At 66.5% G+C, this 113,682-nt stretch carries 99 protein-coding genes, 1 tRNA gene and 2 pseudogenes (1 of these 102 only partly in view); 58 read left to right on the top strand and 44 right to left on the bottom strand.

All coding sequences use genetic code 11. From position 1 onward, the window contains the following. Positions 1–718, bottom strand: partial view of a tRNA glutamyl-Q(34) synthetase GluQRS gene (gene gluQRS / locus ACTOWJ_RS00510; RefSeq protein WP_441332629.1) — the 5' portion only. Its footprint begins 239 nt before the window's first position; only the first 718 of its 957 coding nucleotides appear in the window; it begins with the start codon at positions 716–718; the stop codon falls past the left edge of the window. 166 nt (positions 719–884) lie between these two features. Here gluQRS and htpX point away from each other — a divergent pair, with 166 nt between their 5' ends. Next, positions 885–1,796 carry a protease HtpX gene (gene htpX / locus ACTOWJ_RS00505; RefSeq protein ID WP_441332628.1) on the top strand — a complete coding sequence of 304 codons (912 nt, stop codon included), beginning with the start codon at positions 885–887 and terminating at the stop codon, positions 1,794–1,796. A gap of 190 nt (positions 1,797–1,986) precedes the next feature. On the opposite strand, the gene ACTOWJ_RS00500 is transcribed toward htpX, so the two are convergent. Both ACTOWJ_RS00500 and epmB read right to left on the bottom strand, forming a co-directional pair. Continuing rightward, on the bottom strand, positions 1,987–4,086 hold the full coding sequence (locus tag ACTOWJ_RS00500; RefSeq protein WP_441332627.1) for an EAL domain-containing response regulator: 2,100 nt from the start codon (positions 4,084–4,086) through the stop codon (positions 1,987–1,989). A 179-nt stretch (positions 4,087–4,265) separates the two neighbouring features. Further along, the gene (gene epmB, locus ACTOWJ_RS00495; protein ID WP_441332626.1) at positions 4,266–5,297 is read right to left on the bottom strand and encodes an EF-P beta-lysylation protein EpmB; all 1,032 of its coding nucleotides are present in this window, start codon (positions 5,295–5,297) and stop codon (positions 4,266–4,268) included. A gap of 265 nt (positions 5,298–5,562) precedes the next feature. Between epmB and efp the strand changes: the two genes are divergently transcribed. From efp to ACTOWJ_RS00455, 8 genes are all read left to right on the top strand, one after another. Continuing rightward, complete coding sequence (gene efp, locus ACTOWJ_RS00490; protein WP_441332625.1) at positions 5,563–6,129, top strand: elongation factor P; 567 nt, start codon at positions 5,563–5,565, stop codon at positions 6,127–6,129. 334 nt (positions 6,130–6,463) lie between these two features. Then, positions 6,464–7,801: a TRZ/ATZ family hydrolase gene (locus tag ACTOWJ_RS00485; RefSeq protein WP_441332624.1), complete on the top strand. Its 1,338-nt coding sequence runs from the start codon at positions 6,464–6,466 to the stop codon at positions 7,799–7,801. A 142-nt stretch (positions 7,802–7,943) separates the two neighbouring features. Further along, positions 7,944–8,738: a bifunctional 2-polyprenyl-6-hydroxyphenol methylase/3-demethylubiquinol 3-O-methyltransferase UbiG gene (ubiG, locus tag ACTOWJ_RS00480; RefSeq protein ID WP_441332623.1), complete on the top strand. Its 795-nt coding sequence runs from the start codon at positions 7,944–7,946 to the stop codon at positions 8,736–8,738. Further along, the gene (locus tag ACTOWJ_RS00475; protein WP_441332622.1) at positions 8,735–9,463 is read left to right on the top strand and encodes a phosphoglycolate phosphatase; all 729 of its coding nucleotides are present in this window, start codon (positions 8,735–8,737) and stop codon (positions 9,461–9,463) included. Before ubiG ends, ACTOWJ_RS00475 begins: the two co-directional genes overlap by 4 nt. Continuing rightward, positions 9,445–10,230 carry a phytoene/squalene synthase family protein gene (locus ACTOWJ_RS00470; RefSeq protein ID WP_441332621.1) on the top strand — a complete coding sequence of 262 codons (786 nt, stop codon included), beginning with the start codon at positions 9,445–9,447 and terminating at the stop codon, positions 10,228–10,230. Before ACTOWJ_RS00475 ends, ACTOWJ_RS00470 begins: the two co-directional genes overlap by 19 nt. 121 nt (positions 10,231–10,351) lie before the next feature. Next, the gene (folE2, locus tag ACTOWJ_RS00465; RefSeq protein WP_441332620.1) at positions 10,352–11,254 is read left to right on the top strand and encodes a GTP cyclohydrolase FolE2; all 903 of its coding nucleotides are present in this window, start codon (positions 10,352–10,354) and stop codon (positions 11,252–11,254) included. Positions 11,255–11,815: 561 nt separating this feature from the next. After that, complete coding sequence (locus tag ACTOWJ_RS00460; RefSeq protein ID WP_441332619.1) at positions 11,816–13,483, top strand: sensor domain-containing diguanylate cyclase; 1,668 nt, start codon at positions 11,816–11,818, stop codon at positions 13,481–13,483. Continuing rightward, positions 13,480–14,355, top strand: a complete 876-nt coding sequence (locus ACTOWJ_RS00455) for a hypothetical protein (protein ID WP_441332618.1) — start codon at positions 13,480–13,482, stop codon at positions 14,353–14,355. The genes ACTOWJ_RS00460 and ACTOWJ_RS00455 overlap by 4 nt, the downstream gene beginning before the upstream one ends. Positions 14,356–14,379: 24 nt before the next feature. Here ACTOWJ_RS00455 and ACTOWJ_RS00450 read toward each other — a convergent pair whose 3' ends face one another. The 3 genes from ACTOWJ_RS00450 to yidD are packed head-to-tail and all read right to left on the bottom strand — an operon-like array spanning position 14,380 to position 16,846. Continuing rightward, positions 14,380–15,246, bottom strand: coding sequence for a M23 family metallopeptidase (locus ACTOWJ_RS00450; protein WP_441332617.1), 867 nt, complete (start codon positions 15,244–15,246; stop codon positions 14,380–14,382). After that, complete coding sequence (locus ACTOWJ_RS00445; RefSeq protein ID WP_441332616.1) at positions 15,243–16,574, bottom strand: dihydroorotase; 1,332 nt, start codon at positions 16,572–16,574, stop codon at positions 15,243–15,245. Before ACTOWJ_RS00445 ends, ACTOWJ_RS00450 begins: the two co-directional genes overlap by 4 nt. Then, positions 16,559–16,846: a membrane protein insertion efficiency factor YidD gene (yidD, locus tag ACTOWJ_RS00440; protein ID WP_441332615.1), complete on the bottom strand. Its 288-nt coding sequence runs from the start codon at positions 16,844–16,846 to the stop codon at positions 16,559–16,561. The genes ACTOWJ_RS00445 and yidD overlap by 16 nt, the downstream gene beginning before the upstream one ends. 358 nt (positions 16,847–17,204) lie before the next feature. On the opposite strand from yidD, the gene dksA reads away from it, so the two are divergent. Together dksA and ACTOWJ_RS00430 are read left to right on the top strand one after the other, a co-directional pair. Next, the gene (dksA, locus tag ACTOWJ_RS00435; protein WP_441332614.1) at positions 17,205–18,317 is read left to right on the top strand and encodes an RNA polymerase-binding protein DksA; all 1,113 of its coding nucleotides are present in this window, start codon (positions 17,205–17,207) and stop codon (positions 18,315–18,317) included. A gap of 288 nt (positions 18,318–18,605) precedes the next feature. Next, a complete protein-coding gene (locus ACTOWJ_RS00430) occupies positions 18,606–18,953 on the top strand; it encodes a hypothetical protein (RefSeq protein ID WP_441332613.1) in 348 nt (115 codons plus the stop codon). A 139-nt stretch (positions 18,954–19,092) separates the two neighbouring features. Here ACTOWJ_RS00430 and ACTOWJ_RS00425 read toward each other — a convergent pair whose 3' ends face one another. Genes ACTOWJ_RS00425 through cysS form a run of 3 tightly spaced genes read right to left on the bottom strand, consistent with a single transcriptional unit; the run spans position 19,093 to position 22,198 of the window. Further along, positions 19,093–20,382: an MFS transporter gene (locus tag ACTOWJ_RS00425; RefSeq protein ID WP_441332612.1), complete on the bottom strand. Its 1,290-nt coding sequence runs from the start codon at positions 20,380–20,382 to the stop codon at positions 19,093–19,095. Beyond that, positions 20,379–20,828: a SufE family protein gene (locus tag ACTOWJ_RS00420; RefSeq protein ID WP_441332611.1), complete on the bottom strand. Its 450-nt coding sequence runs from the start codon at positions 20,826–20,828 to the stop codon at positions 20,379–20,381. The genes ACTOWJ_RS00425 and ACTOWJ_RS00420 overlap by 4 nt, the downstream gene beginning before the upstream one ends. After that, complete coding sequence (cysS, locus tag ACTOWJ_RS00415) at positions 20,825–22,198, bottom strand: cysteine--tRNA ligase (RefSeq protein ID WP_441332610.1); 1,374 nt, start codon at positions 22,196–22,198, stop codon at positions 20,825–20,827. Before cysS ends, ACTOWJ_RS00420 begins: the two co-directional genes overlap by 4 nt. 301 nt (positions 22,199–22,499) lie before the next feature. On the opposite strand from cysS, the gene ACTOWJ_RS00410 reads away from it, so the two are divergent. The 11 genes from ACTOWJ_RS00410 to ACTOWJ_RS00360 all read left to right on the top strand — a co-directional run bounded on the left by ACTOWJ_RS00410 (position 22,500) and on the right by ACTOWJ_RS00360 (position 35,314). Next, on the top strand, positions 22,500–22,970 hold the full coding sequence (locus tag ACTOWJ_RS00410) for a hypothetical protein (protein WP_441332609.1): 471 nt from the start codon (positions 22,500–22,502) through the stop codon (positions 22,968–22,970). Between the two features lie 417 nt (positions 22,971–23,387). Beyond that, complete coding sequence (locus tag ACTOWJ_RS00405) at positions 23,388–24,410, top strand: N-acetylornithine carbamoyltransferase (RefSeq protein WP_441332608.1); 1,023 nt, start codon at positions 23,388–23,390, stop codon at positions 24,408–24,410. A gap of 149 nt (positions 24,411–24,559) precedes the next feature. Further along, positions 24,560–25,756 carry an argininosuccinate synthase gene (locus tag ACTOWJ_RS00400; protein WP_441332607.1) on the top strand — a complete coding sequence of 399 codons (1,197 nt, stop codon included), beginning with the start codon at positions 24,560–24,562 and terminating at the stop codon, positions 25,754–25,756. Positions 25,757–25,988: 232 nt separating this feature from the next. Further along, positions 25,989–27,080 carry an acetylornithine deacetylase gene (locus ACTOWJ_RS00395; protein WP_441332606.1) on the top strand — a complete coding sequence of 364 codons (1,092 nt, stop codon included), beginning with the start codon at positions 25,989–25,991 and terminating at the stop codon, positions 27,078–27,080. Further along, complete coding sequence (locus ACTOWJ_RS00390; protein WP_441332605.1) at positions 27,080–28,408, top strand: acetylglutamate kinase; 1,329 nt, start codon at positions 27,080–27,082, stop codon at positions 28,406–28,408. The genes ACTOWJ_RS00395 and ACTOWJ_RS00390 overlap by 1 nt, the downstream gene beginning before the upstream one ends. A 3-nt stretch (positions 28,409–28,411) precedes the next feature. Further along, complete coding sequence (locus ACTOWJ_RS00385; protein WP_441332604.1) at positions 28,412–29,038, top strand: GNAT family N-acetyltransferase; 627 nt, start codon at positions 28,412–28,414, stop codon at positions 29,036–29,038. After that, positions 29,031–29,993 (top strand): N-acetyl-gamma-glutamyl-phosphate reductase, encoded by a 963-nt coding sequence (gene argC / locus ACTOWJ_RS00380; RefSeq protein ID WP_441332603.1) that lies wholly within the window; start codon positions 29,031–29,033, stop codon positions 29,991–29,993. Before ACTOWJ_RS00385 ends, argC begins: the two co-directional genes overlap by 8 nt. Before the next feature lie 189 nt (positions 29,994–30,182). Next, entirely contained in the window at positions 30,183–31,520 is a 1,338-nt protein-coding gene (gene proS / locus ACTOWJ_RS00375; protein WP_441332602.1) for a proline--tRNA ligase, read from the top strand. 16 nt (positions 31,521–31,536) lie between these two features. Next, complete coding sequence (gene argH, locus ACTOWJ_RS00370) at positions 31,537–32,826, top strand: argininosuccinate lyase (RefSeq protein ID WP_441332601.1); 1,290 nt, start codon at positions 31,537–31,539, stop codon at positions 32,824–32,826. Further along, positions 32,823–34,037 (top strand): glutamate 5-kinase, encoded by a 1,215-nt coding sequence (proB, locus tag ACTOWJ_RS00365; RefSeq protein ID WP_441332600.1) that lies wholly within the window; start codon positions 32,823–32,825, stop codon positions 34,035–34,037. Before argH ends, proB begins: the two co-directional genes overlap by 4 nt. Further along, a complete protein-coding gene (locus ACTOWJ_RS00360) occupies positions 34,034–35,314 on the top strand; it encodes a glutamate-5-semialdehyde dehydrogenase (protein WP_441332599.1) in 1,281 nt (426 codons plus the stop codon). The genes proB and ACTOWJ_RS00360 overlap by 4 nt, the downstream gene beginning before the upstream one ends. Before the next feature lie 162 nt (positions 35,315–35,476). Here the strand turns inward: ACTOWJ_RS00360 and ACTOWJ_RS00355 are convergent, their stop codons facing one another. The 4 genes from ACTOWJ_RS00355 to ACTOWJ_RS00340 form a co-directional block, all read right to left on the bottom strand. Then, the gene (locus ACTOWJ_RS00355; protein ID WP_441332598.1) at positions 35,477–36,022 is read right to left on the bottom strand and encodes a hypothetical protein; all 546 of its coding nucleotides are present in this window, start codon (positions 36,020–36,022) and stop codon (positions 35,477–35,479) included. Continuing rightward, the gene (locus tag ACTOWJ_RS00350; RefSeq protein ID WP_441332597.1) at positions 35,988–37,511 is read right to left on the bottom strand and encodes a serine hydrolase domain-containing protein; all 1,524 of its coding nucleotides are present in this window, start codon (positions 37,509–37,511) and stop codon (positions 35,988–35,990) included. Before ACTOWJ_RS00350 ends, ACTOWJ_RS00355 begins: the two co-directional genes overlap by 35 nt. Positions 37,512–37,637: 126 nt before the next feature. Further along, on the bottom strand, positions 37,638–38,366 hold the full coding sequence (locus ACTOWJ_RS00345) for a LytR/AlgR family response regulator transcription factor (protein ID WP_441332596.1): 729 nt from the start codon (positions 38,364–38,366) through the stop codon (positions 37,638–37,640). 11 nt (positions 38,367–38,377) lie between these two features. Further along, positions 38,378–39,604 carry a sensor histidine kinase gene (locus tag ACTOWJ_RS00340; protein WP_441332595.1) on the bottom strand — a complete coding sequence of 409 codons (1,227 nt, stop codon included), beginning with the start codon at positions 39,602–39,604 and terminating at the stop codon, positions 38,378–38,380. A gap of 599 nt (positions 39,605–40,203) precedes the next feature. On the opposite strand from ACTOWJ_RS00340, the gene ACTOWJ_RS00335 reads away from it, so the two are divergent. Further along, on the top strand, positions 40,204–40,875 hold the full coding sequence (locus tag ACTOWJ_RS00335) for a glutathione S-transferase family protein (RefSeq protein ID WP_441332594.1): 672 nt from the start codon (positions 40,204–40,206) through the stop codon (positions 40,873–40,875). Between the two features lie 198 nt (positions 40,876–41,073). Here ACTOWJ_RS00335 and ACTOWJ_RS00330 read toward each other — a convergent pair whose 3' ends face one another. Further along, positions 41,074–41,679, bottom strand: a complete 606-nt coding sequence (locus ACTOWJ_RS00330; protein WP_441332593.1) for a TetR/AcrR family transcriptional regulator — start codon at positions 41,677–41,679, stop codon at positions 41,074–41,076. Continuing rightward, positions 41,679–42,173: a hypothetical protein gene (locus ACTOWJ_RS00325; RefSeq protein WP_441332592.1), complete on the bottom strand. Its 495-nt coding sequence runs from the start codon at positions 42,171–42,173 to the stop codon at positions 41,679–41,681. The genes ACTOWJ_RS00330 and ACTOWJ_RS00325 overlap by 1 nt, the downstream gene beginning before the upstream one ends. Before the next feature lie 414 nt (positions 42,174–42,587). On the opposite strand from ACTOWJ_RS00325, the gene ACTOWJ_RS00320 reads away from it, so the two are divergent. Further along, positions 42,588–43,007, top strand: a complete 420-nt coding sequence (locus ACTOWJ_RS00320; protein WP_441332591.1) for an H-NS histone family protein — start codon at positions 42,588–42,590, stop codon at positions 43,005–43,007. A gap of 240 nt (positions 43,008–43,247) precedes the next feature. Here ACTOWJ_RS00320 and ACTOWJ_RS00315 read toward each other — a convergent pair whose 3' ends face one another. The 3 genes from ACTOWJ_RS00315 to ACTOWJ_RS00305 all read right to left on the bottom strand — a co-directional run bounded on the left by ACTOWJ_RS00315 (position 43,248) and on the right by ACTOWJ_RS00305 (position 46,416). Beyond that, a complete protein-coding gene (locus ACTOWJ_RS00315) occupies positions 43,248–44,801 on the bottom strand; it encodes an amidase (protein ID WP_441332590.1) in 1,554 nt (517 codons plus the stop codon). A gap of 270 nt (positions 44,802–45,071) precedes the next feature. After that, entirely contained in the window at positions 45,072–45,713 is a 642-nt protein-coding gene (locus tag ACTOWJ_RS00310) for a hypothetical protein (protein WP_441332589.1), read from the bottom strand. A 211-nt stretch (positions 45,714–45,924) separates the two neighbouring features. Then, a complete protein-coding gene (locus ACTOWJ_RS00305) occupies positions 45,925–46,416 on the bottom strand; it encodes a hypothetical protein (protein WP_441332588.1) in 492 nt (163 codons plus the stop codon). A gap of 160 nt (positions 46,417–46,576) precedes the next feature. Between ACTOWJ_RS00305 and ACTOWJ_RS00300 the strand changes: the two genes are divergently transcribed. Beyond that, positions 46,577–48,856, top strand: coding sequence for a CocE/NonD family hydrolase (locus ACTOWJ_RS00300; RefSeq protein WP_441332587.1), 2,280 nt, complete (start codon positions 46,577–46,579; stop codon positions 48,854–48,856). Between the two features lie 78 nt (positions 48,857–48,934). Here ACTOWJ_RS00300 and pgaD read toward each other — a convergent pair whose 3' ends face one another. The 4 genes from pgaD to pgaA form a co-directional block, all read right to left on the bottom strand. Continuing rightward, positions 48,935–50,194 (bottom strand): poly-beta-1,6-N-acetyl-D-glucosamine biosynthesis protein PgaD, encoded by a 1,260-nt coding sequence (gene pgaD, locus ACTOWJ_RS00295; protein ID WP_441332586.1) that lies wholly within the window; start codon positions 50,192–50,194, stop codon positions 48,935–48,937. After that, positions 50,191–51,450, bottom strand: coding sequence for a poly-beta-1,6-N-acetyl-D-glucosamine synthase (pgaC, locus tag ACTOWJ_RS00290; protein ID WP_441332585.1), 1,260 nt, complete (start codon positions 51,448–51,450; stop codon positions 50,191–50,193). The genes pgaD and pgaC overlap by 4 nt, the downstream gene beginning before the upstream one ends. Before the next feature lie 151 nt (positions 51,451–51,601). After that, positions 51,602–53,587: a poly-beta-1,6-N-acetyl-D-glucosamine N-deacetylase PgaB gene (gene pgaB, locus ACTOWJ_RS00285; RefSeq protein WP_441332584.1), complete on the bottom strand. Its 1,986-nt coding sequence runs from the start codon at positions 53,585–53,587 to the stop codon at positions 51,602–51,604. 2 nt (positions 53,588–53,589) lie between these two features. Continuing rightward, positions 53,590–55,680 carry a poly-beta-1,6 N-acetyl-D-glucosamine export porin PgaA gene (gene pgaA / locus ACTOWJ_RS00280; RefSeq protein WP_441332583.1) on the bottom strand — a complete coding sequence of 697 codons (2,091 nt, stop codon included), beginning with the start codon at positions 55,678–55,680 and terminating at the stop codon, positions 53,590–53,592. 317 nt (positions 55,681–55,997) lie between these two features. Between pgaA and ACTOWJ_RS00275 the strand changes: the two genes are divergently transcribed. Both ACTOWJ_RS00275 and ACTOWJ_RS00270 read left to right on the top strand, forming a co-directional pair. Continuing rightward, positions 55,998–59,438, top strand: a complete 3,441-nt coding sequence (locus ACTOWJ_RS00275; RefSeq protein ID WP_441332582.1) for a GH92 family glycosyl hydrolase — start codon at positions 55,998–56,000, stop codon at positions 59,436–59,438. 451 nt (positions 59,439–59,889) lie between these two features. After that, positions 59,890–62,196 (top strand): hypothetical protein, encoded by a 2,307-nt coding sequence (locus ACTOWJ_RS00270; protein ID WP_441332581.1) that lies wholly within the window; start codon positions 59,890–59,892, stop codon positions 62,194–62,196. Between the two features lie 18 nt (positions 62,197–62,214). Here the strand turns inward: ACTOWJ_RS00270 and ACTOWJ_RS00265 are convergent, their stop codons facing one another. Both ACTOWJ_RS00265 and ACTOWJ_RS00260 read right to left on the bottom strand, forming a co-directional pair. Next, the gene (locus ACTOWJ_RS00265) at positions 62,215–63,567 is read right to left on the bottom strand and encodes an MFS transporter (RefSeq protein WP_441332580.1); all 1,353 of its coding nucleotides are present in this window, start codon (positions 63,565–63,567) and stop codon (positions 62,215–62,217) included. Positions 63,568–63,613: 46 nt separating this feature from the next. Beyond that, a complete protein-coding gene (locus ACTOWJ_RS00260; protein ID WP_441332579.1) occupies positions 63,614–64,312 on the bottom strand; it encodes a hypothetical protein in 699 nt (232 codons plus the stop codon). 365 nt (positions 64,313–64,677) lie between these two features. On the opposite strand from ACTOWJ_RS00260, the gene ACTOWJ_RS00255 reads away from it, so the two are divergent. Both ACTOWJ_RS00255 and ACTOWJ_RS00250 read left to right on the top strand, forming a co-directional pair. Further along, positions 64,678–65,868 (top strand): glycosyltransferase family 2 protein, encoded by a 1,191-nt coding sequence (locus ACTOWJ_RS00255; protein WP_441332578.1) that lies wholly within the window; start codon positions 64,678–64,680, stop codon positions 65,866–65,868. 9 nt (positions 65,869–65,877) lie between these two features. Further along, positions 65,878–66,543: a polysaccharide deacetylase family protein gene (locus ACTOWJ_RS00250; protein WP_441332577.1), complete on the top strand. Its 666-nt coding sequence runs from the start codon at positions 65,878–65,880 to the stop codon at positions 66,541–66,543. A gap of 33 nt (positions 66,544–66,576) precedes the next feature. Here the strand turns inward: ACTOWJ_RS00250 and ACTOWJ_RS00245 are convergent, their stop codons facing one another. From ACTOWJ_RS00245 to ACTOWJ_RS00220, 6 genes are all read right to left on the bottom strand, one after another. Further along, positions 66,577–66,891, bottom strand: coding sequence for a hypothetical protein (locus tag ACTOWJ_RS00245; protein WP_441332576.1), 315 nt, complete (start codon positions 66,889–66,891; stop codon positions 66,577–66,579). A 50-nt stretch (positions 66,892–66,941) separates the two neighbouring features. Continuing rightward, entirely contained in the window at positions 66,942–67,151 is a 210-nt protein-coding gene (locus ACTOWJ_RS00240; protein ID WP_441332575.1) for a hypothetical protein, read from the bottom strand. Between the two features lie 440 nt (positions 67,152–67,591). After that, positions 67,592–68,029 (bottom strand): hypothetical protein, encoded by a 438-nt coding sequence (locus ACTOWJ_RS00235; protein WP_441332574.1) that lies wholly within the window; start codon positions 68,027–68,029, stop codon positions 67,592–67,594. Positions 68,030–68,076: 47 nt separating this feature from the next. Beyond that, positions 68,077–69,342: an OmpA family protein gene (locus tag ACTOWJ_RS00230; protein WP_441332573.1), complete on the bottom strand. Its 1,266-nt coding sequence runs from the start codon at positions 69,340–69,342 to the stop codon at positions 68,077–68,079. A gap of 35 nt (positions 69,343–69,377) precedes the next feature. After that, the gene (locus ACTOWJ_RS00225) at positions 69,378–71,309 is read right to left on the bottom strand and encodes a hypothetical protein (protein ID WP_441332572.1); all 1,932 of its coding nucleotides are present in this window, start codon (positions 71,307–71,309) and stop codon (positions 69,378–69,380) included. Between the two features lie 3 nt (positions 71,310–71,312). Further along, on the bottom strand, positions 71,313–71,930 hold the full coding sequence (locus ACTOWJ_RS00220) for a DUF3617 domain-containing protein (RefSeq protein ID WP_441332571.1): 618 nt from the start codon (positions 71,928–71,930) through the stop codon (positions 71,313–71,315). 255 nt (positions 71,931–72,185) lie between these two features. Here ACTOWJ_RS00220 and ACTOWJ_RS00215 point away from each other — a divergent pair, with 255 nt between their 5' ends. Continuing rightward, positions 72,186–72,878, top strand: a complete 693-nt coding sequence (locus ACTOWJ_RS00215) for a hypothetical protein (RefSeq protein ID WP_441332570.1) — start codon at positions 72,186–72,188, stop codon at positions 72,876–72,878. A gap of 207 nt (positions 72,879–73,085) precedes the next feature. Here ACTOWJ_RS00215 and ACTOWJ_RS00210 read toward each other — a convergent pair. Beyond that, positions 73,086–73,162: transfer RNA gene (locus ACTOWJ_RS00210), tRNA-Pro, on the bottom strand. A gap of 254 nt (positions 73,163–73,416) precedes the next feature. On the opposite strand from ACTOWJ_RS00210, the gene hisS reads away from it, so the two are divergent. The 3 genes from hisS (at position 73,417) to ACTOWJ_RS00195 (ending at position 77,288) form a co-directional block, all read left to right on the top strand. Further along, on the top strand, positions 73,417–74,802 hold the full coding sequence (gene hisS / locus ACTOWJ_RS00205; RefSeq protein ID WP_441332569.1) for a histidine--tRNA ligase: 1,386 nt from the start codon (positions 73,417–73,419) through the stop codon (positions 74,800–74,802). Between the two features lie 318 nt (positions 74,803–75,120). After that, a complete protein-coding gene (locus ACTOWJ_RS00200) occupies positions 75,121–77,019 on the top strand; it encodes an HAL/PAL/TAL family ammonia-lyase (protein WP_441332568.1) in 1,899 nt (632 codons plus the stop codon). A 146-nt stretch (positions 77,020–77,165) separates the two neighbouring features. After that, on the top strand, positions 77,166–77,288 hold the full coding sequence (locus ACTOWJ_RS00195; RefSeq protein WP_441332567.1) for a hypothetical protein: 123 nt from the start codon (positions 77,166–77,168) through the stop codon (positions 77,286–77,288). A gap of 286 nt (positions 77,289–77,574) precedes the next feature. Here ACTOWJ_RS00195 and ACTOWJ_RS00190 read toward each other — a convergent pair whose 3' ends face one another. Next, on the bottom strand, positions 77,575–79,434 hold the full coding sequence (locus ACTOWJ_RS00190; RefSeq protein WP_441332566.1) for a sensor domain-containing diguanylate cyclase: 1,860 nt from the start codon (positions 79,432–79,434) through the stop codon (positions 77,575–77,577). A 349-nt stretch (positions 79,435–79,783) separates the two neighbouring features. On the opposite strand from ACTOWJ_RS00190, the gene ACTOWJ_RS00185 reads away from it, so the two are divergent. The 13 genes from ACTOWJ_RS00185 to ACTOWJ_RS00125 all read left to right on the top strand — a co-directional run bounded on the left by ACTOWJ_RS00185 (position 79,784) and on the right by ACTOWJ_RS00125 (position 91,090). Further along, positions 79,784–80,095: a YerC/YecD family TrpR-related protein gene (locus tag ACTOWJ_RS00185; protein WP_441332565.1), complete on the top strand. Its 312-nt coding sequence runs from the start codon at positions 79,784–79,786 to the stop codon at positions 80,093–80,095. A gap of 75 nt (positions 80,096–80,170) precedes the next feature. Then, complete coding sequence (gene hisG, locus ACTOWJ_RS00180; protein ID WP_441332564.1) at positions 80,171–81,085, top strand: ATP phosphoribosyltransferase; 915 nt, start codon at positions 80,171–80,173, stop codon at positions 81,083–81,085. Between the two features lie 8 nt (positions 81,086–81,093). Beyond that, positions 81,094–82,434, top strand: coding sequence for a histidinol dehydrogenase (gene hisD, locus ACTOWJ_RS00175; protein WP_441333061.1), 1,341 nt, complete (start codon positions 81,094–81,096; stop codon positions 82,432–82,434). A 56-nt stretch (positions 82,435–82,490) separates the two neighbouring features. After that, positions 82,491–83,591, top strand: coding sequence for a histidinol-phosphate transaminase (gene hisC / locus ACTOWJ_RS00170; protein WP_441332563.1), 1,101 nt, complete (start codon positions 82,491–82,493; stop codon positions 83,589–83,591). A 5-nt stretch (positions 83,592–83,596) separates the two neighbouring features. Further along, positions 83,597–84,838, top strand: coding sequence for a histidinol-phosphatase (hisB, locus tag ACTOWJ_RS00165; RefSeq protein ID WP_441333060.1), 1,242 nt, complete (start codon positions 83,597–83,599; stop codon positions 84,836–84,838). Beyond that, positions 84,838–85,446 carry an imidazole glycerol phosphate synthase subunit HisH gene (gene hisH, locus ACTOWJ_RS00160; RefSeq protein ID WP_441332562.1) on the top strand — a complete coding sequence of 203 codons (609 nt, stop codon included), beginning with the start codon at positions 84,838–84,840 and terminating at the stop codon, positions 85,444–85,446. Before hisB ends, hisH begins: the two co-directional genes overlap by 1 nt. 2 nt (positions 85,447–85,448) lie before the next feature. Further along, a complete protein-coding gene (gene hisA, locus ACTOWJ_RS00155; RefSeq protein ID WP_441332561.1) occupies positions 85,449–86,198 on the top strand; it encodes a 1-(5-phosphoribosyl)-5-[(5-phosphoribosylamino)methylideneamino]imidazole-4-carboxamide isomerase in 750 nt (249 codons plus the stop codon). Further along, on the top strand, positions 86,192–86,983 hold the full coding sequence (gene hisF / locus ACTOWJ_RS00150; RefSeq protein ID WP_441332560.1) for an imidazole glycerol phosphate synthase subunit HisF: 792 nt from the start codon (positions 86,192–86,194) through the stop codon (positions 86,981–86,983). Before hisA ends, hisF begins: the two co-directional genes overlap by 7 nt. 11 nt (positions 86,984–86,994) lie before the next feature. Continuing rightward, on the top strand, positions 86,995–87,651 hold the full coding sequence (gene hisIE / locus ACTOWJ_RS00145; protein ID WP_441332559.1) for a bifunctional phosphoribosyl-AMP cyclohydrolase/phosphoribosyl-ATP diphosphatase HisIE: 657 nt from the start codon (positions 86,995–86,997) through the stop codon (positions 87,649–87,651). Between the two features lie 174 nt (positions 87,652–87,825). Beyond that, a complete protein-coding gene (locus ACTOWJ_RS00140) occupies positions 87,826–89,535 on the top strand; it encodes a calcineurin-like phosphoesterase C-terminal domain-containing protein (RefSeq protein ID WP_441332558.1) in 1,710 nt (569 codons plus the stop codon). Next, on the top strand, positions 89,532–90,125 hold the full coding sequence (locus ACTOWJ_RS00135) for a YdeI/OmpD-associated family protein (RefSeq protein ID WP_441332557.1): 594 nt from the start codon (positions 89,532–89,534) through the stop codon (positions 90,123–90,125). The genes ACTOWJ_RS00140 and ACTOWJ_RS00135 overlap by 4 nt, the downstream gene beginning before the upstream one ends. A 289-nt stretch (positions 90,126–90,414) precedes the next feature. After that, positions 90,415–90,867, top strand: a complete 453-nt coding sequence (locus tag ACTOWJ_RS00130; RefSeq protein ID WP_441332556.1) for a type II 3-dehydroquinate dehydratase — start codon at positions 90,415–90,417, stop codon at positions 90,865–90,867. Positions 90,868–90,880: 13 nt separating this feature from the next. Then, complete coding sequence (locus ACTOWJ_RS00125) at positions 90,881–91,090, top strand: hypothetical protein (protein ID WP_441332555.1); 210 nt, start codon at positions 90,881–90,883, stop codon at positions 91,088–91,090. 143 nt (positions 91,091–91,233) lie between these two features. On the opposite strand, the gene mtnC is transcribed toward ACTOWJ_RS00125, so the two are convergent. From mtnC to ACTOWJ_RS00110, 3 genes are all read right to left on the bottom strand, one after another. Continuing rightward, positions 91,234–91,929, bottom strand: coding sequence for an acireductone synthase (gene mtnC / locus ACTOWJ_RS00120; protein ID WP_441332554.1), 696 nt, complete (start codon positions 91,927–91,929; stop codon positions 91,234–91,236). Positions 91,930–92,165: 236 nt separating this feature from the next. Next, positions 92,166–92,723, bottom strand: a complete 558-nt coding sequence (locus tag ACTOWJ_RS00115) for a 1,2-dihydroxy-3-keto-5-methylthiopentene dioxygenase (RefSeq protein ID WP_441332553.1) — start codon at positions 92,721–92,723, stop codon at positions 92,166–92,168. Further along, positions 92,720–93,358, bottom strand: coding sequence for a methylthioribulose 1-phosphate dehydratase (locus tag ACTOWJ_RS00110; protein ID WP_441332552.1), 639 nt, complete (start codon positions 93,356–93,358; stop codon positions 92,720–92,722). The genes ACTOWJ_RS00115 and ACTOWJ_RS00110 overlap by 4 nt, the downstream gene beginning before the upstream one ends. A gap of 59 nt (positions 93,359–93,417) precedes the next feature. On the opposite strand from ACTOWJ_RS00110, the gene ACTOWJ_RS00105 reads away from it, so the two are divergent. Further along, complete coding sequence (locus tag ACTOWJ_RS00105) at positions 93,418–93,576, top strand: DUF6053 domain-containing protein (RefSeq protein ID WP_441332551.1); 159 nt, start codon at positions 93,418–93,420, stop codon at positions 93,574–93,576. 51 nt (positions 93,577–93,627) lie between these two features. On the opposite strand, the gene ACTOWJ_RS00100 is transcribed toward ACTOWJ_RS00105, so the two are convergent. Both ACTOWJ_RS00100 and ACTOWJ_RS00095 read right to left on the bottom strand, forming a co-directional pair. Next, positions 93,628–95,061, bottom strand: coding sequence for an amino acid permease (locus ACTOWJ_RS00100; RefSeq protein ID WP_441332550.1), 1,434 nt, complete (start codon positions 95,059–95,061; stop codon positions 93,628–93,630). 243 nt (positions 95,062–95,304) lie between these two features. After that, the gene (locus ACTOWJ_RS00095) at positions 95,305–96,786 is read right to left on the bottom strand and encodes an amino acid permease (protein ID WP_441332549.1); all 1,482 of its coding nucleotides are present in this window, start codon (positions 96,784–96,786) and stop codon (positions 95,305–95,307) included. Positions 96,787–96,972: 186 nt separating this feature from the next. Between ACTOWJ_RS00095 and ACTOWJ_RS00090 the strand changes: the two genes are divergently transcribed. From ACTOWJ_RS00090 to ACTOWJ_RS00070, 5 genes are all read left to right on the top strand, one after another. Next, on the top strand, positions 96,973–97,641 hold the full coding sequence (locus ACTOWJ_RS00090; RefSeq protein ID WP_441332548.1) for an NUDIX hydrolase: 669 nt from the start codon (positions 96,973–96,975) through the stop codon (positions 97,639–97,641). Next, positions 97,638–98,225 carry a demethoxyubiquinone hydroxylase family protein gene (locus ACTOWJ_RS00085; protein WP_441332547.1) on the top strand — a complete coding sequence of 196 codons (588 nt, stop codon included), beginning with the start codon at positions 97,638–97,640 and terminating at the stop codon, positions 98,223–98,225. The genes ACTOWJ_RS00090 and ACTOWJ_RS00085 overlap by 4 nt, the downstream gene beginning before the upstream one ends. A 188-nt stretch (positions 98,226–98,413) precedes the next feature. After that, positions 98,414–98,665 carry a hypothetical protein gene (locus tag ACTOWJ_RS00080; RefSeq protein ID WP_441332546.1) on the top strand — a complete coding sequence of 84 codons (252 nt, stop codon included), beginning with the start codon at positions 98,414–98,416 and terminating at the stop codon, positions 98,663–98,665. Positions 98,666–99,183: 518 nt separating this feature from the next. Beyond that, on the top strand, positions 99,184–100,431 hold the full coding sequence (locus ACTOWJ_RS00075) for an MFS transporter (protein ID WP_441332545.1): 1,248 nt from the start codon (positions 99,184–99,186) through the stop codon (positions 100,429–100,431). 261 nt (positions 100,432–100,692) lie between these two features. Next, complete coding sequence (locus ACTOWJ_RS00070; protein WP_441332544.1) at positions 100,693–101,979, top strand: esterase/lipase family protein; 1,287 nt, start codon at positions 100,693–100,695, stop codon at positions 101,977–101,979. 24 nt (positions 101,980–102,003) lie between these two features. On the opposite strand, the gene ACTOWJ_RS00065 is transcribed toward ACTOWJ_RS00070, so the two are convergent. Next, a complete protein-coding gene (locus tag ACTOWJ_RS00065; protein ID WP_441332543.1) occupies positions 102,004–102,615 on the bottom strand; it encodes a class I SAM-dependent methyltransferase in 612 nt (203 codons plus the stop codon). Positions 102,616–102,935: 320 nt separating this feature from the next. Here ACTOWJ_RS00065 and ACTOWJ_RS00060 point away from each other — a divergent pair, with 320 nt between their 5' ends. Next, positions 102,936–103,397, top strand: a complete 462-nt coding sequence (locus tag ACTOWJ_RS00060; protein ID WP_441332542.1) for a hypothetical protein — start codon at positions 102,936–102,938, stop codon at positions 103,395–103,397. A 73-nt stretch (positions 103,398–103,470) separates the two neighbouring features. Here the strand turns inward: ACTOWJ_RS00060 and ACTOWJ_RS00055 are convergent, their stop codons facing one another. The 5 genes and pseudogenes from ACTOWJ_RS00055 to ACTOWJ_RS00035 all read right to left on the bottom strand — a co-directional run bounded on the left by ACTOWJ_RS00055 (position 103,471) and on the right by ACTOWJ_RS00035 (position 108,850). Then, positions 103,471–105,591: a phosphocholine-specific phospholipase C gene (locus ACTOWJ_RS00055; RefSeq protein ID WP_441333059.1), complete on the bottom strand. Its 2,121-nt coding sequence runs from the start codon at positions 105,589–105,591 to the stop codon at positions 103,471–103,473. A gap of 351 nt (positions 105,592–105,942) precedes the next feature. Beyond that, positions 105,943–106,404: a GNAT family N-acetyltransferase gene (locus tag ACTOWJ_RS00050; protein WP_441332541.1), complete on the bottom strand. Its 462-nt coding sequence runs from the start codon at positions 106,402–106,404 to the stop codon at positions 105,943–105,945. Positions 106,405–106,687: 283 nt separating this feature from the next. Further along, positions 106,688–107,253, bottom strand: a pseudogene (gene efpL, locus ACTOWJ_RS00045) (elongation factor P-like protein EfpL). 111 nt (positions 107,254–107,364) lie between these two features. Next, positions 107,365–108,135, bottom strand: a complete 771-nt coding sequence (locus ACTOWJ_RS00040) for an SDR family NAD(P)-dependent oxidoreductase (RefSeq protein ID WP_441332540.1) — start codon at positions 108,133–108,135, stop codon at positions 107,365–107,367. Between the two features lie 232 nt (positions 108,136–108,367). Continuing rightward, positions 108,368–108,850, bottom strand: coding sequence for a GNAT family N-acetyltransferase (locus ACTOWJ_RS00035; protein WP_441332539.1), 483 nt, complete (start codon positions 108,848–108,850; stop codon positions 108,368–108,370). Between the two features lie 461 nt (positions 108,851–109,311). Between ACTOWJ_RS00035 and ACTOWJ_RS00030 the strand changes: the two genes are divergently transcribed. Further along, positions 109,312–109,530, top strand: a complete 219-nt coding sequence (locus tag ACTOWJ_RS00030) for a DUF4287 domain-containing protein (protein WP_441332538.1) — start codon at positions 109,312–109,314, stop codon at positions 109,528–109,530. Between the two features lie 84 nt (positions 109,531–109,614). Here the strand turns inward: ACTOWJ_RS00030 and ACTOWJ_RS00025 are convergent, their stop codons facing one another. Continuing rightward, entirely contained in the window at positions 109,615–110,019 is a 405-nt protein-coding gene (locus ACTOWJ_RS00025; protein WP_441332537.1) for a hypothetical protein, read from the bottom strand. A 191-nt stretch (positions 110,020–110,210) separates the two neighbouring features. Between ACTOWJ_RS00025 and ACTOWJ_RS00020 the strand changes: the two genes are divergently transcribed. The 4 genes and pseudogenes from ACTOWJ_RS00020 to ACTOWJ_RS00005 form a co-directional block, all read left to right on the top strand. Beyond that, positions 110,211–110,732 (top strand): hypothetical protein, encoded by a 522-nt coding sequence (locus tag ACTOWJ_RS00020; RefSeq protein ID WP_441332536.1) that lies wholly within the window; start codon positions 110,211–110,213, stop codon positions 110,730–110,732. A gap of 48 nt (positions 110,733–110,780) precedes the next feature. Next, on the top strand, positions 110,781–112,175 hold the full coding sequence (locus tag ACTOWJ_RS00015) for a hypothetical protein (protein WP_441332535.1): 1,395 nt from the start codon (positions 110,781–110,783) through the stop codon (positions 112,173–112,175). Positions 112,176–112,332: 157 nt separating this feature from the next. After that, positions 112,333–112,830: a hypothetical protein gene (locus ACTOWJ_RS00010; RefSeq protein ID WP_441332534.1), complete on the top strand. Its 498-nt coding sequence runs from the start codon at positions 112,333–112,335 to the stop codon at positions 112,828–112,830. 12 nt (positions 112,831–112,842) lie between these two features. Beyond that, positions 112,843–113,100 (top strand): annotated as a pseudogene (locus ACTOWJ_RS00005) (AAA family ATPase); the annotation flags it as partial. Positions 113,101–113,682 lie beyond the last annotated feature (582 nt).

Below are 113,682 nucleotides of genomic sequence, written 5' to 3'. Positions count from 1 at the left end.
CGTCGACCAGCAGCGGCAAGTGCGCGTAACGCGGGGTGGGCAGACCGAGCGCGCGCTGCAGCGCAATCTGGCGAGCGGTGGAATCGAGCAGATCGGCGCCGCGGACCACGTCGGTGATGCCCTGGTCGGCATCGTCGACCACGACCGCCAATTGGTAGGCCCAATAGCCGTCGGCGCGGCGCAGGACGAAATCGCCGACCGCGCGCGCCACGTCCTGGGACTGCGCGCCGACGATGGCGTCGTCGAAGCCGATCGCGGTGTCGTCGTGCACGCGCAGACGGATCGCCGGTTGCGGCGCGCGTCCTTCGCGCTGCGCGGTCCGCGGCACGCAGAAGCGATGGATGCCGCCGCTGGCGGCGAGATCGCTGCGGCTGCAGTGGCAGGCGAAGGCCAGGTCGCGATCGAGCAGGTCTTGCAGCGCCGCCTGATACAGCGCGTGGCGCCGGCTCTGCCGCACCACCGTTTCGTCGCCGACCAGGCCGAAGCCGGCCAGTGCGCGCAGCTGCCGATCGGCGGCGCCGGGAACTTCGCGCGGCGGGTCCAGGTCTTCTATGCGTACCAGCCAGGCGCCGCCGGCCTGTCGCGCGAGCAGCCAACTGGCGAACGCGGCCAGCAAGGAGCCTGCGTGCAGCTCGCCGGTGGGCGAGGGCGCGAAGCGGCCTCGGTAGCCTGGGTTCGCGGCGGCGGAAGCATGTCCGGACAATGAACGGGAACTCATGCGGCGGCGGGATCGTGGTGGATTCTCGTTGAATTAACGGCGACTTCGCCACATTTCAGTGCAGACGGCGGCGTTCCAGAACGAACCCGCCGGGCCCGACAGGGATCGTCGAAGCAAGGCCGCGCAGGGCGCGCGGCCCAACGACCAAGACGATTCGACTACGACCATGTTCAAACGCATAGCGCTTTTCCTCGCCACCAACCTGGCCGTCCTGGCCCTGCTCAGCATCGTCATGGCGGTGTTGCAAGGCGTGTTCGGAATCCGTCTGAACAACACCGGCGGTTTGCTGGTGATGGCCACGGTATTCGGCTTTGGCGGCTCCTTCATCTCCCTGGCCATGTCCAAGTGGCTGGCCAAGCGCAGCACCGGCGCTTACGTGATCGAACAGCCGCGCAACGAAACCGAGCGCTGGTTGGTCGACACCGTGCGCCGTCAGGCGCAGGCGGCCGGTATCGGCATGCCCGAGGTCGCGATCTACGACGCGCCGGAAATCAACGCATTCGCCACCGGCGCCAGCCGCAACAACGCGCTGGTCGCGGTCTCGACCGGGCTGATGCGGTCGATGGACCGGGACGAAGCCGAAGCGGTGCTGGCGCACGAGGTCAGCCACGTCGCCAACGGCGACATGGTGACCATGGCGCTGGTGCAGGGCGTGCTCAATACCTTCGTGATCGTGCTGGCGCGTCTGGTCGGCCGGGTCATCGACGGTTACCTCGGCGGCAGCCGCGACGGCGCGCCGGGATTGGGCTATTACGTAATCGTGTTCGCGCTCGACATGGTGTTCGGCTTGTTCGCGAGCATGATCGCGATGTCGTTCTCGCGTTACCGCGAGTTCCACGCCGACGCCGGTGGCGCGCGTCTGGCCGGCCGGCAGAAGATGATCGCCGCGTTGCAGCGCCTGTCGCAGACCTACGGCGAAAGCACGCTGCCCAAGCAGGTGCAGGCCTTCGGCATCAGCGGCGCGGTCGGCCACGGTCTGTCCAAGCTGATGCGCAGCCATCCGCCGCTGGAGGAGCGCATCGCCGCGCTGAAGAACGCCCCGCAGGAGTATTCCGGCGGACGAGTGGTGACGCGCTGAGCTGGGCGCGTAACTGCGATTCGCAATGTAGGAGCGGCGCGAGCCGCGACCGCGAATCCGCAGTTGCATCGTAAGCGTCGATTCGCGGTCGCGGCTTACGCCGCCCCTACAAAAAGCCCGCCGATCGGCGGGCTTTTTGTTTACGGGGACTTCAGCGGATCTTTCCATTTCCCATTCCCAACTCCCCGCTTTATTGGAAGTCGTAATCCATCTCCGACCCCGCCGCGGCCAGGAAGTGGCCCTGGGCGTAGTCGATGCCGGCGGCGAACAGCAAGCTCATGCTGGCCGCGTCCTGGACGAATTCGGCGATGGTCTGCCGGCCCAGTTCACGCGCCTTCTCGGCGATTGCGCGTACGCGCTGCTGGTGGTCGGGGTTGGAGGTCAAGTCTTCCATGTAGCTGCGATCGATCTTGAGGAAGGCCGCATCGAAGTGGTTGAGCAACTGGAACGAGTTCAGGCCGGCGCCGAACTGCTCCAGGCCCACCCGCACGCCGTAGTGGTAGATGCGCGACTGGAATTCCTGCGCCGCGCGCAGATTGGTGAACACCTTCGATTCGGGCAGTTGCAGCACCAGCAGCTTGCCGTCGGCGCCGTGCTTGGCCAGTTGTTCGACGATGTGCTGCTGCAGGCTTTCGTCCTGCAGCGAGGCCTGGGTGATCTTGACCAGCAAGGTGGTGTGGCGGCCTTGGCGCATGCGTTCGCCGATCACCTGGATCGCGCGGCCGACCACCCAGCGGTCGATTTCCCACAGCAGGCCGTGTTCTTCGGCGACCTGCAGGAACGACAGCGGCTGTATCAGTTCGCCGCCGCTTTCGTCGGCGCCCAGGCCCAGGTTCTGCATGCGCAGGTAGGCCTCGTACATCTCGATCGGCTCGCCGTGCAGATTGATCAGCGGCTGGTAGTTCATGACGAAGCGGTCGGCGTCGAGCGCATCGCGGATGCGCGCGACCCACGCCGCGACCCGCTCTTCTTCGGCGCGGTCGGCCGCACCCGGGTCGAACAGCTCGATCCGGTTGCCGCCGATGTCGCCGGCCGATTGCAGGCATTGCGCGGCCTTGCCCAGCACCGCGGTGACGCTGGCGATCTTCTCGCCGATCTGCACGCCGCCGACGCTGGCGGTGGCGCTGAGCGAGAGGTGGTCGGTTTCCAGCACGCGCGCCGAGAAGGCCGTGCGCAGTTTTTCGGCCAGGCCGGAAGTGTGCGAGTGGTCGCTGTGCAGGGTCAGCACCGCGAACTGGTGCTCGCCGAAACGCGCGGCCACGTCGTCCGGGCCGATCGCTTCGCGCAGGCGTTCGCCGCAGGACTTGATCAGTTGGTCAGCCTGGTCCAGGCCGATTTCCTGCAGCAGTTGGTTGTAGTGATCCGGCTCGATCAGCAGCAGGCCGTGATGGGCGGAGTTCTGCGCCGCGTCGGCCACCGCGTCCTCGAGCGAGCGCAGGAAGGTGGCGCGGTTGAGCAGGCCGGTGACCTGATCGCGCTGGCGCAGCGCTTCGACCTCGCGCGCCAGTTCCGGATCGATCTCCTGCCGGCGCAGCACCACCTGCAGGCATTGCTCGCCTTCGTAGGTGGCCGCGGTGAACTCCATGACCGCCGGGAAGGCGTTGCCGTCGAGCGCGCGGGCCTGGGTCTCGTAGTTCGGGGGCGGCGTATCGCCCTTGCTGAGTTGCTTGAGCAACTGCTTGAAGCCGTCGACCTGGCTGGGCGCGACCAGATCCAGCAGGGACATGCCTTCGATGTCCTCGAACGACTCGAAGCCGAAGATTTCCAGGTACGCGGCATTGGCACGGATGTGCATGCCTTCGTGGATGTAGGCGATGGGTTCGCGCGAGGAATCGATCAGCGCGTCGCAGCGGCGCTCGGTCTCGCGCACCTGGGCTTCCAGGCGGCGCAGCGAGCGGCGCGCTTCCAGGTCGGCCCATTCGGCGCGGACCGAATTCTGCAGGTGGGTGATGTTGGAGCGCAGGACCACGCCGCGCGCGCCGATTTCCATCACCCCGAGCAGGGCGGCTTCGTCGACGGCTTCCATCAGCACCAGCACCGGCAGGTCCTTGCCGCTGGCGTCCACGCTCTGCATCAGCTTGAGCAGGGAGACGTTGCGCGAGTTGCGCGCGGCCAGCACCAGATCCGGCGGGTGTTGCAGGATCAGCGCGGCCAGTTCCTGCTCGTTCTCCGGGCGGGTGGGCCGCACCGCGATGCCGCTGTTGCGCAGTGCGCTGACGATGGCTTCGGCCGCCTCGACGCTGTCGTCGACGATCAGCAAGCGCAACACCATGTCTTTGCCGAATTGCATTGACCACCTCCGTGGGCCGGTTTTATGACACGAAGCGCCGGCCTCGTCCACGCAAGGACGAGAATCTGTGACCCTGTGTTGGGTTCGATGACACAGCAGATGCGTAGTCGACGCGCTTGTGCTTACGCCGACATGCTCCCGCCGCGATCCCCGATCAAACCCGAGTCAGATTACAACACTTACAACGGACGCTTGCCCGAGTCGCCTGTCACTTCTCGCACCAGCTTGGGCACCAGGTAGCCGGAAATGCGCGCGGCCAGGGCGCGGTGCAGGGCGCGCGCGGCCTCGTCCGCGATCTCGAAGTGGGCCGAACCCTGGACCCGGTCGAGCTGGTGCAGGTAGTAGGGCAACACGCCGGCGGCGTAGCTGCGCTCGCTCAGGGCGGCCAAGGCCTCAACGCTGTCGTTGACTCCACGCAACAGCACCGCCTGATTGAGCAAAGTGGCACCGGTGGCGCGCAGGCGTTGCATCGCCGCGTCGACGTCGGCGTCGAATTCGTTGGCGTGATTGGCATGCAGCACGATCGCGACCGGCCAGGGCAGGTTCTGCAACCAGTGGCTCAGTGCGGCGTCGACGCGCTCGGGCAGCACGACCGGCAGGCGGGTGTGGATGCGCAGCCGCTTGAGGTGGGCGATCGGTGCCAGCGCATCGGTGAGCTCGGCCAGTTTGGGCGTGGCCAGCGACCACGGGTCGCCGCCGGACAGGATGACCTCGTCGACGTCGGGATCGGCGGCGATCGCCGCGACCGCCTCGCGCCAGCCGGCCGCGGCGGCGGTTTCCTCGGCGTAGGGGAAATGCCGACGGAAGCAGTAACGGCAATGGACGGCGCAGCTGCCGGTGGCGATCAGCAGGGCCCGGCCGCGGTACTTGCGGATCACCCCGTGGCCGGCCTTGGCCGCGCCGTCGCCGACCGCGTCCAGGCTGAAACCGGGCATCGGCCGCATTTCCTCGTCCAGCGGCAGCACCTGGCGCAGCAATGGGTCGGTAGGATCGCCGTGGCGCATGCGCGCCACGAAGCCGCGCGGCACCCGCAGCGGGAACTGCTCGGCGGCCCGGTCCGGCACGTCCAGCCCCGCCCGGGACAGGCCGAGCAGGGCCAGCAGCTCGCGCGGGTCGCGCACCGCGTCGCGCCACAGGGCTTGCCAGCGCGGCGGCGCTGCGGTGCCCTGGGGAGAGGCCGGATGCGGGACGGGTTGCGCAGCAGGTATCATGTGAGGCTAGCCTTCAGGGTTCCGATTACGGCGCCCGGGCTCCGACCACGCGGAAAACCGCTGCGGAAGGGGCCGGCGCAGCCCGACATTCTAGCCTTGCCTCGCCGCCATGGCGGTCCGTACGCGCTTTGCGCGCCGCGCGGACCCGGCCGCGACCGGGCCGGCCCGGTCGGCGCCGCAGCGACGGCAGCGGACGGCCCCGGCCAGCGGCGGGGGCGGCCGGACCCCAATCACCGCCACATTATTTATTTGCAGGAGTTTCAGCATGGCCACCCTAGGCATGAACGACGTCAAGACCGGACAGAAGATCCTGGTCAATAACGACCCGTGCATCATCACCGAGACTGAGTACGTCAAGCCGGGCAAGGGCCAGGCCTTCACCCGCATCAAGTACCGCAGCATCAAGTCCGGCCGCGTGGTCGAAATGACCATGAAGGCCACCGACAACGTCGAGCAGGCCGACGTGGTCGACACCGACATGCAGTATCTGTACTCCGACGGCGAGTACTGGCATTTCATGAACCAGGAATCGTTCGAGCAGGTCCAGTCCGACAAGGCCGGCATGGGCGGCGCGGAGAAGTGGCTCAAGGGCGAGGAAGAGTGCGTGGTGACGCTGTGGAACGGCGTGCCGATCGCGGTCCAGCCGCCGAACTTCGTCGAGCTCAAGATCACCGAGACCGATCCGGGCGTGCGCGGCGATACCTCCGGCGGCGGCGGCAAGCCGGCGACCCTGGAAACCGGCGCGGTGGTCCGCGTGCCGCTGTTCGTCGGCCAAGAAGAAATCGTCAAGGTCGACACCCGCTCGGGCGAGTACGTCAGCCGAGTGAAGTGACCCGCTGTTGACGGCGTTTCGGCCTGTGGCCGCTTTGCGGCCACGGTTTTGCCGATGCGTCATTCCCGCGAAAGCGGGGGTGAGTGAAAGCGCTTGCGAGCCACCGGCTCGCGCTTTCACGAACGCCCGGTCGACCAGCCCGGGCCGGGCGAGCGAAGAGTCTCAGCCCCGTCGCAAATATCGATCGCTTCAAAAAAAACCGCTTCACCACCAGCCGCCGCCGCGAACCTTTCCACTCCCGGCGTCGCTTCGCAGTAACCGGCGCATGCCAGCTTGATGCCGGTTCGCCCGCGCCACGCGCCGGGCTTCTTTCCCCCGCATCGAGACGCGCAAGATGACCCAGACCGCACCGACCCCCTGCGACCTGTTGATCGAAGCAGCCTGGGTAGTCCCGGTCGAACCCCACGCCGTCGTCCTCGAAGACCACGCCGTCGCGGTCAAAGCCGGCGTCATCATCGACATCCTGCCGATCCACGAGGCGCGCGCGCGCTACGCCGCGGCCGAAACCGTCAGCCGCCCCGAATCGGCGCTGATCCCGGGCCTGGTCAACGCCCACACCCACAATCCGATGACCCTGCTGCGCGGTATCGCCGACGACCTGCCGCTGATGGAGTGGCTGCAGGGCCACGTCTGGCCGGTCGAAAACGCGGTGATCGGCCCGCAGTTCGTCGAAGACGGCACCACCCTGGCGATCGCCGAGATGCTGCGCGGCGGCACCACCTGCGCCAACGAGAACTATTTCTTCCCCGACGTGCAGGCCGCGGTCTACAAGCGCCACGGCTTCCGCGCCCGGGTCGGCCTGCCGGTGATCGATTTTCCGACCGCCTGGGCCAAGACCTCCGACGAATACTTCGACCGCGCCGGCGAAGTCCACGACCTGTGGCGCGACGACGCGCTGGTCGCGACCGCATTCGCGCCGCATGCGCCGTACACGGTCAGCGACGCCAACTTCGAGCGCGTGCGCATGCTGGCCGACCAGCTCGACCTGCCGATCCATCTGCATACCCACGAAACCGCGCAGGAAGTCGCCGATTCGATCAAGCAGTACGGCCAGCGCCCGTTGGCGCGGCTGGATCGCCTGGGATTGGTCACCGACCGCCTGATCGCGGTGCACATGACCCAGCTCACCGACGCCGAGATCGCCCTGTGCGCCGAGCGCGGCGTGAGCGTGGTGCATTGCGCCGAATCCAACCTCAAGCTGGCCTCGGGCTTCTGCCCGGTGTGCAAATTGCAGCACGCCGGGGTCAATCTGGCGATCGGCACCGACGGCTGCGCCAGCAACAACGACCTGGACATGTTCGGCGAAACCCGCACCGCGGCGCTGCTGGCCAAGGCCGTGGCCTCCGATGCCAAGGCGCTCGATGCGTTCAGCGCGCTGCGCGCGGCCACGCTGGGCGGCGCCAAGGCGATGGGATTCGAGGACAAGATCGGCTCGATCCAGATCGGCAAGCAGGCCGATCTGGTCTGCGTGGATCTGGGTCAGTTGGAAACCCAGCCGGTGCATCACTTGGTTTCGCAACTGATCTACGCCACCGGCCGCCACCAGGTCGGCGATGTGTGGATCGCCGGCCGCGCCAAGCTGCGCGAACGTGTACTGGTCGACATGGACACTGCGGCGCTGGTCGCGAATGCGCGGCAGTGGCGTCAGCGCATCGCGGCGATCCAACGTTGATGCGGCGGCCCGTAGGGCGGACTTGGGCGCGTCGTCGCGGCGCGTTCACACCCGCCGCCTCGGGCTTGATTCAAACTAGGTCCGCGCGCATCGCTGGCGATCGCGCGCGGTATCGATCGACGGCAGTAACGGGCAGGCAGGTATGAGCGCAGCAAGCAACGCATCGGATTCTCACGATCACGGTTCCGACAGCGGCGCTCCGCGCGGCGCCGGCGAGCACGACAACTTCAGCCAGGCCGAGCTCGACAAGTTCGGCGCGCTGGCCAACCGCTGGTGGGATCCGCAGGGGCCGCAGAAGCCGCTGCACGCGCTCAATCCGGTGCGTCTGGACTACGTCGCCCAGCGCGCGCCGTTGCGCGAGGCGCAGGCGCTCGATGTCGGCTGCGGCGGCGGATTGCTCAGCGAGGCCTTGGCCGCGGCGGGCGCGCAGGTCACCGCGATCGATCTGGCGCCGGAACTGATCAAGGTCGCCAAGCTGCATCGTCTGGAAACCGGGGTCGCGGTGGATTACCGCCTGCAACCGGTCGAGGCGCTGGCCGAGGAACGGCCGGGCTCGTTCGATGTGGTCACCTGCATGGAAATGCTCGAACACGTGCCCGACCCGGGCGCGATCGTGCGCGCCTGCGCCCGTCTGCTCAAGCCGGGCGGGCGCTTGTTCCTGTCCACGCTCAACCGCACGCCGGCCGCGTTCGCGCTGGCCATCCTTGGCGCCGAGTATCTGGCGCGGCTGCTGCCCAAGGGCACGCACCAGTACCGCGATTTCATCAAGCCCTCCGAACTGGCGCGCTGGCTGCGCGAAGCCGGCCTGGAACTGGAGGACGTCAGCGGCCTGATGTACGAGCCCTGGCGCAACGGCGCGCGCATCACCTCGCGCACCGACATCAACTACCTGGCCTGCGCTTACAAGCCCGGCGCCGCGCAGGCTTCGGCCACATGAGCGCTCCGGCGGCGGCACCGAGCGGCGCGGCAGCTCTCGAGACGGCGTTTTCCAAGGCGGCGTTTCCCAAGGCGGTGCTGTTCGATCTGGACGGCACCTTGCTCGACAGCGCGCCGGACATGCTGGCGGTGGCCAATGCCATGCGCGCCGATCGCGGCTTGCCGCCGATGCGGATGGAGCCGTTGCGAGCGCACGTGTCCAAGGGCTCGCGCGCCATGCTCGGCGCGGCGTTCCCGGATCTGGATGCGGCCCAGCGCGACGCTTGGGTGCCCGAATTCCTGGATCGTTATGAGCGCGAGCTCGGCCTGCACGGCGCGCCGTTCGAGGGCGTGGAAGCGATGCTCGCCGCGCTGGAAGGCGCCGGTACGCTGTGGGGCATCGTCACCAACAAACCCGAATACCTCGCGCGCAAGCTGATGCCGCTGCTCGGCTGGCAGACGCGTTGCGCGGTGCTGATCGGCGGCGACACGCTGAGCGCGCGCAAACCCGATCCCTTGCCGCTGACCGTCGCCGCGGAGCGGATCGGTATCGTGCCTTCGCAGTGCATCTACGTCGGCGACGACGAGCGCGACATCATCGCCGCCCGCGCCGCCGGCATGCCCTCGGTAGTGGCGCTGTGGGGTTACCGCCTGGATCACGACGATCCGCTCGCCTGGCAGGGCGATGCGATGATCGAATCGCCCGCGCAGCTGATCGGGGCGGGCGCATGGCCGGCGACGCGATGAAGCCGCAGGTCGCCGCCGAAGTCGACGCCGCCTCGCAGGAGCACTCCTCCCAGGAGCAGGCGCTGCAGGATTTCTCCGGCAAATGGCGCGCGCGCTGGCCGGAGTGGTCGGTGGCCGAAGTATTCGTGCCGCGCACCCAGCGCGGCGTGGCGGTGGCCTGGGCGGCGCTGCAGCAGGAACTCACCGATGCGGCCTGGGGCGGCACCGATGCCTTGCCCGGCGAAGCCAAGCTCGGCTGGTGGATGGAAGAACTGCAGGGCTGGCGCATGAACCGCCGGCGCCATCCCCTGGGCCTGGCGTTGCAGCGGCTCAATGCGCCCTGGGGCGATCTGGCCCTGGCCCTGCCGTCCTTGCGCGACAGCCGCGAACGCCCGGGCGACCGCGGCGAAGCCTTCGACAGCCTGTGGCCGCTGGCGACCGCGATCGGCGCGATCGACGTGGCCTTGTTTGAACCGGTCCCCGGCCAACTGCCCGAGGCGGCGGTGCCGGCGATCCAGTCCAGCCTGCTGGAATCGCGGCTGGTGCTGCAGGGCGACGCGGCGGTGCCGCTGAGCGTGGTGGCGCGGGCGATGGCCCGTCCGGGCGAGGGCGCGACGGTGGAGTGGAGCCGCGAACTGTTGGCGCAATGGCCGGCACGCTTCGGTGCGACCGTGCCGCGGCGGCTGTGGACGGCCCTGGCCCAGACCCGGCTGCTGCGCGGCGATGCGGCCCGGCCGCTGTCGCCCTGGACCGCCCTGCTGGCGGCCTGGCGCGGCGCCCGCAACTGAGCGTTGCAGGGCCGGGCGGGGGCGATCCGGCCGGTCCCGGTAGAATAGCGGCGTTGCGTTCCCCCCACGCGTCCCCATTAGTTGCGTTGTGAATACTCCCCCAAACCCCTCGCGTTCCGCCTTGCCCGATGTCGCTTTCGACGCCGCCGCCGCGGCGCGCGAGTTGGACTGGGTCGGCATGTCCAACATCGCCCTGCCGCTGCGCATCGCCGGCGGCGACGGCACTGCGATCCAGGTCGCCGCATCGGTCGACGTCTCGGTCAATCTGCGCGACGCCAACGCGCGCGGCATCCATATGTCGCGCATGTACCTGCATCTGCAGAACGCCTTCGCCAGCGAAACCCTGACGCCCGCCGGCCTGCGCCGCGCGCTGCAGAGCCTGATCGACGGGCAGGGCGGCATTTCCAGCGCCGCGCGGCTGGTGCTGCGCTACGAACAATTGCTGCTGCGTCCGGCGCTGGCCAGTCAGAACGCGGGTTGGAAACGCTATCCGGTCGAGATCGACGCGCGCCTGGTCGACGGCCATCTGCACCTGGGCCTGCGGTTCGCGGTCGAATACTCCAGCACCTGTCCGGCCTCGGCGGCGTTGTCGCGCCAGCTCAACGCCGAGCGTTTCGCCGCCGATTTCGCCGCCGCTCATCCCTTGTCGACCGCGGTGGTCAGCGATTGGCTGGCCTCCGAACGCGGCCTGGCCGCGACCCCGCACGCGCAGCGCAGCCGCGCCGATGTGCGCGTGCAACTGCGTCCGGCCTTCGACGAGCTGCCGCTGGTGGGCCTGATCGATGCGCTCGAACGCGCGCTCGCCACGCCCGTGCAGACCGCGGTCAAGCGCGAGGACGAGCAAGCCTTCGCCAAGCTCAACGCCGAGAACCTGATGTTCTGCGAAGACGCTGCGCGGCGGGTCGCCGGGGCGCTTTCGGCCGATCCGCGGATCGAGCGTTTCGATGCCGAGGTCGCGCACTTCGAGAGCCTGCACGCGCACGACGCGGTCGCGCGGGTGACCGGGCAGGGCGCGCGCGAGTAAGCGGCGCGTTCGCACAGCGGCGCTCGCTCGTCTTCGTCTGCCCGACTGGAGCCATGGCGCGTTGTTGCGACGAGGCGACGCGTCGGCAGGCCCGCATCGTTCCCACCCGATCCGTTTACGCTCGCTCTTGCCGGCGATCTGCCCGTCCGGCGTTCGACTGCGGTCCGTCTTCAGCGTGGCTTTCGGTGCCGCGGCGGGTCGTGGTGAACCGAGATAAAACCACCGCGATCGGCCTGATCCGGCGGCAGTTGCGTGCACCGGCGGCGGTGTAGGATCACGCACTGATCCGGGCGAGCGGTGCGGCAATGCATGGAGGCGTGTGCGCGGACACACTGCAAGGTGGAAAACCGTGATGGTCCCCACCCCCGGGGTGCCGGGGCCTTGGGCTATGCTCCGATCACCAGACTAGTGACCGGAAGGGGCATGGGGAAACCCTGGCGTCGTGGCTGGCAGGCCCTGTTGGTTCTGCTGGGGATGTTTGTGGTGGCGGCGATCGCGTCGGCGCAAGACGTAAGCATGCCTCCCTCAGGCACATCGGCGGCGGCTCCAACGGCGATTGCGTTGCAAGCCGGACATCCGGCGATCCAGCCGCGTTCGGAGCGCGAACCCTACGACCCCAGCACTTACCGCGCGCCTTCGTTGAGCCTGTCGCGGCTGGGGCAAGATCCGGTGCCCGCGCGGGTCCTCGCCGGCGAGTTCGATCATCGTTTCGAGGCGGTCTCGGGCAACGAAATCTGGGCGCCCAAGCGCCAGCCGGTGTGGTGGCGGGTCACGCTCAATCAGGACGTGGGGCCGTCCGACTCGCCGCAGCTGACCATCTCGCGCCCGTACCGGCGCGAAATCGAACTGTGGCGGCCCGGCGACGAACTGCCGCTGCGGCGTTCGATCTACGGCCCCGACACCGATCTCAATCACTCCACGCGCAAGATCGTATTCCCGCTGACCCAAGGGCTGCGCAAGGGCGATGCGCTGTACCTGCGGGTGCTGGCGACCGATCTGTCGCCGTCCAGAGTGATGATCCAGCCTTTGGCCCAGGTCCAGCGCGACGACATGCGCCATGTCGCGCTGCGCAGCGTGGTGCTGACCGCGATGGGCGTGGTCGCGGTGCTCGCGTTCGGCTTCTGGGCCGGCTTGCGCGAACGCGGTTACGCCTATCTGGGTTTGACCCTGGTGCTGCAGATCCTGACCTTGACCTCCGACGGCGGCGAGATGCGGGTGGTGCCGTGGCTCAACGAGATCGCGCCCGACGTGCGCGCCAACATCGTGCTCAATACCGCGGCGGTCCTGGCCAGCATCCGTTTTCTGATCTTCTTCCTCGGCCTGCGCACCACCCAGCCGCGAGTCGCGCAGATCCTGGACTGGTGCAGCATCTCGCTGGGCGCATTGCTGGCGGTCAGCTTGTTCCGCACGTTCAAGTACAGCGCGTTGTACGGCAACCTCAATCTGCTGGTGGTGATCGTGCTGATCTTGTACTGCGGGTCCGTCGCCACCTGGCGGCGGCAGCGTGAAGCGTATTTCCTGCTGTTGGCCTGGCTGCCGTTGATGGTGCTGCTGGTGGCGATAGTCGGTTCGCGCCATCAGTGGTGGCCGGAATACGGCTGGCTCGAATACACCTTCCCGATCGGTATGGCCTTCGGCGGCCTGGGCCTGCTGCTGGGCCTGACCACCAAGCTGCAGCAGCTGCGCCGCGACCGCGACACCGCCAACCGGCTGGCCACCTACGACAGCCTGACCGGGGCGATGACCCGCGCGGCGATTTCGCAAAGCCTGCGCACCGCGGTGGAAAGCGCGCAGCGTTCGCGCCGGCCGTTGTCGGTGGTGTTCTTCGACATCGACCACTTCAAACGCATCAACGACGAACACGGCCATCGCGTTGGCGACGAAACCCTGCGCATCGTCTCGCTGCGCACCCGCAACCGGCTGCGCGCCTACGACCTGTTTGGCCGTTACGGCGGCGACGAGGTGCTGGTGGTGCTGGCCGATACCCATCTGCGCGATGCGGTGCGCGTGGCTGAGCATTTGCGCGAATCGGTCAGTGGCAGTCCGTTGTCGATCGATGGCCGCTTGCTGCCGGTCAGCCTGAGCCTGGGCGTGGCCGAACTGGTGCCGGGCGAAACTCCGGAACAACTGCTCGAACGCGCCGACGCGGCGCTGTACGCGAGCAAGTCCGCCGGCCGCGACCGGGTCACCGGGCACAGCCTGGAACCCGAACGCGAGGTGGTGTCGTGACGCCCGACGGCGGGCTCGCCGCCGCATCGGTGCAGGCCGCGCAGCTGCGCACCGGCGATTTGCTGTTGATGCGCGCGCGCGGCTCGCTGGCCGCGCTGACCGCATGGTTCGGTGAGAGTGCCTACAGCCACGTCGCCGTGCTCGGACGCGCCGGATACCTGATCGAAGTCGCAGTCGGCGGCGTGGTCGAACGCGCGCTGAGCCAGCGCCTGGACGATCCGAGCCTGACCGCGGTCGACGCGCGCCGGGCCCTCAATGGAACGGCCGGCTTGCAGGACAACGACCGCATCGCCGTGCTCGCGCATGCGCTGTCGCTGCGCCGGCCGGTGTTCGCCGGCGACGCGCTGGCCGCGCTCGGCCGCGCGGCGGCCTTGCGCGATCGTAGCCTGCCGGCGTCACCGCAATTGCGCGCGGTGCTGAGCGAAGCGCTGGTCCACGCCGCGGCGCAGCCGCTCGGGGCGATGAGCGCGAGCGAGTTCGTGTACCGCTGCTTCGCGGAAAATCCGGCGCAACCGCGCGGGCGGCTGGCGCCGAGCCTGCCGATCGCCGCGCCTTCGTCGCAGCCGTTTCCGTCGTTGGATTGGGAGGAACTGTGGCGCGAGATCGCGCCGTGGTTGCGGCCGCCGCGACGCGAGGCGCTGCGGCTGGACGAACACGGCCAGCCCGGTTCGGCGCAGGAGGTCGGCGAGGATGAATTCGCCGAGGTTCTGGCACTCACGCGGCAACGTTTGGGGCTGATGGAGCGCGGCAACGCGTTCTTGGCGACCGCCGGGCCGCGGTGGCCCAATCCCAAGTGCGTTCGCCTGCGCGATCTGGAAGCTTCGCCGTCGTTCGCGCCGCTGGGCGCCTTGCTCGGCGCCGCTCCGGCTTGATCCGCGCGGCGCGAGCCGTCTGAGTTACGGCGTCGCTTTCGTGCGCTCAAGCACCAGCAGCGGATCGATGCGCACATCGAACCAGTTCATGCCCCAATGCAGATGCGGGCCGGTCGCGCGTCCGGTCGCGCCGACCGCGCCGATCACCTGGCCTTGTGTCACCCGATCGCCGACTTTCACGTCGATGCGCGACATGTGCAGGAAGTTCGAACTGACGCCATGGCCGTGGTCGAGCAATACCGTGCCGCCGGTCAGGTACAGATCGGGACCGGCGAAAGTGATCACGCCCGCTGCCGGGGCCTTGATCGCGGTGCCGGTGGGCGCGGCGATGTCCATGCCCGAATGCCCCGAGCCTTTCTGGCCGTTGTAGACGCGCTGGTTGCCGAAGCGGCCGCTGATCCGGCCTTGTACCGGCCAGATGAAGGCCTGGGCGAAATCGGCGCGATCGTCGTCGCGCGCGCGCGCGGCCACGACCTGGGCCTGCTCGCGCTCGATCCGCGCGGCGATCTCCGGCGGCGGATTGACCGTCTTGGGTGGAACGCCCTGGATGTATTCGGTCGGGAACTCACGCGGGGTGACCGCGATGCTGGCGGTTTCTTCGGCCCGGCCCGGCGCGATCTCGACTCGCACCGTCACCGGCCCGGTCGCATCGCGGCCGACGCCGAACACCACGGTGCCGTAGGCGGTGGTGCGCAGTTGCCGCTCGCCGTAACGCACCTTGCTGCCGGGCGGCACCTTGCCAATCACTAATCCTCCCTGCGAAACCGCAGACGGGAACACGATTCTTGCATCAGCCGGCGCAGACCCGGCCAGCGGCGACGATGGCTGTGCGAGCGCGAGCGGCGCCGACAGCTGCACGGCCGCGGCGATCGCGGCGATCGCCAACCTCATCGCGCGAACGCCAACCGCTGTCCGTTCGGCGAGCCGACCAGGGACGTGCCGTCCCAGGCCAGCACGCCGTTGACCCAGGTCGAGGCGATGCGCGAACGGAACGTGCGACCTTCGAACGGCGACCAGCCGCACTTGGACAGCACGTCCTCGCGCTGCACGGTGTAGGGCGCATCGTCGATCAGCACCAGATCGGCGAAGTAGCCCTCGCGCAGGAAGCCTCTGAGCTCCACGTCGAACAACTTGGCCGGCGCGTGGGCGAACTTGTCGACCACCTGGGCGGTGCTCAGGCGGCCTTCGTGGACCAGTTCCAGCGCGGCGTTGAGCGCGAATTGCACCAGCGGCAGGCCGCTCGGCGCCGAGGTGTAGGGGCGGGCTTTTTCTTCCAGCGTGTGCGGCGCGTGGTCGGTGGCGAGCACGTCGATCACGTCTGCGGCCACCGCGCGGATCAGCGCTTCGCGGTCGGCCGGATCCTTGATCGCCGGATTGCACTTGATCAGGTGGCCGAGCTTTTCGTAGTCCTCGCGGTCGAAGCGCAGGAAGTGGATGCAGGTCTCGGCGGTGATGCGCTTGCCCTCGATCGGGCCGGCCTGGAACAGCGCCAGTTCGTCGGCGGTGCTGATGTGCAGCACGTGCAGGCGGGTGTTGTGCTTGCGCGCCAGCGAGATCGCCAGTTCGGTCGACTTCTTGCAGGCCTGGCGCGAGCGGATGTCGGGGTGGAACCGCGCCGGGATGTCGTCGCCGTACTTCGCCTTGTAGACGGCGAGCTCGGCGTCGATCATCGGCGTGTCTTCGCAGTGGGTGATGATCGGCGTGGGTACGTCGCGGAAGATCGCGTCGAGCGTGACCGGATCGTCGACCAGCATGTTGCCGGTGGACGCGCCCATGAACACCTTCACGCCCGGCGCGGTGCGCGGGTCCAGCGATTGGATCGCGGCGAGGTTGTCGTTGCTCGCGCCCAGGTAGAACCCGTAATTGCCCCAGGCCCGCCCGGCCGCGCGCCGGTACTTGTCCTCCAGCGCGGCCGCGTCGAGCGTGGGCGGACTGGTGTTGGGCATGTCCATGAACGTGGTCAGCCCGCCGGCCACCGCCGCGGCCGATTCGGTGGCCATGTCGGCTTTGTATTCCAGTCCAGGTTCACGGAAATGAACCTGGTCGTCGATCATTCCGGGCAGCAGGCGCCGGCCGCGCGCATCGATCACGGTCTCGCCGTCGCGTCCGGACAGGCTTGCGCCGATCTGGGCGATGCGGCCGTCCTCGATGCGCAGATCGCCGTCGTACTCGCGACCTTCGTTGACCAAGCGGGCGTTGACGATCAGTGTCGATGGCATGAGCAGTTTCCGGATGGAGGCGCGGTGGGGGAGTCGGACAGGGCGGAGTCTTCGCCGGTGCCGGGCACCGGGTCGTAGCCGCCGGGGTGTAAAGGATGGCAGCGCGCCAGGCGTTTGAGCGTGAGCCAGCCGCCTTTGAGCGCGCCGTAATGCCCGATGGCCGTCATCGAATACGACGAACAGCTGGGATGAAAGCGGCAACGTTGGCCGAGTAACGGGCTGATCCAACGTTTATAGCCACGTAGCAGGGCGATGAGAAGGCGGGCGATCACGTTTCCTTAATGCCGGCAACGGTAGTGACGGGGGCGGGGAATGGCGTGCCGCAAAGCCCCGCGCTGTGCGCTATTTTACGCCGCGATCGGCCTCGCACAGCGCGGTTGCCGCGGGTGCCGCAGCAGGGTATAACAGCGCGCTTTCCCCAAACAAGGCAAGTGCAAGACGAAGGTCCGCCGCGGCGTGGAATCGCTGTTGCCGAGCTGCCCGGACCGGGCGAAAACCGGTGTATTGCCGGATTTCACTTGCGGTCATCGAACGCATGTGCATTTGATGGCCGGGTGGGTCATGCTTGGCCCGCGATGTCTCCGGACGGCGTTCGGAGGCGCCCTCAGGGAATAGAAGGACAAGCCGCTCGTGGCAGTGAAAAAACCTGCGAAGAAGGCCGTCAAGGCCGCCAAGAAGACCGTGAAGCCGGCTGCGAAGAAGGCGGCCAAACCTGCGGCCAAGCCCGCGCCCAAGAAGACGGTCGCCGCTAAACCCGCGGCCAAGAAGGCTCCGGCCAAGGCGGCGGCGAAGAAGACTGCGGCGGCTAAGCCGGCGGCCAAGCAGGCCGTTGCGATCAAGAAGGCGCCGCCGGCCAAGCCGGCAGCGGCCAGCAAACCCGTCGCCAAACCGGCCGCCAAGCCGGCGCCGGCGGCGAAGAAGGCGGCACCGGCGCCGGCCAAGGCCGCGCCGAGCAAAACCGCACCCAGCAAACCCGCGGCAGGCAAGGTCGTAGCAACAAAGAAGCCTGAGCTTAAAAAAGTTGAAGCGAAAAAGCCCGAAGCTGTGAAGCCAAAACCTGCGCCCGCCGTCAAACAGCCCGCATCGCAGCCCCCCGCCCAGGAGGCGGCCGCTGCCAAGCAGGCCGACCGCATCTCCGACAAAAACAAGAACACAGTGACCCAGACAGCATCCAGCAAGACACCCGCGGGCAAGCCCGCGACGACGACCGCCCCCGCGGCCCCGCGTCCGGCCGGCAAAGTGGCCGTGGCCGTGACGGTCAAACAGCCCTCGGCACCGGCACCGAAGACCAAGGTCAAAGTCGTGCCCTATAAGAACGATCCCGCCACCGGCCGCCCGATCATGCCGGATGGCTACAAGCCGACGTCCGACGAGGAATACATGAGCGCGTTGCAGCTCGAGTATTTCCGTCAACGCCTGCTGCATTGGCGCGCCGATCTGGTCGAGGAATCCAAGCAGACCATCGAGAACCTCAAGGACGAAGTGCGCGACGTCGGCGATGAAGCCGAACGCGCGACGCGCGAGACGGAGAACTCGCTTGAACTGCGTACCCGCGACCGTTATCGCAAGCTCATCAGCAAGATCGACAGCACCCTCAAGCGGGTAGACTCGGGCGACTACGGTTTCTGCGTCGACACTGGCGAGGAAATCGGCCTGGAACGCCTGGAGGCGCGCCTGACCGCCGAGCGCACCATCGACGCGCAAGAGCGTTGGGAACATCTGCAGAAGCAGATGGGCGACTGAGCTTGCGCTTGCGCCGACGATGATCGAAAGCCCCGCGCGAGCGGGGCTTTTTCGTTGGCGGGGCGGGTCGAAGCGAATCCCCCTCGGTCCCCCTTTTTCAAGGGGGAAGACAAGCTCGGGTTTCGAATCCGAATCCGAATCCGTGGCTTCGGCATCCCCAAAACCCGGCAATTTCACGCCCCCGCGCGCTCGCCCGAAGTTCCCCCCTTTGAAAAAGGGGGAAGGGGGATTTGCTTTTGCCCCCCAGATCGCTAGCTTCACTGCCTACCCCAAGCACGTCCCCCGCTCATGGAAGACGTTGCTCTCCTGCTCGTACCGGTGCTGATCTTCGGCCTGAACCTGGGTCTTTGGCGTCTGGCGCGCGGCTACACCCGTTTCGCCGGCGTGATGATGTTCGTGCTGAGCGCGCTGATCGCCTCGCCGCTGATCGGCATGCTGAGCTGGGAGATGATGCGCACGGACATCGAAACCAGCTACGCCGGCAGCGACGGCGACGCGTTCTTCGCAATCGGCGCGGTGTTGCTCAACGGCGTGGTGGCGCTGGTCGGCGCGGTCGCCGCGGCTCTGCGCGGACCGGTCGTCCCGGCGCAAGCGCCCGTGGAGCAGGCCGAGCGGGTCAGGTTGCGCAGCGACTGAATCGAGCCATCCATCAACGCCATGCTCGCGTTGCTCGGAACGGTCGTCGTCGGCTTGACCAATCGGGCGGGGACGCGCGCGCAGGTCGCATCGCAACCGAGCCCGCGGCGCCGCGGATAGGCGCTGGACGGCGCCTGGTCTATTGCAGATCGCGCAGATCCAGCCGCCGCAGTTTCGGCGCCAGTTTGGCCGTGGCGCCGACTACCGCCAGGGTCATGCAACCGCCGAAGATCACCGAAGGCACCAGCCCCATCAGCTTGGCCGCCACGCCGGACTCGAACGCGCCCAGCTCATTGGACGAGCCGATGAAGATGCCGTTGATCGACGACACCCGCCCGCGCATTTCGTCGGGCGTGGACAACTGCAGGATGGTCGAGCGCAACACTACCGACACGCCGTCGCATACGCCCGAGAGCATCAGCATCGCCGCCGAGATCCAGAAGTTGCGCGACAGGGCGAAGCCGATGATGCACAGGCCGAAGCCGGCGACCGCATACAGCAGCAGGCGCCCAGCGTTCTTCTGCGGTGGATGCTTGGCCAGCCACAAGCCCATCAACACCGCGCCCGCGGCGGGCGCCGCGCGCAGCACGCCCAGCGCCTCGGGGCCGTAATGCAGCACGTCGTGGATGAACGCCGGAAGCAGTGCCACCGCTCCGCCGAACAGCACCGAGAACATGTCCAGCGCCTGCGCGCCGAGCACGACCTGATTGTTGAACACGAAACGCAGGCCTTCACCGATGCTCTTGAACACCGGCGCGCGTTCGGCCTGCGGCGGCGGTTCGGTGACGCGCAGGGTGATGATCGCGATCGCCGCGGCCAGGGCGAAGGCGGCCGCCACCAAATACGCCGAGGTCACGCCGCCCCAGCGGATCAGCGCGCCGCCCATGGCCGGACCCAGCACCAGCCCGCTCTGCATGACCACGCTGCTGACGCCGGCGCCGCGGGCGAAATGCTCGCGCTTGAGTACGCGCGCGAACAGCGACATGTAGACCGGGGCCAGGAACGCGCGCACCACACCGTTGATCGCGATCGCGACGTAGATGGTCAGGTTGACCAGCCCGAAGCCGCCGCCGGGCAGGTGGCCGCTGGCGACGCCGGCCAACATCAGCGTGGTCACCAGCAGGCCCAGACAGGCGAACATGCCGAGCTTGCGCCGCGGCAGGTGATCGACCGCGTAGCCGGCGAACAGGGCGAAGCAGAAGTAGGGGATGACCTCGGTCAGGCCGATCAGGCCGAGCGAGAGCGGGTCGCGGGTGAGCTGGTACAGATGCCAGCCGACCGTGACCGCGACGATCTGGTACGACAGCATCGCCAGCAGCCGGTACACCAACAGTCCGGCGAAGCCGGGATTGCGCAGCAACTGCGAGGCGCTGATCGGTGCGCTGGTGGCCGCGGCGGCGGAAGCCTCGCTGGCGGCCGGCCCGCTCACAGCCGGCGCTGCGCCTGTTCGCGGATGAACGCCAGCAGCGCGGCCAGGCCGTTGCTGCGGGTCGGCGAGAGGTGCTTGGCCAGACCGATGTCGGCGATGTAATCGGCCTGGGTCGCGACGATCTCGACCGCGCTGCGGCCCGAGTACACCCGCAGCGCCAGATAGATCAGGCCCGAGACGATCGCCGAATCGCTGATCGCGTGGAACACCAGCTTGCTGGCATCGCCTTCGATCACGATCCACACCATCGACTGGCAACCCAGCAGGCGATGTTCCTCGGTCTTCCACTCCGCCGGCAGATCCGGCAGCTTGCGACCCAGGTCGATCAGGTACTGATAGCGCTCGGACCAGTCGACGAAGAAGGCGAATTCATCGCGGATCGTGGCCTGCGCGTCGGCGGCGCTGGCTTCGATCGGGAACGGCGAGGCGAGGGCAGCGACGCTCATCGCGACCGCTTCCAGCGCACGCCGGCCGGCGTGTCTTCCAGCAGGATGCCGTCATCGGCGAGTTGCTGGCGGATCGCGTCGGCGAGGGTGAAGTCGCGCGCCTGCTTGGCGGCGTTGCGTTCGTCGACCAGGGTCTGGATGCGCGCATCGTCGCCTTCGTCGGTAACGCCGGAGAACCACGCGGCCGGATCTTGCTGCAGCAGGCCCAGCGCCGAGCCGGCGCCGAGCAGTTCGCGCTTGAGCCGCGCCTGTTCGGCCGGATCGACGGCCTTGCGCGCTTCGCCGGCGATGCGCGCCAGTTCCGCGAGCGCGCGCGGCGTGTTGAGATCGTCTTCCAGGGCGGTTTCCACGCCCTCGGGAATCGCGATCTCGCCCGCATCGACATCGGCCAGGTCGCGCAAGGTGCCGTACAGACGTTCCAGCGTGCGCGTGCACTGTTCGATCAGATCCCGCGACCACTCCAGCGGCTGCCGGTAATGCGCCGAGAGCAGCGCGTAGCGCAAGGCTTCCGGCGAGTGCTGGCGCACCAGATCGTGGATCCGCTCGATGTTGCCGACCGACTTGGACATCTTGCCGCCGGCGAAATTGAGCATGCCGTTGTGCAGCCACCAGCGCGCGAACACCTTGCCGCCGTGCGCGCATTCGCTCTGTGCGATCTCGTTCTCGTGGTGCGGGAACTGCAGGTCGACGCCGCCGGCGTGGATGTCGATGGTCTCGCCCAGGTGCGCGGCGGCCATCGCCGAGCATTCGATATGCCAGCCCGGACGGCCGCGGCCCCAGGGCGATTCCCAGCCGGGCAGGTCGCCGCTGGACGGCTTCCACAGCACGAAATCGCCCGGGTCGCGCTTGTACGGCGCCACTTCGACCCGCGCGCCGGCGCGCATGTCCTCGATATCGCGGCGCGAGAGCTTGCCGTAGCCGTCGTAGCTGCCGATCGAGAACAGTACGTGCTGCTCGGCCTCGTAGGCGTGACCGTTTTCGATCAGGCGCTCGATCATCGTCACGATCTGGCCGATGTGCGCGGTCGCGGCCGGCTCCAGGTCCGGCGGCTGCACGCCCAGCGCGGCCATGTCTTCGCGGTAGGCTTCGGCGAAACGGTCGGTGATGACCGAGATCGGCACGCCTTGTTCGGCCGCCGCCGCGTTGATCTTGTCGTCTACGTCGGTGATGTTGCGCGCATACGTCAAGGCGCCGTAACGCCGGCGCAGCAGGTCGGCGAGCACGCCGAACACCACCGGGCCGCGCGCGTTGCCGATATGGACGTAGTTGTAGACCGTGGGGCCGCAGACGTACATCGTCGGGCGCGAGGGATCCAGCGGCTGGAAGGGTTCGACCTGTCGCGACAGGCTGTTATAGAGATGCAGGCTCATGGATAGGCGGCTTGGGATCGGGTTCATTCTAGCTGCCGCGCGCGCCAGCGCACGCCGCGCCGGGCGAATATTCCCGGCCGATCGAGGCAAATCGACGCGATCGGCCGAGATCGGCCGCCGCCGCGGTCGGTGCGACGGCCGGTAAACGTTCGTCGCCGTTGCGCGTTACTGGCCCGCCCGGGCGTCCGGCCCGGGCCGACGCCGACGCCATCGTCAGTCGGGACGGGGCCTAAAGGCGGGATTCAGGCCATGGGCGGACACTGCTCTTACACTTTATTCACGAATCCATGCCGCGAGTCCGATGAACCGAATCGTCCTGCAGTTCTCGATCCTGGCGCTGTCCGGCGCCGCGGCGGTTCTGTGGACCCGGCCCGCGGCGACTCAGCAGCACACCGTGATCCAGGCCGAGAATGTGCGGTTCGACTATGCCCAGGTGCTGCGGGTGACCCCGGTCTATCAGACCCTGCGCGCGACCACGGTCGAGCAGCAATGCGACCCCGAGCCCGCCGGCAAGCCCGATTCGCGCCTGTCGCGGGTGGTCGGCGCGGTCCGCGAGGCGCTCGGCCGCGAACGCGACCCCAAGCCCAGCACTGGCGAGAACTGCCGCCCGGTGCCGGTGGAGCGCGAGTTCCGCCGCCCCATCGCCTACGACGTGGACTACGTCTACAAGGGCAGCCGGTTCCGCTCGCGCCTGCCCGAGGATCCGGGCAACAAGCTCAAGGTCCGGGTCGCGGTGACCCCGGTGATCGCCCCGATCAGCACCGCGCGCTGAGCGGTACCGCATCGCCGCCATGGCGCCCGCCGACCCGATGAGGGTCGCGTTTCCGGCCCGCGCGGCTTGCGCCCACGGGCCGCGCATGCGAGCATTCGCGGCCTCATGAACCCGAACTACGCCGACGCCGACATCCTGACCTCTGCCTATATGGCGGCGGGCATGACCTCGCGCGCGCGTCGACCGTTGCCCTGCCAATCCGCTGGGTGACGGCGCTCGCCGTCGTTCGTGTAACAAGCTGCACACACGAGAAGCCCAGCCTAGCGCTGGGCTTTTTTGTTTTTACCGCCGGGATTCGGGATTGGGGATTAGAGATTCGTAAAGCAGCACCACGACTCCTGATCGTCTATCGCGCCTCCTACCTTCGCGTTCCAAAGCTTTTGCGAAATCCCTAATCCCCAATCTCGAATCCCGGACATGCCCAAACACTTCCTCAACACCCAGGACTGGTCGCGCGCCGACCTCGACGCGCTGTTGGCGCAGGCCGCCGCGTTCAAGCGCAGCAAGCTCGGCGACGAGCTCAAGGGCCGGTCTCTAGAGGGCAAGTCGATCGCGCTGGTGTTTTTCAACCCGTCCATGCGCACCCGCACCAGCTTCGAACTCGGCGCGTTCCAGCTCGGCGGCCACGCCGTGGTGCTGCAGCCGGGCAAGGACGCCTGGCCGATCGAGTTCGACCTGGGCACGGTGATGGACGGCGAGACCGAAGAGCACATCGCCGAGGTGGCCAAGGTGCTGGGCCGCTACGTCGATCTGATCGGCGTGCGCGCGTTCCCGAAGTTCGTCGACTGGGCCACCGATCGCCAGGACAAGGTGTTGGCGAGCTTCGCCAAGTATTCGCCGGTGCCGGTCATCAACATGGAGACCATCACCCATCCCTGTCAGGAACTGGCGCATGCGCTGGCCTTGCAGGAGCATTTCGGCACCAGCGATCTGCGCGGCAAGAAGTACGTGCTGACCTGGACCTATCATCCCAAGCCGCTCAACACCGCGGTCGCCAACTCGGCGCTGACCATCGCCACGCGCCTGGGGATGGACGTGACCCTGCTGTGCCCGACCCCGGAATACATCCTGGATGAGCGCTACATGGGCTGGGCCGAGCAGAACGTCGCCGAGAGCGGCGGTTCGCTGAAGATCAGCCACGACATCGAAAGCGCCTACACCGGCGCCGACGTGGTCTACGCCAAGAGTTGGGGCGCGCTGCCGTATTTCGGCAATTGGGGCCCGGAAAAACCCATCCGGGACCAGTACAAGCACTTCATCGTCGACGAAGCCAAGATGGCGTTGACCAACAACGGCGTCTTCAGCCACTGCCTGCCGCTACGCCGCAACGTCAAGGCCACCGACGGCGTGATGGATTCACCGCAATGCATCGCCATCGACGAGGCCGAGAACCGTCTGCACGTGCAGAAGGCGATCATGGCCGCGTTGATGAAACAGTAATTCCTTTACTCCCTCTCCCGCTTGCGGGAGAGGGCAGGGGGTGAGGGCATCCGCCTCGCCTCGAATTCACGTCACATTCGTTTGCCTCCACCCCAGCCCTCCCCCGCGATGCGGGGGAGGGAGCCAAACAGAGCAGAGACTTTCCTAACATGAGCAAAGACATCGTCCTCGCCTTCTCCGGCGGCCTCGACACCAGCTTCTGCGTGCCCTACCTGCAAGAGCGCGGCTGGGCCGTGCACACCGTGTTCGCCGACACCGGCGGCGTGGATGCGGAAGAACGCGCCTTCATCGAACAGCGCGCGGCCGAACTGGGCGTGGCCAGCCACGTTACCGTCGACGGCGGTCCGGCGATCTGGTCGGGCTTCGTCAAGCCGTTCGTATGGGCCGGCGAGGGCTATCAGGGCCAGTACCCGTTGCTGGTGTCGGACCGTTATCTGATCGTCGAAGCCGCGCTCAAGCGCGCCGACGAGTTGGGCTGCAAGGTCATCGCCCACGGCTGCACCGGCATGGGCAACGATCAGGTACGTTTCGATCTGGCCGTGAAGGCGCTGGGCGATTACGAAATCGTCGCGCCGATCCGCGAAATCCAGAAGGAACACACCGAAGTCCGCGCCTACGAACAGAAGTACCTGGAAGATCGCGGCTTCGGCGTGCGCGCCAAGCAGAAGGCCTACACCATCAACGAGAACCTACTCGGCCTGACCATGTCCGGCGGCGAGATCGACCGTTGGCAGGCGCCGGGCGAGGGTGCGGTGGGCTGGTGCAAGCCGCGCGCGCAGTGGCCCACCGAAGCGCTGTCGGTGACGCTGAAGTTCGTCAATGGCGAAGCGGTGGCTTTGAACGGCGAAAAAATCGAAGGCCACAAGTTGCTGGCCAAGCTCAACGGCCTGTTCGCGCAGTACGGCGTGGGACGTGGTCTGTACACCGGCGACACCACCATCGGCCTCAAGGGCCGCATCATCTTCGAAGCCCCGGGTCTGATCGCGCTGCTGACCGCGCACCGCGCGCTGGAAGAAGCCGTGCTGACCAAGCAGCAGAACCGCTTCAAGCCCGATGTGGCGCGCAAGTGGGTCGAGCTGGTGTACGAGGGTTTCTTCCACGACCCGCTCAAGACCGACCTGGAAGCTTTCCTGGCCAGCTCGCAGAGCACGGTCAACGGCGAGGTGGTGTTGGAGACCACCGGCGGCGTCGTCAACGCGGTCGCGATCGCCTCGCCGCACATCCTCAACGCCAAGGGCGCGACCTATGCGCAGGCGGCCGACTGGGGCGTGGCCGAGGCCGAGGGTTTCATCAAACTGTTCGGAATGAGCAGCACGCTGTGGGCCGAGATCAACCGTAAGAATTGATCGACCCGCGCTTGAGCCCCTCTCCCGCAAAGCGGGAGAGGGGGTGGGGTGAGGGCGCGAAGCGCCGAAGGCGCAAGCCGTTTTTTCTGTTGTTCTCAACATCGAAAGCAAAAGCACCCTCACCCTGACCCTCTCCCGCGTTGCGGGAGAGGGGACTGAAAGCCAGGCCGATGTGTATCGCACGATCCGCACCCCATCCGAATCACCGCCAAGCCCCCACGAGCCCCCACTCATGCTTCCCGACGTCCTCAAGCATCTGCAGGCCCTGGTGTCCTACGACACCCGCAATCCGCCGCGCGAGATCGGCACCGACGGCATCTTCGATTACCTGCGCAGCCAGCTGAGCGGTTTCAATGTCGAGGTGATCGACCACGGCGCCGGCGCGGTGTCGTTGCTGGCCGTGCGCGGCACGCCGCGCCGGTTGTTCAACGTCCATCTGGACACCGTGCCGTCCTCGGAAGCCTGGAGCGCCGATCCGCACGCCTTGCGCGTGACCGAAGACCGGGCGATCGGCCTGGGTTCGTGCGACATCAAGGGCGCCGCCGCGGGCCTGTTGGCCGCGGCCGCGGTCACCACGGGCGACGCCGCGTTCTTGTTCAGCACCGATGAGGAAGCCAACGATGCGCGCTGCATCGCCGGTTTTCTCGGCACCGGGCACGGCTTCCAGGAAGCCATCGTGGCCGAGCCGACGATGTGCGAAGCGGTGCTGGCCCATCGCGGCATCAGCTCGGTGCAAATGCGCTTTCGCGGCGTCGCCGGCCACGCCTCCGGCGCCAACGCCATGCAGGCCAGCGCGCTGCATCAGGCGATCCGTTGGGGCGGCAAGGCTCTGGATTATGTCGAAGCGCAGTCGCACCAGCGCTTCGGCGGGCTGACCGGCCTGCGTTTCAACATCGGCCGGGTCGAAGGCGGGATCAAGGCCAATATGATCGCCTCCAGCGCCAATCTGCGTTTCGGCTTCCGTCCGCTGCCTTCGCAATCGATCGACGGCTTGCACGAAATCTTCGGCGCCCTGATCGATCCGAACGTGATCGAGAGTTACGAAGAAACCTTCAATGGCCCGTCGCTGCCGGCCGGCGATGTCGCCGCCGCCGAGGATCGCCGGCTGGAAGCGCGCGATCTGGCCGACGCGCTGAATCTTCCGATCGGCAACGCGGTCGACTTCTGGACCGAGGCCTCGCTGTTCTCGGCGGCCGGTCTGACCTCGATCGTCTACGGCCCCGGCGACATCGCGCAGGCGCACACCGCCGACGAATGGGTCGCCTTGGAGCAACTGGAACGCTACGCGCAAAGCGTCGCGCGCATCATGGGGAGCAACGCGTAATGAGCGTTTCGATGGATGCCCACCTGCAGACCCGCCAGACCATCGTGCGGCTGCTGTCGAGCATGGCCAGCGCGAAGGAAATCTCGCAGTACCTCAAGCGTTTCTCGCAGCTCGACTCCAAGCGCTTCGCGGTGGTCAAGGTCGGCGGCGCGGTGCTGCGCGACGACCTGGCCGCGCTGACTTCGTCGCTGGCGTTCCTGCAGGACGTGGGTCTGACCCCGATCGTGATCCACGGCGCCGGCCCGCAGCTCGATGAGGAACTGTCGGCCGCCGGCATCGTCAAGCAGACCGTCAACGGCCTGCGGGTGACCTCGCCCGAAGCGTTGGCGATCGTGCGCCGAGTGTTCCAGTCGCAGAACCTCAAGCTGGTCGAGGCGTTGCAGTCGGGCGACGGCCGCGCGACCTCGATCATCTCCGGCGTGTTCGAAGCCGAGTACCTGGACCGCGACACCTACGGCCTGGTCGGCGAGGTCAAGAAGGTCAATCTGGCGCCGATCGAGGCCAGCCTGCAGGCCGGTTCGATTCCGGTGATCGCCAGCCTGGGCGAAACCGCCGGCGGGCAGATCCTCAACGTCAACGCCGACTTCGCCGCCAACGAACTGGTGCAGGTGCTGCAGCCGTACAAGATCGTGTTCCTGACGGGCACCGGCGGGCTGCTCGACGACAACGGCAAGGTCATCGATTCGATCAATCTGTCGACCGAGTACGAGCACCTGATCGAACAGCCGTGGATCAACGGCGGCATGAAGGTCAAGATCGAGCAGATCAAGGATTTGCTCGACAAGTTGCCGCTGACCTCGTCGGTATCGATCACCAAGCCGTCAGAACTGGCCAAGGAACTGTTCACCCACAAAGGCTCGGGCACCCTGGTGCGGCGCGGCGAGCGGGTGCTGCAGACGCAGCGCTGGGATCAGTTGGATCTGGCGCGCTTGCGTTCGCTGATTGAATCGGCATTCGGGCGTCGGTTGATCGACGACTATTTCGAACGCACCACGCTCAAGCAGGCCTACGTCAGCCAGAACTACCGCGCCGCAGTGATCCTGATCGAGGCCGAGGGCCGCACCTATCTGGACAAGTTCGCGGTGCTCGACGACGCGCAGGGCGAAGGCCTGGGCCGCGCGGTGTGGCAGGTCATGCGCGAACAGAATCCGAGCGTATTCTGGCGTTCGCGCCACGGCAACGCGGTCAATCCGTTCTACTACTCCGAATCCGACGGCTGTCTGAAGCAGGAGAAGTGGAAGGTGTTCTGGTACGGCATGAACGGCTTCGACGAGATCGCCGCCTGTGTCGATTATTCGAGCCGGCGCGCGCCGACGCTGGAGGATTGAGCGATGAGCGAATACGGCGTCGCCTGGGGCGAGCAGCCGCGTTTGCGCGGCGAGCATGTCGCGCTGGAGCCGTTGACCCGCACCCACGCCGACGGTCTGCGCGCGGCGCTGGCCGGCGGCGAGCTGGCCAGGGCCTGGTACACCAACGTGCCCGCGCCCGGGGGTGTGGACGCCTACATCGACGGCGCGCTGGCGATGCAGGCCAAGGGCGTGGCCTGGGTCTTCGCCGTGCTCGATGCGGCCGGCGAGGTGGTCGGCAGCACCCGCTACTACGATATGGATCCGGCGGTACCGCGTGTCCAGATCGGCTACACCTTCTATGCGCCGCGGGTGCAGCGCACCGGTTTGAATACCCAGGCCAAGCTGTTGTTGCTCGGCCATGCCTTCGAAGCGATGGGCTGCATCGCCGTGGGGTTCGAGACGAGTTGGTTCAACCTGGCTTCGCGCGCCGCGATCGCGCGGCTGGGTGCCAAGCAGGACGGCGTGCTGCGCAATCACCGCCGCCATGCCGACGGCAGCCCCCGCGACACCGTCGCTTTTTCGATCATCGACAACGAATGGCCGGCGGTAAAGCGTAATCTGCAGTACAAGCTGGACCAGCCTTCCCAAGGAACGCCGACCCATGGCTAAGACGTTAGGCATCGTAGGCGCGCGCGGACACGTCGGCGCCGACCTGATCCGATTGATCGCCGCGCATCCGAAGTTCGAACTGGCCTTCGTGTCCTCGCGCGAACTGGCCGGTCAGCGCCTGACCGATCATATTCCCCAGTACGCGGCCAAGAACCCTGACCTGCGCTACAGCTCGCCCAGCCATGAAGAACTACCGGGGCAGGGCGCGGACGCGGTGGTGCTGGCGCTGCCCAACGGCAAGGCCGCCGATTGCGTGGCCGCGTTCGACGCGGTCGGCGCCGAGCCGGTCGTCATCGATCTGTCGGCGGACTACCGCTTCGACGACCACTGGTACTACGGTCTGCCGGAGCTGACCCGCAAGGACTATCACGGCCAGCGGCGGATCAGCAATCCGGGCTGTTACGCCAGCGCGATGCAGCTGGCGATCGCGCCGCTGCTCAACGTGCTGGAAGGGCCGGTGCAGTGCTTCGGCGTGTCGGGTTATTCCGGCGCGGGCACCACGCCGTCGGACAAGAACGATCCGGAAAAGCTGCGCGACAATCTGATGCCGTACGCGCTGACCGGGCATATGCACGAGCGCGAAGTGACCCGGCACCTGGGGCATCCGATCGAGTTCATGCCGCACGTGGCCGCGCATTTCCGCGGACTCACCATCACCTCCAACCTGCATCTGTCGCGGCGGTTCGATCGCGAGGAACTGGTCGAACACTATCACCGCCATTACGACGGCGAGCCGATGGTGCGGGTACAGGAAGACGCGCCATGGGTCAGCAAGATCGCCGGCAAGCATCATGTCGACATCGGTGGATTCACCTTGTCGGAGGATGGCCGCCGGGTGGTGATCGTGTCGACCTTGGACAATCTGCTCAAGGGCGCGGCGACCCAGGCCTTGCAGAATTTGAATGTGGCGTTCGGGTTCGACGAGTTGACTGGGATCGAGGTCGAGCTGGCCTGAGCCTGTGCCGTTGCCCCTTTGAAAAAGGGGGCGAACAGCCGCGAAGCGGACGTGGGGGATTTGCTGTTGCTGTTGCTGTGAAGCAAGAGCAAAAACAAATCCGCCCTGGCCTCCTTTTTCAAAGGGGGGAATTGCGACGCGGTGGCGGGGTGGGGCGTGCGTCGTTGGTCGAGGGAATTGGGAGTCATCATGCGTTTGTCGCGTTACCTGCTGCCGACACTGAAAGAAAACCCCGCCGATGCGCAGATCGCCTCGCACCGGCTGATGCTGCGCGCCGGGCTGATCCGCCAGGAAGCGGCCGGCATCTATTCCTGGCTGCCGGCCGGGCTGCGGGTGCTGCGCAAGATCGAGGCCATCGTCCGCGATGAGATGAACCGCGCCGGCGCGCTGGAACTGCTGATGCCGACGCTGCAACTGGCCGATCTGTGGCGCGAAAGCGGCCGCTACGACGCCTATGGCCCGGAGATGCTGCGCATCAAGGACCGCCACGAGCGCGAGCTGCTGTACGGTCCCACCAACGAGGACATGATCACCGCGATTTTCCGCGCCAACGTCAAGTCCTACCGCGCGCTGCCGATGAACCTGTATCACGTGCAGTGGAAGTTCCGCGACGAACAGCGCCCGCGCTTCGGCGTGATGCGCGGCCGCGAATTCCTGATGAAGGACGCGTACTCCTTCGACCTCGACGAAGCCGCCGCGCGCCGTTCCTACCAGCGCATGTTCGTCGCCTACCTGCGCACCTTCGCGCGCATGGGCATCCGCGCGATCCCGATGCGCGCCGAAACCGGCCCGATCGGCGGCGATCTGTCGCACGAGTTCCTGGTGCTGGCGCAGACCGGCGAATCGGCGGTGTATTGCGACCGCGCCGTGCTCGATCTGCCGATCCCCGGCGAAGACACCGACTACGACGGCGATCTGAGCGGCATCGTCCAGCAGTGGACCGCGCGCTACGCAGCCACCGAAGACGTCCACGACATCGAGCGCTTCGAGCGCGAAGTGCCGGCCGATCAGCGCGTGCACACCCGCGGCATCGAGGTGGGACAGGTGTTCTACTTCGGCACCAAGTATTCCGCGCCGATGAAGGCGCTGGTGACCACGCCCGAAGGCGAGGAGCGCCCGATCCACGGCGGTTCCTACGGCATCGGCGTGTCGCGCTTGCTCGGCGCGATCATCGAAGCCGGCCACGACGAAGCCGGCATCGTCTGGCCCGACGCGGTCGCGCCGTTCAACGTCGGCGTGATCGATCTCGACCCGGACGATGCGAAGATCGGCGAGGCCTGTGCGAATCTGGTTGCGGGCCTGCAAGCGCGCGGATTGGACGCCTTGCACGACGACACCGACGATCGCGCCGGGGTGAAGTTCGCACGCGCCGACCTGCTGGGCCTGCCTTGGCAGATCGTGGTCGGCCAGCGCGGGCTCAGCCGCGGCGTGGTCGAACTCAAGCGCCGCGCCAGCGGCGAACGCATCGAACTGTCGCCGGCCGATGCGCTGAATCACATCGTTTCTCACCTGAACCCTTTGTCCTGACTGACCCGAGCGCCCCATGTCCGATCTGCTTTGGCAAAAACCCGGCGTCAAGGTCGACGCGCGTATTCAGCACTTCCTCGCCGGCGAGGACGTGATACTCGACCGCGAGTTCTTCCTGTTCGACATCCAGGCCAGCGGCGCGCATGCGCAGGGCTTGCAGCAGATCGGCATTGTCAGCGTCGAGGAGCTCGAAGGTCTGTCTCGCGAACTCGATGTCCTGGCCGAGGATTTCAAGGCCGGCCGCTTCGTGCTCGATGAGCGTTTCGAAGACGGCCATTCGGCGATCGAAGGCCGCCTGATCGAACGGCTCGGCGATGCTGGCCGCAAGATCCACACCGGCCGCAGCCGCAACGACCAGATACTGGTCGCCACCCGTCTGTGGTTGAAGGATCGCTTGCATCGACTGCAAGCGCTGTGCCGCGAAACCGCCGAAGTAGCCCTGGCCCGCGCCGAAGCCGAAAGCGCGTTGCCGTTGCCGGGCTATACCCATTTGCAGCGCGCGGTCGTGTCCAGCGCCGGCATGTGGTGGGGCGCGTGGGCCGAAGGCTTCATCGACAACGCCGTGCGTGCGCGGCAGACGCTCGATTGGGTCGATGCCAATCCGCTCGGCAGCGCCGCCGGTTACGGCGTCAATCTGCCGCTGGCGCGCGATCACACCACCACCGCGCTCGGTTTCGGCCGGCTGCAGGTGTCGGCGGCGTACGCGCAGCTGTCGCGCGGCAAGTTCGAACTCGGCGCGATCGACGCGCTGTCGACCGCGGTGCTCGACCTGCGCCGGCTGGCCTGGGATCTGAGCCTGTTCACCAGCGCCGAATTCGGTTTCGTCGCGCTGCCGGCCGAGTACACCACCGGCAGTTCGATCATGCCGAACAAGCGCAATCCCGACGTGATCGAACTCATGCGCGCCAGCTACGCCAGCGTCGCCGCCGCGCGCGCCGAGATCGAACATCTACTGTCGCTGCCTTCTGGCTATCACCGCGATCTGCAGTTCTCCAAAGGCGCGATCTTCCACGCCTTCGGCCGCGGCATGGGCGCGCTGGAACTGCTGCCGGATCTGCTGCGCAATCTGGAATGGAAGCCGGACAAGATCCGCGCCGCGCTCGACCCGTCGATGTACGCGACCGATCTGGCGGTCGATCTGGCCCGCCAAGGCCTGCCGTTCCGCGACGCCTACAAACAAGCCGCCGATCCGGCGCGCTGGGCGCAGGGCGATCCCGAGGCCAGCCTGACCGCGCGCGTCTCGCCCGGCGCGGCCGCGGACTTGCGTCTGGACACCTTGCAGCGACGCTTGCAGGAACTGACATGAGCACGACGGCAAAGGATTTCGCAGCGCAGCCTTTGCCGCCCTGGCGCCGCGCCGTGCTCAAGGTCGGCAGCAGCCTGCTGGCCGGCTTCGCCGATCAGAGCGGCGGCGGTCTGGATCCGCGTTATGCCGCGGGCCTGGCGCGCTTCATCGAACAATCGCGCGCGCAGCGGCGCGAGGTGGTGCTGGTGTCTTCCGGCGCGGTCGCGGCCGGCCGTGGCCGCATCGACGCGGGCGGCAACGGTCTGGTGCTGAGGCAAGCGCTGGCTTCGCTGGGCCAGGCGTCGCTGATCGGTTTCTGGCAGCAACTGTCCAGCGTTCCGGTCGCGCAGGTGCTGCTGACCCACGACGACCTGCGCAATCGCCGCCGATATCTCAATGCGCGCGCCTCGCTGCGCGAACTGTTGCGCTTGGGCGCCTTGCCGGTCATCAACGAGAACGACACCGTCGCGGTCGACGAACTCAAACTCGGCGACAACGACAATCTGGCCGCGGCGGTCGCGTCCCTGGTCGATGCCGATCTGCTGTTGATCGCGACCGACATCGGCGGTTTGTACAGCGGCCATCCGCAGCGCGATCCCAACGCGCGGCCCATCGCGCGGGTGAGTGCGGTGACGCCCGAGCTGTTGCTCGCCGCCAGCGGCGGCGCCGGCGCGCTCGGCACCGGCGGCATGCGCACCAAATTGGAGGCGGCGGCGAAAGCGGCCACCGCCGGCGTGGCCACCGCGTTGTTCTGCGGTCGCGATGCCGAAGTGGTCGACGCCTTGAGCGCCGGCACGCTGCACGGCACCTTGGTCGCCGCGCGCACCGACCGGTTGCGCGCGCGCAAGCAATGGCTGCGCCACGCGCCGGCCAGCGGCTGTCTGCGTATCGATGCCGGCGCGGCGGCGGCGCTGCATCAGCGCGGCGCCTCGTTGTTGCCCGGTGGTGTGGTCGCGGTGGAAGGCGAATTCCGCCGAGGCGACGTGGTCGAACTGCGCGCAGCGGGCGAGGGCGATGCGGTGCTCGCACGCGGCCTGGTGCAATACAACTCGATCGAGGTCGGCAAGCTCAAGGGCCGCCACAGCCGCGATATCGAAGCCTTGATCGGTTTCCGTTACGGCGAATCGCTGGTGCATCGCGACGATCTGGTGCTGATCGGCCACGATGCACCGCCGCCCGAATCCGCCGACGGCGACACCGCGCAAGCGCAATCCAACGAGGCATCTCTATGAGTGGTTATGTTCGCCATCTGGCCGAACAAGCGCGCGCGGCTTCGCTGGTGCTGGCCGGACTCGACGGCGAAGCGCGTCGGGCCTTGATCGAGGCGATGGCCGCCCAGCTCGATGCGCAACGCGACGCGATCCTGACGGCCAATGCCGAAGATCTGCAGCGCGGCCAAGCCGCCGGACTGAGCGCGGCGATGCAAGACCGGCTCAAGCTCGATCCCGTGCGTTTAGCCGCAATCGCCGCGGCGCTGCGCGAAGTCGCCGCCCAAGACGACCCGCTCGGCACCGTAACCCGTCGCGATACCCGGCCGAACGGCCTGGTGATCGAACGCCAGCGCGTCCCGCTGGGTTTGATCGCGATGATTTACGAGGCCCGGCCCAACGTCACCGCCGACGCTGCGGCGCTGTGCCTGAAAGCCGGCAACGCCGTGCTGCTGCGCGGCGGTTCGGAAGCACGCGCCAGCAACGCCGCCATCGCCGCCTGCCTGCATGCGGCGCTGCGCGAACGCGGCCTGCCCATTGCTGCGGTATCGCTGATCGAAGACACCGCGCGCGAGCATGTGCTGGAACTGCTGCAGCTGTCGGACCTGATCGATCTGGCGATTCCGCGCGGCGGCGAGAGCCTGATCCGTTTCGTCGCCGAGCACGCCCGCGTGCCGGTGATCAAGCACTACAAAGGGGTATGTCACCTCTACGTGGACCGCGCCGCCGATGCCGAGCTGGCCTTGAACCTGCTGGTGGACGGCAAGGCTTCGCGCCCGGGCGTGTGCAACGCGCTGGAAACGCTGCTGGTGCACCGCGATATCGCCGCGGACTTCGTTCCGCGTGCGCTTGCCGCACTCACCGCGCGCGGCGTGCAGGTGCGCGGCTGCGAACGCACCCGCGCTCTGGCGAGCGCAGCATCAGTCGACATCGGCGAGGCGGATGAAGCCGACTACGCCGCCGAATACCTGGATCTGATCATCGCCGCGCGCGTAGTCGATGACCTCGACCAGGCCCTGGCCCATATCGAGCGCTTCGGTTCCGACCATACCGAAGTCATCGCCACCGCCGACGCGGCCACGGCGGAAGCCTTCGTGCGCCGCACCCGCAGCTCGGCGGTGATGGTCAACGCCTCCTCGCGCTTCAACGACGGCGGGCAGCTTGGATTAGGCGCGGAGATCGGCATCTCCACCACACGCTTGCATGCCTACGGACCGATGGGTGTGGAGTCGCTGACCATCGAGCGATTCGTGGTGCGTGGGGAAGGGCAGGTGCGGCATGCGGAGTCGCTGAGTCCTTGAACGATTGCGGGTAACCCCCTGTAGGAGCGGCGCAAGCCGCGACCACGAATCCTGGCCTGCGACGCAAACTGGATACCCCGCGGTCGCGGCTTGCGCCGCTCCTACAGGTAGATGCTCGACTGCTCGGCGGAGCGGGTCCTGATCTAACGAATGGTCAAGCGGCTAGTTCGGTGCAGGCGGCGTATTGTTGGACCAGACAACCGATGCGATCTTCCAGCCGCCGTCAGTTTTGACCAGTAGCCAATACTCTCGGCCTACATTGATGACCTTGTCGTTGCGTCGGAACTTGAAATTGAAGGCAACCGACGCCGCGGACCCGTCCGTGTCCAGCACGATGTTTTCAAACGTTTCTTCGATCTTTGCGGGACTGTCGACGATGTCGTCAATGAAGCTTTCCGGGTTCTTCTCGGGCCGATAGGCGGCTCTTTCGGCAGCAGGTTTTTCGAGTTTGTCGAGCTTATGGCGCTCGTCGGACGTCACCGATTGCCAGGTGACGCGGTTATGCAGGAACAGATCAAGAAACGCCCGCCGGTCCTTTTCAATGATGGAGTTCTTGAACCGGGCGGCCACGGACAGAATGGCCTCTTTGTCTGCAGCGTCGCTGGCCGATGCGCCGCAAGGTGCGGACACGGCGAGCGCGATGGCGAGTATGTATCGATGCATGAAGGTTCCCTTAGCGGCCTGAAGCCAGAACTGATTCGTATGCAAGCGCGGATCCTTCAGTCGCATCTTCCGGCTGTATCGCCAGCTCCAGCGCCGCGCCGCCATTGAGCGTGACCGACCATTGCTGCGTGGCCACAGCTCGCAGTTCGTACAGTCCGAACGGAGTAGCGAGCGCGGCGCGCGACAGCGTGCCGTCGCTTGTCATTGCGACGATGCGCAAGCTGCGGCTTGGCCATGCGCTCGCTTTGGCGAAGTATTCGCGCAGCGGTGCGGGCGCGGCCAGCTCGCCGACGCAGCGGCCGCGCTCCAAACGGAACGTAGCCTGCAGATCGAAGCGAGCCGCCTTCAACGTCGCGGTCATGCGACCCGAGGCAGGACAATCCGCCGCGATCAGGCCGGGCGGCCGCGGGCGAAACGGGGCCGCGAGCAGGTGGGCGGTGGGTTCCATCGCCGACACCCACAACGCGTTCGACAGCACGCTGGCGGCGGTGTCCTGCTCGGGCCACAGCATCAGTACGCTGCGCGCGCCGGTGGTGATGCCCGCGTGGTGGGCGATGCGATCGCCGTCGGCGTCGCGGCCGAGCCGCCAACCGAAACCGATGTCGTAGTCGCGCTCGTGGGCGGCCGCGCCGCTGGCCAGCAGGGTCGGTTGTTGCATCGCTCGCCAACGCGCGGTGCCGACGATGCGGTGTTCGAGCACGCGGCCACCGAACCGCGCCAAGGCCTCGGGCGTGGCCGAAAGGCCGCCTCCGGGCCAGGTGTAGCTCATGTCGGTGCGCGGCATGCGCACGGTCGCGCCATGTTCGATCGCGTACAACTGCGAAGCGGTTTTGGCGGACGCGTCACCGTCGGCGCCGATCGCCAGTCCATCGGTTACGTGGCGGCGTACGTAGTCGAGGAAGTGCTCGCCCGAGGTCGCCTCGATCATCGCTCCCAGAAGCGTATAGCCCCACGACGAGTAGCTGTAGGACGTGCCCGGCGCGGACAGGAGTGCGCGCCCGGAGAAGATGCCGACCGCATCGCGAGCCGTGGGATAGCGGACATGGCCGAGCACGTCGAGGTCGTTGCCGGCGTAGTGCGGCGCGCCGGAGGTATGCGATGCGAGCTGGCGCACCGTCACGGGCGACCACGCGGCCGGCAGCCAAGGCAGCACGCCGCCTACCGGTGCGTCGATGTCGAGCCGGCCCTCCTCGGCCAGCTTCGCCGCCGCGGTGGCGGCGATGACCTTGGACACGCTGGCCAGACGAAACACCGTGTCGCGCCGCACCGGTTTGCGCGCTTCGACATCGCGCAAGCCCGCGCAGCCGGTCCAGACAACGTGACCATTACGCCACACGGCCGCGCCCATGCCCGGAACCGCGTTGGTATCGACCAAGGCCTGCAGCATGCGTTGCGAAGTGGCCGCGGCCGCATCGGTCGTGGGCGCGTCGCAGGTATCGGCGGCGATCGATGGCGTCGCCAGGGAAAACAGGGCGATCGCGCACACCGCCGACAGGGGATTGCGCACGAGCGGTAAGACGGGCGTGACTGACATCGGTGGGCTCCAGTGAGGAGCCATCAACCTAACGCTGCATTTCCTGCGTTTCACCACTGAAGCGGCGAAGCGTGCGTTGCCTGCGCCGGTTCGGTATCGGCCCCTGGGGGTGCCGGGGTGTACGGATCAGCCGGCCGCGTGAAGCGCCGACAGCAGCGAGTCGATGTAGGTACGGCTCACGCGCACAGGCGTGCCGTCGTGCAGGCGCAGGAGCGCGTCGCGGTTGGTCATCGGTTGGAGTTCTGCGACCTGGTCCAGGCGGACGATGGAGGATCGGTGCACGCGTACGAAACGCGCGGGGTCGAGTTGGGTCGCGAGTTGATGCAGCGATTCGCGCACGATGTACGTGCGTTCCCCGGCGTGAAGTACCGCATAGTCACCGTCGGCGCCGATCCACGCCACGCTGTCGGCCTTGATGAACAACGTGCGATGGCCGATCCGCACCGTGAATTTCTGCAAGTATTTCGTCGGTGCGATCGCGACGGCGCGGGCGTCGTCCATGGCGCGCAGGCGCAGCAGCTGGCGCGCTCGTTCGATCGCTTCGGCGAAACGCAGATCGTCGATGGGCTTGAGCAGGTAGTCAACCGCGTTCAAGGCGAAGGCACGCACCGCGAAGCTGTCGTGCGCCGTGAGCAGGATGGACAGCGGCCGGCGCTCGGACGGAAGTGCGGCCAACACGTCCAGGCCGTTCATACCGGGCATCTGCACGTCCATGAAGACAAGATCCGGCGGCCGTGCCAGCAGCCCCGCCAGCGCCGTGGTCCCGTCCTCGTACTCGGCCGTCACTTGCATATCGTCGAGCGCGGCGAGCAGCGAAACGACGCCGCGTCGCGCCAGGGGTTCGTCGTCGACCACGCAAACGCGGATCACGCGACCGCCTCAGGTCCAGACCCGGCGTGAGCAGGTCCGATGTGAGCAGGTTCGGTGTTGAACGGCAATTTCAGCCTGACTTGGTAGCGGCCGTCGTCGCCGATTCCGGCATGCAGCGTCGCGCGATCGGGGTACAGGCGGGCGATGCGGGCGCGCACGTTGTCCAGGCCCACCGCTTCGCTACGGCCGTCCTCTCGTGGCGCTGATTCGCCGGGTGCGGGCAGATCGTTGCCGATAAGAATGTCCAGCCACTCGGCGTCGCGTGCGATACGGATGTCGACGCGGCCGGGCGCGCTGCGCGGCGCGATGCCGTGGCGGATCGCGTTCTCCACCAAGGGTTGCAACAGCAAGCAGGGCACTTGCGCGGCGAGCACGCCGTCGCCGAGCTGCCACGACACCGTCAGACGCTTGCCCAGCTTGGCCTTCTCGATTTCCAGATACGTGTCCGTCATGGCGATTTCTTCGGCGAGCGCGATCTCATGGCCTTGTCGGGCTTCGAGCACGCAGCGCAGGAAATCGCCGAGCCGCGCGAGCATCTGCCGCGCCTGTGCGCCGCGCTCCTCGGCCACCAGTGTCGAGATCGCGTTGAGCGTGTTGAACAGGAAGTGCGGTTGCAGTTGATAACGCAAGGCCCGCAGTTCCGCATCGCTCGCCGACGCCCGCGCTTCCAGGTGTTCGGCCTGTTCGCGACGCAGTTCCGCGTAGTACGTCACCACCGCATGGACCGCGCAGTACGCCACCAGCACCAGCCATGGGCCTTCCAGTCCACGAAACAGCAGCGATGCGTCCAACACGCCCGGCGCCGCGAGCCGTGCCAGATTGCCGGACGGGAACGTCTGTAGCACGATGCTGAGCAGGCGCGTGGCCAGCGCCATCATGTAGGTGGCCGCCAGCAGGACCAGGGCGATTTTCCATACCGGCACGCCGCGTCGCCAGAGCCGTCGCTGCAGGAGGGTCAACGGCAGCACCCAAAGCACGAATGCCGATAGATACAGCGTCCGCGCCAGCGTGGCATCGCCGTGGCCGAGGATCGGAATGGCCATCACGAGCAGGCATGCTCCTAACGGAAGGCCTGCGAGCACGGGCAGCCAGAACGGCGGAAGCACGCGCCGCCCGGCGCGAGACGGAATCATGGGTATGCCTGCGCGAGCGACGTCCCGTTGCCGGGGATCGAGACAGAACAGCCCTGCGAGCGGACTCGTCCGGAGCGGGCGCAGCCCCATACGCATCGCTCGTGCACCTTGCGACCCGCGACTCGCTCCTTGGGGACGGACACTATGTTTGAGTGGCGCATGAGGCTGTAGGTGACTGCGTTTGTGGGATAAATACAGCATGCGGCGGCGGCCGTCGAACTGCCGCGTCTGCACGCTTCCACGATGGTCGTGGACGGCAGGCCCGCGGGCGTCATGGTTGGCGCGAAAGATCCGGCAGGGCGACGATCACTCCCGGCGACAAGCCCACCATCGTGGCGCGGGCCGGCGAATGCCAGCGCGATGCGCCGAGCGGGTGGTTCCATGCGGCGGCGCGATACACAAACAACCGCGAATGCCCGTTTCGCCCTGTAGGAGCGGCGCAAGCCGCGACCGCGTTCTTTCAAGTTCGCGCCGGACACCGGAATTTCCGATTGCAGCATGTCCGCTTCAGACCAAATGCGGACCCCACGGCCACAGAACAGATAAAGCCGGGACCCGTGTCGATTTCCAGTCCGGCCATTCGTCGATACAAGAAAGGCAGGCTGGGGCCCGGGTGGGTACGTCCGGTTGCCCGCTGCAATGGACCGCGTAACGCGCAGTCACGACGCTGAATCAACCGGAGGAAACCGATGATCCCGACCATCACCGCGTTTGAACGCTCGCCCGATCGCGGCAAGGGCCTGGCGCGCGACATGCGCGTTCGCTGGACGCTCGAGGAGCTCGGACAAGCTTACGAGGTCCGCCAGCTTTCCTTCAGCGACATGAAGCAGCCCGAACATCTGGCGCTTCATCCTTTCGGGCAGATTCCGACCTATGAGGAGGGCGATCTTGCGCTGTTCGAATCGGGCGCGATCGTGCTCCATCTCGCCGAGCGCCACTCGGGCCTGCTGCCGACCGACGCGAACGCGCGGATGCGCGCCATCGCCTGGATGTTCGCCGCGCTCAATACCGTGGAACCTCCTATCGTCGAACGCTCGATGGCCTGGATTCTCGAACGCGAGGAGACTTGGTATGTGCAGCGCCTGACGATGCTGGATGAGCGCGTGCGTCGGCGGCTCGGCGAGCTTTCCCGCCGCCTCGGCGATGCCGACTGGCTGGATGGCGCTTTCAGCGCAGGCGACCTGTTGATGGCGACGGTGCTGCTGCGGCTGCAAAGCTCCGGCATCGTGGACGAGTTTCCGAACCTCGCCGCTTTCGTCGCCCGCGCGACTGCGCGGCCCGCTTACCAGCGCGCGTTCGAAGCCCAGTTGGCGGTCTTCCTGCAGGCTCAGTCGGCCGAAGTATCATCGCCGGCGCCTTAGTCCCGCGGCCCGTGCGCGGCATCGCGGCCAAGGCCCGCTTCGGGTCGTAACCGCATCGCCACCCATGCGCCGCGCTGTCGCTCAGTCGGCGTTGAGCGCATCAGGTGTGGGCGGCGAGTCGGTTTCGATGATCTGGAGCATGGCGCGCGCCGCTTTGTCGGGATCGCCCGGCTGCTTTCCGCTGACTGCCTGCCGGCGCTACGCCTTTCTCAGACGATCGGTGGATAGCTTGGCGATGTCCCAGAACAGCGACGCGTCGCCCGCGGCCCGGGCGGCGAGCATGGCGCCATGTATCGAGGCCATGAACATGGAGGACTCGGCCGACGGAGTGTCGGTCAATTGCATCTTGCCGGTCGACTGGCCTTCCTCGATGACCGCGGCAATCCAGGCGTGCAGATCTTTGAAATGCCCTTTGACCTCGTCCGCGACTTCGGCCGGAACAGCCGGCAGTTCCGCGGCCAGCACAGCGCAAATGCAGATCGGAGGGTTGGATTGTTCAATGCATTCCGCCCAAAAACGACTGTAGGCCATGAGTCGCTCCAGAGGATCGGGCATCGATTGATCGAGTGACTGCAGGCCACGCCGGGTTGCGTCCCGATGTAGGACGACCGTTACCTTCACCAGATCCGCTTTGGTAGGGAAATGATGGTGGATGCTGGCCTTTCTCACCTCAACCAACTCGGCGATATCCGCGTAGCTGAAGCCGTTGTAGCCGCCCGAGGCCAGCAGTTCATTCGTTCGCTGAATGATCTGCTGGGCTTTGGGCGAGTACGGCGACTGCGGATCGGATCTGGATGGGGACATCAACTGCCTGCCTTGCTTTGAATGGATTTGTGCTTGTACAGCGCGCGCATCTGCAACCCGGTGCCGACGATCAGCGCCAAAAATAGCGCGCCCGGCGTACCGAGCAAAAGCGGGTCCTTCAGATCGGTCACTAGCGGTTTGCCCACCGGGAGCCGGCGCAAGGTTTCGCTTACGGTGGGGACCATCAGCAGGAACACGCTGAGGCTGAGTGAGGCCGTCTCAATGTACTTCCACAAGCGCGGTGCCGTCGGCCATCGTGAGAGGGCATACCCCAGAAGAAGCGCCGCAAGGGTGACGGTCGCGACGATCGAGCTGATGGCTTGATGCGCGATCGGGTAGACCGTGAGCACCCCTAACAGCATGAACCAGAAGTAGGCGCGCCCTGCTTTGGTTTCAGGGGCGATCCGTCCCTGCTTGACCAACATGTAAGCGGCGAGAGGGATCGCGGGGAGGCTTCCCAGTGTGTGGAGCCAGCCGATAGGGGAGATGCCCATGGGGTCGTTTCAGTAGGAGGAAAATTTAGCCTACCTATTGGTAGGTAGATAGTCAACTGACTGGATGGACGCCTGGGCAGCACCTGGGCTTGTCCTGGGAAAGGTGCATCGGCGGTCTGGGCCATTGGCTCATGTGAGCCAATCGGTGGGTGGCATCGTCAGTCTCTATCCAGCGCCTCAATGTCCCGCTCCGGCTCGGAGCCGGCCTAGCTACGCACCCACGGCGGACAGGACCAAGCCGATCCTGGTCTGATCGCAAAGATAAATACGATTTTGGAATCCAGCAGTGCGGGGATATCCAGGTGAGGCAGCCCCAACTCCGACTGGCTGCAGCTTCCGGGCCGAAGCGCATTCCCACAGACCATCGGCGTTGTTGCTTGACAGGTTGATAGGTGTGGCTGGACCCTTTGCGGCATGAATATCGATATCGAGAAGCTCAACCTGTCGGAACTGAATTCCCTTCTGATCGCCGCGGAGCAGCGGAGACAGTTGATATCCAGCCGTCGCTCCATCGCCTTGGTGCGTCGAAAAGTGATCGCACTCGCTGCTCAGTACGGTTATACGATCGAGGAACTCTATGGGGATCAGCCGGTGGCCGAAACTGCCGGTAAAAAGCGCGCGTCGCGGCGAAAGGCGAGCAAGGTCGCTGCCAAGTACCGCGACCCAGAGAACAAGCGCAACACCTGGTCGGGCCGTGGGCGGATGCCGCTGTGGCTGACCCAGAAGACGAAGTATGGCCGGAGCGTCACTGACTTCCTGATCCCCGGCCTGGCAAGACCCACCGCACGCAAGAACAGTTCAATAGGCAAACGAACGCTCGTCAAACAGGGCTGACGCAGAGTCCTTGATGCGTGAAGAAGATTGCGTGGGCTCCATTCGGGCTCTTATGCCCCAACAGGCGTGGTTGGTCCAACGCGGCTACGCGCGTTAACTGTCAGTCGCCACTGGCGGCCCCTTATCCAGTAGTCGCAACTTTCGCAGGCAGATTGGAAGTTGATCAAGACCCCTGGAGGGGCTGCGCCAACTTCGCCTTAGGTCCGTTTCCGGCCAAATGTAGACGCTCGGCCGTGGGTGTTAAGCCCCGAAACCAGGCGGCGCCTGAAAACCGCCAAGCTCTTGTGCGATGAGTCGGGCTACTTCAATAGTGGTCCGATCGCCATATTCCGGACCGATGATCTGCAGACCGATCGGAAGCCCATCGCGTGACAATCCGCTGGGAAAAGCAGTGCTGGGCAAATAGGCGACGGTCGCAAGACCTACCCAAAAGTAATGCTCGTAATGCGAAGTCAGTGCCGTGTCGACGGTGAGAACTCTCTCAAGCCTGGGCCGATGATCGTGTTCGTAGGCCGTTGTTGCGGAAATCGGGCATATCACCACATCCCAATCGTTAAAGAAGGCGCGCCACCGCAGTCGGTCGTTGGTACGCGCTTCATCGTGATCGGACCAGCTTCGATGATCCAGTACGCGGGCACGTGTAAGTACCGCTAACAGCGACCCATCGTTCGCATCGAGCTCTGCAGCCCCGCTCTGGATAGCGGAATAGTATTCATCGGGAAGGTTAACAAGCCCTGCCGATGCCAACAGGTTCAAATAGGTGTTGTGCGATTGCCTTGGAGAGATTTCAGGGCGCGCCAGATCGCAGACTACCGCGCCAGCCCGAGCAAGCACTTCTCCGACTTCCTGCACGCGATCCGATATCTCGACAGAGGTAGGAACGAAATCCTCCTTCGGCCAAATCGCGACGCGCAAGCCTCGTAACGTGCGCGCCTTCGGCGGTGGAAGCACCAGTCTCCAGCCCGATGAGCGGAACCGGTCAGGAGCCGCTACGACATCCAGAGCCAGCTCCAGATCTTCTGCGCTTCGCCCCATGGGCCCGACGACATTCAGATCCGGCGCGGATACGACGCCAAGAGGATTGTGGCCAAGCGTTGGAACGATTCCATACGTGGGCTTGTGCCCATACACACCACAGAAGTGAGACGGATTTCGGATCGACCCAGCGATATCGGAGGCGAATTCCAGGCCGGTCAAACCGGCCGCCAGCGCGGCGGCCGATCCGCCAGAAGATCCGCCCGGCGACCTCTGCGTATCCCAGGGGTTGTTGGTTGTTCCGTAAATGTCGTTGTAGCTCTGCCAGTCCGCGAGTCGCAGCGGGACGTTCGTTTTCCCCATGAAATTGGCGCCGGCTGCCTTCAGGTGCTCGACAACCGTTGCGTCGTCCAGGGCGAGGTTGTCGCGTTGCTCCGGCACGCCCCACGTAGTTGGCAATCCAGAAACGTCGAAGGCTTCTTTGATCGTCATCGGGACGCCGTGCAGCGATCCCAGTCGGTGTCCCCGAGCAAGAGACTCATCGGCTAACTTCGCCGCTTCCAGTGCGCGTTCGAAATCCCTCACTACGACGGCATTCAACACTTTATCGAATTGTTCGATGCGCTCGATGTAGTATTGAGTGAGTTCCAACGAGCTGACTTGTTTTCGCTGAATCAGTTGCGCCAGGTCGGTCGCTGACGAAAAAGCCAGCTCTCCCGATGCGAGGCCATTGCGCGCAGGTGTAATGGAAGGGGCGCAGGATGAATCTGCAGTGCCGCCTGACGCGCTGAGAGAGTCATGCCTGGAAATCGGATTCATGATCGCCCTGTCTGTAGATCGGCGGTCTTCAATCAAGGGTGTTTGCGCCCCTGATTCTTACTTGCTTGTCCTGCAACGCTGGAATTCTAGCGGAAACTCAAGTCGCCGCAACGGGTCGGAAGCGGACATTCGGACTGGTTGCGAGCGGGAATGACACGCTTGCGACGTAAACATGACCTGGCGCGTCCGCAACACAGGCAATGCGATACGCGGCGACCCAATGCTCGAGGCGATCGTGGGTCGGGCTGAAGGATCAGTCCGCGTATGAATTCAACTTTCCGGAATCGTTGCCGCAGACAACGGTGCGATCACTGTCCAGCCCAGGTTGGCATAAAGGCCGCGGCCGTCTGCTGTCGCGACCAGAAGCTGAGCACTTGCGAGGGATTTCCTTGCCGTTCCAAGAGCGACCATCACCGCGACGCCCAATCCTTTGCGCCTGTGCTCTTGCGCGGTTTCGATGCGATCGTAAACGAAGACATCCGTGGTCCCCGCCGCGCATCCGCTTGCGGCCAGATCGCCATTCGGCGCGATGATGCAAGCCCGGGCGACGGGCCCGGCTCGATGAAGCTCCACCTTGTACCCATCCGGCAGCGGCTTTGGATCGTGAGTTGCCGCCGCCGCGATCATGAAATAGTTCGCCGGTTGAACCTCCCAGCGAGCCGGCAGTGCGCTTCGCAGTTCCTCGCCCGAGCCGCACAGCTTCAAATAATGTCGTGGCGCCGTAATCTCATGCGCTACATCGCGCAAGCCATCGCACAACTGTGGGAATACCCAGCGTTTGACTTCTTTTTCCGAGTGGGTGTCTACCCGGAAGCCCCCGCGATCGTGGACAGGAGGCGGTGAGCTGCGGGCGATGGAATGCGCAGTTTGCCAGGCGAAAACGAGCTTCGGATCGATGTGGGATGTGGTCATGGCGGATCGTATCTTGCGCTCAGGCGGGGCGTAGTCTCTCGCGACTCCAGGTGCCGTGCCATGTCGACTCTCAGCCGCGAGGTCTGCGTGACTTTTGACTAAAGCATTGCCCTGTCTCAAGAGTTGAGACCACCGCCATGATTGCATCTGGGCGTGTTCGAGTCCGCATCGTCCTCGACGTATCGCCAACCAGCCTCCGCTGATTCGCGGACTACCACATCGCATTCAGCTGATTGATGGTGCCCAGCGACAATGAGGCCTTACGCATATCCGTTGGAGTTTGCGGCACCAGACAGCTTTTCACTCTGTCCTCGTATGTCCGCGCTACGTCGGGATCCTTTGAAGTACTTGCCGCCTTCGCAGCATCAGCAGCGTCTTGCGCCGTTTTCGCATAGTCGGCTGCATTTTTTGAATGCCTTGCAGCCTCAGCGGCAATGGATTCGTCCCCAGGAGCGGCGTCCACGACGGCCTGTGCGTGTTCCGCCGCCTCCTTGGTCGCCGCTTTGGCTCTGTCTGCCGCTGCCTGAGCCGTCTCGGCGTTGCAGGCATTCATCGCATCCTGAGCCGCCTTGTCGGCGACGTCGCTTGCGTCATAAGCCTTGTTCGCTTCGGAGATGGCTTTATCAATGGATGTCTGCGTATCGGAAGGCCCGGCAGGTCCAGCGCTACGCCCAGTTCCTCCTACTCCAGATGATTCAGTCATGACACGTCCTCAGCAGACGGCCGTGCCGGATTGTTCGCATGGCTGTTCAAGGCTAAGCAGATTCCCGGATACTGGTGTCCGCGTCCCACGTATGCGACCCTTCCGCGCGTTCGCTCATCTATGATGTTACGGTCGCCTCTCGCGGCCAGGGGAGAAAGGGATGCGTCGCGCCGTTGTCATAGGCTGGGTCTTGTTGTTGCTGTCCGCTCCCGTGTTCGCCGCCGAGGACTATCCATTTTCCGCCACGGCGGCCGCCAGTCGCGCCGCGCTCGATCGCGAGATGCCCCGGCTCGCCGAGCGGGTCGTCGCCGATTACCGCGATAGCGACCGTGTGCACTATCTGGGCAACGCGTTTCGGCTGCAACTGGTCGCCGGGCACTATTCGCAGGCGCTGGGTTCGATAGAGGAACTGCGCGGCCTGTCGCCATTGGGCGGGCCGCCCCAGCAGCGCGCGATGCTCGCGCAATACGAGATCTACGCGGCAAGCAAGTTGCTGCAGGCGCGCGAGCGGATCGATTTCGACGATGCGTTCCGTCGCGGTTTCCAGGCTGCGTTCGCGTTGATGGACGATCGCGCCGCGGCGATCGCGTTGCGCGGTTTCGGCGCCGATCAGTTCGATCCGGTCGCGCAGCAACAGGCGCTGGATCAGGCCTTGGCGACGCACCAGGGGAAACCGCGCATCGATCGGGCCTCGGCGCTCGAGCTGGTCCGCGCCTATCTGGTAGCGATGGTCTATCGCGACTTCACCGCGCAGGCGTCCGCGTTGGTGGCGCAAGAAGATGAGCGCCGCTATCTGATCCAGCGCGACGTGCGGGTGCCTACGCCCGACGGCGCGACCGTATGCGCGCTGATCGTGCGCCAGCGTGCGGCGCCGTCCAGGCTGACCGCGCTGCTCAACTTCACCATCTACGCCGATCCGGCGACGATGCTCAACGAAGCCCGGCGCAGCGCGGCCAACGGCTATGCGGGCGTGACCGGGCTCAGTCGCGGCAAGGGTTGCAGCCCCGATGCGCCGGTGCCGTACGAGCATGACGGCCGCGACGCTGCGGCGTTGATCGATTGGATCGCGGCGCAGGAGTGGAGCGATGGCCGGGTCGGCATGTTCGGCGGCAGTTACGAAGGTTTCACCCAATGGGCCGCGGCCAAGCATCGTCCGAAGGCGCTCAAGGCGATGATGCCGTCGGTGACCGGTGCGCCCGGCGTCGACGTGCCGATGGAGGGCGGCATCTTCTTCGGATTCCAGCATTACTGGCCGTTCTACGTGGCCAACAACAAGACCCTGGACAAGGCGGCTTACGAAGACGGCGGACGTTGGCGAAGCATGTATCGGCAGTGGTATCTGCAAGGCGGCGCGTACCGCGAACGCGATCGCCTCGACGGTACGGTCAACGTGTTCTATCGGCGCTGGCTCGATCATCCGGGTTACGACGGCTATTGGCAGGCCATGACCCCGTACCGCGAGGAATACGGCGCGATCGACATTCCGGTGCTGACCACCACCGGTTATTTCGACGGTGCGCAGATCGGCGCCTTGCACCATCTGCGTGAGCACTACCGTTATCGGCCCAAGGCCGAGCATTACCTGGTGATCGGCCCGTACAACCACTTCAGCGGCCAGCGTGGCACCGTGGTCGCCGGCAATGTCGTGCGCGGGTATACGGTCGACCCCGTGGCCCATATCGATATCGGGCAGTTGCGCTATCAGTGGTTCGACTATGTGTTCAAGGGTGCGCCGAAGCCGGCGCTATTGAAGGATCGGATCAACTATCAGGTGATGGGCGCGAATGTCTGGAAGCATGCGCCGTCGCTGGCGGCGATGGGGCCGCGACGGCTGCGCCTGCATTTCGGCGCCGCGCGAGCGGACGGCACGCTGGCCTTGCGCGAGCGGCCGGCGGCGGCGATGGCGCCGATCGTGCAGACGGTGGACCTGGCCGATCGCGGCGATGTCGACAGAATCGTGCCGGGCGGCGCGGTCGTCGATCGCGCCATCGATACGGCCGGGAACCTGGTGCTGATCAGCGAGCCGTTCGAGCGGGCGGTCGAGTTCAGCGGTTTGTTCGGCGGCCGCTTGGAGTTGAAGACCAACAAGCGCGACATCGATCTGCATATCGGCTTGTACGAACTCACCGCGCAGGGGGAATACTTCCAACTATCGCGTTATCAATCGCGGCTGAGTTATCAGGGCCATCCCGAGCATCGCCGGCTGCTGCGCCCAGGCCGCCGCGAGCGTTTCGATTTCAGCGCCGGACGGTTGAGCAGCCGTCGGTTCCAAGCGGGCAGCAGGCTCGTGGCGCTGGTGGGACCGGGCAAGGGGCCGCAGGATCAGATCAATTACGGCAGCGGCAAGGACGTCAGCGATGAGAGCTTGAGCGATGCGGGGGAGGCGTTGCGGATCGAGTGGTCGGGTGGGAGTTATTTGGAGGTTCCGTTGGGGAGGTGATTGGGGGCGGTAATGGGGCGGGGTGTTTTGGTGGTGGGACTGCGGTTTCTAGTGGCGCATTGGTGGTTGGGTTTATGTTCAGTTCCTTGGCTTGAACTCCACCGGCACGATCACCACCGCCGCGACCGCCTTGCCGTCGCGTACGGCCGGGGCGAAGCGCCAGCGGCGCACTGTGCTCTGCGCTGCGCGATCGAGGGCGCGATTGCCGCTGCGCCGGCTGATGTCGACCTTGAGCGGACGCCCGTCGGCCGATACCTGCACACGCAAGGTCACTTGGCCGCCTTCGCTGTGGCGCAGCGCATCGATCGGGTAAGGCGGTTTGGGGCTGAAGCCGGGCAACGGGCGCGGCTTGGCGTTCGCGGCGTTGGCCGCGCGCGCGGCACGGCGCGCGCGTTCGGCCTCGGCGGCCTTGGCGATGCGCGCCTTCTCGGCCGCGGCGGCGGCATTGGCCGCGCTCGCTTTGGCCTTGGCCGCGACGCGGTCGATCTGCGACAGCGTGACCTGAGCGGTTTCGATCGCCACTTGTTCCAGGCCCGGACGATCGATGCCCGGCGTGCCTTCGACCGCCCGCATCGGCGCGGAGGTTTCGATCTGCCGATAACCGTGCGACACCACGATCAGCACGCCGATCACCACCGCGATCGCGCTCAGCGCCACCGCCATCAGCCATGAGTTGTCGCGCGTTTCGGTCGCGCGCGCGAACTTGGGCATCGCCACCGGCGGGAAGGGTTGCGCCGGCAGGCTGGGCGTCACCGCGCTGACCGACAAGGGCACGGCGTGGTTGGGATCCATGTGCAGCACGCTGACCCGGCCCGCGTTGAGCGCGCTGGCGACTTCGTTGTCCGCGCCGAGCGCGCGCGCGACTTCGTCCAGGGTCACGTTGGGTTGCAGCCCGCGGCGCTCGCTGCCGGCCGCGGTGAAACGCCAGCGGTTGTACTCGGCCCAGATCAGCAGCAGGCCGACCACCACGCCCGCCGTCGCCGGCAACGCCAGCATCAGGAACGGGTCGACTTCGTGCTCGCGCAGGTACAACTCGGAGGCGACGTTGCGGATGCCCAGCAGCCACAGCACCAGCGTCACCACCGGCGTCCACAGATACAGATAGATCAACCAGAACAGGCCGGTGATCATGCCCCACAGCGTGCGCGGCAACGGACGTTGTGCGTTGGGCTTCTGGATCAGGCGCGAATCGAGTTTGTGCGGTACCGGCTTGGATGCCTGCGCGGCGTCGACCGGCGCGTCGGCCGTGGATGCGAGCGCATGGGCGGGACGCGAGAAATTCGCGGCCGCGCGGCCGGTGCCGGGCCCGATGGTCGGGGTGCGGTCGTCGCTGCTCATCGCAGTCCCCGATCCGGGCTGACCCAGGTCGCACGTGTACCGCGGCGCTTGAGCAGCGCCTTGGGCACCGCGGTGACCGTGGTCGCGAAGCTCAGCAACCAGTACGCCATCGGGTACCAGATCATCCAGTAGTAATTGCGGCCGACGCCGGTTTCGTAGCGACGGTCGATGATGATGCTGGCGGCGAACTGCAGCAGGCAGATCAGCGCCAGGATCACCCCGTGCCAGGACGGCAGCAACGTGGTGACGCGCAGTTGCTCGGGCAAGGCCACGAACAGCCCCAGCGCCCACAGCGCGATGATGAAGGCCATGATGTAAGCCCAGCCCACGCTCAGCACGTATTCGGCCAGCACCGCCCACATCCGCCGTCTGCGCCATGAGAACAGATCGCGGGTGTGGCGCATCAGCACCTCCACGCCGCCTTGCGCCCAACGCAGGCGCTGCTTCCACAAGCCCTTGAGCGTTTCCGGCATCAGAATGAAGCACATCGCGTTGGGCTCGTAGCGGATGTCCCAGTGGTCCATCTGCAAACGCCAACTGATGTCGATGTCTTCGGTCACCATGCTGTCGGACCAATAGCCGATCCGGTGCAGGGCACTGCGCCTGAAAGCGCAGATCACCCCGGATACGGTGAAGATGCGGCCGTACACGCGCTGCGCGCGCTTGATCATGCCGATGATCGAAGAGAATTCGCCGACCTGCAGCCGGCCGAGCAGGGTGGAGCGGTTGCGGATGCGCGGGTTGCCGGTGACCGCGCCGACCCGCGCGCCCTGGCACAGATGCCAGACCATCCAATGGGCCGCGTACTCGTCCAGCAAGGCGTCGCCGTCGATGCAGACCAGATACTCCGAGCGCGCCGCCAGCGCGCCCATGCGCATGGCGTTGGCCTTGCCCAGGTTGCGGTCCAGATGCACCACGCGCAGTTGGTCGTGTTGCGCGGCCAGGCGGTTGAGCTTGTCGCCGGTGTCGTCGCGGCTGCCGTCGTTGATCGCGATCACCTCGAAACGCGGATAGCGTTGCGCCAGCGCCGCGCCGATGGTTTCGTGGACGTGATCGCCTTCGTTATGGCACGGGATCAGGATCGACACGAACGGCGCGTCGTCCAGCGCCGGCGGATCGGTGCGCGGACGCGAATGGCGTTCGCGGCGGAAGTAGTAGTACAGCCCGCCGGCGATCCAGAAGAACGACATCACGATCGGATAGAAGAACGCGAATTGAAATAGCGCGGTGAGCACAGGGCTGGCGGCTTGACTCATGGCAGTCTCGTGACGGTCTTTCGGCGTAGTCGGGGCTGGCGTCGCAGCCGATTGCGCGGCTGCGACTGGCGTCGAGGTTGGCTGGGTTCAGCGTTCGGCGGCTTCGGCGTTCGCCCGCTTCAGCCTTTGCCGGCTTCAGCGTTCGCCCGCTTCAGCGTTCGATGTAAGGGAAGCCGCGCGCGGACATGATTTCGCGTGCGTCGACGGTCGAGGGGCGGTCGTCGATGAAGTTGTCCGGGTACCAGGCCAGATGGCGCGCGCCATCGGCCTGCAGACGACGCGCCATGGTCTTGAGCTGGGCGGCGGGGATCGGCCGTTGCTTGTCGCGCCAATCCACCGTCTGCAGTTCGAAGATGGTGCGCGACAGACCGCGCGGCGAGCGCTTGACCTGGGCCACCAACCGGTCCATCCAACGCTGCGGATCGCCGCTGTTCTCCATCCACGGCATCGCCATCACCGCGGTGTAGTCGTAGGCCTGGTTGAACGCGGCCAGGCTCTGCGCGAACCACGCCTCGCTGTCGGGATCGAGCACCGGAGCGGCGAACAGATTGCGCACGGTGATCAGCTTGGGCCGCCACTTGCCGGCGGCGCGCGCCAGTTCCTGGGTGAACGCGATCAGCGCCTGGGTGCGCGCGGCCGGATCGGCCGGCGCCTGGCCGCGCAGTTCGTCCTCGCGCAGCAGCGCGTCGTCGTGGAACAGCAGGCCTTCGGTGTAGCCGCTGACGGCCAGGTCTTCGTACAAATCGGCGACGATCTTGCGCGTCTGCGGTTCGAACGGATTGAGCCGGTGGGTTTCGGCCGGATTGCTGGCCTTGATTTCGAGTTTCGCGTTGAGCGCCCGGTCGGGCAGTTCGAAGCCCAGTACCGGCAACCATGCGAACACCTTGACGTGGGCGCGGGTCTTGAGCTGCCAGGCGACGCGGTTGTACAGATCCGCGCGCATCGGCAGATGGCGGTTGGGGAAATACATCGCGTCGGCCGAACCGTTGCCGTCGGGATCGGCGAAGGCCTGCAGGAACACGTGGCTGGGAGCGATCTGCTTGACCCGCTCGATCAGTTTGTCCAGGTTGCGCGCCTGCTGCGCCGGATCGGCGTCGTAGACGTAGTCCAGATCGACCTGCAGCGCGCGCACGCCGTCGAGTTCCTCGTCGTGGCGCAGTTCGAAGGCCAGATCGTTGACGGTCGGGTTATCGAACATCAGCAACCGCGCCAGGCCGTGCAGATCGCGGCCGACCGTCTGATGGCGGCCTTCCAGATCGAAGGTCACGCTCATGCCGAGTTGGTCGGCCAGGGCGTTGGTCTGGCTGTTGTAGGCCGCGTACGGCCACACCACCGACTGCGGCGACACGCCGAGCTCGCGCTTGATCTTGGCGGAGCTGTCGGTGAGATCGCGGCGCACCCGCGCCAGATACTCGGCTTCGGTTTCGTAGCGCTGGGCCTTGCCGTCCCACTCGCGGGTGATCGCCGCGGGCATGGTGTTGCCCTGCGGGTTGGAGGTCACGCCGCGGTGCAGGTTGTCGCTGTGCGAGGCGATTTCGATCAGGCCCGAGGCCTGCATCTCGCGCAGCTGATCCCAGGTGACGAAGTCGTCGTGGGTGAACATGCGCGGGCCGTAGTCGACCTGTTGCTCGCGCGGCAAGTCCACCCAGCCGGTCACCACCGCCATCAGGCCGGGATAGCCATAGGCGCGCAGCAGCGGGAAGACATGGGTGTAGATGCTGCGCAGACCGTCGTCGAAGGTCAGCAACACCGCCTTGGGCGGCAGTTTCTTTTCGCCGCGCGAGGCTGCGATCACCTCGCTCAGCGCGACCGGGCGGTAGCCGTGACCGGACAGCCAGTCCAGATGCGCTGCGAAGTTCTGGGTGCTGACCGCATAGGCGTCGGGATCGCCCTTGCGCGCGACATCGTCGCGGATGTCGTGATAGCTCAGTACCAGCAGCTGATCGGCCTTGGCCTGCTGGGCGATGGCTTCGGCGGCGTTGAGGCGGTCGTTGTCTTCGGTGTGGTCGGACGCCGGTTCGGCGGCCGCGGCGGCCGCGGCGGCTGTGGCGGCGAATGGCAGCGCCAACAACGCGATCAGGGTCAAACGGCGGAACGCGCGGCGCATCGCCGCGGTGGGGATGACGAAACCTTGCATGTTCATTCCTCTCCCCAACGGAAGCTCAAATCGAAACCCAGACGTTGTTCGCGCACGCCGTCGTAGACCGGCCGCGACCAATTGACGCCGTAGTTCAAGGTGCGGCCGGTGGCGAAGCGCCATTCGTGTTCGTAGCGCAGTTGCGGAACCCAATGGCTGCCGTACCCGCGTTGCCAGTACGGCCCGGCCTGCGCGGTCAGGCGCTGGCGGAAGTGGCGCTGATAACGGCGCCAGGCCAGATGGTCGAAGCGCACGCCCAGATTCAGCGAGGCATCGCGGCTGGGGTTGAAGTAGGGCACCTGGCTATCGCGGCGGCTGGCGCGGCTGGTGGCCAGGTCGGCCAGTCCGTCGATCAGCAGGTGCGGTCGGGTGTACAGCCGTTGCTCGGCGTTGAGGCCGAACGCGGTGCGGGTGTTGTCGTCGCTGTAACGCAACTGCTGCGCGGTCGCGCCCAGGCGGGTGCGCTCGTTCGGGGTGTAACGCAGTCCCAGACTCAACGCGTCGGCGTCGATGGCGTTGCGGCGCGCTTGCAGTGAGGCTTCCGGCGTGCCGCGATACCACGAGGCGGTGCCGTACCACGCGTCGTTGAAGCGCCAGTCCGCATCGGCGTAATAACCGGTGCGGTCGCCGCGGTCGAGCCAGCGGTCGTTGGCGCGATCCACGCCGAAACCCAGGCTCAAACGGTCGTAGACGTACAGCGCGCCGACCCCGGCGCGGCGGTCGTGCACGCGCTCCTTGCCGAACGCGCCGTCGGGATAATCGGCCCAGGCATCGCGCGCATGCGCAGTCAGACGCCAGCGGTCGTGAATCAGCGGGCTGCGGATCTCGACGCGATGCTCGGCGTCGCGCGTACCCAGCGGCGATGCGGTGGCGCCGCCGCCGCGCGCGTCGCTGCGGCCGAAGCTGCTGCCGATCAGCCATTGCCAACCCAGCCGGCTGTCCCACGACTCGGTCATCTGCTTGACCTGCACGTCGCGCGCGCGGCGTTCGATCAATTCGTCGTGGATCGGTCGCGCCAGATCCACCCGGTTGTGTTGCACATACGCGCCGACCTGACCGACGCGCGCGCCGACGTCGGTCGGCTCCTGCGTGCTGGCCATGCGGAAGCGCTCCAAGGCGCGATCGGTCCAGCCGCGCTTTTGATAAGTCACGCCAAGATCGGTCTGCAGGCCGGCGTTGCCGGGGCCGATCGCGGCGAGGCTTTCCAGATACTTCTGCGCGCCGACGGTGTCCTCGCCGTACAGGCCGATCATGGTCAGGTGACTGTCGGCGTCGTAGTGACGCCAGTTCTCGTGGCTTTCCTTGGCGCCCTTGACCCGTACGAATGCGGGCTGCGCCGCCTTGATCTTCTGCAGTTGCGCGTGGGCGTCGTCGAAGCGCTCGGCTTCCGAATAGGCATAGGCCAACTGCAGTTGCGAATCCTGGTCTTCCGGCCATTCGCGCACGACGTGTTCGAGCACTTGCGCGGCTTCTTCCGGATGCTTGTCGGCCAGCAGCGAGGCGCCGATCTTGGCCAGGGCGTACATCGGCAGTTGCACGTTCTCGGCCTGCAGCGCGCGATAGCGCTGTACCGCCTCGGCGTGGCGTTCGAGATGGTTGAGCATCACCAACTCATCGAAGCGCGTGCGCAGATCGGCTTGTTGCTGGGCCGGCGTCTGGTCGGCGCGCTGCTGTTCGAGCAGGCTGCGCGCCTGGCGCATCTCGGTCAGGCGCTGGGCCTCGCTTTCGGGAAACAACGTGCCCCACAGCACCCGGCGGGCGAAACGATCGGACTGCAGACGTTGACGCTCGTCGGCGCTGAACAACTGCGGCCGCGCCTGGTACAGAGTCCAGGCGCGGTCGGCGCCGCCCAGATCGGCCAGGGTCAGCGCCTGCAGCCGATACAAACGTTCATCGCCGGGGCTCGCGGACTGGGCACTCTCGATCCGCGCCAGCGCGGCCAGCCATTGGCGATCGGCGCGCAGGCGCTCGATCTCCGGTAAGGGATCGGTCGCAGGTTGTTGACGTGTAGCGGCAAGAACTGACGCGGGAAGGCAAGTTGCTGTCGCGGTCGCCAGGGCGATGGACAGGGCAAGACGATGCTGTATCGGCATGAGGACCGAGTTCCGAAGGGCAAGGGGTGGTTTGGGACGTGATTCAGTCCCGTTAAAAATGTGATTCAAGTCACATTGTGAGGGTATTGACGCAAAAGGTGTGCCAAAGGACGGTGAACGTTCACTGCATCCATATGTCTAAGCATTTGTTTTTATTTGAATTTAAGAATACTGAACAGCGTATTCCCGTGCTGCATCGCGGTTTGACAAGCTGAATTTAGATCGATTCAAATCGGTCTCGGACCGCGGCGTGACGTCATACGGCGGCGCGCGGCGGCATGACGGCGATGCCGTTTGGGGCAGGACGGGAGCGGGACATGTCGGCAAGCAACTCAGGGCGCCGCGGCGCGCACGCGGCCAGGACGGCATTGGCCATGGGCTTGATCTGGGCGATCGCGGCTCCAGCGTTTGCGGCCAAGCCGGGCAGGCAGTTCTGGAACTCGTTCGAAGCCGCCGACGCGGCGCCGGCGTTGCGGGCCGCCGATCCGATCCGCCTGCGCGTGGACGGCGGTCCGCCCCAGGCCGCGGCGCTGACCGCCAAACCCGAGGTCGGTTTCACCGGGTTGCGCTCGTTGCGCTTCGAAGCGCCCAGCGGCGGCGAACAACAGGCGCAGCTGTTCGAGGTCGACATCGCGATCGGCAAGGACAGCGAGCTGTCATACCGGGTGTTTCCGCTGTCGCCGGCCAACGTCGCCGCGCCGGCGCCGGTGTCGGGGCTCGACAATCTGCGCAACGCTTCCACCTACGTCGCCATCGATCTGGTGTTCGACGACGGCAGTCGCCTGTCTGAGCGCAAGCCGCTGGACCGCTACGGCAACCCGCTGACCGCGCGCGGACAAGGCGCGGCGCGCCTGCTGTATCCGGATCAGTGGAACGCGGTGTCCAGCCGCATCGGCGAAGTCGCGGCCGGACGCCGCGTGCGCCAGATCGTGCTGGTGCACGACGGCGAGCCCGGGCATTCGTATCGCGGCTATCTGGACGATCTGCGCATCCAACCGGCGCCGCGCAAGAAGGACGCGGACAAGTCCGGCGCGCTGCGCCCCAGCGACTACGTCGACACCCGCCGCGGCAGCAATTCCAATGCGCGCTACTCGCGCGGCAATACCTTCCCGGCGGTGGCGATGCCGCACGGATTCAATTTCTGGACCCCGACCACCAACGCCGGTTCGGACTGGATCTACCAGTACCAAGAGCGCAACGGCGAGGACAACCGTCCGCGCATCGAGGCCATCGCGCTGTCGCACGAGCCCAGCCCGTGGATGGGCGACCGGCAGAGCTTCCACATCCTGCCGTCGATCGGCGAGGGCGCGCCGGAATTCGATCGCGCCAAGCGCGCGCTGAGCTTCGGCCACGACCAGGAGACCGCGCGCGCCGATTACTACCGCGTGCGTTTCGACAACGGGGTGATCGCCGAGATGACCCCGACCGATCACGCCGCGATGCTGCGCTTCACCTATCCCGGCGAGCAGGCGCGGCTGTTGTTCGATCAGCGCGATGAGAACGGCGACATCGTGCTCGACCGCGACGGACTCGGGCTCAGCGGCTGGACCGAAAGCAAGAGCAAGCTGTCCACCGGCGCCAGCCGCTTGTATTTCCATGCTCGTTTCGACCGGCCCATCGTCGACGGATCGCGCCTGGATCGCGCCAAGGACCGCGACCGGGTTTCGGCCTGGTATCGCTTCGATCTGTCCGCCGATCCCACCCGCCAGGTGACGATGCGCATCGCCACTTCGCTGATCGGCGTGGATCAGGCCAAGCGCAATCTGGCGCTGGAGATCGCCGACGGCGAGGGGTTCGACGCGGTGCGCGAACGCGCGCGCGCGGCCTGGGACGCGCAACTGGGCATCGTCCAGATCGACAACGCGCCCGAGCACGAGCGCGCCACGCTGTATTCCAATTTGTATCGCTTGTTCCTGTATCCCAACAGCGGCTTCGAAAACACCGGTACCGCCGAGCGCCCGCTGTACCAATACGCCAGCTCGTTCTCGCCGGCCGCCGGTCCGAGCAGCGCGACCCGCACCGGCGCGGCGCTGATGGACGGCAAGGTCTACGTCAACAACGGTTTTTGGGACACCTACCGCACCAGCTGGCCGGCCTACGTGCTGTTCACGCCCAAGCATGCGGGCGAGATGATCGACGGTTTCGTCCAGCAGTACCGCGACGGCGGCTGGATCGCGCGCTGGTCTTCGCCGGGTTACGCGGACCTGATGGTGGGCACCAGTTCCGACGTCGCCTTCGCCGACGCCTGGCTCAAGGGCGTGCGCAATTTCGATGTGCGTTCGTTCTATCAGTCGGCGATCCGCAACGCCTCCAGCGTCAGCCCGGTGCCGGGCGCGGGGCGCAAGGGCATCGAGCGCGCGATCTTCAAGGGCTACACCGATACCAGCACCGACGAAGGCCTGTCGTGGTCGATGGACGGCTACATCAACGATTTCGCCATCGGCCGTCTGGCCTCGGCTTTGTCGCGCGAAGCCGGCGCCGACGATCCTTATCGCGAGCACTACGCCGACGATGCCGCGTATTACCGCAACCGCGCGCTGGGCTACGTCAATCTGTTCCATCCGCAACTGGGCTTCTTCCTCGGCCGTCACCGCGACGGCCGGTGGCGTTACACCGCGACCGAATTCGATCCGACCCGGTGGGGCGGCGACTACACCGAGACCGACGCCTGGAACATGGCCTTCCACGCGCCGCAGGACGGCGCCGGCCTGGCCGCGCTGTACGGCGGACGCACCGCGCTGGGCAACAAGCTGGATCTGTTCTTCGCCACGCCGGGCACCTTCGAGGTCGGCAGCTACGGCGGGGTGATCCACGAGATGATCGAAGCGCGCGACGTGCGCATGGGCCAGTACGGCCACAGCAACCAGCCTTCGCACCACATTCCCTACATGTACGCCGCGGCCGGGCAGCCCTGGCGCATCCAGGAGAAAGTGCGCGACATCATGGACCGACTCTATGTCGGCGGCGAGATCGGCCAGGGTTATCCGGGCGACGAAGACAACGGCGAAATGTCGGCGTGGTGGCTGTTCAGCGCCGCCGGTTTCTATCCGCTGCGCATGGGCTCGCCGGAGTACGTGATCGGCGCGCCGCGTTTCGAGCGCATGACCCTCCATCTGGACAACGGCAAGCAATTGCAGATCAACGCGCCCAAGGTCAGCGAGCGCAATCGCTATGTGCAGTCGTTGCGGGTCAACGGCGAGCCATGGGAAAGGTTGACCTTGCCGCACGAATTGCTGGCACAAGGCGCGGTGCTGGATTTCCGCATGGGCCCGTCGCCGTCGAATTGGGCGAGCGCCGCGCAGGCGCTGCCCGAGTCGCTGAGCCGGGACGGTGAGGCGCCGTCGCCGTTGCGCGATCTGGCCCGTCGCGACAACGCCGCGGTGGCCGGCCTGGGCACCAAGCAGGTCGCGGCCTTGTTCGACGACGACTCGACCACCTCGGCGCGTTTGAACGGTCCCATGCCGTTGCTGAGCTGGAGCTTCAAGACGGCGGCGACCGTGCGCCTGTACACCCTGACCTCGGCCGGCAAGCGCGGCGACGCGCAGGCCTGGGCGCTGCAGGGCTCCAACGACGGCGCGCAATGGACCACGCTGGACGAACGCCGCGATCAGCGCTTCGCCTGGCGCCGGCAGACCCGCGCTTTCGCCATCGCCGAACCGGCGGCGTATACGCGTTATCGCTTGCGCTTGTTGAACGAGGCGGCCGGGCAGGGCGGGATCGAATTGGCCGAGGTCGAGTTGCTTGGTGAGGTCAAGTAGCCTCGGGCCCCATAGTTTCGGTCGTAAGTCGCGACCGTGTCGTAGGCGGCGCGGTGGGTTGAGGTTCGCGGTCGCGGCTCGCGCCGCTCCTACAGCCGGATCGAAACTCTCACTTGTCTGAAAGCCCCTCTCCCGCATGCGGGAGAGGGGTTGGGGTGAGGGCGCCCCGCCGTATCCAACCGCAAGCAACAGCCTGCTTCGACGTTGTGACCGTCTGCGCGCTTTAACGCCAATTCTGGACGACCGTCGCCGGCAGTGCGCCGGCGCGCTGCGAATCCTTCCCGCCGCGTCCCGATATCGGCCCTTCTTGTTCCTACGACCGCGCGCGCAGCCGCGCTAGTGTCGGGCCGGTCACTGGCGCTGCGCCGGCTCGGCGAGGCTGTTGACCGGTGGCGCTTGCGCGACAGGCGCCGGACCCTTCACGCGGAACGATTCCGCAAACGAGGCTGATATGGACACCACGGAACGTACACGTTCCAGCTTGCGGCGTTGCGCCGCGGTGCTGGCGACGAGTTTGTTGTTCGCTGCGCCATGGGCGCAGGCCCAGAATTTCGAAGCGGTGTACGGCGATACCCAGACCAGCGAATTCGGCGAGGACGTGAAGTCGGTCAACGTCTGCGGCGGCGCGGGCTCTATCATCGTCGGCACCCGCAACCGCGGCGATCTGCAGGACGTGCAAGTCACCCGCGTCGACGACAACGGCGTGGACCTGTGGCAGAAAACCTACAACATCGCCGGCGGCCAGCGCTCGCAGGGCGCGGCGATCACCGAACTGAGCACCGGCCGCGGCTTCGCCGTCACCGGCGGCGTCTGGATCGGCGAGGGCCGTTCGATCTACGTGCTGCAGATCGATTGCGAAGGCAATCCGAAATGGACCACGGTGATCGACAACCTCAAGCGCGAGCAGTACGCCAGCGGCTACGACATCATCGAAGGCCAGGGCGACCGCCAATTCGACCTGATCCTGGTCGGCGAGGAGAACTCGCGCGACAACAAGCGCAAGTGGGGCCGCATCGCGCGCCTGGACGCCGGCGGCAGCGTGCTGTGGAACCAGTACTACGACGGCCTGGACCGTTGGCCGGAACTGCGCTTTCGTGCGCTGACCGAAAACGTCGCCGCCAGCGGCGCGCCGACCGATCTGGTGGTGGCGGGCAATTCGGTTTCGCCCAGCGGCCTGAGCAGCGGCCTGATGTTCCGCACCGATTTCAACGGCACCCCGGTGTGCAGCACCGCGCTCAACAACTCCGATCAATCGCAGGCGTTGTTCCACGGCGTGACCGCGTTGCGCGGCCGCCAGTTCCCGGGACAGTCGGTGCTGGTCGGCTTGAACAACAACGTCGACGGCAGCAACGTACAGGCCTATCTGACCCGCTTCGCCGCCGGTTCGTGCGCGGTGTTGGCGCAGTCGCTGTGGGCCGATCCCGACGGCCGCGCGTTCCGCGCCTATGACGTGCTGGAAACCAACGATCTGGGCGGCAGCGGCCCGATGCTGGCCTTGGCCGGCACGCTCGGCCAGCCCGAGTTCGGCTCGGTGTTCGCCGCCTCCATCGGCAACCTCGACGACGCGCCGCTCAACGTCAACCGCTTCGGCGTCGGCCGGGACATGCTGGTCGCGATCGACCGCAAGTCGACCGATCGCGTGGTCGCCGCCGGTACTTCCTTCAGCGATCGCACCGGCGTCGGCGATCCGCAGGACATGTACCTGGTGCAGACCGATCCGGTGCTGGGCACCTTGTGCGATACGCCTTGGGACCCGAAGGTGCAGCGGGTGCAGTTCAAGCCGCAGGACGTGCAGAGCCAGCCGGGCCGGATCGAGCCGTTCCAGCGCGTGGACACCGAACCGGTTCCGGTGCGCGGCGCGGACATCGTCTGCGAAGTCGATCCGCCCAAGCATTGCCCGGGCGTGATCAACAACGGCATCGTCCAGTTGGGCGTGCACAACACCGGTTATCTCAACATCGAATGCCCGGCGATTCCGCGTTCCAGCGGCATCTACGGCGGTTCGCTGGTGGGCCTGCGCTACATGCCGACCAACGGCGACGCCGCGTCCCCGGGCAGCCCCTGTGAAGGTTGGGGCGTGGCCAGCGCCGATCTGGCCATCACCGGCAACACCTCGCGTTGCTACGGCGTGGTCAATATGTCGTTGGTGTCGTTCACCTACACGCCGTCGACCGCGACCTCGGTGGTGGATGTCGGGTCGAGCCGGACGTTCCGCGTGACCCATACATTCACTCCGGTGCCGGCCACGCCGTATCTGTATCGGGTCGATGTCAGCATCCAGAACAACGGCAGCCAGGTCGTCAACGACCTGCGCTATACCCGTGGCATCGACTACGACGTGCCGCCGAATACGTTCTCCGAGTTCATCACCCTGGCCGGTTCGTCCAGTTACGTGATGGCCTGGAACAACAACGGCTTCAACCAGTTCAATCCGTTGGCGGCCAATTCCGGCACCTCCGGGCCGTTCACCGATCTGGGGCCGGGCGACCAGGGCGCGCACATCGACTTCCGCTTCGGCGCGCTGTCGCCGGGCAAGACGATGAGCTTCGTCACTTACTACGGCGCGGCACCGACCGAATCCTCGGCCTTGGGCGCGCTGAGCACGGTGGGCGCTTCGGTGTACTCGCTGGGCCAGGCCAATTGGAACGGCACCGGCAATCCGCTGGACAATCTGGCCGATCCGACCGGCAGTTACGGCTACACCACCGGCGAGCCGGCGACCTTCATGTACGGCTTCGACGGCAGATCGCCGCGCTGATCGTTGTTCGCGCAGGCTTCAGACGGCTCCGGGGACTCGCGTCCCCGGAGCTTTTTTCTGGCGCAGACCGGGCAGGTGCAACAACGCCAGCAGCGCGACCGCGAGAATCGCGGCCGCCAGCGCTTGCGCGGTCTGGGCCCAATGCAGGCGATCGATCAGCGCACCGGTCAGCAGCGTCGCCAGCGGCATCGCGCCCATGGTCGCGGCCGAGAACCAGGTCATCTCGCGTCCCATGCTGTGCGCATCGGCGCTGCGCTGCAGCCACGACAGCGATTGGATGCCGTAGTAGTTCGATGCGCCGGCCAACACGCCGAACGCCAACAGCGCGGCCGGCAATTGCGCCGCCGCCGCGGCGCCGCTCATCGCGCTCCAGCCGAGCAGGCCGTAGGCCAGCGCCGCGACCGACCAGCACAGCACGATCTTGCGCAACACCGCGGCCAGCGCGGGCGGCACGCCCGGAGCGGACAAACCGGCGGCGATGAAGATGCCGGCGAACTGAGCGATATAGATCGACAGATAACGGCTGTCGTGGCGTTGCACCAACAGCACCGGCAGCAGGATCTGCACCGGGCCGAATACCAGCACGGTGCTCGCCAGCAGATAGGCGTAGTAGCTGCGCGGGATCGTGGCGCCGGCCGCGAGGGGAGCGGGGTCGGGGCCGGTGTCGATCGCTGCGGCCGCGTGCGTCCCGGCTTCGGACGCTGTCTCGCGTTTGCGTACCGGGCCGCGCCGTCGTACCGCGGCGATCAGCGGCAGCGACAAGGCCACGCAGACCGCGTCGATGGCGAAGGCGACCGCCAGGCCGCGCTCGCCGTCGGACGCAAGGATGAGGCCGCCGGCCAGCATCGGCAACGCCATCGTCGCCAGACTCGAGGCCACCGCGAACACCGCATTGCCCGCGGGCAACAGGCCTTTGCGGATGTACAAACCGAAGCAGGCGCGACCGGCCGGATACGCCACCGCCCACACCAGACCGCCGATCAGCGCCAATAAATAAATCAGCTCGATGGTCATCGCACCGAACCAGGTCGCTACGGCGAGCACGGCATTGAGCACGACGTACAAGGCGCGGCAGATCCACAGCACCTTCGCCGGATCGGCGCGGTCGAGGAAACCGCGGAAGAAGAACAGGAACGCCAGACTCGGCAAGGCTTCGAGCGCGGCGGTCAGGCCCAGGTCGAGCGCGTGCCCGGTCAGGCGCATCACCAGGAACGGCAGCGCGATCAACGTGAAGCTCGCGCCGAAGGTGGTGATCAGATTATCCAGCAGCAACCAGCCCAGGCGCGGGTCGCGCCGGGCCAGCCGCCACAGCCGCGCCGCGTCGCGCAGGCGTTGGCACGGGAAACGGCGCTGCGGCGCGGGCACGCTCATCGATCGAGCGTCGCTGGCCGCATCCGCCCGCCGTGCCGTCGCGCGCTCAGGTCCGTTCCGCGCCGCGCGTGCGGCGCAGGAAGAACAACTCGTCCTGGCGATCCACGCTCAGGCCGTAGGCGCTGGCGATCGCGCGCAGCTTGCCCGCGTCGAGCCGCCAGACCGGTTCGACATCGTCCACGCCCACGTCCAGGGTCCATTGCATGCCCAGCCAGTGCGTGAGCACGAAGCCGTCGGGTCTGAGCAGACGCACCAGGGTTTCGAAGTAGCGCTCCAGATGCCGCTGGCAACAGGCGAAGCTGGCGAGGTTGTTGTCGAGAATGCAGTCGAAGGCGGCCGGCTCGAATCGTCCGGCGAAGGCCAGGCTGTGCTTGTTGAGCAGATGCACGCCATAGTCCGGCAACCCCAGCCTGCTGCCGTGCTGCCATTCGTTGTGCGCCACCGTGACCGACTCGACCCGGCGCGCCTTGCCGGCCAGTAATCGCGCCACCGAGGAATTGCCGGTGCCTACGTGCAATACGTCGCGGCCGCCGAGGTCGGCGCCGGTCAGCCAGCGGTTGATCGCGGCCTGGTCTTCGGTCGGATCGCAATCGGAGTAGTCCAGCAAGGGCCAGCTGGCGAACTGGTCCGCGGCGTGATGCGTGGCCACATCGGGTTCGCGTCCGCAGTCGATGCGCTGCGCGCCGATGTCGAAGCGCGGGCGGAACGTGGTTGCGGCGTGGGATTGCGGGATGGATTCGTTCATGAGTGCGGTTCGCGAAGACGATGCATCGCGATTCTTCATCCATAGGCGACGGCATGTCGAGCGATCGCGCGCGCGACGATCGCGGAACTGCTTGGCGGCGTCACAGATTAAATCGGTTGCTGCTTTCATTCTTTCTTGCGAAAGCGCGGCAATGCACTGCGCTCGCGGTAACACCAATCGTTTCACCCGCAAGTTTTTCCAGTCACCCCACCGTTGTTCAAGCACCTGGCGTGCGGGCCCGCGAACGCGGCCACCCGTATCGACGCGTCCGGTCTGCCAATCAGACCCCTGTGAGTTCGCAGCCCCACGTGCGCGCATCGGTGCGCCCGGGCGCTCGCGCTCGCGCTGCCGGATGCGCGTTGCCCATGCTGAGCCAATTCGTCCTTACCGGCGTCGTCGGTTTTTCCACTCTGATCCTGTTCGCCTGCCTGATCTTTCTGGCCGGATGGGCCTGTTATCGGCTGCTGCGGCGGCCATCGTCGCGCACGTTGAGCCAGTATCCGTTCGTGTCGATCCTGGTGCCGTTCTACAACGAACCGGAAGACTCGTTCCTGACCACCCTGGACGCGATCGAGCGCAGCGATTACGCCGGTCCGATCGAAGTGCTGCTGGTCGACGACGGCTCGACCAATTCCACCCCCGCCGCGTTGGCGCTGTGGCTGCGGGAACCGCGCCGCAAGCAGTACCGATTGATCTCGCGCGAACGCAACGGCGGCGCCAAGGGACTGGCGCTGGATGCCGCATTGCCGCTGCTGTCGCCCGATTCGGACGTGGTCACGGTGATCGACAGCGACACGGTGATCCTGCCCGGCGCGCTGCGCGCCGCGGTGGAGGCGCTGTATTCCTCGCCGCGCCACGCCGCGGCCTGCGGCCTGATCGTGCCGGCCGGGCGCCACACCTCCTGGCTGCATCGACTGCAGTTCTACGAACACATCGGCGCCTTGGCCGCGATCCGCTACGTGCAGAGCAAGATCGGCGTGGTCAACGTGGTCGCCGGCGCGTTCTCGCTGCACCGCACGAAGGTGATCCGCGAACTCGGCGGTTGGGGCGAGTGGCTGGTCGAGGACATCGCCTGGACCTGGCGCGCCTTGGCCCATGGTTACTCGATCGCGTATGCGCCCGACGCGGTGGCCTACAGGATTTGTCCGACCACCTTGGGCGGCCTGTTCCGCCAGCGGCGGCGCTGGGCGCGCGGGCGATTGGAATCGTTCCGCGTCGCCTGGGGCATTTCCTGGCCGCGGACCATGAAAATGCTGCCGTGGTGGCTGCTGTGGGCGCAGTCGGCGCTGGTGCCGACCTCGTTGTTGTTGCTCGCCGGCGGGCTGATCTATCGCAGCCATCATCTGCTCGCGGTGGCCGCGCTGAACTGGCTGCTGATGGCGGTGCTCAATTTCATCTCGGTGCTGCATTCGCGCACCCGCTTGCAGTTGGGGCCGCTGGATCTGTTGCTGGTGTCGGTCTGCAACACGGTGATCGACGTGCTGTTGCTGCCGGCCAACGTGGTCGGTCTGCTCGACGAACTTCGCGGCCAGCGCAAAAGCTGGATGACCCGCTGAGCCGCCGCCATGGACTATCACCCGTTCCTGGCCGAACACCCCGCCGTCTACATCGGCCGGGGTTCGCCGCAGCGCCGCCGGGTGGCGCTGAGCTTCGACGACGGCCCGGGGCGCGCCACGCCGGATCTGCTCTCGTTGCTGCGCGAATTGGAGATCGCCGCGACCTTCTTCTGCCTCGGCCAGGCGGTGCGCGCCGAGCCGGGAGTGGTCGCGCGGATGCTCGCCGAAGGGCACGAGGTGGGCAATCATTCGATGAGCCACGCCGACGCACGCGGCCTGTCGCCGGCCGCGCTGCTGGAGCAGGAGGTGCGGCCGGCCACGCGCGAACTGTTGCGCGCGGGCGTGAGCGCGTCGTCGGCGCACTTGTTCCGGCCGGCGTACGGCGAAATCCAGGCCGAACAGGTCGAACGGCTCGGGCGCGAGGGCTATATCGTCGCCGGCTGGTCGATCGATCCCAGCGATTGGCTCGAACCCGAAGCGCCCGGCCATGTCGAGTGCGTGGTCGGCGCGGTGCTCGCGCGGATCCATCCCGGCGCGATCGTGCTGTTGCACGACGGCGACGACAGCGGCTACGCGCGCCATCGCATCGTCGACATCGTGCGCGCACTGGTGCCGGCGTTGCGCGCGCAGGGTTACGACTTCGCCCGGGTCGGCGACCTGTGGCGCGAACGTTAGGCACCCGGACGAGGGTTGCGTCGCGTCGTCGCCTCAGATCTGCTGGTAATAACGCCGATAGCAGATCCAGGCCGATATCGCCGCGAGCACGAACGGCAGGCACAGCGCGTTGAACTCCCACGGCCGCCGCAGCGAGCGGTCGGTCCAGAACAACAGCACGCAGTGCGCGCCGTACAGCCCGACCACCACGACGCTTGCCGCCGAGAACAGATGGCCGACGACATGCGGCTGGTACAGCTCGTAGGTCGAGGACAGAAACACGCTCAACCCCGCATAGAAATACAACGCCGCCAGATTCAATCGGAACATCAGCTTCGACGCGGCTGGGTCGTGCCACATGGCGTTCATCGGATCGTCCTTGCAGTCGGGCACCTGGCTTATCGGCGCGGTGGGGCGGATCAGTCCTTGCGCACGCACGACGCGCAGGCTTGCGCGTACACCCTCGTCAGTTCGCGTTTCAGCGCGGCCTGTTCTCGCGCGACTTTGTCGGCGCGCGAATGCGGTTCGCTCAAGGGCTCGCGCGAAGCCGCATGCCGCGGCCACGCCGGCGCAGATGCCGCCGGATCGTGCCGGGGCGATTCCTGGAAGCGGTCGGGTCGCCGTGTCATGCGCCTGTCCTCTTTGCGAGTACCTGCGAATCTAGCACCGCCTCCGACCCTGCCCAAGGCCGAACCCGACCGGGAGCGAGGGGCGATATTTGCCGAGTCTGGCCGCAGCGGCAAAGGTCGCCGGGCGATGCGCTACGGCGCCGTCGGATCGTCGCAGCGAATCCGCACCCCTGCTGGCCGGATATTGGTAAACCCCGGCCTGGATCCGGACCAGGCCGCCGCCGAGCGCGCACGCTGATTGGACCGGCGACGGTCGGCGCGCCGTCTTCGCTCTCGCGCGCGAAATATTCCTGCACCGCCACCACCGTATGCGGCCAGCCGAATTGGTCGACACCGTGGAACTCGTGCTTTTCGGTGCGCACGGTCGGGGCGGCCACGCGCAGGCGATCGAGTTCTTCGGGCGCGACATCGTCATCGCAACCCCGGCGGCTTGCCCCGACTCAGCGGACCAAGGAGAGCTCGCCGCCGCGCACACGCACGCGCGCACCCTCGCGCAGACGCTCGGGCAGTTCGTCCTGGCGCAGCAACACGCGACGCCCATCGTCCATGCGCACGGTGATCTCGTAACCGCGCGCGCGTTCGTCGTCCCGATCTTGGTCATCGTCGTCATCGCTGGCGGCATCGCGGGCGGCGCCGGCAACGGTAGCGACATCGCTGTCGATATGACCCAGCGCGACATCGCCCAGGGCGTTGCCGACCGCGCGCATGACCGCCTTGCCGCGCTGGCGACGCGCCGGTTCGATGCGGGCGACCGTGCCGCAGTCGTGGCAGGTCGAATGCGCGGCAGCGGCGCGGCTGGTCCCGGATCGCTCGGCAGCGCCGGCGATGCCGACGCTCGCACTCAGACACAGCAGCAACATGAAGCTGAGCAGGCGCATGATCGGATGCTCCTTGGAAGGCGTGGAGGAATGCGGAACGTGAGCGCTCACAACCGGGCCAGTTCGACGCGCCGATTCTTCGCGCGTCCGGCATCGCTGGCGTTGTCGGCGACCGGTTCGGTGTCGCCCTTGCCCTGCGGACGCAGGCGTGCGCTGGCGATGCCGTAGTCGCGCGCCAGCGATTGCACCACCGCATCGGCGCGACGCTGCGACAGCGCCAGGTTGTACGCAGGCGTGCCCTTGTTGTCGGTATGGCCGATCACCGCGACCTTGAGCGTGGCGTCGTCCTTGAGCAACTGGGTGATCTGCTCCAACTGCGGCTTGGATTCGGGCTTGATGTCGGACTTGTCGAAGTCGAACAAGATGCCGTACACCGAGATATTGCCGGTGTGCGCGATCGCGCTGGCCATCTCGGCGGCGCTGGAGGTTTTCACCTGCGCCGCGGGCTCTTCCTTGGCCGGCGCTTGCTTCAGCGGCGGCGTGTGTTCCTGGATCTTCGGCTCGCGATCCTGGATCTTGGGTTCGCGCTCCTGGATCGTCGGTTCGCGGTCGGTCACCGCCGGTTCCTTGCGCTCGACGACGGCCGCTTGCGCCGGCTTCACCGCGGGTTCCACCGCTTTCACTTTGTCGGCATCCATCGACTTGGTTTCGACCACCTCGACCAGCACGCGCGGCAGGATGTGGCCTTCGTCGCTGTCGCCGGCCAGAAGCGCGACATAGACGATGCCCTCCGGCCGCGTCGCCTTGTACAGGCCGTAGCGCGCGTGGTTGGCGTAATGGCGGCCGTTGTCGGCGATGTCGAAGTTGTCGAGCAAGTCGCCGAGCTGGCTCGGATCCTTGCGCGTGCCGGCCAGGCAGGCGTTGTCGTTGCAAGCGTAGACCTGCGCGAAGCCGTTGGCCTTGAGCTTGCTTTCGTAGTTGCGCAGCAGTTCCAGCGAGGAGCGCTCGGCCGGCGCCTCGTAGCGGATGCGGGTATGGCGGCCTTCCAGCTTCAGCCATTCCGGGCCGGCGCGGTCTTCGAGCGCATTGCGTTCGACCAGCGACTGATAGTCGACCGGGGCTTGCAGCAGCGAGGCTTCATCGAACTGCGATTGCTTGTAGGCGCGGATGGTGGCGCCTTCGTAGCGGCCGACCAGGGGGTGATCCTTGCCGGTCTCGGCGCTGTCGGCCGGTTCGGACTTGATCGCGTCGGCGGCATCGTCGGCCGCTTGCTGCGTGGACGGGGTCTGCGCATGGGCGGAGAAACACGCGGCGATCGCCAGCGTCAGGCCGAGCAGGCGCGAAAGGCGCGAGGGGGGAACGTAATTTTTCATGATGCGATGATTCCTTTGCGGGAAGGGGGGAGCGCTCACGGGCAACTGGGGTTGCAGGCGGTCACGTCCACGGTGAATTCGCCATGGGTGCGGTTGGTATCGCGCTGGCGAGTGAATTTGTTCTTGATCTGCATGACGTCTTTGTTGGCGCCGACGCGGGTGACGGTGAACTCGACCGGACCGTCGTTGAAAGCGCGATTGAAGATGGTGAACGCGCCGGGATAGGGCAGCTCGTACACGGTCACGTTCGGGAACGGCGACAGCGGCGACAGCGTCACCTGCTCGACCTTGGTGGATTTGTTCTTGAAATCCATCACCGCCGGCTGCAGTTCGATGCGCAACCGGTCGCCGCGCAGGTCGCCGCGCACGGGAATGCGGAAGAAGGCCGGAGCCAGCGAGCGCACCATCGTGCCGCCCTTGTCCATCATGATGCTGCCCGGGTCCCAGCCCGAATAATCGCCGTCGCTGAGCGCGTTGCCGGCGAGCGGTTCGATGCGGGTCTGGTCGTACACCGTGCCGTTGGCGAATTTCGGAAACAGCACCCGGATGGCGTCGTCCTTGGACTTGAACGATGAGGCGTTGCCGATCAGTTCGCCGCTCAACGCGATCGACGCGCCCGTGGCGTCCTTGGGATAGCGAAGGATCAGCACCCCGTTGGCCTTGATCTGGAACCACCACCACGGCGTGCCCAGCTTGGAGACGGTGCCCTTCATTTCAGCGACGACCGGGCCGGTGAAGGTCTGGCAATAGCGATCGAAAACCCGGTTGACCAGGTAGCCGACCGCATCGTTGACCAGTTTCGGCAAGGCGAAGCCGGTGCGTTGGTCGGTGAAGGTGAGCCCGAGTTTCCACGCGCTTTCGATCGATTGCTGGTAACCCGGCGTCTTGTCCGCGCCCGTCACCAGGCCGATCAGCTTGGTCGGAACGTTCTCCATCAACCAGCCCTTGATGAGATCCTTCGGCGTGGTCACCAGTCCCAAGGTGAAATCGACGAACTTCAGCGCGTTGATGACGATGTCGAGCTGATCGCAGACCAGGTTGCCGTGTTCGAGCTTGGCCAGCATCTGCTTGGATTGTTGCTCGGACTGTTTGGCTTTCTCCTGCCAGTCCCGCAGCTCACGGCCCAAGGGTTCGGCGGCTTCGCGGATGCGCGGGTGCAGACTGCGCAGGCGATTGAACGGCTCGATCGACTTCACCCAATCCGGCGCCTGCCCGCGCGGTTGCGCGGCCTGGATCGCCTTGCGCAACTCGTCGAGTTTCTTCTTGAACTCGTCCTTGGCCGGCGAATCGGGCAGCGCCTGGACGCGTTGGTCCACCAGGTCCACGGTCTGGTAGGTCGTCTCGACGAGTTGCTTGGCGTGTTGCTCGATTTGCTTGGGCGACAACGGTTCGCACGGCGCGACCGGATCGACGACATCGAATTCGGTCTTGCCGCTGACCGCGCCGGCGCTGGCGAGGATCTGATGCGTGCCGGTCACGCTCGGCGTATAGATGGTCTCGAACGTACCCGAATTGCGGATCGGTACCTGCAAGGTGGTCGGCGGTTGCGGACGCGTCTGATCGCTCATGATTTCCGCACCGCCGGTATCGATTTTGTCGGTGCCGGCGGGACAACCTTGATCGGGCGGGCTGGGCGGTTCCTTCTTCTGTCGCGAGGTGACGGTGACCGACAAGGTTTTGCCGGCCAGCGACAGCGAGGCAACGCCGCGGATCTTGACCGGCCGGCCCATGGCGGTGGTGTAGGGCTCGCCGGGCACCGGCGGGTTCCAGGCTTGTCCCAGCGCCAGATCGCCCGGAACGGCCTCCACATGCAGTTCGACATCGCGCTGTTGCATGCCCTGGGTCGCGTCATCGCCATCGTCCGCGCGCTCCTGGCCCCAGGCCGTGGCGATGGCGGCGGTCAGCAGTGCGCATGTCAATCCGATAGCGATGCCGATGCGCGCGCGGGTACGCGAGATCCTTGCCATGTTTCAGCTCCCGCTCGCGGCCGGTGTCGACCCGGCCGGCAGTTCGGCCGCATGCATCGCGTCCTCGCCATAGGTCTGGGTGTAGGCGCTGCCCGGCGTTTGCTCCGGCCGGCACGGGCCGGTCCATTCGGCGAAGACGCTGGTCTTCTCGGCGTTCTCGGCCGGGGTCGCGCCGCGTTGGACGATCACGTCGCGGAAGTAGAGGTTGTTGCTGTCGATGCGCACGCGCGCGATGACGGTGCGGTCGGGGTAGCGGCATTCGACGGTGCCCAGGTACAGGTCGGGTTTCGGGGTGCCGTCGTCGATGCTGCATTTGGCCTGGTCCGCGGGCGGCAGCGGCGGGTCGATCAGCGCGGCGCTGGCGGCGTCGACGCACAGGTAGACCTTGCCCCGTTCGCTCAGTGCATCGAACTGCGGGCCCTCGACCCGCCACAGGCCGGCCTTGAGTTTGGTTTTGACCACGGCGGCCGTTGTCGTGGCCGTCGTGGCCGCGCCATCGGCGGTCTGACCGGCGCTGGCCGGCGTCGGAGCTGCGGCGTCTTTGCCGGGTTGGCTGCAGCCCAGTCCGGTGGCGGCCATGGCCAGGGTCAGAACGAAGGCGGAACAGGTCTTGCCGGTCATGGTGTTCTCCGAAGGGATGGCGCGGTCCTGCCGGTCCTTGAGAACGCGGCTTCGATGCGCTGGCATGGGCTGAGTGCGGCGTGGGTCGATGGACGCCACCGTAGTCGCCGGCGCCGGCGCCGGCCCGGAGGAAAACTTCCTTTTTTTGTGATTTTTCCTTTGGCGACCGCGTAAATGCCCGCGCAAGGCGACAGGGCTCACGATTTCGGGCCCGGGCGAGGCCGGTGCGTCACGGCGTGATCGAGGTGGAAGTCGATGGCGGTGACGGCCGAACCTGCGGCTATCAGGGCTTCAGCGCGGACCCGCGCGCTCAACTGCGGCGGCGCCAACGACGGGCGCAACGCATTCTCGGCCGCGCAGTCGCTTCGGGACGACGCGAGCGCTCCGTGGGGGCTGTTTGCCTTGGGAGTTCTGAGGATGCCGCCGGACGAGCGCCGGCCCGCCGCGCCGCCGCGATGGTCAGCCGGGTGCGCAGGCCGCACCGAGCGCGGCATCGGCCTGGGAGCGCCGGTTACATTCACCGTGATCGCGTCGAGCCGATGCACGGGTTCGGACCTTCGCCGCGTACGGGTCATCCGGGCCGATCGCTTCCACGCCGGCCCGAGCCGGTTTTCGCCATCCGTCCTTAGTCCAGTACGACCCGCGTTGTTCGCCGTTGCGCTCTACCGCCTGACGTCGCTGCTGCCAAGCCATGCTCAACAGCAAAGGCCTGCGGTAGCACCATCCCCAGAGTCGGTGGTTTATTTTCGACAACTGTGGGACAACGCGATCTTGTTCGCCTATCGCGGATGCGGGCCGTTCGCGCAGTCGGTATGCGATGTCTACAGATCGCAGGTTCGGCCGGATCCTAGCGCCAACGAAGTGGTCCCGTTGCTGCATCGTCAATGCCGGGTGAGCGTCGTCAACATCGTCGTGCACCATACGAATCCGCTGCCGTTTCCTCTTTGAGGCGGTGAGCGAAGCAGGGCGTCGGTGCGTACTGGCGTCTGAAGCTTTCATCGGCGCAGTCCTGCCGGAACAGGTTACCCGCGCGGATTCAAGCTGCCGTTGACGGTGCATTCGACCGTCGACTTCCAGCGGGAAGGATCTGATGGCATATCGCAGACACGAAAAAACCCGCGCTAGGCGGGCTCTGACGGAAACCTCACGATTGATTGGTCGGGGAGACAGGATTCGAACCTGCGACCTCTACGTCCCGAACGTAGCGCTCTACCAGACTGAGCTACACCCCGACTTCGTGAGCCGCGAATTCTAGCGGCGACCCCTGGGCCGGCGCAAGGGGTATGACGCCGAGAATTCACCCGGGCGGGCGGGCAAGACCCGGAAAGGCCCGGCCGGCGGGCCGCGCGGGCGGCAGGCGAGCGGTGAAGCAAGGCGGACGTTAGACTATTCGCACTGCCGATCGATGCGGGCAAGGCCTGTCCCGCGCCCTTTGCGGCGATCCGGCCATCCCCACGCACCGCCCGACGCTATTGGAGTTCTTCGCTTGATCAAGCCGCGCACCCCACCCGGGGTCATGGAGCTGCTGCCCCGTGACCAGATCGCGTTCCAGCGCATGCTCGACACGATTCGCCGCAATTTCGAGCGCTTCGGCTTCCTGCCGGTGGAAACCCCGGTGATGGAGCTGACCGAGGTGTTGCTGACCAAGTCGGGCGGCGAGACCGAGCGGCAGGTGTATTTCGTCGAATCCACCGGGGCGCGAGAGAAGAACGCGCAGTCCGGTCATGCCGCATTGCCGGAGCTGGCGTTGCGCTTCGATCTGACCGTGCCGCTGGCGCGTTACGTGGCCGAGCACGAGGCCGATCTGGCGTTTCCGTTCCGCCGCTACCAGATGCAGCGCGTCTACCGCGGCGAGCGCCAGCAGCGCGGCCGTTTCCGCGAGTTCTACCAGTGCGACATCGACGTGGTCGGCAAGGACGCGCTGAGCGTGCGTTACGACGCCGAATTGCCGGCCTGCATCTACGCGGTGTTCTCCGAACTCGATATCGGCGCCTTCACCATCCAGCTCAACAACCGCAAGCTGCTGCGCGGCTTCTTCGAGGCCCAGGGTGTGGCCGAGGGCGAGTTGCAGGCGCTGGTGCTGCGCGAGATCGACAAACTCGACAAACGCGGCGCGGACTATGTGCGCGATACCCTGACCGGACCCGGCTTCGACCTGGCCGCGGACGCGGTGGCGACCATCCTGGCCTTCGTCGAAGTGCGTTCGACCTCGCACGAGGACGCGCTGGCCAAGCTGGCCGCGTTGGGCGACGGCAATCAGTCGTTGCGCGAAGGCGTGGCCGAACTGCGTGAAGTGATCGAGCTGATCCGCGCGCTGGGCGTGCCGGAACAGAATTACGCGCTGAACTTCTCGATCGCGCGCGGCCTGGATTACTACACCGGCACCGTCTACGAGACGACCCTCAACGACTATCCGTCGCTGGGTTCGATCTGCTCGGGCGGCCGCTACGAGAATCTGGCCAGTCACTACACCAAGTCCAAACTGCCCGGCGTGGGCATTTCGATCGGCCTGACCCGGTTGTTCTGGCAGTTGCAGGAAGCCAAGCTGATCAGCACGGCGCAAAGCAGCGTGCAGGTGCTGGTCACGCAGATGGACGACGCGTTGCTGCCGCATTGCCTGGCGGTGGCCAACGAGTTGCGCCATGGCGGTCTGAACACCGAAGTGGTGATGGAAGCGTCCAAGCTCAAGCAGCAGTTCCGCTACGCCGATCGCGCCGGTATCCGTTTCGTGGTGGTGTTGGGCGAGGATGAAATCGCCAAGGGCACGGCCACGGTCAAGGATCTGCGGCGCGAAGATCAGTTCGAAGTGCCGCGCGCCGAATTGGCGCGCACCTTGCGGGTCGAGCTGGAGCAATCGCGGGCCATGCAGTGATCCAGCAGGAAATCGGCCGGATTCGCGCGGATCGCGTCGGCGTCGTGGATCGTTCGATCCCGGCGTCCTCGGTTCGCACGGCCGGTCGGGAACCCGACGGCGCGACTGCCTCGCCGGGTTCCGTCACCGGGTTCGTCACGCACCGGATCGCGATCCGGCGTCGCGGCGGGCCGATTCCACCCCGCGGCGCGCAGGTGCCGTCGCGGTTCCCAATGTTCCATTGACGCACCGACTCCCGAGTACGCTCGGCCAGGTTCGACCGTTCGCGGTGGATCTCGCCGTTCAGATGATCGCCAGGGTGCGAGGCGAGGTTACACGATGAACAAGATTCAGCTCGACGGCCGTTCGCTGACGCGGTCGCAACTCGTCGCCGTGGCTTACGGCGCCCAGGTCGAACTTGCCGCCGCGCAGTTGCCGGCGGTGGCGCGCGCGGCGGATTTCCTGGCCGAACAGGTGCGCCGCGAAGAACCCATCTACGGCGTGTCCACCGGTTTTGGCAGCAATGCCGACCGCTTGCTCGGCGCGCATCACCTGCGCGACCAACTGCCCGGCGCGAAGCGTTCGCTCGAAACCCTGCACGAAGAGTTGCAGCGCAATCTGATCGTCACCCACGCGGTCTGCGTCGGCGACGCCTTCGCGCCGGAGATCGTGCGCGCGATGCTGTGCATCCGCATCAACACTTTGATGCGCGGCCACTCGGGTATCCGCGTGGAAACCCTGCAGGCGCTGGCATCGATGCTCAACGCCGGAATCGTGCCGGTGGTGCCGCAACTGGGTTCGGTCGGTGCCAGTGGAGACTTGGCGCCGTTGTCGCATCTGGCCATCGTGCTGCTCGGCGGCGGCGAAGCCTTCTTCGAAGGTCAGCGCATGCCCGGCGCGCAGGCGCTGGAACGCGCCGGCCTCACGCCGGTCAAGCTGTCGTACAAGGAAGGTTTGGCGCTCAACAACGGCACCGCGCAGATGCTGGCTTGCGGCGTGCTGGCGCTGGCCAAGCTGGAGGATCTGCTCGACACCGCCGATCTGGCCGCGGCGATGACCATCGACGCCTTCGCCGGCCGGTTGGGTGCGTTCGCGCCGGAAGTGCATGCGCTGCGGCCGCATCCGGGCCAGGTGCAGGTCGCGCAGAACCTGTGCAGGCTGCTCGGCGGTTCGACCCTGGCCGATATTCCGTATCACCTGGTGCCGCGCTTCCGTCCGTGGCTGCCGCAGAGCTGGGACACGCAGGCCGCGCAGCAGCTCAGCTTCGATATCGGCTGGGACTGGGTGCCGTTCGGCCAGCGTCATGGCCGCGAGAAGTTCTATACCCGGTTCCGTCCGTTCCGCGGCGGCAAGAAGCATCAGCCGCAGGACAGCTATTCGCTGCGCTGCATTCCGCAGGTGCACGGCGCGGTGCGCGACGCCATCGCTCAGGCCGCGCGCGTGTTGGAGATCGAACTCAATTCGCTGACCGACAATCCGATCGTGTTCCCGGACGCCAAGGCCGAGCACGTCGAACAGCAGGTGATCTCGGCGGGCCACTTCCACGGCATGCCGCTGGCGCTGGCGATGAGCTACGTCAAGGCGGCGATTCCGGTGTTGGCGAGCATCTCCGAACGGCGCCTCAACAAGCTGGTCGATCCGGCCACCAACGACGGCCTGCCGGGCTTCTTGATCGGCAACGAGGACGCGACCGAATCGGGCCATATGATCGTGCAGTACACCGCCGCGGCGATCGTCAACGATCTGGCCAGCCGCGCGCATCCGGCTTCGGTGTATTCGATTCCGACCAGCGCCAACGCCGAGGACCATGTCTCGATGGGCGCCAACGAGGCGCGCCACGTGCTGTCCATGGCCGACGATCTGGGCAAGGTGCTCGCGCTGGAGTTGTACACGGCCGCGCAGGCGCTGGATCTGCGCCGCGACATGATCAACGCTGCGCGCGATCTGGCCGATCGCGCCGATGCGCGCACGTTGGCGTCGAAGGTGTTCGGCGGCCCGGCCGGCGATGATGCCGAGCACGCCGGGTTCCTGGCCGAGGTCGAAGGTTTGCGCGCCGAATTGTCCGCCGCCGAGGAGTTCCGTCCGGGTCGCGCGGTCGCGATCGCGCACGCCAAGCTGCGCGAATCGATCCCGTTCCTGGATCGCGATCGCGCGCTCGACGGCGAAGTGGCGACCGCGGTGCAACTGGTGCGCGAAGGTACGGTGCTGTCGGCGGTGCGCGCGGGTATGCAGGACTGATACCTGCGCGGTTTCGGCGGCCGGCGGTTGCTTCCGCCCGGGCAAGTCGAGCCCCTCTCCCGCCAGCGGGAGAGGGGTTGGGGCGAGGGGCGCTCTCCGATCTGCTTCCCCGTTGCTTGCGGTGTCCGCTCCGATTCGAGGCCGCCATGAACACGATCCATCACAACCAACGCGTCTTCACTGTGGAAGGTCTGCTGTCGGCGGAGGAATGTGCGCGGCTGAACGAGCTCGCCGAGCGGCAGGATGTTTTGTACGCGCCGCCGGGCTGATCGGCTGCTCGTTCCCTACGGGGTCTGAGGTCTTTTGTGGGAGGGGCTTGAGCCCCGACGCTTTTCGCTCAGCTCGCCGCGAGATTTTTTGCTCGAACCCATATGCCTGGCGATCCGAGAAAAAAGCGTCGGGGCTCAAGCCCCTCCCACAAAAGACTTCGTGCATGCCTGTGGGAATTGTATTTTTTTGGATTTCAGATTTGAGTCTGCGTGGCGATCTGAGCGGAAAGCGTCGGGGCTGAAGCCCTTCCCACAAGAGACTTCGCGTTTCGGTTTTCTTGGAGGCTCAAGCCGCCGCCGCGCCCCATACCCGCACGCAGTCGCGGCCTTCGGCCTTGGCCAGATACAGGGCCTGATCGGCGAATTGCAGCGCCGCTTCCACGCCCATGTCCGAGTCCGGGGTGATCTCGTGCACGCCGATGCTGGCGGTGACCGGGATGTCGTGGCTGCGGCTGGGGCAGGGCTGCGAACTCAAGCGCGAGCGCAGTTGTTCGGCCACGCGCGCGCCGCTGTCGATGTCGTGATCGGGCAGCACCGCGACGAATTCCTCACCGCCGAACCGGGCCAGCAGGGCGTGTTGCGGGATCATCACCTGGGCGATCAGGCCGGCGGCCCAACGCAGGCATTCGTCGCCGACCAGATGGCCGTGGTGATCGTTGATCTGTTTGAAGTGATCCAGGTCGATCATCAACAGCACCAACGGCCGGCGCTGGCGCCGCGAGCGATGCAGCAAGGCCTCGAACGCTTCGCGGAAATGGCTGCGATTGTGCAGGCCGGTCAGCGAGTCGCGCTGCGAGGTCTCGCGCAGGCGGGTGTGCGCGTCTTCCAACTGTTCCAAGGTGGCGCGCAACTCGGTGGTGCGTTGTTCGACCTTGTGTTCCAACTGTTCCTTGGCTTCGCGCACCACCCGTTCGTTCTCGTTGCGCAGCGAGGCGTAGCGATACCCCAAGGCGACCGACAGCAGCAGCATTTCCAGGGCCGAGCCGATCTGCACGCCGTATTCGGTGATGAACATCTTCGGCAGCAGGTCGAAGGCGATCGCCGCGAACATGCCGGTGCCGAGCAGGAATGCCGACCACGCCAGCAGGAACAGCCGCGCCGGTTTGTAGCCCCGGCGCATCACCACGATGGTTTCCACCGCGATCCAGGCGATGCTGACGAACACCGCCGCCGAGGCGATCGGCGTGGCGATGCGGTAGGGCATCTGGGTCGCGGCGATGCCGAGCGCGACGAAGAACGCGATCATCCCCAGCCCGATCCAATCGCCGAACCGCCATCGTTGCTGCAGTCCGAGGAAATTGCGCGCGAACTGCTGCATGCCGACCTGGGCCAGGCAGATCGACAGCGGCACCGAGTGATCGGCGAGCCACGGTGAGTTCGGCCACAGGTATTCGAAGCCCAGCCCGTTGAGCGTCAGCAGCACCAGGCCGAAGGCGCAGATGTGGAACAGGTACCAGAAGTAGCTGCTGTCGCGCAGGGTCAGCCACAGCACCAGGTTGTAGAAGAACAGCGCGATCAGGATGCCGTAGTACAGGCCGATGCCGAATTGCGCATCGCGCGCCAGCTCGGTGAAGGCGTTGGGCGTGTACAGGGTCAGCGGCACTTGCATCGAGCTTTCGCTTTGCACGTGTACATAGATATCGACGATCCGGTCCGGCGGCAGATCGATCTGGAAGTTGGGGTGGCGGTAACGGATCGCGCGCGCGCTGAACGGCTGGCTGTCGCCGCCGAGCTGGTGGGCGACCGCGCCGCCGCGCGGCTGCGTATAGACGTCCAGCCGGTCGCTGAGCGCGAAGCCTTGCACCAGCAACCAATGCGGCACTTCGGCGTTGCGGTTCAGCGCGGCGATGTGGAACCAGTAGGCGCCCGGTTGGAAGCCGAAGGAACTGTTGTTGTCGGGCACCGGGTTGAACTTGCCTTGCGCGAGCAGGCGCTGCGCGCCGGCCAGATCGAGCGCGCCGTCCTGGTCGTGGTGGTAGGCGGTGAACGGCGCCAACGCGACCTCGCGGGTCGACCGGTCCAGATCCAGCACGCTTTGTGCGAGCGCGGCCTGGGTCCAGCAGACGGCGATCAGGCACAGCAACGCGAGCAGCCATGCGCGCGGCGCGGCGGCGGGATGCGGGCGGCTCGGGGCGCGGGCAGGCATCGTGTTCATCTTCCTTGGCGGGGTATCGACGCAGGCCATTGCGTCGCGGCGGGACGGGGCGGTCGGGGGACACGGGCGTGGCTTGAGGGCATGCCTGACTTCTTAACGCAAATTCGCCGCCGTGTAGGCCGACTTGACGACCGTTCGGCGGATCGATAATGTATTAACGCGTTAGTACATTAACGCGCTTGTTCGAGTCCGGGGCATGAGCCGGGCGGCGGCGGATCGGTCGAAGCCGACGGTCGAACGCCACCCAGTCACCAACTCCACATCCGATTTCCACCATGAATACGCGCCATAAATACGCGCCACGTCCGGCGCGAAACCAGGCACAGCAAGGTTCTCCACGATGAAGCGCCGTTCCACCGACAGCGACCAGACCGAAGATTCGATCGCCGACCTGGCCACGGCGCTGGCCGCCATGCGCACGCCCGAGCAAGTGCGCGCCTTCCTCGAAGACCTGTGCACGCCGGCCGAGCTGGAGGCGATGAGCGATCGCTGGCGGGTGGTGCCCTTGCTCAGCGAGGGCGTGCCGTACCGCGAAATTCACGATCGCACTCAGGTCAGCGTGACCACCATCGGCCGGGTGGCGCGGGTGTTCGAGCGCGGCTCCGGCGGCTATGCCGCGGCCCTGCATCGGCGCGCGGCGCGACACCGCTGACGGCGGCCGTCCGTCCACGGCCCTCGCGCCGACCTGCTTTCCACGCCGCACCCCACTTCCTTTCGAGACCCGTTCATGAGCCCTCCCGCCAGCGCCGCAGCGCGTGACCGCCTGCGCATCGCGATCCAGAAGTCCGGCCGTCTGGCCGAACCGGCGCGCGCCCTGCTCGCGGCCTGCGGCCTGAGTTGGCGCGAAAGCCGCGACCGCTTGTTCTGCTACGGCGAAACCCTGCCGGTGGATTTGTTGCTGGTGCGCGACGACGACATTCCCGGCCTGATCGCCGACGGCGTCTGCGACCTGGGCGTGGTCGGGCGCAACGTGTTGCTGGAGCAGGACGGCGACCGCCGCGGCAGCGGCCGCGCGGCGGCGTTCCGCGAATGGCGCGCCCTCGGCTTCGGCGGCTGCCGGCTGGCGCTGGCGGTGCCCGACGCCTGGCAGTGGGAAGGTCCGCAGCAACTGGCCGGCAAGCGCATCGCCACCAGCTACCCGGCGCTGTTGTCGCAATGGCTGGCCGAGCAGGGTGTGGATGCGAAGGTGGTGCTGCTGTCGGGTTCGGTCGAAATCGCGCCGCGGCTGGGCCAAGCCGAGGCGATCTGCGATCTGGTTTCCAGCGGCGCCACTCTCGGCGCGAACCAGCTCAAGGCGGTGCAGACCCTGATCGAAAGCGAAGCGGTGCTGGCCGGTCCGGTCGACGGCTTCGACGATGTGCGCGGCGAACTCGCCGACCTGCTGTTGCGCCGCCTCGACGGCGCGCTGCGCGTGCGCAACAGCAAGCTGCTGATGTTCCAGGCGCCGCGCGCGCTGCTCGACGAATTGCTGCCGATGCTGCCCGACGCGGAAGCGCCGACGGTGATGCGTCTGGACAGCAGCGATGACATCGCCCTGCAGGCGCTGTGCCACGGCGCGGTGACCTGGCAGCGGCTGGAGGAACTCAAGCGCGCCGGCGCGCGCGGGCTGATGGTGCTGCCGGTGGAAGGCATGCTGGCATGAGCGCGCTGATGCAACGTTACGACTGGAGCGCGCTCGACCCGCAGCAGCGCGAGGCCTTGCTGCGGCGGCCGGCGCAGGAAACCCGCCAGGCCACCGCAGACGCGGTCGCCGAGATCATCGCCGCGGTCCGCAGCGAAGGCGACGCCGCGCTGCGCCGTTATGCCGAGCGTTTCGACGGCCAGGCGCCGGAGCGCTTCGCGGTCAGCGAGGAAGAATTCGATGCCGCCCAGGCCAGCCTGTCGGCGGAGCTGCGCGCAGCGATCGACGAAGCCGCCGAGCGCATCCGCGCCTTCCATCAGGCCGGCATGACCCAGCCTTACGCGCTGGATACCGCGCCGGGCGTGCGCTGCGAACGCATTCTGCGGCCGATCCGCCGGGTCGGCTTGTACGTGCCGGCCGGTTCCGCGCCGCTGCCGTCGACCGCCTTGATGCTCGGCATCCCGGCGTTGCTCGCCGGTTGCCGCGAGGTCGCGCTGTGCACGCCGCCGCGGCGCGACGGCACGGCCGATCCGGCGGTGCTGTACGCCGCGCGTTGCTGCGGCATCGTCCGCGTCTACAAGGTCGGCGGCGCGCAGGCGATCGCGGCGATGGCGTTCGGCACCCAAAGCATCGGCCAGTGCGACAAGTTGTTCGGACCGGGCAATGCCTTCGTGACCGAAGCCAAGCGCCAGGTCGCGCTGATCGAAGGCGGTGCCGGCATCGACATGCCGGCCGGCCCTTCGGAAGTGCTGGTGATCGCCGATGCCGAGGCCTATCCCGACTTCGTTGCCGCCGATCTGTTGTCGCAGGCTGAACACGGGCCGGATTCGCAGGTGATTCTGCTCAGCGACGATGCGGCCATGCTCGATGCGGTCGATGTCGAGCTGGAGAAGCAGTTGGCGGGGCTGTCGCGCGCCGACACCGCGCGCATCGCGTTGCAGTCCTCGCGTTCGATCCAGGTCGATTCGATCGCCACGGCGGTGGACGTCAGCAACCGCTACGCGCCCGAACACCTGATCCTGGCGCTGCGCGACGCGCGCGAACGGCTGCCGGCGGTGGAAGTGGCAGGCTCGGTGTTTCTCGGCGATTTCACGCCCGAGGCGCTGGGCGACTATTGCAGCGGCACCAATCACGTCCTGCCCACCAGCGGCGCGGCGCGGTACGCGGGCGGCCTCAACGTGGCTGCCTTCCAGGTTGCGATCACGGTGCAGGAGGTGCAGCCCTATGGTCTGGAGGCGATCGGTCCTTGCGCGATCGAACTGGCCACCGCCGAAGGTCTGGATGCTCATGCCGAGGCGGTCGGGATACGATTGCGCAGGTTGGCGATACGGCACTCAGTAAAATTGGACCCGCCGCGCAAGCAGGCATGAAGCCGTCGAAGGTACAAGCGGCAAGCCGCTTAAGAATCGGGCAAGAAGAACCAGACATGATCGACGACAACCCCATGAACCTGTTGCGCGAAGACTTGCGCGATTTCGCCGGCTATAGCTCGGCGCGCAGCGAGAAACGCAGCGGCCGGGTCTGGCTCAACGCCAACGAAGCCGCCTGGCCCAGCGTCGCCGACGGCGAGGGCGCGGTGCGGCGCTACCCCGATCCGCAGCCGCGGCTGTTGCGCGAGGCCTTGGCCCAGCTCTACGGCTGCGATCCGCAGCAGTTGTTGGCCGGACGCGGCAGCGACGAGGCGATCGATCTGCTGGTGCGCGCGTTCTGCCGCCCCGGCGGCGATGCGATCGTGATCACGCCGCCGACCTTCGGCATGTACGCGGTCAACGCGCGCCTGCACGGCACCCGCATCGTCGAGGTGGCGCTGCGCGATACGCCGGCCGGCTTCGCCTGCGATTTCGCCGCGCTGGCGCAGACGGCCGAAAGCGAGCAGGCCAAGTTGGTGTTCCTGTGCTCGCCCGGCAATCCCTCCGGCAGCTTGTTGCCGCTGGAGGAGATCGAAGCCTTGGCCTTGCGCTTGCGCGGCCGTGCGCTGGTGGTGGTCGATGAGGCCTACATCGAGTTCGCCGGCGGCGCCTCGGCGGTGCGTCTGCTCGGACGCCAGCGCAACATCGCCGTGCTGCGCACCTTGTCCAAAGCGCACGCGCTGGCCGCGGCGCGGATCGGCAGCGTGATCGCCGATGCCGGCCTGATCGCGGCGATGCAACGCTGCCAGGCGCCGTATCCGCTGCCCACGCCGTGCGTGAATCTGGCCTTGCGCGCGCTGGCCGAAGTACCGGCAAACACCACCAAGGCGCGCATCGCCACGGCCATGAGCGAGCGCGAGAAACTCTATCAGGCGCTGCGAGCGCTACCGGGCGTGCGTTGCGTGTATCCCTCGCAGGCGAACTTCTTGCTGGCGCGCTTCGACGATCCGCAGGCGGCCTTCGACGGTCTGCTCGATGCCGGCGTGGTGGTGCGCGATTTCCGTCACGCGCCGCAGCTCGGCGATGCCTTGCGCATCAGCCTGGGCACGCCGGAGCAGAACGCGGCGGTGATCGAAGTGCTGACCCGGATTTCGCGCGCGTGCGGAGCGGCGGCATGAGCGCGCTGACGCCGATCTTGTTCGTCGACCGCGACGGTACCTTGATCGAGGAGCCGGCCGATTTCCAGATCGACAGCTATCCCAAGCTGCGCTTCGTGCGCGGGGTGATCCCGGCGATGCTGAAACTGCGCGACGCCGGCTACCAGTTCGTCATGATCACCAACCAGGACGGGTTGGGCACCGACGCGTTTCCGCGCTGGAGCTTCGACGGCCCGCACCAGTTGATGATGCAGATCTTCGAAAGCCAGGGCATCGTGTTCCGCGACGTGCTGATCGACAGCAGCTTCCCCAGCGAGAACCTGCCCACACGCAAGCCGGGAATCGGCCTGGCCTTGCCCTTGCTCAAAGACCGCGGCATCGATTGGGAACGCTCGGCGATGGTCGGCGACCGCGAAACCGATAACGGCTTCGCCGTCAATCTGGGCATCCGCGCGTTCCAACTGCGCACGCAGCAGTTCGGCGGCGAGTGGGACTGGGCCGGGATCGCCCACGCCTTGGCCGATCGCCCGCGCACCGCGCGCGTGCAGCGCAACACCAAGGAAACCCGGATCGAGGTCGCGGTGGACCTGGACCGCGTCGCCGACCCCAAGGTGCACACCGGGCTGGGGTTTTTCGATCACATGCTCGAACAGCTCGGCAAGCACGGCGGCTTCGCCCTGGAGCTGCGCTGCGAGGGCGACCTGCACATCGACGAACACCACACCATCGAAGACAGCGCGCTGGCCTTGGGCCAGGCCCTGCGCGAGGCGCTCGGCGACAAGCGCGGGATCGGCCGGTATGGGTTCGATCCGCGCGCGGGGCAGGGAGAGGTTATTGAAAGCAAAAGCGAATCCCCCCTGGCCCCCCTTTTGCAAAGGGAAGGCGAGGTGGGTGCCTCGCAAAGCGGTGAAAGCGATAAGGGCGATGCACAGGACGCGCACGCCACCGCGGATCAGCCGGCTGCGCACGAATTCGTGCTACCGATGGACGAAACCCTGGCGCGCGCGGCCCTGGATTTTTCCGGGCGCCCGTATTTCGTGTTCTCCGGCAGTTTCGCCCGCGAGCGCGTCGGCGATTTCCCCACCGAGTTGCTGGCGCACTTTTTCCGATCGCTGTGCGAGACCTCGGGCCTGAACCTGAATCTGAACGTAAAAGGTGATAACGATCACCACAAAATAGAGGCCTGCTTCAAATCGGTGGCGCGGGCGCTGCGCCAAGCGGTCGCTCGTCAAGGGAGTGAACTACCGAGTACCAAGGGAGTTTTGTGATGACGGTCGTGGCTGTCATCGATTCGGGGGGGGGGAACATCGGCTCGGTGCGTTATGCATTGGAGCGGCTGGGTGCGCGTTCGATTCTGACTGCGGACCCTGCGACGATCGCCTCCGCCGATCGCGTGATCCTGCCAGGCGTGGGCGCTGCCGCCCCCGCGATGGCACGACTGCGTGAATTGGACCTGGTCGCGACGATCCGCCGCTTGCAGCAGCCGCTGCTCGGGATCTGCCTGGGAATGCAGCTGCTGTACGAGTCCTCGGCGGAGGGCGAGGTGGAATGCCTCGGACTTTTGCCGGGCCGGATCACCAGGCTGCAACCAGGACCAGGAGTACGTGTGCCTCATATGGGATGGAATCTCCTTCAGAAGCATGAATCGGCCGGCGCCCAGCGCCTGCTCGCCGGCATCGGCGAGCTCGACCAGGCCTATTTCGTCCACAGTTATGCCGCGCCACTGACCTGCGACACTCTGGCCAGCGCCAGCTACGGCACTCGCTTCACCGCCGTGGCCGGGCGCGGGCGCTGCTTCGGGGCGCAATTCCACCCCGAACGCTCGGCCGCGGTCGGTTCACGCCTGCTCGCCAACTTCCTGGCGTTGGAGGCATGAACATGGGCAACAGCACCTTGTACCCCGCGATCGACGTTCGCGACGGGCGGGTCGTGCGCCTGCACCAGGGCGATTACACCCAGGAGACGCGCTACGAGACCGAACCGCTGGCCCTGGCCACCCGGTACGCCGAAGCCGGCGCCAAATGGCTGCACCTGATCGATCTGGATGCCGCGCGTTACGGCGGCTACACCCTGGCGCCATTGCTGCGCGCGATCACCACCTCCAGTTGGATGCGCGTGCAGACCGGCGGTGGCGTGCGCAGCGAAGCCGACGTGGAGGCCATCCTCGATGCCGGCGCCGACCGCGTGGTGGTCGGCTCGCTCGCGGTCAAGGATCCGGACCTGGTCATCGGCTGGATCAAGCGCTTCGGCCCGGAGCGCATCACCATCGCTCTGGACGTGCGTCAGAACGAGGACGGTCAGTGGGAACTGCCGGTGGCCGGCTGGACCGAGGACAGCGGCGTTCGTCTGGAACCGTTGCTGGAGCGCTACGCCGCGGCCGGCCTGCGTCATCTGCTGTGCACCGACGTCTCCCGCGACGGCACCATGACCGGGCCGAACCTGGATCTGTACAAGCACATCCACGAGATCGCGCCGAACGTGTTGCTGCAGGCCTCCGGTGGCATCCGCGACATCGCCGACATCGTCGCTGCCGACAACGTCGGCTGCAGCGGCGCGGTGCTGGGCAAGGCGCTGATCGAAGGCCGTTTCCAACTCACCGAAGCGCTCAAGCAGGTACGCCGTTGCTGACTCCCACGCCACTGAGCCGGCGCATCGTGCCGTGTCTGGACGTCCGCGACGGCCGCGTGGTCAAGGGCGTGCGTTTCCGCGACCACGTCGACATGGGCGACATCGTCGAGCTGGCGTTGCGTTATCGCGACGAGGGCGCCGACGAGTTGGTGTTCTACGACATCACCGCCAGTCCGCAGGGACGCAGCGTGGATCGCGATTGGGTCGAACGGGTCTCGCGCGCGATCGACATTCCGTTCTGCGTGGCCGGCGGTATCCGCTCGGTCGCCGACGCGCGCGGCGTGCTCAATACCGGCGCCGACAAGATCTCGATCAACACGCCGGCGCTGGAACGGCCCGAACTCATCGGCGAAATCGCCGATGAGTTCGGCGTGCAGTGCGTGGTGGTCGGGATCGACAGCCTGCGCGATCCCGACGGCCAGTGGCGGGTCCGCCAATACACCGGCGATCCCTCGCGCACCCAGGCGCTGGCCAAGCGCACCCTGGACTGGGTGGTCGAAGCGCAGCGGCTGGGCGCGGGCGAGATCGTGCTCAACTGCATGGGCAGCGACGGCGTTCGCAGCGGTTACGACATCGAACAGCTCAGCGCGGTGCGGGCGATCTGCGAGGTGCCGCTGGTGGCCTCCGGTGGCGCCGGCACGATCGAACATTTCGACGCGGTATTTCGCCAAGCCGACGTCGACGCGGCGCTGGCGGCCAGCGTGTTCCATTCCGGCAGCATCCGTATTCCCGAACTCAAGCGGGCGCTGCGCGAGCACGGCGTGCCGGTGCGCGAGCTGCACTGATGAGCGCGCGCATGAGCACGGTCGCCTTCACCCCGCAGGACATCGACGCCCTGGACTGGGACAAGCAGCAGGGACTGGTTCCGGCCGTGGTTCAGGACGCGGCCACCTTGCGCGTGCTGATGCTGGGCTACATGGACCGCGCCGCGGTGCAGGCCACCCTCGACAGCGGCCACGTGACCTTCTACAGCCGCAGCAAGCAGCGGTTGTGGACCAAGGGCGAAACCTCGGGGAATTTCCTGGACCTGATCTCGATGGAAACCGACTGCGACCGCGACACCCTGCTGGTGCGCGCGCAGCCGCACGGGCCGACCTGCCATCTCGGCCGCGACAGTTGCTTCCCCAGCGCGCCGGGCGATGAACTGGCGTTTCTCGGCGATCTGGACGACCTGATCCGGCAGCGCGAGAGCGAGCGTCCGGTCGGTAGCTACACCACGCATCTGTTCGACAAGGGCCTGCGCTCGATCGCGCAGAAGGTCGGCGAAGAAGGCGTGGAAACCGCGCTGGCCGCGGTCGCCCAGGACGATGCCGCGCTGTGCGGCGAAGCCGCCGATCTGCTGTTCCACCTGCAAGTGCTGCTGCGCGCGCGCGGACTGTCGCTGGCCGACGCGGTGGCGGTGCTGCGCGAACGGCATGGCAAGCCGCATCGCGGGGCGCAGGCGGCGGATTAAGTGCGGGCGCGGTTCGGCGGATCGCGTGGCTTCGATTTCCCCCTGTAGGAGCGGCGCGAGCCGCGACCGCGACATCCGGAAACGTCGCATCCACCATCGCGCCCGCAACCCGTCGTTCTGCGTACCCCGCCGCACACGATCGCCGCATAATGCGGACACCCTCCGGAGTCCCGCATGCGCCCCATCGCGTTCGCCGCTTTGTTGTCCGCTCTGATCGCACCGGCCGCCTTGGCCCAGCCGCCGATCGTGCCGTGCCTTGGCGGAACCGTGTTCGAAGACAGCAACGGCAACGGCCGGCGCGACCCGGGCGAGCGCGGCGTGGCCGGGCAGCGCGTGTCCGACGGCGAAACCATCGTGCGCAGCGACGCCGAAGGCCGATATGCATTGCCGCCGCGCGATCGAGCCAGCCAGTTCCTGATCAAACCCGCCGGCTACCGCCTGGCGCCGCGCCGCGACAGCGGGCTGCCGGATTACTGGCTCAACATCAGCCTGAGCCCAGCGCCGCCGCTCAAATACGGCGGCATGCCGAAAGCCGAGCCAACCTGTCGCGACTACGCGCTGGTGCCCGAAAAACGCAGCGACGCTGACGACCTGCGCGTGCTGGTGTTCGCCGATCCGCAGACCAAGAGCGAGACGGATATCGACTATTACCGCCGCGAAATCGTCGAGCCGATCGGTCGGCAGTTCAGCGGCGTCCATCCCGCCGAGCTGGGTCTGAGCCTGGGCGACATCACCCACGACGATCTTTCGCTGTATCCCAAGCTCAACGCCGTCACCGCCAGTCTCGGCATCCCGTGGCTGCATGCACCGGGCAATCACGATCTGGATTTCGACGCGGCGCGCGATGAAGACTCACTGCTGAGCTACCGCCATGTCTACGGCCCGGACACGTATGCCTGGGAAGAGTCGCAGGCGAACTTCGTCGTGTTCGACGATGTGGTGTATCAGCCCGGGCGCAAACCCGACTACATCGGCGGCTTGCGGCCGGATCAGTTCGCCTTCCTCGAAAGTTACCTGGCGAGCGCGGACAAGCGGCGCTTGCTGGTGCTGGCCACTCATATCCCCCTGTTCGACGCCGCGCCGGGGCAAGAAAGCTTCCGCCACGCCGATCGCGAACGGCTGTTCGGCCTGTTGCGCGACTTCCCGCATGTGCTGGTGCTCAGCGCGCACAGTCACAACCAGAGGCATGTCTTTCACGATGCCTCGGTGGGTTGGAAGGGCGCCCGACCGCTGCACGAATACAACGTCGGCGCGGCCTGCGGCGCGTTCTGGTCGGGCATCAAGAACGTCGACGGCATTCCCGACAGCACCATGAGCGACGGTACGCCGAACGGCTATGCGCGCTTGCGGGTGAAAGCCGACGCTCGATACGAGTTGAGCTGGTATCCGGCGAAGACCAGAATCGCACCGTTCGCGCAAACGGCCGCCGGCAACGCCAAGTACGGGATGGACGGATACACGCCGCAAGCCGGCCAGCGCGATGTGATCGAAAATCGAGTAATGAACCGATACATGAGCCTGTACGCGCCCAGGACCCTGCGTCGCGGCTCTTATCCGATCCGCGGCGTATTCGCGAACGTGTTCATGGGCCGCGACGACAGCCGGGTCGAGTACCGTCTCGACGACGGTGACTGGAAGCCCATGAAGCGCGTCGATCAGCCCGATCCGGCCCTGCTGGGCGAGAACGCGCGCGACGATGAAGCCACGAGTCTGCGCAGCTACGACCGCGCCGCAGTCGCCAAGCCGAGCGCGCACCTGTGGAACGCGCCGCTGCCGACCGATGCCGCCGCGGGCGAGCATGCGATCGAGGTGCGGGTGTTCGATGCCTGGCAGGGCGAACAGCGCCTGCGCACTTCTTACCGCCTGCTGGAAGCTGCGCCATGAAGCCGACTCCGAAAGGCGCCGCCGACGATCTGCCGGTGATGGCGTTCGAAACGTCGGCCGCGTTCGAACATTGGATGCAGTCCCAGACCGACGCTGAAGGCGTTTGGCTCAAGATCGCCAAGAAAGGGCAGGACGCGGTCACGCTGAGCGTGGCCGAGGCGTTGGACGTGTGTCTATGCCACGGTTGGATCGACGGGCAGCGGCGCGGCCTGGACGAAACCTACTTTCTTCAACGTTTCGTCCCGCGCCGGCCCAAGGGGCTGTGGTCGAAGATCAACATCGGCAACGTCGAGCGCCTGATCCGGGCCGGGCGCATGCGCGAAGGCGGCCAGCGCGAAATCGACGCGGCCAAGGCCGACGGCCGCTGGGACGCGGCCTACGCGCCGGCGAGCACGATCACCGTGCCCGACGATCTGGCCCGCGCGCTCGATCTGCAGCCCAAGGCGCGCGCGTTTTTCGAGGGCTTGGACAAGACCAATCGCTACGCCGTGCTGTGGCGGGTGGAGACGGCAAAGAAGGCGGAGACACGGGCGAAGCGGATCGAGAAATTCGTGGCGATGCTGGCGCGTGGGGAAAAGATTCACGGCTGAAACCGGGCCCGATCCAAGGCGACATTCATAACCCCTCTCCCGCTTGCGGGGTGAGCGGACGCAAGCGAGCCACCGGCTCGCGCGTCGGTAAACGCCCGAACGCCACGCGTTCGGGCCGGGGGAAGGGGTTGGGGTGAGGGCCGCAAGGCATTCCCCCATACGCTCATATCGAATCAAGAATTGATGCGGGATTTACGCCCCGTACCTGTCCTGGAATAGCGCCTTTATGCCCGCGATTCCTACAGTGAGCTCCATGGCGCGCCGCTCCGAGCGCGTAGCGAGTACCCACGTGTCGATCCTGATTCTGCGTGGCCCGAACAACGATACCGCCATCGATTCGATGGTTCCGCCGCTGTCAGGCGAAGTGCGCGCGACCCTGGTCGAACGCGCGGCGGGCGCGGGCAAGGCGATCGCGATGCGCAGCTGCCGCAACGAGAGCGAGCTGGTCGAATGCCTGCGCGGCATGCGCGCGGCCAATGCCGAACTGCTGCTGCTCGATCCGGGCGCCTGCCTGCCGGCCAGCGAGAACCTGCGCGGCGCGCTGGCGCAGTTGCCGGTGCCGTACATCGAAGTGCACGACGACGATATGAACGCGCTGGAGCCGTCGATCGCGCCGCATTGCGGCCGTCGTCTGCGCCTGGTGCACGGTTACGCCGCGCAGAGCTACACCCTGGCGCTGGCGATTGCGTTGGAACACCTGGGCTGCGCCGACAGCGGCAACGACGTCCACGTCGGCACCTGAGCCGCGCACGCCGATGAACGCGCATTACTTCTACTTCGCCGACTACGAAATCCTGGTCGGTGGCCGCTTCATCGTCTGGGGACAGACCACCCTGGACTACGCGCCGGCCGAGCCCGCCGCGTTCGACCCGGCCGAGTTGCTCGATCGCATCCGCCAGCAGGCCGCGAACGAGCACGGCGTGGAGCGCGATGAGGTGCGGGTGCGTAATTTGAGCCGGTTGTAGGGCGGCTCGTCTTCGAAGGCGGCGCGGTAACCGTAATTTGCGGTCGCGGCTCGCGCCGCTCCTACATGGGCCCTGTGTAGGAGCGGCGCGAGCCGCGACCGCGTGCGTTCACCGACGACGGACGCAACGCCCGCCCAGCGAACTCAAACCTCGATCTGATCGAACGAAGTCGCGCGCGGATGATCGTGGGTGGCAGCGCCCTCGCGCGGTTTCGGATAATCCTCGATGCGGTCCAGCAGCACCGTTTCCAGGCCGGCTTCGCGCGCGGCATCGAGCTCTTCGACCACGTCCGACAGAAACACGATCTCTTCGGCCGGCAGGCCGATCAGCTCGACGATGCGCGCATAGCTCGCCGCTTCGCGCTTGCCGCCGACTTCGGTGTCGAACCAGCCGGAAAACAGCTCGGTCAGATCGCCGGCATCGCTGTGGCCGAACAGCAGCCGCTGCGCCGGCACGCTGCCGGAAGAATAGACGTACAAACGCAGCCCCTGATCCTTCCACTGGCGCAGCGCCGGCGCCGCGTCGGGGTACATGTGCGAGGTGAAATCCGCGCTCTTGTAGCCGTCGGCCCAGATCATGCCTTGCAGCGCCTTGAGCGCGGTGTGCTTGCGGTCTTCGTCGATCCAGCCCTGCAGCACTTCGACGATCACCGAATCCTGGCAGGCGCCGCCGTTTTCCAGCGCGACCGTGTCGAGCCATTTGCGCACGCCCGGTTCGCGTCCACGGGTGGCTACGAAGCCCGGCAGCGCGCGGCGCGCGTACGGGAACAGCACGTCCTTGACGAAGGAAATCGAGCTGGTGGTGCCTTCGATGTCGGTGAGGATGGCGCGGATGGGCATGAGGCAGGCCGGTGTTGCGGGAAAGAGGGGGATTGTCGCTGCGTTGGGCGGGTGGTGCAAAAGCGGCGCTGGGTTTTCGCTGCCGAAGGGCGAGTCCCCCGGCGCCTGAGGAGCGCCGAGACTTCTCTCCCGCGCCTGAAGTGCGCCGAGACTTCGTACATGCCGGGATGCCAGTTCGGCGGCTCCCTCCTGCTGTCATTCCCGCCTTCGCGGAAATGACGGTAGGAAGGTACATTTCAAGCCGCCTGACCTTCCTCATAGCGCGGAAACTGCTGCGCCAGATCGCTGCCGGTGAAATGACCGACCCAGCCGTCGGGCTCGGTGAAGAAACGGATCGCGACGAAACTCGGCTCCGGCCCCATGTCGAACCAGTGCAGGGTGCTGTCGGGCACCGAGATCAGATCGCCGGTCTCGCACTTGATCTCGTAGACGTTCGGCTCGACGTGCAAGGTGAACAAGCCCGACCCGGCGACGAAGAAACGCACCTCGTCTTCCTTGTGGTAGTGCTCGTCGAGGAACTTGTTGCGCATGACCTCGCGCTGCGGATTGTCCGGAGCGATGCTGACCACGTCGACGGTCTTGAATCCGCGCTCGGCGATGAGACGGTCGATGTCGGCGCGGTAGGCGGCCATGATCGCCTCGGGCGTGTCGCCCGGCTTGACCGGCTGCGTGGCCCGCCATTGTTCGAAGCCGACGCCGATCCTGGCCAGCTCGCGCGCGATCTCGCCCTGGTCGGACGTGCTCAGCTTCGGCGTGTCGGGCTGGTCTTCGGTGAAAATGCGCAAACGGCTCATCGTTGCAGCCTCCTGAGTTCGAGTTCGCATCCCAGCAGGAATTCGAACGCCTCCAAGTGGCGTCGTGCTTCGGGCATGTCGCGGCCCCAGGCGTACAGGCCGTGGCCGTCGATCAGGTAGCCCCACATGGCCTGGCGGTCGAGCGTGGCGTCGACCTGGGCGGCCAGGGTCGGCATGTCCTGGGTGTTGGGGTAGACCGGCAGATCCAGTTCGGTCTCATGAGTGGTGGTGCCGACGAAGGCTTTCAACAGTTCGTAGCCTTCCAGATGCACGTGGCCCTGGCCGGCGTACAGGCGCGAGGCCACGGTCTGGATATGCGAGTGGGTGTGCAGCACGCAGCCGATCTCGGGGTAACGCTTGTAGAGCTGGGTGTGCAGCAGGGTCTCGGCCGACGGGCGGTGACTGGTCGCGACCGGCTGGCCGTCCAGGTCCACGACCATGATGTCGGCCTCGGTCAGCCGGCCCTTGTCGCGGCCGGAGACGGTGATGGCGATGTTCTGGGCGTCGATGCGGCGCGAGAAGTTGCTGCTCGTGGCCGGGGTCCAGCCGCGCTGCGACAGCTCGCGCACGTTGACGATGATCTCGCCGGCGCAGTGCGCCAGGCGTTGCGGGTCGTAGGGCAGGGCGCTGTTCATGGGCCCAAGTTTACCGCCGGGATGTGGCGCTTGCCTCGTTTTTGGCATAACGCAGTGTTATGCCAACCAACCTGGTTGCTGTAAGGGGCGGCTGGCGTGGGTGGGTATCTTTTGTGGGAGGGGTTTCAGCCCCGACGCTTTCCGTTCAGACCTGCTCGAAAGGCGTCGGGGCTGAAGCCCCTCCCACAAAAGACCTCCCACAAAAAACTGAGCCATGAAAAAGGCCGGAGTCCGGCATGCCCGGCCCCCGGCCTTCAGCGGTCGCTCGCTCAGCCCCGCGACTTGCCCAGCTTGCTGTGACGGAAGCTGTAGGCGAAATAGATCACGAAGCCGATCGCCGTCCACACCGCCATCAGCATCCAGTTGTGCGCGGTCATGGTCGACAGCAGGATCAGGCAGCTGACGATGCCGGCGATGCAGATCGGCCAGACGAACGGTATGCGGAACGGCCGCGGCAGATCGGGCTGGGTGCGGCGCAGGATCAGCACGCCCAGGCAGACCGCGGCGAAGGCGATCAGGGTGCCCATCGAGGTCATGTCGCCGAGGATGTCGAGGGGGAACAGCGCCGCCAGCAGGGCGATGCCGATGCCGGTGATGACGGTGTTGATGTGCGGGGTGCGGTACTTGGGGTGGATCTTGGTGAACACCGGCGGCAGCAGGCCGTCGCGCGCCATGATCATGAAGATGCGCGGCTGGCCGATGATCATCACCAGCACCACCGACGACAAGCCGACCAGGGCGCCGACCTCGACCACGATGCGCAGCCAGTTCAGCGCCGGATGCGCGGCGATCGCGGTGACCACCGGCTCGTCGGTGCCCAGCGTGGTGTACGGCGCCAGGCCGGTCATCACCGCGGCCATGCCGATGTAGAGCACGGTGCAGATCGCCAACGAGGCCATCATGCCGATCGGCATGTCCTTCTGCGGTTTATGCGATTCCTGCGCCGCCACCGACACCGCTTCGAAGCCGATGTAGGCGAAGAACACCATCGAGGCGCCGCGCAGCACGCCTTCCCAGCCGTACTTGCCGTTGCCTTGGGATTCGGGAATGAAGGGCGTCCACAGCTCGGGATTGACGTACTTCCAGCCGACCGCGATCACCAGCACGATCAGGCCCGACTTGAGCAGCACCATCGCCATGTTCATGGCCGAGGACTTGCGGATGCCTACGTAGCACAGCCAGGTCAGCAACAGCACGATCGCCGCGGCCGGCAGGTTGGCAATGGCGCCGGTCGGGCGCAGCTTGGCGTCCAGCGGCGCCTGCACCAGCGCCGCGGGCAGGGTGATATCGAAATGTTCCAGCAAACTCAGGAAATACCCGGTCCAACTGACCGCCACCGCCGAGGCGGACACGCCGTACTCCAATATCAGCATCCAGCCGATGAACCACGCGGCCAGTTCGCCCAAGGTGGCGTAGGTGTAGGTGTAGGCGCTGCCGGAGACCGGCACCATCGCGGCGAATTCGGCGTAGGCCAGCGCGCAGAAGGTGCAGCAGATCGCGGCCAGGACGAAGGAGAGCATGATCGCCGGTCCGGCATGTTCGGCCGCGGCCTTGCCGGTGATCACGAAGATGCCGCCGCCGATCACCGCGCCGATGCCCAGCGCGGTCAGGCCCCACGGGCCGAGCGTGCGGTGCAGGCTCAGTCCTTCGGCCTCGGTGTGGGCGGCGTGCGGGTGTTTGGTCGCCCGAAGTTGTTCCAGCATGGTGCGTTCCCTGATGCTGCGTGCCGTCGCCGGCTGCGATCTGTTCGGCCGTCATCCCCGCGAAGGCGGGGATCCAGAGACTTCAGCGTGATGCCGCGTTGAAGCCGTGGATCCTCGCCTTCGCGGGGATGACGAGCTCAAGCGTGCGCGCTCGAGGTCGGATCGGATCGCAGTGGAGCGTTGTTGCTGTGAAAAGGAAAAGGCCGGCGGAATCATCCGCCGGCCTCAATTGCTTCGTGCCGGTCAAGCCGCCGCGTTGGCGGCCTTGCGCAGCTTGCTGTTGCGGTAACCGTAGCCGAAGTAGATCAGCATGCCGATCGCAGTCCAGCCGGTCATCAGGTGCCAATGTTCGGAGAACGGCTTCCAGAACAGGTACAGACAGGCCGCGGCGCCGAGCGGGCAGACCAGCACGGCGAACGGCACGCGGAACGGACGCGGCAGATCGGGGCGGGTGTTGCGCAGGATCAGCACGCCGACGCAGACCGTGGCGAAGGCGAGCAGGGTGCCCATCGAGACCAGTTCGCCGAGCAGGCCGATCGGCAGCAGTCCGGCCAGGATGCAGGCGAACACGCCGACGATGATCGTGCCCATGTACGGGGTCTGGAACTTCGGATGGACCTTGGCGAACAGCGGCGGCAGCAGGCCGTCCTTCGCCATCGAATAGAAGATGCGCGGCTGGCCCATCAGCATGACCAGGATCACCGAACTCAGGCCGGCGATGGCGCCGATTTCGACCAGCAGCTTCAGCCAGCCCAGCGCCGGATAGGCCTCCAGCGCGGTCGCCACCGGCTTGGGCGTGCTCAGCAGGTGGTACGGCAGCAGGCCGGTGAGTATGGCCGAGACGATGATGTAGATGATGGTGCAGATCACCAGCGAGCCGAGGATGCCGATCGGCATGTCGCGCTGCGGATTCTTGGCCTCGCCGGCGGCGGTGGAAACCGCGTCGAAGCCGATGTAGGCGAAGAACACCACCGAGGCGCCGCGGATGACGCCGTCCATGCCGTACTTGCCCGGACCTTCGTTTTCCGGAATGAACGGCACCCAGTTGTCCGGATTCACGTACTTGGCGGCGAAGGCCACGAACAAGGTGATCACCACGACCTTGATCGCGACGATGATCGTGTTGATGAATGCCGATTGGGTGATGCCGACGTAGCACAGGCCGCTGAGCGCGGCGACGATCGCCACCGCCGGCAGATTGACCAGGCCGCCGGTGTAGACGATCGAACCGTCGACGACGTTGAGCGGTGCGGCCGACAGCGACGCCGGCAGGCCGACGCCCAAGCTGATCAGCAGGCTGTTGAGATACCCCGACCAACCGACCGCGACGGTCGAGGCCGCGAACAGATACTCCAGCACCAGGTTCCAGCCGATGAACCAAGCGACGAATTCGCCCAGGGTTGCGTAGGAATAGGAATAAGCGCTGCCGGAAACTGGCATCATCGCCGCGAACTCGGCGTAGCACAGACCGGCCAGGGCGCAGGTGACGCCGGCGATGATGAAGCTCAGCACGATCGCCGGCCCGGCGTGTTCGGCCGCGGCGTGGCCGGAGAGAACGAAGATGCCGGCGCCGATCACCGCGCCGATGCCCAGCATCACCAATTGGGTCGCGGTCAGAGTCCGTTTCAGTGTCGCCTCGCCTTGAAGGCTGCCCTCCACGGGCTCACCGGCGTCCACGTGTCCGGCCGGCGCTACCGGCTTGGTGATGAACAGGCCTCTCGACATCGAACTCCCCTCTCTCTCGTAAGAAGTGATCTGCGTACCCGTCGTTCTGATGACGACGATGACTACCCCGGAGCGGGGCGGCGGGCCACCTTAACCCACGGCGTAAATGAGCGGCAAGCGAACACAGTCATGGTAGTTGTGGCCATAATCACGGTCCGTACCACGAACCGCTCGTCCCCACTGCGCATGCCTGCGAAACATTCCGACGCCATTGGCGCACTTCGTTCCAATCTCATCGAATATGCGCGACGTTGGCCGGAAGAGGCCGAACATACGCAGCCGTTTCTCGACCTGCTCGATGAGGCCCTGCAGGCCGATCGCCGCGGCGGGCCGGCGTCGGCGGCATCCGATGATGCATCGCAACATGATGCTTCGGGCGCCTTCGACCCGTTCGTGCGCGGGCGCTTGGCCGGCCATTTCACTGGCGGCGTGTGGCTGGTCGATCGCGCCGGCCGGCGCGTGCTGCTGACCCATCACCGCAAGCTGGGCCGCTGGCTGCAACTGGGCGGCCATGCCGACGGCGACCGCGATCTGGCCCAGGTGGCGCTGAAGGAAGCCGAGGAAGAATCCGGGCTGACGGGCCTGAGCGTGGAGCCCGAACTGTTCGACCTGGACCGCCATTGGATTCCCGAGCGTCGCGAGGTGCCCGGCCACTGGCATTACGACCTGCGCTACGTGGTCCATGTCGGCGACAGCGAGGACTACGTGGTCAGCGAGGAATCCCTGGATCTGGCCTGGCGCGAGATCGCCGAATTGCTCGACGACCCCGGCAGCGACGACTCGATGCGGCGGATGGCGCGCAAGTGGCTGGCGCGCGCCGGCGCCGGATCGGCCGTGGCGGACCTTCGCCAGTGAGCCTGCCGCCGACCGGGCACGCACACGATGGGGCCGTCGCCGCCGCGCCGGCGCCGCAGCCAGTAGGCGACAGCGAACTGGGCGGACGCATCCTCAAGGTCAATCACGCCGGCGAACATGGCGCGGTCAATATCTATGCCGGCCAGATCCGCATGGCGCGCTACACCGCGCCGCACTTGCTCGACGAACTCAACGCATTCCGCGCCGATGAGCAGCGCCATCGCGCGTTGTTCTGGGCCGAACTCGAACGCCGCGGCCGGCCGCGTTGCCGCAGTTACTTTTTGTGCGGCCTGGGTGGTTACACGCTCGGCGCGATTACCGGGTTGTTCGGCGCGCGCGCGATCGCCGCGACGACGGTCGCGGTGGAGCGGGTGGTGCTGCGCCATCTGGCGCACCAGTTGCAAACACTGAGCGGACGCGACCCGGCCGCGCTGGTCGCCATCTCCGCGATCCTGGAGGAAGAGCGGCAACATCACGACGCCTCCGCCGATCATCTGCGCACGGACCGGTTCTGGTCGCGCCTGCTCTCGCCAGTGGTATCGGCCTCCACCGAGGCGGTCATCTGGCTGGGTATGCGGCTGTAGGCGCAAGCGCCGATCACTTACCAGGACGGCCGCACCGACCGCTTCGAGCAGGCGCCGGCCGATACGCGGCTGATGTAGAGCGTGGGCGGCGGCGATGGATCGCGGGCCGCGGCGAACGCACAATTCCAGCCAGACAGGCGAGCCGGTTCGCAATGAAGCGGCGCCGCTTCGGCAACGGAGGCCGCACGATGAAGATGCTGGACAAGCTCGCTCGATGGCTGGTCATGGCCGTCATCGTCCTGATGATGCTGCTGTGCGGTCTGGCCTGGGAGGAGTACGCCCACGACACGCGCAGCTTCGCCTCCGCGCTCGGACGCAGCGCGTTGCTGATCGGCCTACCGCTTTGGATCCTGATCGCGATGACGCTGCCGGAAGGCCTGTTCCGGATGTTCAGGGCGATCGCGCGTCGTCTGTACCGCGATGGCAGTGCAAACCCCTGATCCAACATAGTTGCGGCTTGCGCCTCACCGGACAGCGAAGGCACGGCCACTGGGCTGTAGGAGCTGCGCAAGCGGCGACCGCGACATCGCACAGATTGCGTGGGTTCGAGGTCGTTGAATTGGCGCGGTCGCGGCTCGCGCCGCTCCTACAGGGGTTTCACCGGACAGCGAAGGCACGGCCACTGGGCTGTAGGAGCTGCGCAAGCTGCGACCGCGATATCGCACAGATTTCGCGGGTTTCGAGGTCGTTGAATTGGCGCGGTCGCGGCTCGCGCCGCTCCTACAGGGGTTTCACCGGACAGTGAAGGCACGGCCACCGACGACTGTAGGAGCTGCGCAAGCTGCGACCGCGATATCGCATAGATTTCGCGGGTTTCGAGGTCGTCGAATTGGCGCGGTCGCGGCTCGCGCCGCTCCTGCAGGGCGTGGTTGCAGGCGCGCGGCGCGACACACGGCGGCTTTGTCGATTCCCGGCGTCCCGGTTCGTCGTATCGGAACCCCCTTGAAGGATGCATCCGATGAACAGCTCCGCTCACGCCGCGCCGGTGTCGCTGGACCGCAACTGGCCGCTGGTCGCGGCCGGCGCCTTGATGGGCTGCGTGGCGGTCGGCGCGGTGTTCTCGCTCGCGGTGCTGTTGCAGCCGATGAACACCGCCACCGGCTGGTCGCGCGCCGGGCTGTCCAGCGCGATGACGCTGGGTTTCCTCAGCATGGGCTTCGCCGGCTTCGGCTGGGGCATGCTCAGCGACCGCTTCGGTCCGCGGCCGGTGGTGCTCGCCGGGTCGTTGCTGTTGGGACTGGCCTGCGTGCTGGCCAGTCGCGCCGGCAGCCTGCTGCAGTTCCAACTGGCTTATGGCGTGTTGTTGGGTGCGGCCACGGCCAGCTTCTTCGCGCGGGTGATCGCCGCGGTCGCGTCTTCGTTCGACAAGCGCCGCAACCTGGCGATCTCATTGGTATCCGCCGGCATGGGCGTGGCGCCGATGACGCTCTCGCCGCTGGTGGCCTGGCTGGTCACCCATTACGACTGGCGCCAGACCCTGCTGATCGTCGGCGTGCTGGCCTGGGCGCTGACCTTGCCGGCGGTGTGGTTCGTGCGCAGCGTGCCGGTCGCCGCGCACGGCCCGGACGGCGAAGGCGCCGAGGCCGTGGCGCCGCCGATGAGCGCCGGTCAGGCGTTGCGATCCAAGCCCTTCCTGGTCCTCGCCGGCGCCTACTTCGCCTGCTGCGCCGCCCATTCCGGACCGATCTTCCACACCGTCAGTTATGCCGTCGGCTGCGGCCTGTCGGTGACCGCGGCGGTGACCATCTACAGCATGGAGGGCGCCGCCGGCCTGGGCGGCCGCTTGTTGTTCGGCGTGCTGGCCGACCGGCTCGGCGCGAAGACCGTGCTGGTGGCCGGCTTGTTGGTGCAGGCCGTCGCGGCGGTGGCGTACTTGGGCGTGAATCAGCTCGACGGTTTCTACGCGGTGGCGATCGTATTCGGCATGGCGTATGGCGGGACCATGCCGCTGTACGCCTCGCTGGCGCGCGAGGCCTTCAGCCCGCTGATCCTGGGTACCGTGCTCGGCGCGGCGACGTTGCTGTCGAGCCTGGGCATGGCGTTGGGCCCGCTGATCGGCGGCTGGCTGTACGACCACTACGGCACCTATACCTGGCTGTACATCGGTTCGATGGGCATGGGGCTGGCCGCGGCGGCGATCGCGTTGATGTTTCCCGGTAAGGGGCGGCCGGCGGCGGGTGGTCCGGTGTTGGCGGGGGCGACTTAGGCGGGGGCGGGGCGCGATTGAGACGCTTCTGGGCCTCGAAGCTGTCGCGGGTGTGTTTGGTTTCGTGGTCGCGGCTTGCGCCGCTCCTACAATGCGATACCGATGCCACGGCAGCGCCCTGTAGGAGCGGCGCAAGCCGCGACCGCGAACCACGGTTCGCGGCGATGGTACGAAGCCGCGACGACCCACATCGCCCACGCCGGCAAGCGAATCACGGCAACTGCGATACGCTTCAAGCCCCAGTCCGCTCGCGGTATGCCCATGCCCAGCAAACGCACGGCCCTCAACGAGCCCGGCTACGGCGAGGATCTGCGCGGCATCGGCCGCCTCACCATCGATGCGATCACCGGCGTCACCGATCTGGTCGAGTCCGTACACGCCACCATCGCCGCCTTGCCCGGTCCGTTGGCCGCGCCGGTGCGCGATCCGACCCGCGGCATCACCGGTCAGGTGTATCGCAGCGTGCGCGGCATCACGCGCTTCGTCGGCGATGCGCTGGATCTGGCGTTCGCCCAGGTCGCGCCGCTGTTGGACCGGATCGATTCGCTGCCGCAACGCGATGCGACGATTTCCGCGCTCAACGGCGTGCTCGGCGATCATCTGGCGGCGACCGACAATCCGCTCGCCATCGACATGCGTCTGCGTAGCGACGGCCGGCCGTTGCGCCTGGGCCGCAAGGCGCTGAACGCGGCGTTGCCGCACGCGACCGGCAAGATCGTGGTGCTGGCGCACGGCCTGTGCATGAACGATCGGCAATGGCTCTGGGACGGTCACGATCACGGCGCCGCGTTGGCGCAGGACGACGGCTGGACGCCGGTCTATCTGCGCTACAACAGCGGCCGGCATATCTCGGTCAACGGCCGCGATTTCTCCGCGCGGCTGGAACGCCTGCTGCGCGAGTGGCCGGTGCCGGTCGAACGCCTGGCCATCGTCTGCCACAGCATGGGCGGCCTGGTCGCGCGCAGCGCCTGCCACGCGGCCGCTCACGCGCATCACCGCTGGCTCGATTCGCTGGACACATTGGTCTTCCTCGGCACCCCGCATCAGGGCGCGCCGCTGGAACGCGCCGGCAGTTGGTTCGATATGTTGATCCAGCTCAGCCCGTACACCGCGCCGTTCGCGCGCTTAGGCAAGATACGCAGCGCGGGCATCCAGGATCTGCGCCACGGCAATCTGCTCGATTCGGATTGGCGTCCCTACGCGGGCGGCAAGCGCAGCGAACGCCGGCGCGCCGACGCCGATGCGCGCGCCGACACCCGAACGCCGGTGCCCTTGCCCGACGGCGTGCGTTGTTACGCGATCGCGGTGTCCACCGACAAGCACGCCGCTTCATCCGCGCAAGCGAACGCGGTCGATTCGCCGTCCGGCGACGGATTGGTGCCGGTCGCCAGCGCACTGGGCCATCACCGCGATCCCGCGTTCGACCTGCGCATTCCCAAATCGCGGCAATGGGTGGGCTATGGGCTGCATCACTTGGATCTGCTCGGCGATGCGCAGGTGTACGCGCATCTGCGGCGTTGGCTGAAGCGGGCAGGGACGGACCGATAGCGGCGAACGCAGGTTAGTCGCGAATCAACCGTGCTTGCGCGCGAGCACGCGACGCCAGGGTCTGTCCTGGCTGTCGTCGAAGTTCTCCCACTCCACCACGAGTCCGGCCTGGGCTAAACGCTGGTTCAAGGCCTCGCCCGACCAGAGCACGACCCGATAGTCCGCCGCATCGCCTTCCCAGGTTTCGCCTTCGCCGAGAAAATGCGTCAGCAGCAGCGCACCGTTCGGGGTCAGGCCCCGGGCCAGCTTGCGCAACACGCCGTCCACCTGATCGCGCTCGAAGTGCTGCAGCACGTACAGCATCAACATGCCGTCGTAGGTGGCGGCGATCTCGTCGCTGAGGACATCGAACGGGTAGGCGGTCTTGCCGCGCTCCGCCTGGAATTGGCGAAAGGCCGCGGTTACGTCGGTGCGTCGGACCTGCACACCGAGCGTTTCGAGGAAACCGGCTTCCCAGCCCGGTCCCGAGCCGATGTCCAGCACGCGGCCGGCAGGCGGAACGGCCGCGGCCAGGCGCCGTAATCCCTCGGCTTCGCCGGCCGACGGCGTGGCCGACACCGCTTCGGCATAGCCGCGCGCGTAGCCTTCGTAAGCGGCAACGGTGCGACGGTTGTTGGGATGGTCGGAGTCGGTCATGGCGTCGCTCGCGCAGTCGGCTCGGGAAGATTCGGTAACGCGGGGCACCGTAACAAAATCCGGGCGGATGGGCTCGACCGTTCGTCCAGAGTGGGGCGCTTACGATGGCCGGGTCGTGGAGTGCCGCCGGAAGGGTTCGCCGGCCCGACTTTCGATCGCCAACTCATCGGCGACGATGAACGGCAGCGACGACGTGCGTATCGCTCGCTTTGTCGGCTGCGCATGGTGTGCTTACCTTCTCGTCGAACCAAGAACATCGCCGCGACCGTCGGCGGCCACTGGGTCCGGAATGTCGGGCCTCGTCCTCAGCAGGAGTCGTCGTGCAGCCGGGCTACAAGGATGAGCGGGTCTGGGCCGTGGCCGTTTCGCTGTTGTTGCCGTTGCTGACGGCGCTGTACGGCGATCCGCTTTACCTGGGCACGCGGTACTACCTGCTCGTTGCTGGCGTAGCGATCGGGCTGTCGATGCTGATCAAGGCGCCGCGCATGTTCACGTTGGGCGCTGCCCTGGCCGTAGCCGCGACCTTGGCCGGATATGGGCTGTGGGCGCTGTCCTTGACGCGCCCTGAAGGCTTGCTTGGGCTCGGACATCTGTTGTCCTTGCCGGGCGCCGCGGTCGGTCTGGTCGGCGGCGCGCTGTTCGCCCGCCGCCGCCGCTCCGCGGCCGTCGCCGCGTTCGCGGCGGGCTTGCTGTTCGTCTTGCTGGGCTTCGGGGCCAATCAGATGGTGGTCTGCAACACACTGATGTGGTGCGGACCATTATCGGCGCCGATCCACGGCTGAGCGGCCCATCCGGGACTCGCCTGGACGAGCCGGTCATCGCCGGAGCGAGGACCGGCCCGAACGCGCGTGCGCCTCAGGCGCCGATCGCCGGATCGCTGACGCTGTCGCCGCCGTTCTCGGCATGCCCGGCGAAGCGGCGCAGATAGCCGGCGTCGGCATCGCTGGTGACGCTGAAGTCGTACCAGTGGCGGCTGTCGGTGAGCAGCCAATTGGCGCTGACACGCGCACCGGGGGCCAGGTCGTAATGCCGCGCCGCGGCGGTGCTGTAACGGTTCGGCTTCACGCTCAGGCGGCACGCGGCCTTGCCGGTGTTGACCAGTTGCAGGGTCAGCCGCTCGCGGACCGCGTCATGACGCACGCTCACTTCCGGATTGGCGCCGGTGGCGGCCAGCGCCTTGTTCAAGTCGCCACGGAACACGCGCAGGAAACCGTTCGGACCGTACGCGGACAGATCGTAGACGCCGTTGGTGTACTGGCGGGCGCTCCAGTAATCCGACAACTGGGTCGCCGCGTCGAGCGTGTAGTACCAAGGGCCGTCGCTGCGATTGCCGGCGTAGACGTTGTAGCAAGCGCCGGCGATGCCGTCGTTGCCGAAGTCCAGCCAATAGCGGCCACTGGAGGCTTCGATGCGGCCGTCCACGCGCAACTCGTACGGCAGCGCGCGGGCCAGACGCAGGCCGCGTTCCTGGCGCGGCATGCGCGGCTGCGCCGGCGGCTTGGGTACGGCCAGTTTGCAACTGGCGTCGGCGTTGGCCATCGCATCGTCGGTGTCCGGCAGCGCCGGCCAGGCGGCGTTGGGATTGGCGAAATCGAAGGCGGTGCTCAGATCGCCGGCGACGGTGCGGCGCCAGGCGCCGATGTTGGGTTCGGCGATGCCGAAGCGCGCTTCCAGGAAGCGCAGCACCGAAGTGTGGTCGAACACCTGCGAATTGACCCAGCCGCCCTTGCTCCACGGCGAGATCACGAACATCGGCACACGCACGCCCAGACCGACCGGGATGCCGTTGTAGTCTTCGGTGGCGGTATCGGCCGTGCTCTTGCCCAGGTTGGCGTTGATCGCCGGCAGCGGTGCGGGCAGGTGATCGAAGAAGCCGCCGTTCTCGTCGTAGTTGATGATGAACACCGTCTTCGACCAGACCTCGGGATTGGCCACCAGCGCTTCCAGCAAACGCGCGGTCAGCGACTCGCCGTAAGCGGGCGTGGCTTCGGGGTGCTCGCTCATGATGTAGGACGGCACGATCCACGACACGGCCGGCAAGGTGCCCTCGCGCACGTCCTTGGCGAACTCAGCGATCAGATGCTCGCCGCGCGAGGTATTGGCGTTGGCTTCGTTGGAACCTGGGACGATGGCGCGGCCGCGCTTGTATAGCTGCGAATTCGTATCGAGCTTGCGGAAGTTGGCGAAGTAGGCCAGCGAGTTGTCGCCGTAGTTGTCGTGTTCCTGATACACCCGCCAGGCGATGCCGGCGTTCTGCAGGCGCTCGGCATAGGTGGTCCACTTATGGCCGACGAAGGTCGGCTTGTCGCGCGCCATGTCGCCGGTCCAGTTGCCGTCGTCGGCGTTGTTGACCGCCTGCGGACCCAGATCGCCCACGGTCATGCCGCTGGTGCCGGTGAACAAGTGCATGCGATTGGGATTGGTCGGGCCGTGGTGCGAGCAGTAATACGCATCGCACACGGTGAACGCATCGGCCAGCGCGTAGTAGAACGGCATGTCCTCGCGGGTGAAGTGGCCCATGCACATCGGGCCCTTGATCGAGATCCAGGCGTTGTAATCCTTCCAGCGCGAGTACGCGCCTTTCCAACTGTGATCGATATCGGCCAGGCAGTGCGCAGCGGTGTTGGCGGTGTCCAGGTGGAACGGCAGCACCACGTTGTTGGGAGTGTTCGCCGACTTGGGCTGCTCGAACACGGTCTTGCCGCCGGGCAGGGGAATCGGCCGCGGATCGTCGAAGCCGCGGACCCCGCGCAACGCGCCCAGGTAATGATCGAAGGAGCGGTTCTCCTGCATCAGGATGACCACGTGCTGCACGTCCTGGATGGTGCCGGTCACGCGCGCGGCCGGCGTGGCCAGGGCGGTGCGGATCGAGGGCGGCATCAGGCTCAGCGCGGCGGCGCCGCTGGCGAGTTTGAGGAAATCGCGACGATTCGAGGAAACCAAGGCCTTGCTCCGGAGCTGGGCGGTGAGCAGCATCCTGCCGCGGGAGAAGCGGTAAAGCATGCGCGGGGCAGGTTGCAGCCTCATGGCAACCGGCGCGAGCGCGGTCAGTCACGTTTCCGCAGGCCCGGTGTGCATTGTGCCGAAAAAAGAATTGTGAGCCGCGTCGCGACTGCGGTTTGCTCTTTGCAGGAACGGTATGAGCGGCGACCGGAAACGAAAGCTCAGTGGTTTCGAAACTTTCGCAATCGGTGTGGTGTGGTGGTCGCGGCTTGCGCCGCTCCTACAGTCGGTTGCCGTGCCCGCGCATGGTCCCTTGTAGGAGCGGCGCAAGCCGCGACCACGCCCATTCAGCCAGGTCAAACCCGCCCGCAATCCCCACTCAGCTCAACCGCGCAACCACAAAGTCATCAACCGCCGCGGATGCGCCACATAACCGGCACGCTCGTAAATCCCCCGCGCGTGCGCGTTGTCGTCGTTCACTTCCAGACGCAACGCATCCAATCCTTCCGCGCGACACAGCGCTTCGACTTGCGCCAAGGCGCGCTTGGCCAGGCCACCGCCGCGATGCGCCGGCAGCACGAACAATTCGTCCAGCAAGCCGAAGCGCCCACCGAATTCCAGACTGAAGCAGAACCCCAGCACGAAGTAACCGGCGAGCTCGCCCTCGCGCACGATCAAGCACAACCGGCCGGCATCGGGATCGGCGATCAACGCCGCCAACGCGCGCCGCAACGCCGGCTCGTTCCAGGGCAAGTGCTCGGCCTGATAAAAATCGCGCAACACCGGCAGCAGACGCGGCAGGTCGGCGTCGGTGGCGGGGACGAATTCATAAGCGTGTTGGGTCATGCGATCTCCTTCACGAGCACGCCGGCCCGCATGCGGGTCGGCGTTTTGAATCGACGCATGCTACGCATCGTCGCGCGAAGGCTTCGTCGAAGAACACGGCGTAGCCCGGCCGGACGTGAGCGAGCGTCTGCGCCGAGGCGATTGCGAACGTTACGCAGTGCAGTCGACCGCGCCATGGCGCCTCGCAGCGGCGCAGAAAGAGGATCGAGCGGCCACTCGCGCCAGCGCCGGTCGAGGCCGGCGCTCGACGGACCCGGGCCGCGTGGGCCCGGGCAAAATCCCGTCAGTCCGCGCGGCCGGCGAATTCGCCGGTGACGGTGTTGACCAGCACGCGTTCGCCGTTGCCGATGTACTCGGGCACCATGATCTCGATGCCGGTCGACAGCTTGGCCGGCTTCGGACGCTTGGTCGCGGTGCCGCCCTTGAGTTCCGGCGGGGTTTCGATCACTTCCAAGGTCACGCTGGCGGGCAACTGCAGTGCGACCGGTAGTTCGTCGATGATCTGCACGTAGCAGCCGCTGAGGTCGTCGACGATGTAGCCGGCGGCATCGCCGACGACATCGGCGTCGAGCGTGTACGGCGTGTAGTCCTCATCGTCGAGGAACACGAACGCGTCGCCGTCCTTGTACGAATAGGTCACCTGACGGCGGCTGAGTTCGACTTCCTTGAGCTCGTCGTCGCCGCCGACGCTCAGATCAAACTTGGTGCCGCCCGGGACCGAGTACATGGTGAAGCGGAACTTGACGTTGCCGCCGCGGCCCTGCGGCGAACTGCGTTCGATATCGCGCACCTGGTACACGGTGTTGTTGTGCTCGATTACGTTACTTTTTTGACGTCGTAGGCTTTCATAGCGGCAGGGATTCGGGATTGGGGATTAGGGATTAGGGATTGGTAGAAGCGAGAGCGGGACGTGGACTTGGGCGGCTTTTGCCAATCCCGAATCCCCAATCCCGAATCCCGTTATTTGGGCGCCAGCCGCGTAGCGCCGTCCAGACGGATCGTCTCGCCGTTGAGATAGCGATTGCCCAGGATGTACGCGACCAGATCGGCGAATTCTTCCGGACGGCCCAGTCGCGAAGGGAAGGGGATCGAAGCGCTCAGCGACTGCTGCACCGAATCGGGCATGCCGTCGACCATCGGTGTCCAGAAAATGCCCGGCGCCACCGTCATCACCCGGATGCCGAAGCGCGAGAGTTCGCGCGCCATCGGCAGGGTCATCGCGACCACGCCGCCCTTCGACGCCGAGTACGCGGCCTGGCCGATCTGGCCCTCGTACGCGGCCACCGAAGCGGTATTGACGATCACGCCGCGCTCGCCGTCCTCGCCCGCCTCGTTGTGCTGCATCAGATCGGCCGCGGCCTTGGCCACGTTGAAGCTGCCGACCAGATTCACCATGACCGTGGTCTGGAACTGCGACAGCGCCATCGGCGCGTCCTTGCCCAGCACCCGGCCCGCGCCGAGGATGCCGGCGCAATTGATCGCGGCATTGAGCCCGCCCAGGAAGTCCTTGGCCGCGCCCAGGTTCTCGGCCACGCCGGCCTCGTTGGTCACATCGGTCTTGAAATAGCGCGCCTTGTCCGCGCCCAGCGCGGCCACGGCCTGCGCGCCCTTGTCGTCGTTGACGTCGAACAGAGCGACCTTGCCGCCGCGGGCGACCAGATGCTGGGCCACGGCCAGGCCGAGGCCGGAGACGCCGCCGGTGATGACGGCGCGGACGTTGTCGAGTTGCATGAGCGGTCCTGAAGGCAGAAAGACCGCCATTCTAAAGGACCGGCCCCGGCCCGCGCCCAGCCGGCCGTTCAGCCCGGCCGCGTGTCCCTGTGACCGCAGCCGCTTTATCCCCGATCACCCTTCTCCCGCCTTGCGGGAGAAGGTGACCCGAAGGGGCGAATGAGGGCCGCCCGCCGCGTCGGCGCGATACCCCGCCCGCAGCCTCTGGATTCCCCAGCCACCCAGCCTCGCCTCAAAGCGAGCGCAAATACCAGGTATTGCTGCCCCGCAGCTCCCCATACCCCATCGGCGCCTGCAGCAACTGAAAACTGTTCGACTCCAGCAACCGCTGCGCCTCGCTCATCCGGTCCAGCACCTCGACATAACACTGCCCATAACCGAACCCGCGCGCGCTGAGCAGGCATTGGTCCAGCAAGGCCTGGCCCAGGCCGATCCCGCGCACCGCCGGCAGCAGATAGAACTTGCGCAGATCGCAGACCCGGTCGGTGCCACCCAGCAACGGCGCGACGCCCGCGCCGCCACCCAGGCGCCCCTCGCGTTCGACCACGAAATAGGCACTGCGCGGCCGGCTGTAGAACCGCTGCATCGCATCGACCTCCGGATCGGAGGCCGATCCGGCGCCGAACTCGGCTTGCACTTGCCGTGCGATTGCCGCCAACCCGGCATCGTCGCGGGGTTGGATCGGGCGCAGAACTACTCCAGGCGGCAAAGGCATGCAGGCGGTCTCCATGATCGCAAGTCGCCCATCCTCGCTCAGACCGCGGTGATTGCGAAGATGTTTGCGACCAAGGTGGGATAGGCCTGGGCGGGGCGCAAGCGGCGCCTGTCCGAACAGCGGCGGGGATTGCGTTTTTGCAACGGCCCGTGGGGCGTGCAGCAGACGAGCGGTTTGCGCCGAGCCGACAAAGATCGTCGTTGGGTGTGCGCTTGCGTGGTAAGTGCGGTGTCGCGGTCGCGGCTTGCGCCGCTCCTACAGCCGACCCTCGCGGTTTCGCAGGTCACTGTAGGAGCGGCGCAAGCCGCGACCGCGACACCGCAACCACGTCGATCCCCCGCCATCACCGCGCTCCCGCACCGCACCCCACGCAAGGCCCCCGAGCACCCCAGTCGACGCAACCCCACCAGAACGCTATAACCCGATCCAGATTCACCACCTCTCACCCCAAGAGCCCGCACATGACAGACGACGCAAAAGTAAAAGGCCCCGCCGCGTACTTCCCCTCGATCGAAAAGAACTACGGCAAGCCGGTGCAGCACTGGTTCGACGTGATCGCCGCGCAAGGCGATAAAAAACACATGGAACTGGTCGCCCACCTCAAGAGCGCGCATCAGATCGGCCACGGCCATGCCAACGCGCTGGTGGCCTATCACTTGGCGAAAACCAAGAACGCCTAAGCCGCGCGCAATCGCCTCCAGCGGTGGCCGCTCCGTTCGCGCGAAGGCCTGCGCAACGCGGCGCAGCGGGCCGCATCGAGCGGATTAGCGCACTTGCGCCGACCGCTTGCGCCAAAGCAACTGCAACACGATGAAGTGAGCCGCGACCAACGCCGCCGGAGCCACCAGCGCCACCGCCACCGGCCATGCGAATCCGTCGGTGAACAGCACCAGATACGCCGCGAATCCGGCAACGGCCAGCGCGACCCAGAACCACGCACCGAAGCGATAAGGCTGCTCGCGCAAGGTGCGGATGATCAGCCGCAGAAACTCAAACAACATGATCGCGATGCCCACGCCCAAGGCCAGCGTGATCGCCGCCTCCGCATCCGGCAGCCCCTTCAGCCCGAACGGAATGAAGCCGACCACGCCGACAATGGCCAACAAGCACGCCGGAGCGGCGAAAAAGAACGCTTCCAGCCCAAGCAGCCAACGTTGTGTAGAGGTCATGCCGATCAGGCTAGGCGATCGCCGCGTTCGGGCCAAGCGCCGCGTATCGCAGCGTCCACGCGCATCGGCACTGCGGTGGCCGCGGCCTGGCCGTCATCGGCGTGCCGCGTCACGCAGCCAAAAGCGATGCCCGTGGACAGTCGCTCCTGCCGCCGCGACACTCAGCCGTGTTCCCGGCCGCCGAGCGCCCCATGCACCGCACCGTCCCGATATCGCTGTGCCTCATCCTCCTCGCCATGCCCGCGCACGCCCGGGCCTCGCAAGCCCCCAGCGCGACCGCGCGCGCGGTGTCCACGGTCATCGTCGCCAGCGCCAAAACCAACTCCCGTCGCACCAATCCCGTCACCCCGGCCCAGTCCGAATGCATCGGCCGCATTCCCGACATGCTCATTGCCGAGGCCACCGACAGTTTGATCCACCAGGCGCTCAGCGCCGACGAACGCGCCGAGCTGGAACGCTTCTACCTCAGCGACCTGGGCACCCGCTCCCTCGCCGCTGTCGCCCACGGCGAGGATCCCGAGCGAACCTTCAACGCAGGCGACCGCGCCGCGCTCAAGCGGACAGAACACTCCGCCGCGTATCGGAAGCTGCTCAAGGCGCTGCCGCCCTACAGTTCCGCGGCCAAAGCGGTGCTCGAGCCCCTGCTGCTGAGCGAATTTGGCCCCTGCCTCAAGCCCGAACTGCCGCCCAAGCGCCCGCCGCCCCGCCCGTGACCCATGGCGCCCCCGGATCGCGTTGATACGTGAAACAGGGAGAGCATCATGAAAGCAGCGCTGATAGGGACCGTGGCCGTGATCGCGGCCATGCTGGCCACCGCGGTATCGCAAGAACGCACCGCGCCCGCACCCGCCGCCGCGCCCGTGGCGGCCGCAGCCAACACACCCGTGCGCTTCCCCAGCTTCGATCCGCATTACCCGCCGCCGTCCGGCGCGCGCGACGTCTTCCAGCTCAGCCAGGATTACCCGGCCACCTTCGCCGACGACACTTTCCCGTGGATGGCGATCGACTTCAAAGCTTTCCCTACTGAGTACCTGCGCGCCGTCCTCGATTACTGCCTGGAAGGCAACGGCGAGGTCGACTTCAAAGTGCAGAACAACCGCGTGCGCAAGTGGTACCACACCCCCTGGCTGCACGACGACGGCGCCCAGTTCGGCGCCGGCCGCGAATGGCGTCGCGGACTCACGCGTGAACGCATGGCGCGTCCGTTCGACCTGCACCGCAAACAGACCGTGCGCGCGCAGAACTGGGCCGTGGGTTTCTACAACGACCGCGGCGCGGTCAGCCTGGGCAAAGTCTGGCGCACCGCCGACGGCCGCCCGGATCCGTCCAAATCCACCTTCGCCGACAACACCGTTGCCTGCAAATTGCTGTTCACCGACGCCACCACCGCGCAGATTCCTTACCTGAGCCGGACCAAGACCTGGACCGCCAACATCTACCCCGACGTCGCCTACGACAAGCCGCGCGTCGACCGCACCGTGCGCCTGCTGCAACTCGACGTCGCGGTGAAAGACCCACGCATGGCCGACACTACCGGCTGGGTGTTCGGCACCTTCGTCTACGACGGCGGCGCCCCCGGGCCGACCGTGTGGGATCGCATGGTCCCGGTCGGATTGAGCTGGGGCGACGACCAACCCGTGCGCACCGACGCCAATCGCGATGGCGTTTTCGTCAACACCGCGCTGACCCAGGTCCGCATCAACTCCACCCTGGTCGAACGCAGCGGCTGGAACTACGCCAACCGCGCCTACGTCCTGCACCACGGCCTGGGCGGCCGCCTCAACGGCCCCATCGACAGCCCGGTCTCCTCGTGCATCTCCTGCCACGGCCGCGCCGGCACCTACGCCGGCACCACCGCCAGCAAGATCGGCCAACCGATGAACATGGCCTTCTTCAGCGCCGCCAAACCCAGCGTCTACCCGATGGCGCAGTTCGACGAATTCTTCAAACCCATTCCTGGCGGCGCCCACATCGAAACCCAGAGCGGCGACCGCTACATGACCACCGACTACTCACTGCAACTCAGCGCCGGCATCCGCAACTACTACCAGAACCTGCGCAACCCGCCGCCGGTGGCCGACAGCGCCCCGCGCGCCGGCCGACCCGCCGCCGCCGCACCCGCACCGCTACCCACCGTGGACCGCGACGGCAACTAAGACGATGCCCCGTCGCCCCCTGTAGGAGCGGCGCAAGCCGCGACCACGAACCCACCCCCACCGCGAACCCAAAGATCCCCGCCACTTCACCTCAACTTCTCACCCCGCCCATCGCCCGCCGCTACCGTGCCGCGACCTCCACTCGCAGCGCGCAACCATGGGCCCCATTACAAAAGTCGCAGGCCTCACCGCCTGCCTGATGCTGTCGCTCTACATCACGTTCTGCCTATGGGAAGCGTGGTGGATGGCCGGCGTAATCCCCGAACCCCTGGGCATTTCCCACCCGGTCTTCATCGACGGTATTTCCGATTGGCGCGAAGGCTGCGGCATCGCGGTCTTCCGCATGGACCGCCGCACCGCCCGAGCGATCTCGAACCAAGGCCTGAGTTTCTTCCGCAACGTTCGCCATTCGCGCAAAGCGCACGACCCCTGCCACACGTTCGAGGCCTGGCAACCGACCCCGCACGTCCCCGACCTGACCGACGACCAGAGCCTGCTCTCGCTCGGCCTCACCTGCGCCGACGCCGACCCGGCGCTGGCCGAGGAACTGGAAGAAGCCGTCCGCGCCCCGGGCAATTTCCATGCGAACGGCCCGGAGAAAGTGTTGGTGGTGTTCCCGGAAAAACGCTTGATCGTGCTGTCGTACTACGGCTGAGGTTGGGGGCTGGACGCCGATGCGCCGGCGCGGCAACCGCAACTGGGCACGCGCACTCCGGTGCTGAGCCACGACGGCCGCGACCTCGCCGCGGCGTGGCAGACGATCATCGAAATCGGCGACGAACGCGCATTGGCCGCAGCAGTCGACGACGCCTTCCCCGGCGCGCGCGTGGACATCGCTGGCGAAGGCGCGCGCTTCGCGCTCGAGTTCCATCAACACGGCCTGCTGCGCCCGCTGTCGGCGGCCGAACTCTCCGACGGCACCTTGTGCTACTTCAGGTGCCGGAACAAACTGCAACTGCAGTTGCACTTTCACCCGCGTTTTATTTCAGCGCGATTGCAGTTACCCACCCGAACATGCGTCAGCCTTGACTGCCCCCGAGCACGGGGAGTAAATGGAGCAGTCAGCCCGGCCAGGAATTGCCGGCCGCGTCGCAACAGCAGCGACGCTCGATCGTTACAACGGTCCAGGCCACATGGAGCAGTGCAAATGGAATTGCCGATGTTCGCGGTTACACGCGCCCTCAGGTTCGAGGGCCTCTCCCAGCCTACGATCGCTCGCGGCGCGAGCGCGCGGCTTTCTTGCCCATCCCTCATTGATGCCCGTGGCGTAGCTGCCTCGGGCGCTTGCGCGTGCTCGTCGGGCATCGCGGAAGTCCTTCCTTTCTGATTTCGGGAATCGACCATGTTCACAAGGATTCGTTACATGACACTCACAGGCGATTGACTGGCCTGCGTTAACTGGTCCAGAAGTAAAGTTAGTTTAAGCGGCTAAACGTGGATGTGCACTTGCGTTGGCAGGCATGAAGGCCTCGGGCGCTGGTGGTCTGTAGTTCAAGGCGCTGTGCGG

Origin of the sequence: Lysobacter sp. CA199 (assembly GCF_052078715.1) — a bacterium.
GTDB lineage: Bacteria > Pseudomonadota > Gammaproteobacteria > Xanthomonadales > Xanthomonadaceae > Lysobacter.
Note: the sequence above shows the minus strand (reverse complement) of the source record. Positions and strands in the feature narration are given on the sequence as shown.

Coding starts and splice junctions, on each gene's coding strand:
- htpX (WP_441332628.1), top strand. CDS start 885: ATGTTCAAACGCATAGCGCTTTTCCTCGCCACCAACCTGGCCGTCCTG.
- ACTOWJ_RS00500 (WP_441332627.1), bottom strand. CDS start 4,086: ATGCAATTCGGCAAAGACATGGTGTTGCGCTTGCTGATCGTCGACGAC.
- epmB (WP_441332626.1), bottom strand. CDS start 5,297: ATGATACCTGCTGCGCAACCCGTCCCGCATCCGGCCTCTCCCCAGGGC.
- efp (WP_441332625.1), top strand. CDS start 5,563: ATGGCCACCCTAGGCATGAACGACGTCAAGACCGGACAGAAGATCCTG.
- ACTOWJ_RS00485 (WP_441332624.1), top strand. CDS start 6,464: ATGACCCAGACCGCACCGACCCCCTGCGACCTGTTGATCGAAGCAGCC.
- ubiG (WP_441332623.1), top strand. CDS start 7,944: ATGAGCGCAGCAAGCAACGCATCGGATTCTCACGATCACGGTTCCGAC.
- ACTOWJ_RS00475 (WP_441332622.1), top strand. CDS start 8,735: ATGAGCGCTCCGGCGGCGGCACCGAGCGGCGCGGCAGCTCTCGAGACG.
- ACTOWJ_RS00470 (WP_441332621.1), top strand. CDS start 9,445: ATGGCCGGCGACGCGATGAAGCCGCAGGTCGCCGCCGAAGTCGACGCC.
- ACTOWJ_RS00450 (WP_441332617.1), bottom strand. CDS start 15,246: ATGAGGTTGGCGATCGCCGCGATCGCCGCGGCCGTGCAGCTGTCGGCG.
- ACTOWJ_RS00445 (WP_441332616.1), bottom strand. CDS start 16,574: ATGCCATCGACACTGATCGTCAACGCCCGCTTGGTCAACGAAGGTCGC.
- ACTOWJ_RS00430 (WP_441332613.1), top strand. CDS start 18,606: ATGGAAGACGTTGCTCTCCTGCTCGTACCGGTGCTGATCTTCGGCCTG.
- ACTOWJ_RS00420 (WP_441332611.1), bottom strand. CDS start 20,828: ATGAGCGTCGCTGCCCTCGCCTCGCCGTTCCCGATCGAAGCCAGCGCC.
- cysS (WP_441332610.1), bottom strand. CDS start 22,198: ATGAGCCTGCATCTCTATAACAGCCTGTCGCGACAGGTCGAACCCTTC.
- ACTOWJ_RS00410 (WP_441332609.1), top strand. CDS start 22,500: ATGAACCGAATCGTCCTGCAGTTCTCGATCCTGGCGCTGTCCGGCGCC.
- ACTOWJ_RS00405 (WP_441332608.1), top strand. CDS start 23,388: ATGCCCAAACACTTCCTCAACACCCAGGACTGGTCGCGCGCCGACCTC.
- ACTOWJ_RS00400 (WP_441332607.1), top strand. CDS start 24,560: ATGAGCAAAGACATCGTCCTCGCCTTCTCCGGCGGCCTCGACACCAGC.
- ACTOWJ_RS00395 (WP_441332606.1), top strand. CDS start 25,989: ATGCTTCCCGACGTCCTCAAGCATCTGCAGGCCCTGGTGTCCTACGAC.
- ACTOWJ_RS00390 (WP_441332605.1), top strand. CDS start 27,080: ATGAGCGTTTCGATGGATGCCCACCTGCAGACCCGCCAGACCATCGTG.
- ACTOWJ_RS00385 (WP_441332604.1), top strand. CDS start 28,412: ATGAGCGAATACGGCGTCGCCTGGGGCGAGCAGCCGCGTTTGCGCGGC.
- argC (WP_441332603.1), top strand. CDS start 29,031: ATGGCTAAGACGTTAGGCATCGTAGGCGCGCGCGGACACGTCGGCGCC.
- proS (WP_441332602.1), top strand. CDS start 30,183: ATGCGTTTGTCGCGTTACCTGCTGCCGACACTGAAAGAAAACCCCGCC.
- argH (WP_441332601.1), top strand. CDS start 31,537: ATGTCCGATCTGCTTTGGCAAAAACCCGGCGTCAAGGTCGACGCGCGT.
- proB (WP_441332600.1), top strand. CDS start 32,823: ATGAGCACGACGGCAAAGGATTTCGCAGCGCAGCCTTTGCCGCCCTGG.
- ACTOWJ_RS00360 (WP_441332599.1), top strand. CDS start 34,034: ATGAGTGGTTATGTTCGCCATCTGGCCGAACAAGCGCGCGCGGCTTCG.
- ACTOWJ_RS00350 (WP_441332597.1), bottom strand. CDS start 37,511: ATGTCAGTCACGCCCGTCTTACCGCTCGTGCGCAATCCCCTGTCGGCG.
- ACTOWJ_RS00340 (WP_441332595.1), bottom strand. CDS start 39,604: ATGGGGCTGCGCCCGCTCCGGACGAGTCCGCTCGCAGGGCTGTTCTGT.
- ACTOWJ_RS00335 (WP_441332594.1), top strand. CDS start 40,204: ATGATCCCGACCATCACCGCGTTTGAACGCTCGCCCGATCGCGGCAAG.
- ACTOWJ_RS00330 (WP_441332593.1), bottom strand. CDS start 41,679: ATGTCCCCATCCAGATCCGATCCGCAGTCGCCGTACTCGCCCAAAGCC.
- ACTOWJ_RS00325 (WP_441332592.1), bottom strand. CDS start 42,173: ATGGGCATCTCCCCTATCGGCTGGCTCCACACACTGGGAAGCCTCCCC.
- ACTOWJ_RS00320 (WP_441332591.1), top strand. CDS start 42,588: ATGAATATCGATATCGAGAAGCTCAACCTGTCGGAACTGAATTCCCTT.
- ACTOWJ_RS00315 (WP_441332590.1), bottom strand. CDS start 44,801: ATGAATCCGATTTCCAGGCATGACTCTCTCAGCGCGTCAGGCGGCACT.
- ACTOWJ_RS00310 (WP_441332589.1), bottom strand. CDS start 45,713: ATGACCACATCCCACATCGATCCGAAGCTCGTTTTCGCCTGGCAAACT.
- ACTOWJ_RS00305 (WP_441332588.1), bottom strand. CDS start 46,416: ATGACTGAATCATCTGGAGTAGGAGGAACTGGGCGTAGCGCTGGACCT.
- ACTOWJ_RS00300 (WP_441332587.1), top strand. CDS start 46,577: ATGCGTCGCGCCGTTGTCATAGGCTGGGTCTTGTTGTTGCTGTCCGCT.
- pgaD (WP_441332586.1), bottom strand. CDS start 50,194: ATGAGCAGCGACGACCGCACCCCGACCATCGGGCCCGGCACCGGCCGC.
- pgaC (WP_441332585.1), bottom strand. CDS start 51,450: ATGAGTCAAGCCGCCAGCCCTGTGCTCACCGCGCTATTTCAATTCGCG.
- pgaB (WP_441332584.1), bottom strand. CDS start 53,587: ATGCAAGGTTTCGTCATCCCCACCGCGGCGATGCGCCGCGCGTTCCGC.
- pgaA (WP_441332583.1), bottom strand. CDS start 55,680: ATGCCGATACAGCATCGTCTTGCCCTGTCCATCGCCCTGGCGACCGCG.
- ACTOWJ_RS00275 (WP_441332582.1), top strand. CDS start 55,998: ATGTCGGCAAGCAACTCAGGGCGCCGCGGCGCGCACGCGGCCAGGACG.
- ACTOWJ_RS00270 (WP_441332581.1), top strand. CDS start 59,890: ATGGACACCACGGAACGTACACGTTCCAGCTTGCGGCGTTGCGCCGCG.
- ACTOWJ_RS00265 (WP_441332580.1), bottom strand. CDS start 63,567: ATGAGCGTGCCCGCGCCGCAGCGCCGTTTCCCGTGCCAACGCCTGCGC.
- ACTOWJ_RS00260 (WP_441332579.1), bottom strand. CDS start 64,312: ATGAACGAATCCATCCCGCAATCCCACGCCGCAACCACGTTCCGCCCG.
- ACTOWJ_RS00255 (WP_441332578.1), top strand. CDS start 64,678: ATGCTGAGCCAATTCGTCCTTACCGGCGTCGTCGGTTTTTCCACTCTG.
- ACTOWJ_RS00250 (WP_441332577.1), top strand. CDS start 65,878: ATGGACTATCACCCGTTCCTGGCCGAACACCCCGCCGTCTACATCGGC.
- ACTOWJ_RS00245 (WP_441332576.1), bottom strand. CDS start 66,891: ATGAACGCCATGTGGCACGACCCAGCCGCGTCGAAGCTGATGTTCCGA.
- ACTOWJ_RS00240 (WP_441332575.1), bottom strand. CDS start 67,151: ATGACACGGCGACCCGACCGCTTCCAGGAATCGCCCCGGCACGATCCG.
- ACTOWJ_RS00235 (WP_441332574.1), bottom strand. CDS start 68,029: ATGCGCCTGCTCAGCTTCATGTTGCTGCTGTGTCTGAGTGCGAGCGTC.
- ACTOWJ_RS00230 (WP_441332573.1), bottom strand. CDS start 69,342: ATGAAAAATTACGTTCCCCCCTCGCGCCTTTCGCGCCTGCTCGGCCTG.
- ACTOWJ_RS00225 (WP_441332572.1), bottom strand. CDS start 71,309: ATGGCAAGGATCTCGCGTACCCGCGCGCGCATCGGCATCGCTATCGGA.
- ACTOWJ_RS00220 (WP_441332571.1), bottom strand. CDS start 71,930: ATGACCGGCAAGACCTGTTCCGCCTTCGTTCTGACCCTGGCCATGGCC.
- ACTOWJ_RS00215 (WP_441332570.1), top strand. CDS start 72,186: ATGGCGGTGACGGCCGAACCTGCGGCTATCAGGGCTTCAGCGCGGACC.
- ACTOWJ_RS00200 (WP_441332568.1), top strand. CDS start 75,121: ATGAACAAGATTCAGCTCGACGGCCGTTCGCTGACGCGGTCGCAACTC.
- ACTOWJ_RS00195 (WP_441332567.1), top strand. CDS start 77,166: ATGAACACGATCCATCACAACCAACGCGTCTTCACTGTGGAAGGTCTG.
- ACTOWJ_RS00190 (WP_441332566.1), bottom strand. CDS start 79,434: ATGCCTGCCCGCGCCCCGAGCCGCCCGCATCCCGCCGCCGCGCCGCGC.
- ACTOWJ_RS00185 (WP_441332565.1), top strand. CDS start 79,784: ATGAAGCGCCGTTCCACCGACAGCGACCAGACCGAAGATTCGATCGCC.
- hisG (WP_441332564.1), top strand. CDS start 80,171: ATGAGCCCTCCCGCCAGCGCCGCAGCGCGTGACCGCCTGCGCATCGCG.
- hisD (WP_441333061.1), top strand. CDS start 81,094: ATGCAACGTTACGACTGGAGCGCGCTCGACCCGCAGCAGCGCGAGGCC.
- hisC (WP_441332563.1), top strand. CDS start 82,491: ATGATCGACGACAACCCCATGAACCTGTTGCGCGAAGACTTGCGCGAT.
- hisH (WP_441332562.1), top strand. CDS start 84,838: ATGACGGTCGTGGCTGTCATCGATTCGGGGGGGGGGAACATCGGCTCG.
- hisA (WP_441332561.1), top strand. CDS start 85,449: ATGGGCAACAGCACCTTGTACCCCGCGATCGACGTTCGCGACGGGCGG.
- hisIE (WP_441332559.1), top strand. CDS start 86,995: ATGAGCACGGTCGCCTTCACCCCGCAGGACATCGACGCCCTGGACTGG.
- ACTOWJ_RS00140 (WP_441332558.1), top strand. CDS start 87,826: ATGCGCCCCATCGCGTTCGCCGCTTTGTTGTCCGCTCTGATCGCACCG.
- ACTOWJ_RS00135 (WP_441332557.1), top strand. CDS start 89,532: ATGAAGCCGACTCCGAAAGGCGCCGCCGACGATCTGCCGGTGATGGCG.
- ACTOWJ_RS00125 (WP_441332555.1), top strand. CDS start 90,881: ATGAACGCGCATTACTTCTACTTCGCCGACTACGAAATCCTGGTCGGT.
- mtnC (WP_441332554.1), bottom strand. CDS start 91,929: ATGCCCATCCGCGCCATCCTCACCGACATCGAAGGCACCACCAGCTCG.
- ACTOWJ_RS00115 (WP_441332553.1), bottom strand. CDS start 92,723: ATGAGCCGTTTGCGCATTTTCACCGAAGACCAGCCCGACACGCCGAAG.
- ACTOWJ_RS00110 (WP_441332552.1), bottom strand. CDS start 93,358: ATGAACAGCGCCCTGCCCTACGACCCGCAACGCCTGGCGCACTGCGCC.
- ACTOWJ_RS00105 (WP_441332551.1), top strand. CDS start 93,418: ATGCCAACCAACCTGGTTGCTGTAAGGGGCGGCTGGCGTGGGTGGGTA.
- ACTOWJ_RS00100 (WP_441332550.1), bottom strand. CDS start 95,061: ATGCTGGAACAACTTCGGGCGACCAAACACCCGCACGCCGCCCACACC.
- ACTOWJ_RS00095 (WP_441332549.1), bottom strand. CDS start 96,786: ATGTCGAGAGGCCTGTTCATCACCAAGCCGGTAGCGCCGGCCGGACAC.
- ACTOWJ_RS00090 (WP_441332548.1), top strand. CDS start 96,973: ATGCCTGCGAAACATTCCGACGCCATTGGCGCACTTCGTTCCAATCTC.
- ACTOWJ_RS00080 (WP_441332546.1), top strand. CDS start 98,414: ATGAAGATGCTGGACAAGCTCGCTCGATGGCTGGTCATGGCCGTCATC.
- ACTOWJ_RS00075 (WP_441332545.1), top strand. CDS start 99,184: ATGAACAGCTCCGCTCACGCCGCGCCGGTGTCGCTGGACCGCAACTGG.
- ACTOWJ_RS00070 (WP_441332544.1), top strand. CDS start 100,693: ATGCCCAGCAAACGCACGGCCCTCAACGAGCCCGGCTACGGCGAGGAT.
- ACTOWJ_RS00065 (WP_441332543.1), bottom strand. CDS start 102,615: ATGACCGACTCCGACCATCCCAACAACCGTCGCACCGTTGCCGCTTAC.
- ACTOWJ_RS00055 (WP_441333059.1), bottom strand. CDS start 105,591: ATGCTGCTCACCGCCCAGCTCCGGAGCAAGGCCTTGGTTTCCTCGAAT.
- ACTOWJ_RS00050 (WP_441332541.1), bottom strand. CDS start 106,404: ATGACCCAACACGCTTATGAATTCGTCCCCGCCACCGACGCCGACCTG.
- ACTOWJ_RS00040 (WP_441332540.1), bottom strand. CDS start 108,135: ATGCAACTCGACAACGTCCGCGCCGTCATCACCGGCGGCGTCTCCGGC.
- ACTOWJ_RS00035 (WP_441332539.1), bottom strand. CDS start 108,850: ATGCCTTTGCCGCCTGGAGTAGTTCTGCGCCCGATCCAACCCCGCGAC.
- ACTOWJ_RS00030 (WP_441332538.1), top strand. CDS start 109,312: ATGACAGACGACGCAAAAGTAAAAGGCCCCGCCGCGTACTTCCCCTCG.
- ACTOWJ_RS00025 (WP_441332537.1), bottom strand. CDS start 110,019: ATGACCTCTACACAACGTTGGCTGCTTGGGCTGGAAGCGTTCTTTTTC.
- ACTOWJ_RS00020 (WP_441332536.1), top strand. CDS start 110,211: ATGCACCGCACCGTCCCGATATCGCTGTGCCTCATCCTCCTCGCCATG.
- ACTOWJ_RS00015 (WP_441332535.1), top strand. CDS start 110,781: ATGAAAGCAGCGCTGATAGGGACCGTGGCCGTGATCGCGGCCATGCTG.
- ACTOWJ_RS00010 (WP_441332534.1), top strand. CDS start 112,333: ATGGGCCCCATTACAAAAGTCGCAGGCCTCACCGCCTGCCTGATGCTG.